The following is a 115,343-nucleotide window of genomic DNA, read 5'->3' as shown; positions in this document are numbered from 1 at the left end:
TGCGACAGGGCAGCTGGCTAAGTGGCAGTATTGCTCTGGCAATATAAGCCTGAGGATGCTGTTTAACTTGCTGCCACAACGTTGCCAAAGCCTCATCATCTAATTGGCTGAGAATAAATTGCTGGTTGCTGATTAAATGCTGAACACAGTAGTGCTCTGGTTGTTGTTGAAGCCGGGCTAACGCATCATCCTCGCCACACCACAAGGTATCGACACTGGCCAGTTGCAGCGGTTCAGCCAGCAGAAACTGACAGGCCTGTGCCATAAAAGGTAACAAAGCGCCGGATTCAAGCAAGGCTGAGCCCGGCAGATTAGCGCAAAGCAGCTGGCCTTGCCGGATGCCCTGCAATAGCCCGGCACAGCCACTGCTGCCCGCTGCCAGTTCCAGCGGATCGCAGTTGTTGTCATCAAGGTATCGAAGCACACTCTGAACCGGTTGCAGGCCACTTAAGGTTTTCAGCCATAACTTTCCACTTTTCAGCATTAAATCGGCACCGTGTACCAGGGCAATATCAAGATAATTAGCCAGAAAAGCGTGCTCAAAGTAGGCTGTGTCACGTTGCTGATGGGTAAGTAACGCTGCCAGATGTTGCTGTTGACCGCTCTGATCCGGTTGCTGCAGCAACTGCTGCAACTGGCGGAAAAAGCCCGCCAGCTGAGATTTTTTAATCTGGCTGTTCAGTTCGGTAGTGGTGTTATTAAACGCAAGCCGGTGCTCCAGAACATGACCAAGCCCTGCTGGTGCACGGCTGACGTCGTTAAATACGCAGAAGCGGCCATGACTATCGCGACCAATATCACAGGCATACAGGGATAACCAGGCCTGACTAACGGTTAAATCTGCGCAAGGTAGCAAAAAAGCGGCATTAAGGTGGATAACGTCGGCTGGAATAATACCCTGTTGCAACAGTGTTTGCGGACCATATAAATCGGCCAGCATCGCGTTCAGTAATTTATGGCGCTGACTTAAGCCGGCTTCGAGTTGCTGCCACTGTTCAGCGGCAATCAGCCATGGCTGTAAATCAAGCTGGCGCGCTGAGGAATGCCACGGATCCACAGCAGCACCGTTCTCACGCAGCTGGTGTTGTAACTCATTATACAACTGGTTCAGGCCGCTTTCGCTTTGCTGCTGCCACCACTGTTGCATCGTCTGCCATTGAGGTAGCGTTTGCCAGTGCTGTTGTTCGCTGCGGTCTGGCTGCGCCGGGTTAAACGACATAAAGCTCCTGAAGTTGTTCTAAGCTTAAAACTGATAGCACCGCCAGCAATAAACGTAAAGTTAAGCTGGCACAAGCGGATGCGACATCTCAGGCTGAAAGCTGCTGACTTTGCTGGCTGCTTTTAGCTTCGACAATTACCTGATGTAAATTAATAATGCCAGTCTGAATTTTATCAATCAACACATGCAATTGGGCGGTTGATAAATCACTTAGTGGCTGCTCTTTCAGCAATGCCTGTAACGCATGAACCTGCTGTAAAATACTACTACTGTGCGGCAGAGTCCGGCCTGAGGCTGCTACCCGGTTTAAACAATACGCTATAGACCGTGGAAAATCTGCATAGGTTAGCAGGTAATCAATGGTATCGACATCACCGCTTTGTTCCGCAAGATAATAATGATACGACTCAATGCCACCTAAGGCATTTAAAATAGAGGTCCAGCGAAATTTTGGCCGTTTGATCTGGGTTGGCTGCAGTTGCTGTAATACCAGCACATCCATAATCCGGGTAGTCATATCTGCCCGCTCCAGCAAACGGCCACTGTTAAACAAGTCAAACGCATCACCACGCAACATAACACCATCCAAAACGCCGACGACCATCTGGCAGCGCCGGCTGACTTCTGTCATCAGGTTGTAACGATGCTGACGCCCCTGCAGTTGCTGACAGTGCTGTTTTAAAAATAAGTCCAGTTTATTCAGCTCTTCCCACATATCTCGTGGAATAAGCTGGCGAATAGTACGGGCGTTAAACTTCAGTTGGCTGCAGGTATAGCGAATAGACACCGTGCTGTCTTTGTTGCTGATTAAATGTGACATCACCGCATTTTCAATACTGGCTTGCTCCGGTTGAGCGTCAGCAGGTAATGAGTAACTATCCAATGCTTTACTGCTGTTTATGCCCATTACGTCCAGTAATACCGGCCAGCTGAATTTAGTGTCTTTATGGCTGTCAATCAGCAAATGGCTGGTGGCGTTAACCAGACGGGCCGTATTATCTAACCGCTCAAGATACCGGCCAAGCCAGAATATATGTTCAACTGATTTTAATAGCATGGGTTATACCTCGTCATTAATGATCCAGGTGTCTTTACTGCCGCCGCCCTGAGATGAATTGACTACCAGCGAGCCTTTGGTAAGCGCAACCCGGCTCAAACCACCGGTGGTACAGTAAAGTTCTTCACCCTGTAATATAAAGGGCCGCAAATCCAGATGGCGTGGCTCTAACACGTCACCGCACAAGGTTGGCGCGGTTGACAGGTTTAACGTAGGTTGCGCTATAAAATTCCGTGGATTAGCTTCAATTGCCGCTGCCATCTGCTGTTGCTCGGCCAGGGTGGAGCGGGGGCCGATTAAGATGCCGTAGCCACCAGACTCGTTAGCCGGTTTAACCACCAGTTTGTCCAGATTTGCCAGCACATAACTTTTTTGCTTGGGATCAAGACACAAAAAGGTTTCGACATTATCAATAAGGGGTTGTTCTGCCAGATAGTAGTTGATGATGGCCGGCACATAAGCATATACCACCTTATCATCTGCAACACCGGAGCCCGGCGCGTTGGCAATGGCCACGTTGCCTTTGGCCCATGCCTTGATCAGGCCCGGAATTCCGAGTACCGAGTCAGGTCTGAATACCTGGGGGTCAATAAACACATCGTCTACCCGCCGGTAGATAACATCTACTCTTCTTTTTCCGCGCAAGGTTTTTAACCACACTACGTCATCTTCAACATACATGTCGTGGTTTTCTGCTAATGCAATTCCCATCTGCTGGGCCAGAAAGGTATGCTCAAAGTAAGCAGAGTTATAAATGCCGGGCGTTAGCAGCACGATACAGGGCACTTCGCAATCGCGTGGTGAAAGTGAAGCCAGCATTTTCCATAACTGATGCGGATAGTCATCAACCGGGAAAATGGTCGAGTCGGCAAACAGCTCCGGAAATACCCGTTTCATTACGGTACGGTTTTCCAGCATATAAGAAACGCCGGAAGGCACTCGTAAATTATCTTCTAATACCAGAAACTTACCACTACCATCACGCACCAGATCGGTGCCGCAAATATTCGCCCATGTCTTAAAACGGGGCGAAACACCCTGGCAAGGTGTTAAAAAATTTCTGGACTGCAATACCAGTTCGCTGGGAACAACGCCATCTTTCAGAATTTTCTGGTCGTTGTATAAGTCGTCGATAAAAAGATTCAGGGCATGCAAACGTTGTTTCAGGCCATCGCTGGTTAGCTGCCACTCACTGCTGGGAATAGTGCGGGGCATCACGTCCAGCGGCCAGGCGCGGTCGATATTGTCGCCATCGGCATACAAGGTAAAACAGACCCCCATGTCACTAATGGTCTGATTTATCAACGATTGTCTTCTGATTAATTCGCTGGGGCCATGTTTATCGATAAAGCGGGCAATCGCTACTGCGGGGCGACGAATACTGCCGTTGCCGCTAACGAGTTCGTCGAAACAGTCGGCCGTTAGCGGATAGCCCCCCTGGGTAAAACTGGTTGAGCTCATCTGCAACTCCTTTTCTGGCGCAGTGGTAATACTGCACCTCAGTTATCAGGTTAGGCTATTAACTGTAGCAAGGCTTATGCCATAGGGCCAATTGCAGGCTGTTTGTGTTACGCCAAATAAAAAGCCCCGCCAGTTTGCACTGGCGGGGCTTTAAACGGCAGCTTAGCTAATTAGTTTTTAGCTGCAGCGGCTTTCTTTTCTTTTTCTTTGGCAATTACCGCATCCGCGACGTTAGTCGGGCACGGTGAGTAGTGTGAGAACTCCATAGAGAACTGACCACGGCCTGAAGTCATGGTACGCAGGCTACTGATGTAACCGAACATCTCTGACAATGGCACGTCTGCTTTAATCCGCACACCAGTAACGCCAGCTTCCTGACCAGAGATCATGCCACGACGACGGTTTAAGTCACCGATAACATCACCAACGTGATCTTCCGGAGTGAACACGTCAACTTTCATGATAGGCTCAAGCAGCTGCGCGCCGGCCTTTGGAATTGACTGACGGAACGCGCCTTTTGCCGCGATTTCAAACGCGATGGCTGATGAGTCAACGGCGTGGAAACCACCGTCAAATACTTCAACTTCAACGTCTAATACCGGGAAGCCAGCCAGGGTACCGGTTGACATCATTGAGGCAAAGCCTTTCTCGATAGCAGGCATAAACTCTTTTGGTACGCTACCACCCACTACCGTTGATTTGAAGGTAAAGCCAGAGTTCTGCTCGCCCGGACGAATACGGTAATCAATTTTACCGAACTGACCTGAACCACCAGATTGTTTCTTGTGAGTGTAGCTGTCTTCAACTTCACGGGTAATGGTTTCACGGTAAGCAACCTGAGGTTGACCTACCACTAATTCAACGCCGTAAGTACGCTTCAGAATATCTACTTTGATATCCAGGTGTAATTCACCCATACCTTTAAGGATGGTTTCACCTGAATCAACATCAGTTTCAACCCGGAACGTTGGATCTTCAGCAACCATCTTACCGATGGCGATACCCATTTTCTCAACTGAACCTTTATCTTTTGGTGTTACAGAGATAGAGATTACCGGCTCTGGGAATACCATTGGCTCAAGTGTACAAGGGTGCTTAGGATCACACAGGGTATGACCTGTCTGGGTGTTATTTTTCATACCAACCAGGGCGATGATGTCACCGGCTTGTGCGGTAGTCAGATCGATCCGGTCGTTAGCGTACATTTCAACCATCCGGCCGATACGCTCAGTTTTGCCAGTGAATGAGTTAAGGATAGTGTCACCCTTGTTCAGCACACCAGAGTAAATACGGATAAAGGTCAGGGCGCCAAAACGGTCATCCATGATTTTAAACGCTAAAGCACGGAATGGCTCATCAGCAGAAACGATAGCGTGCTGGCCGTTCTCGTTACCTTCTTCGTCAGTCAGTGGCTGTGGAATAACTTCAGTTGGGCTTGGCAGATAATCAACAACCGCATCCAGTAACAACTGCATACCTTTGTTTTTAAAGGCAGAACCACAATATGTAGGGAAGAACGCCAGGTCACGACAACCTTTACGGATACAACGCTGAATGTCTTCGATAGACGGCTCTTCGCCATCCATATAAGCCATTAATAAGTCATCATCCTGCTCTAAAGCAGTTTCGATTAACTGAGTACGATACATTTCGACGTCATCAGCCATATCAGCTGGTACGTCAGTGACTTCGTAGTTTTCTGGCTGGCCGGTCTCATCCCAGATGTAAGCTTTCTGGGTTAACAGGTCTACCACACCTTTAAAGGTGTCTTCACGACCGATAGGTAAGGTCATGATCAGCGGATTAGCGCCCAGTACTTTTTTAACCTGCTCGGTAACACGGATAAAGTCAGCACCAATCCGGTCCAGCTTGTTAACGAATATCAGACGTGATACTTCAGCGTCGTTGGCATAACGCCAGTTGGTTTCTGACTGAGGTTCAACACCGCCAGAACCACAGAATACGCCGATACCGCCGTCCAGTACTTTCAGTGAACGATATACTTCTACAGTAAAGTCAACGTGTCCCGGGGTATCGATAACGTTGAAACGGTAACCTTTCCAGAAACAGCTTACTGCTGCTGACTGGATAGTAATTCCGCGCTCTGCTTCCTGTTCCATAAAGTCGGTAGTTGATTCACCTTCGTGAACTTCACCTAACTTATGGATTTTACCGGTCAGTTTCAGGATACGCTCGGTAGTAGTGGTTTTGCCGGCATCAACGTGGGCGAAGATACCAATGTTTCTGTATAAGGATAAATCTGCTGACATAGTAATCTCAATAAGCTAGGGTTTGAAAATAGTGCGACAATATACAGGATTTTAAAAAGATTTGCAGGGAAAAAATGTTGTGGGTCGCTATTTTTTTATCCATGCTGTCAACGCTGCCTGACAAGCTATTTCTAAGGTCAGTAGCGCAAGCAGCAGTCTGGTTAATATCACTGAAGGGAATTGCATGAAAACACTTATCAGCATTTTATTACTCGTTAGCGTTTTTACCGTGGCAGCTGACAATAGCTTGCCGGCAAACCGCCATGTAACAGTGCAGGGCAGTGCAGAACTTACTGCTACGCCAGATATTGCATTGATTTCTTTTGACGTATCGAGCATGCAGCCTACTGCGTTAAAAGCCAAAGCTGAAGTTGACAGCCGGGTAAATCAGTTTTTAGATGGCGTTAAAGATTTCGCTGTAAAAACTGACGGCATAACAGCATCTAATCTGCTTACTGAACCGCACTACCTATATACCGACGGTAATGATCGACAGTTAGCCGGATATACCGCCAGACGGTCACTAAAGGTTGAGCTGACAAATATCGATCAGCTAAATGAGCTGATTAACTTCGCTTTAAAAGTACAGCTTAATGAAGTGACCAATATCCAGTTGCAGGCATCAAACAGTGAGGAGATGCAAAAGCAAGCCACTGCTATGGCGGTGAAGAATGCGACTGCCAAAGCTCAGGCGTTGGCGAGTGCTTTTGACGCCAGGCTTGGCCGTATTTACAGTATAAACTCCAACACCCAACGCCAACAGGGTGGATATGAGCGGATTGAAGTGACCGGCTCCAGGCTGGGTGCCGCCGATGTCGCGCCGGGCCGTTACTTACAAGCCACTGTAAAGTTTAGTAGTACAGTGGATGCGGTATTTGATTTAAAAGTCGACTAATGTTGCTCTGAAGCAATGGCAGTCAGCTCTGGAAACCGCGGGCTTTCTGCCATTGATTTGGGTTAGTGGTCACCACAGCAACATAATTAGCCCACCGGCAATCATAAACAGGTTCTCAGACAGCGATACAAAGCCAAGCGGCACCTGGCTGTCACCGCCAACACAGGCGCACTTCAGTTCTCGCTTATCGATATATACTGCCTTTGTCACAGATATGGCACCAACAGTTCCTATAAACAGCGAAAATGGCGCGACTGCCAGTGCCGGCAGCTGAGCAACCATGCCAATACCCGCGTACGCCTCGACAAAAGGGTAGATGTAGCCGTACCGCAGCCATTTCATCGCCAGCAAATCATAGGTAATAAACGAGGTGGTAAAGCTGTACAGATCTTTCAGCTTTTGTAAGGCCAGCATCGTCATGGAAAAGGCAATAAACAGCATTAAAGTGCGGATTGAAGCGTAATCACCGGATACAAAATACTGGAAGGCGATAGTCAGTAAGGCCGCGACAGCAAATATCGCAATAACCGGAGTATAGGTGGTACCGGTTTGACCGGCTTCGCCCTTGCCAAAATAGTCACGTAAATCGTCATATCCGCCGATGCGTTTATCGCCAATAAAAGTCTGGGGAGTGGTTTTTACCCCATGCTTTTGTTTGAACTGGTCAGTTTCTTCCCTGGTTCTGAGTTTGTGGTCTTCAACCTTAAAACCTTCTCTTTGCAGCAGATCTTTTGAACGTAAACCATAAGGACAAATATGTTGATCGGTTACCATCCGGTAAAGTGTGGCTGTTTTACTCATTCTGGTCTCCTTTAAGCATTCTCCTGTAAGCTGCGACATGCCATTGTATAAACATAAAAATTATAGACGCTAAAAAAGTATAGCGGCACCATTTGGTGCCGCTATTTAGTGGTATGACTGTTATTCTATTTGTCCTCTGATTTCACCGCCGGGAAATTCCGGGGTATGGACATTAACATAATGACCGCCTGCGGCCAGCACTTCAAAAATGCTTTGAGTTAACGCGGCTTCAGTCGGGGCCATCCAACGGTTGACGTTGTCAGAGTCTTGTTCAAGACCAAGCAATATCGGACCGTTTTCACCGGCCACACCGGTATGAATATGCGCCATAGTGGCATCTTCCACTCCTGAGGTCAGCACCTGTAACTCCAGGCTATAGTCACTTAATGCGACCATGGCGTAGCCGTCTCCTGTAGCGGTGGTCGCGACAGCCGGTACTTCCTGTGCCCCGGATAACGGGAAGGTAATCAGAGCAAACTCATCACTGGAGATAATCTGCCCACGTAGCTCACCACCTGGGTTCGCCGGGGTATGCACATTAACATAATGACCACCTGAGGCCAGCACTGTTAAAATATCAGCGTTGATCATGGCATCCGCAGGTGTAGACCACTTGCCGGCATCATCTGCAGATTGTTCCAGCGCCACCAGAACGTCACCATTTACACCGATACGACCAGTATGAATATGGGCCATGGTGGCATCATCCACACCTTCAGTCAGCGCGGTTACTTCAATAGCAAAATTGGCAGTATTAACCAGTGCATAGCCATTGCCCATTGCTGCAGTGGTTACTGCCGGTACTTCCTGATCACCAGTCAGGGCGAAGGTTGCCAGTACAAAGTTGTCGGTAACAATCTGGCCGCGCAACTCACCACCAGGGTTCGCCGGTGTATGCACATTAACATAATGGCCGCCCGAGGCTAATACAGCGAAGATATCAGCATCAATCATCGTATCTGCTGGGGTTACCCACTTGCCGGGTTCGTCCGTTACCTGCTCCAGACCGACTAATACATCGCCATTGTTGCCCACTCTGCCAGTATGGATATGCGCCATGGTGGCATCATCAACACCCTCGGTAAGTGCCACTAATTCCACGGCATAATCGTCAGTATTAACCAGCGCATAACCATCGCCTGATGCCATCGTGGTAACAGCAGGTACTTCCTGCGCACCACTTAAACCAAAGGTCGCCAGTACAAAGTTATCGGTTAAAATCTGGCCGCGTAACTCACCGCCAGGATTATCCGGAGTATGCACATTGACATAATGTCCACCTGAAGCCAGTACTTCAAAAGTCGCTTGATCAATCTGGGTATCTTCCGGGGTCATCCAGGTACCCAGATCATCTGCAGATTGCACCAGACCTACTAACACATCACCGTTGTTACCAATACGGCCGGTATGAATATGCGCCATGGTGGCAAAATCGACGCCGCTGGTTACCGCTACTACCTCGACCATGTAGTCGTCAGTATTAACCAGGGCATAGCCGTCGCCCGAAGCCTGAGTATCAACCATAGGTACTTCCTGATTACCCGATAACGGGAATGTCGCCAGCACAAAATTATCGGTAATAATCTGCCCTCTGAGCTCACCTTCCGGGTTAGCAGGGGTGTGGACATTAACATAGTGACCGCCGCCGGCCAGCACGTTAAAGGTCGCTTCATCAATCATGGTATCTGCAGGTATAACCCAAACTCCATCTTCCTCTGCGGCCTCCAGACCAACTAATACATCACCATTGGTGCCAACCCGGCCGGTATGAATATGGGCCATGGTTGCATCATCAACGCCTGTGGTGCGAACGGTCAGGGTAAGGTCATAATCGGTTTGATCTACTGCCGCGTAGGCATAACCGCTGGCAGCGGTTTCGACAGCCGGCACTTCCTGCTGGCCGGATAGCGGGAAGGTGACAATCACTGTGTCATCGTTAACAATCTGGCCGCGTATCTCACCGTCAGGATATTCAGTAGTATGCACATTGACGTACCACTCACCATTTTGTAAATCAGCCATCAGGGCATCAGTAATATCGGTTTCGGCAATGGTATAAATACCATTGGTGCCTGCACTGAATGCAAAAGCAACTTCACCATTAAATCCTAAATCACCATCATGAATATGAGCAGCTTCGACATTTTCAACATCAGACAAATCGAGGCTGGCCCTAATTTGCTTTAAATCAGTGTCCAGTTCGACAGTGGCCGATGCCATTTGCATCGAATCGACATTCGGCACCTGTTGCTTGCCAGATAAACTGATTTCAAAGGTTTGATCAGCGCTAAACACCGGTGGTGGCTCGACTATTACCTCGTCATCGTCAGAACCATCAAAACAACCAGTAAGGACAAAGAGTGGCAAAACCAGATAAAATATCTTTTTCATAACAAAACTCCTGTAGCTAGGTAGAAAATGCACGGTAAAAGACACAAAAATTTAACTGCACAGGGAGCTACGAGCGAAAACAAGCATTGGACGTAAAATCTCCAACTTTCAGGCTTATTTTTGATTATTAAAATGACTTCAGACATTAAACTGTTAGCATCAGCAAGTAACACGCCTGCTTACGACTAAAACGCAGTAGACCGCGGGCTGAGGTTTTCACTTCAGATAACGCCAGCAACACCACAGTAAGGGTAGTACACCATGTCAGATCCACAACCAGAGATACCAGTACAGCGCCAACTTGAGGCTTACAATGCCAAAGATTTAGCGGCTTTTATCGCCTGTTATCACAACAACATTGCTATTTACCGTATGCCCGCAACCACTCCTTCATTGGTTGGTCGTGACGCCCTTGCCGCGTTTTACCAGAGCGAGCGCTTTACTATCGCCACACTGCGCGCTGAGGTACTAAACAGAATGGTGGCGGGGAGTAAGGTAATCGACCATGAAAGAGTGCATGGGTTGGCAGACCATCCCTCTGAGGTAGTGGTGGTGTACGAAGTACAGGACGGCCTGATACTAAACGCCTGGTTTTATCCGGCGTCATAAGTGAGCACTAGTGCTCACTGGCAGATGCGATAGCCTGAGCACGGCTTAATGACACTTGTAATTATTTATCTTCAGATAGATTTACCATTGTTTTAGCTGACGTTAACATTCGTAAAGTCACAAAGGTCAGCACGCTTAACACCAGCGCAATTTCAAGCCTTCCGGCGGCCACGGACAGCCCCATAGCGCCGGTTAGCCACAGGCTGGCAGCAGTAGCGGTGCCTCGGACATAACTTTCACCTTTTACGACATTTTTCAGGATAGCGCCGCCACCGATAAAGCCAATACCGGTAATAATACCTTCCATTACCCGCGATACTGCTTCGGCTGAGTCGAAAATTTCCTGACCAACCAGCATATAACCACAGGCTGCCACAGCAACCAGCGGAAAGGTGCGAAGGCCGGCTGAGCGCTCGTGCTTCTCCCGATCCCAACCGATGGGTACTGCCAGAATAAAAGCAATCAGCATGTCACGGATATGTAATGCGGCAATAGTCCAGTCAATCTCCGGGATTAAGTTCATAGGTTATGGCTACCTGACTGATTTATCGTCAATTAAACATAGCATAGTGTCTGGCTGCCAATAGTAAAGTGTGGGTAGCCGTACTCCATTAACTCAAAAGCAGCGGTTAAACATTCAGTGTTTAAGGTTGTGCTATTTTTAATGAACTTATCACCGCTGTGTTGCGAGAACTACGTTATGGAAGAAAAAAGCGCCATTGTGGCTGAAATAGAACGTGAAATAACTTCCCGCTATCGTTATTCCAAATTTGATTTTGTGCTGAATCATTTATTGTTATTTATGGTGGTTATAGCCAGTAGTTACCCGGCATTTGCCCAGATATTTGGCGATGGTCAGACAAAATTATCGGCAGGGATAGCGGCTATTCCTGCTTTTATATTGCTATTTCAGCGTACTTTTAAGTGGGAGCAGCGCGGTGAATGGCACTGGGACTACCGACGCCGGTTAATTGCGATACTGCGGGAGGTTCGTGACCAGGGCCTGGCCGATAGTGAAGCCAGCAAAAAGCTGAATTTACTGGAAGAAGAGCTGGCCGGCAGCTTCCCCGGGGTAAATTATCCGGCCAGTAAAGAAAAGTAGTGGTTGGTTTTGCGAGCAGGTGCCTATTGCTAAAAAAACAGGCAGCCGAAGCTGCCTGTGTCAGTTTGATGTTTGTGCGGCTTACACTGCTGTTATGCCCATAAACGAACGCCGATTAAACCATTAAACAGCAGAAAAATGGCTATCAGGCTGTTCAGCGCTATCAGCATTGATGAGTGCCAGTATGTTAATGGATGAACCTGATGCCGTGGTGTTTGCCACCATATGACCATACTCCAAAGTCCACTGATAAAGAACAGAAGGCTGCATACCAGCAAGCCGACCGACAGCCAGCTGACTTGGCCTGCTAATTCAGTTAAAGCCGGGCTGGCTTTGGCATACAACACTAAACTAACTGATAGCAGTAAAGGCACAATGGTCATTAGCGGCCAGCTGCGCAAACGTATGCTGGCAAGTACTGCAGTTTTGCCGAGCAATTTGCGTGGCAGCCAAATTAAAGCAAAGAGGAAAGCGCTTATTGTCAGTAGTAGCCAAACCACCACAATAGAGAGCGGCGCATAGGCAGTAAATGCCGAAATACGTTTGAAAGTCTGCGGACCATAATGAATCACTGCGCCTGCTATCGGGTCTTCGGCTGGCACCAGTATTGTTTTGCCGGTCTGCCACTGGGTAAAGTAATTATCACCGCCAGCTCCGAGCGGGCGCAGTTTAGCGCCAACTATCGGGCCGATAGTAGCAGATTGCTCAGTTACTTTAAGTTGCCACGGACTTAGCACAGAGAATGGAGCAATAAGGCTGGCACCCGGATTTATGCTACGATAAAAACCTGACAGAGCCTGCTGTTTTTCAGAAAAGTGATGTTGCTCGCTGACATGTTGCGTTGCGCCAGGCCGGGTAATTAAATTAGCCAAAAACTGATGGATTTGCGGCACTGCCGGCCCTTCTCCATTCACGGCAATAACGTAGCCTTTCTGTAAGTCCGGTTGGTAGATCACGAGCGCAGAGCCACCCCGGACACTGCCTTCGTGGCCAAACAATAGCTTACCATTGGCATGAAACAGATTTATGCCCTGAGCGTAGGTCAGCTCAATACCAGCATCAGCAGAGAGCGAGCCAGCTGGCGTTTGCAGCAGCTGAAACGATGAAGCTGATAAAAGCTGGCGTGATGGCTCTTTTCCCTGATCTAATAAGAATCCGACTAAGGCAATCATATCGGCCATATCGCTGTTTAAACCACCAGCCGGGCGATTATTCAGATGCTCATAAGCTAACGGCGTGTTTCCCAGATACAGGGTAGCAGCGTGCTGGCGATAGTGGTCGGTATAAAAATAATCGGTGTTAGTCATTCCTAGCGGCGTAAAAAAGTGGCTTTTAACAAAAGATTCAAAACTGACACCACTGAGTTTTTCGACAATATAAGCCGCAACCAGTGGCCCGGTGTTGTTGTAGGCGAAACGTGAGCCGGGTGGCCAGCGGGATTGCCGGCTATCAGGGTGAATATCCAGTGCCTGCTTAATAGTAACCGGAGAGGCAGAGGTCGGTACATTTTCGGCAAAACGCATGGCGTCCCAACCAGTAGTGTGATTTAACAGATGGTGCACCGTTAGCGGAAAATCTGCTTCATATGGGTTATCGAAGTGAACTTCGGGTATCAGTTGCTGCAACGGGGTATTTAATGTCAGCTGGTGTTGTTCTATAAGCTTCATTACTGACATCGCAACCAGAATTTTGGATACCGAGCCAAAACGAAACTGGGTGCGTTCGGTAATGGGTGTTCTCTGCTCGATATCGGCAAAGCCGGAGGTAATGAACGTTGGTTCTTTACCGCCTTCAATAATACTGACGGCAATACCTTGCACGCCGCTTTTCTGTCTGACGGAATCTAGCAGCTGTTTGAATGTTGCTGAAGCCTCTGCCGGAGCGTTAGCGTGGCTGTGGCCACTGGCGGCGATTATAAATACCCCCAACCACAAGATAATAATTTTTATCATTTTTTTTCTTCCAATTAGTGACGGTCGTTGTCAATATGAAATGGAAGGCCGGCAGTGGCAAAGGACTTATTGTGATTTTACGGCAAGGGTAAATAGTCACAAAAGGTCACATCAATAAGCAGGTGAAATAACGTGTTCAAAGTAGGTGATTTTGTTTTTAATTATAGCCGTGCTGAGCTAATCAAGAACAACCAGGTAGTGAAAATAGAGCCTCAGATCAATGAATTATTGAAACTGCTAGTCGATAATGCCGGCGAACTGGTAACGAAAGACACCATAAAAAAAACCTTGTGGTCAGATCGGGTGATTACCGACGATGCCTTTCGGGCCGTGATAAAAAAACTACGTAAAAGTCTGCTCGACAGTGCCCGTGACTCACGTTATGTTCGAACCATACCGTTAAAAGGCTATATACTGATTGCTGAGGTTACCGCTGTTGCTGGTGCAGTAAATGACGATAAGCCAAAATTAGTTATGCGAACCGCTGCTCGCTGGCTGGTTGCCTGTGGACTGTTGTTCGGTGTCATTAGCTGGACTGGGTATAGTGTGCTGTCGCAACCAGCGGCAGTTACGCTAACGTCGCTTACCAGTATGGATGGTTCAGAAGTCAGCCCTTTTTATAATGCTCCGCAAAACCAATTGATTTTCTCGCACCGTGCCAATAAAGATGATTACCTGCAACTTTACGCCAAAGCGTTGGATAGCGGGCGGATAACCCGGCTTACTTATGACGATGCAAACTACGCCAACGGCCAGTTATCTGCTAATGGTGATAAGCTAGCGTATACCCGAAGTACACCGGGGCAAACCAACACTTTTATCGCCGATTTCTCTGCTCAGCAGGGTTTAAGTAACATCTTTGCTTTACCCGATGTTGTTGCAGGGCAACGTTATTTTCAAGCATGGAGTTCTGACGGTTCCGGGCTGTACCTTAGTGATTTTAAGCAACCAACCCGGAGCCAGGGCATTTGGTATTACGAACTGGCCAGCCAGAAATTATCCAGCGTGACATCGTCGGCGGGGCATGGCAGTGGTGATTATTTTGCCCGAGAATCCTTTGATAGCAGATTTCTGGCGATACTTCGCAATACAGGCGCTAACGACAACGAGCTGCTTATTCAGCATTTACCAAGTGGCGAGCTGGTTCATGTAAGCAAACTTCCCGGAAGTTACCAGCACCTGATATGGAGCGCAGATGATCAGGTGATAACGCTTTCCAGCTTTTATGGCGAGTTTGCTCAGTATGATTTGACCAGCCGTCAGTTTGCTCTGCTGCCAGTTGATATTAATAATATTAATAATGTTTTTTACAGCTGCGGTGATCGTTGTTTGTTCGCTCGTCAGCACAATGGCAATTATCTCGATCTGGTAAGCCAACCTAACCCTTTTCTGGCGCAGACTCCTCTATCGTATAGTGGCCTGAACCATAACTACTTAGAGTTTTCCGGTGCTGAAGACCTTCCCGTTACCGGCAAGCGCAGCGGCCATATTTATCTTATTAATAAATATCATAAAAAAAGCCAGATTGCCGTTATTCGCGATAACGTAAAATACGTACTGGCGTCTTTGCCGGTAGACATCGAATTTACTGCTTTACAGGTGAATCAGGAGGAAACGCATCTGGCCGGTATTGCCAACGGCAGAGTCTTTATATTGGCGTTACAAGATCAGCAATTTCGTTATCTGACGACTGAGCTGGAAAAGGTAGCATCTGTGCAATGGACAGCAGCAGATCGGCTGCACTTCGCCAGAATTGAACATGGTCAGCCGACACTGTACCGTTATGAGCTTGATGCTGACATTAAGGTTAGAGCGCAGAACCAGGTATATGCTAAGCAGCAGCTGACAGATAATCAAACGTTGGTAATCGATAGCGAGGCCAATGCCTGGCTTGAACAGGCCAACAGTGAGCCGGTGTTACTTACCCGACTGCCTAGTGTCAGCCCAAACCGTTGGCAGGTTTATCAAGGCGCACTTTATTACACCGGACATGAAGAGAATCTGGCTTATTTGTATCGCACTGACATGACGACAGCAAATACTGATAAGCAGTTAATTGCCAAAAATCGTTTTCGTCTGAACTTTGAACTGTCGTCTGATGGCACAACCATGCTTGCAGTACGATCTGTGCTGGCGCAAAGCGACATAATAAAGGTGGAATATTAATCCTGAATCAGATTCATCTCACGCTAAATAAACAGGCAGCCGAAGCTGCCTGTTTTACGTTTTTTTTGATAAACGCTTATTCAGCGATTGACGCCCATAAGTCATACTCATCGGCTTCTTCGACAACGGCATCGATGATGTCGCCCGGTTTAACATTGGTTAAGCCGTTTAAGTACACCGCGCCGTCAATTTCCGGGGCGTCGGCGTGGCTTCGGCCAATGGCGCCTTCTTCATCAACTTCGTCAATCAGTACTTTAATGGTTTTGCCGATCTTCGCCTGTAATCGGGCGGCACTGATAGCCTGCTGTTTTTGCATAAAGCGATGGTAGCGCTGTTCCATCACATCGTCCGGCACCGGATCGGCAAGCTCGTTTGCTTTAGCACCCACCACCGGGCTGTATTTGAAACAGCCAACGCGGTCAAGCTGCGCTTCGTCTAACCAGTCGAGCAGCATCTGGAAGTCTTCTTCTGTTTCCCCTGGGAAGCCGACAATAAAGGTTGAGCGAATGGTTAGCTCAGGGCAAATTTGCCGCCACTTTTTAATCCGCTCTAACACCCGCTCAGCCTGACCGGGGCGTTTCATCAGTTTTAAAATGCGCGGGCTGGCATGTTGAAACGGAATATCCAGATAAGGCAGCACTTTGCCAGCGGCCATTAATGGAATAATGTCGTCCACATGCGGGTAGGGGTAAACGTAGTGTAGCCGCACCCAAATGCCCATCTCACCTAAAGCCTCACATAACGATTGCATTGAGGTTTTTACCGGCGCGCCGTTCCAGAAACCGGTGCGGTATTTGACATCTACACCATAAGCGCTGGTATCTTGCGAAATAACCAGTAGCTCTTTAACACCGGCATTTTTCAAGCGCTGTGCTTCATCCAGCACCTCACCTACCGGCCGGCTGACTAAATCGCCGCGCATTGACGGAATAATGCAAAAGGTACAGCGATGGTTACAGCCTTCGGAGATTTTTAAATAGGCGTAATGCTTCGGTGTTAATTTTACACCGTGATCCGGTACCAGCATGGTAAAGGGGTCGTATTTTGGCTTGGGTACAAACTCATGTACCTGCTTTAATACGTTTTCATAGCTGTGCGGGCCGGTGATACCCAGTACATTGGGGTGCACCTGGCGAATTTCGTCTTCCCGCGCGCCCAGGCAACCGGTAACGATAACTTTGCCATTTTCGGCTAAGGCTTCACCAATCGTATCTAACGATTCCTGCACCGCGCTATCGATAAAGCCACAGGTATTAACAATGACCAGCTGGGCATCGTCGTAGCTTGGAACGATGTTGTACCCTTCGCTTTTTAACTGAGTAAGAATTCGCTCAGAATCGACCAGGTTTTTCGGGCAGCCCAGTGACACAAAACCGATGGTATTGCCCTGGCCAGGTGCAGGCGTTGCCTGCTTGGCTAATGCTTTGGCCGGGGTGTCCAATGTCGTGGTCTGGCTTGGATCAAAGGTTTGTACAGTCATAGTGTCTCTTAAAATGGGTGCTGCCTGAAAAAAGTCGGCGGATTATACCTGAAAGCGGCGGAAGAAACAGGTGTTGCTGGTTAAAAAACAGGCAGTGGCAGATATTTCCCTGCACGGTCGCAGATCTGGTCAATACTGTTAGTGGTATAACCAGGACAGAAAGAATTAAAGCTAACCGGAGGGACTATGTCAGGTAACAACATGATAAAGGCTTACGCTGCAATGGATGCCGGAGGCAAACTGGTGCCATGGCAATACGAGGCTGGGGCACTTGGCCGTGATGAAGTAGAGATAGCAGTAGATTATTGTGGCATTTGCCACTCAGATGTATCCATGCTGGATAACGAATGGGGCATGTCGCATTTTCCGCTGGTGGCGGGTCATGAAGTGGTCGGGCGGGTGGCCGCGGTTGGCGAGGGCGTCAGCCATCTAAAAGCCGGCCAGCTGGTCGGCCTTGGCTGGCATTCAGATTACTGCCAGGTGTGCAGCACCTGTGGCAGTGGCGATCATAACTTATGCGCCAGTGCCCAGGGCACCATAGTAGGCCGGCATGGTGGCTTTGCCGATAAAGTGCGGGCCAACGCCAGTGCAGTAGTGCCGCTGCCAGAGGGTATGGATGCCAAAACTGCCGGACCGCTATTTTGTGGCGGTATTACCGTGTTCAACCCCATGGTGCAGTTCGATGTAAAGCCTACCGATAAAGTCGCCGTGATTGGTATTGGTGGCCTGGGACATCTGGGGTTGCAGTTTTTACGGGCCTGGGGCTGCGAAGTAACCGCTTTTACCTCCAGCGCCAGTAAAACTGCAGAAGCAAAAGAGCTGGGCGCGCATCACTGTATTAATTCACGCAATGCTGCTGATATTGAACAGGCAGCCGGTCGTTTTAATTTTATTATTTCAACTGTTAATGTCGCGCTCGACTGGAATTTATATCTGTCGACGTTAAAACCGAAGGGCAGGCTGCATTTTGTCGGCGCCACGCTGGAGCCGCTGGATATTGGTGTGTTTAACTTGATTATGGCCCAGCGCAGCGTGTCAGGTTCACCGGTCGGCAGCCCGGCCACCATAGCAAAAATGCTGGAGTTTGCCGTGCAGCATAATATTAAACCGGTAGTCGAGACTTTTAAATTTTCTGAGATTAATGAGGCGCTTGCTCATTTAAAAAGCGGTAAGGCCCGTTATCGGATTGTGCTGGAGCGCTAAGCTGCACATATAAAAACGCCGGCTTATTTGCCGGCGTTTTTATATGTTAGATCGCGTGTTTCGTCGCGTGTTGCATTGCGCATTAAGATTTGTAAGGCATTGTGCCCAGATAATCCTTTTTACCAACATCGACGCCATTGTGGCGCAAAATAGCGTAAGCAGTGGTGATATGAAAATAGATATTCGGCAATACGTGCTGGATTAAAAACTCCTCACCGGTTAAATATTTGCCTTCCCACCGTGGCTGGCTGACTTTCTGGCTCGCTGCATTGGCAAAATCGGCTTCGCTAAAGCTGGCAAGATAGGCCAGGGTGTCGTTAATACGCTGAGTTAGCTGCTCCAGCGTGGTTTCATCATCCGCATGTTTGGGTGCACTGTCGACCTTTCCTATCAGCCGGGCGGCACCTAACTTGGCGGTATCGCAGGCAATTTGCACCTGACGAATAAGGTGAAATTGATCCGGTGCCAGGCGGGCATTTAACAGTACGGCCATATCGACTTTTTTGCTGGCAGCAAAGGCGGCGCCTTTATCCAGAATATGCTGTAAGTTTCGCAGCATTTTGCTTGCTTGAACGATGCTAAGTTGGAAAATCATCTGGTAGCCCTCTGGCATGGTTAGAAAAGAATACAACTACGGAGTTTGGGATGACGGTACTGACAGACAATGGCCAGCATAAAATAAATATCAGGGATCCAAACCATTGTCTAATGCCACAGCGCTGGCATGTAACCGTAAAACCGGTTGTCAGCCGGATTTTTTCTTTGCATTTATAGCCGCTTGCTAATATAACTGTATTTACTGGCCACCACCGTATTGCGGCCTATTGCAGGGATGAGAAACCACCAGATGGAACTACAGGAATTAACTGCGTCAGATAAATTAAATGTGCTGATTATTGATGATCAGGTACTGGTGCAGAACGTCATTAAAGCGTCGCTGTTTGAGCTTGGCATTGCAAATGTTAAGTGTGCCGAGAACGCCTATTACGCACTGCGTTTATGCGAGCAAACGACCTTTCATGTGGTAATTTGCGCTTTTAATGTTAAAAGTGACAAAGATGGCTTTCATTTACTCGAAGAGCTGAAATTCAAACGTTATGTGACCAAATGCACGGTGCTGATTTTTCTGAGCGCGGAAACCAGCGAGCATTTGGTCAACAGTATTGTCGAATTGCAACCTGATGATTTCTGGGTTAAACCGTTAAGCAGCAAACATGTCCAGAACCGGTTGCCGGTGACGCTGGAGATAAAGCGAACCCTGTTTAATGTGTATCAGGCCATTGACGGTCAGGACTACAGCAAAGCCATTTATTTCGCAGAGCGGCATTTACTTAATACAGGACTGAGTAAGTATCATATGCAAATGAAACGGCTGAAAGGCGAGTGCTTGCTGCATTTGCGCGAGTTTGCAGACGCCGCTGTTTACTATAACAACCTGCTACAAACTCACAAAATATCCTGGGTTTATCTGGGCTACATTAAAGCCTTACTGGAACAGGATAAACTGGCTGATATCCAGGCATTGCTGCAGCAACTGACTGATAAAACCGATACCCGTTTTGCCACCTACGATATGCTGGCGCATTACTACATTGGCAAGCAGGATTTCCAGCAAGCCTATACCGAAATTAAGAAAGCCAGTCAGCTGGCACCACGAAATATTGAGCGTAACAAGCGGCTGCTCGATTTAGCCCGGCTCAATCATGATCATGCCGGCCAGTATCAGGCTACGATTGCCATGGCAAAATATGCCAGAAATTCGATTCATGACTCACCGTTGCTGCGGCTGAATGTTGTACGTTCGGGCATTGATTATGCTACCACGCTGGATAAAGCGGATGCGGTCAAAGTGCTTAATCAGGCAGAGATACTATTAACTGAGCTGGAAAAGCAGTTGCCGCTTGCCAATCAACTGAAAGAACAGTTTTTAGTGGTTCGTGCCCGTTTGCATACCGCCAGGGAAGAGCGGACCAAAGCCGAGAGCATTGTTGATAATCATTTGAGTTTACGGCCAACGACCTCGGTTGAGGACAACCTTGATAAAGTTAAGGCGCTGCACGAACTGGGCCGGCGCGAAGAGGCGGTATCACTACTGGATGCAATAAAACGACAGATTTCCGGTACCGGCCTGACAAACCAGGTGGTAGGCAAGTACATTGAACAGGAGGCGGCAGAGCGCACTGCGGTGCATTTTACCCCCCAGCAGTTAAACCGGATGGCAGTTGAGTTTTTTAAGCGCAATAAATTTCATGCTGCGCTCAATTCACTGGAACAGGCGTTCTCACTTACCCCGAATAATATGAATGTAGCACTGAACATTCTGAAAGTACTGGTGGCACTGCGCAGCCAGGAACCACTGGATGAAGGCAACAAAGCCTTTGCTAAAAGTGTCTGTACTCAGTTGCAACATGCAGAGCTGGAGCCAGAGCAGCAGGCGAAATTTACCGAGTATCAGCAGCAACTGCAGCCGGTATTGGAATAGCGGCGACAGTTGCTGTTATTGTTTAATAAATCTCGAACTAAGCGGTTTTGCGATGTACCAGCTTATAAAGTGCCGGTAACAATACCAGGGTCAGTAAGGTGGCAGAAATAATACCGCCAATAACGACTGTAGCCAGTGGTCGTTGCACTTCTGCGCCGGTACCGCTGTTAAAGGCCATCGGCACAAAGCCAAGGCTGGCGACTAGCGCGGTCATTAATACTGGCCTTAACCGCTGCACCGCGCCTTGCTGAATCGCCTTTTGTAATGCCAGTCCCTGATCACGCAATTGCTTAATCATGGCCAGCATCACCACGCCGTTAAGTACCGCAATACCCGACAGGGCAATAAAGCCTACCGCAGCAGAAATAGACAGCGGTATATCGCGCAGCATAAGCGCGGCAAAGCCGCCGGTTAGTGCCAGCGGTACGCCGCTAAATACCACTAATGCATCTTTTGCTGAGTTTAATGCACTGAATAGCAAGCCAAATATCATCAGTAAAGTCAGTGGCACTATCCACATCAACCGGTTGGATGCCGATTGCAGTTGCTCAAAAGTGCCACCGTAACCCAACCAGTATCCGGCTGGCAGGTCAAGCTTATCATTCATTAACTGCTTGGTTTCACTGATAAAACTGCCAAGATCACGCTCTGATACGTTAGCGCTGACCACGATATTGCGTTTAGCACTTTGCCGGTTTATCTGGTTCGGGGCATTAATCTCGTTGAAATGGGTGACCTCGCCAAGCGGTACATAGGTTAACTCGGTACTATTGTCCGACATGCCAGGCAGTGCGACCGGTAGTCGTTTTAATTGCTGCGGGTCGCTTCTTAAGTTTTCATCAGCTCTTATGATTAAAGAAAAGGCTTTATCACCTTCGTAAATAAGGCCAGCCTGGGCGCCGCCGACCATGGTCTGAATAGTATGTTGCACGGTGGCTACATCAATACCCAGTAATGCCAGATGCTCCCGATCGGGTTCAATTGATAACATTGGCAAGCCGGTTGCCTGTTCCATCCGGACATCAATTGCACCCGGCACTGTCGCCAGTAACGCCGCCGCTTGCTCAGCAAGCATGGCGAGCTCAGTTAAATCATCGCCATAAATTCGCAGGGCAACATCACTGCGCACCCCGGCAATCAACTCGTTAAAGCGCATCTCAATTGGCTGGGTGAACTCATAATTATTGCCAGGCACTGCTGCAACAGTCTTACGTAACAACGCAATAAACTCTGCTTTACTCATGGCGGGATCGGGCCACTGAGATGTGGGCTTAAGCATGACAAACGTATCCGCTACATTGGGTGGCATTGGATCAGTGGCAATCTCTGCCGTTCCCAGCTTACTGAACACCCGCTCCACCTGAGGCAGGGCAGCAATTTCCTGCTCCAGCAGCAGTTGCATTTGCAGTGACTGGTTTAAGCCGGTACCCGGTATTCTCAGTGCGTGCAACGCAATATCGCCTTCATCCAGTTGCGGCATAAATTCGCTACCGAGTTTACTGCCTTGCCAGAATATGCCAGCCATAATCAGCAGCGCACCGCTGATAAACAACACTGAATGACGCAGGCTCTGCCTGAGCACTGCCGAGTAACCATTTTTTAATGTGCGCATCAGCGCCGAATCCTGTTCTTTGACTCTGCCCCGGACAAAAATGGCGACGGCTGCCGGGACAAAAGTAATTGCCAGTAGCACTGCACCTGCCAACGCCGCAATAACAGTAAAAGCCATTGGATGAAACATTTTACCTTCAACACCACTCAGGGCGAAAACAGGCAGGAATACCAACATAATTATTAGTACGCCAAACACCGCCGGAGTAAAAACCTCACGGGTAGCCTGATATACTTCACTTAAACGCTCATCAAGGGTTAGCAGCCGGCCTGTCTTGTGCTGGGCCAACCCTAGCCGGCGCAGGCAGTTTTCCACTACAATGACAGAGCCATCGACCAGTAAGCCAAAATCGATAGCTCCTAAGCTCATCAGGTTGCCACTGACTTTATTGATAGCCATACCGCTTATCGCAAACAACATGCTAAGTGGAATAACCAGCGCGGTAATAAGTGCGGCTCGGAAATTACCCAGAAATATAAACAACACGACGATAACCAGTACCGCACCTTCAAACAGATTTTTCTGAACTGTAGCAATAGTTCTGTCTACCAGGGTAGTGCGGTTATAAACCACATTGGCGCTGATACCGTCCGGTAAGGAACGGTTAACTTCTTTAAGCTTTTCAGCCACCGCACGGGCGACAGTGCGACTATTTTCACCCATAAGCATAAACACGGTACCCAGTACTGTCTCTTCACCATTCAGGCTGGCAGCACCGGTTCGCAGCTCCTTACCAAAATACACATCGGCGACATCCTGTAATCGAACCGGTGCATCATCCCGCTTTGCGATAATCAACTTTCTGATATCGTCCAGGTTTTGCAATTGGCCGGGGGAGCGAACCAGCCACTGCTCACCCCGTTGTTCGATATAGCCAGCACCAACATTGTTATTGTTACGGTTCAGGGCTTGGGCAATATCATCCACTGTCAATTTAAAGGCTATCAGCCTGGCCGGATCAGGCGCCACCTGATACTGGCGCAGGTAGCCACCAATGGTATTAACTTCGGTCACACCTTTGACATTGACCAACTGTGGCTTAATAACCCAATCCTGCAGCGTTCGCAGATTTTCTGCATTGTAAGCCGTGCCATCGTCTTTCAACGTACCGGGCAGCGCGGTTACCGTATACATAAAGATTTCACCAAGGCCGGTAGCAACAGGGCCCAGCGTCGGGTTGGTATCTGCAGGCAGCATCGACCTTACTGCCTGTAACCGTTCTGATACCTGCTGGCGTGCCCAGTAAATGTCGGTTCCGTCGTTAAAGACAACCGTTACCTGTGACATACCATAGCGTGATAGCGATCGGCTGTATTGCAGCCTGGGTAAACCAGCCATCGCATTTTCAATGATCACTGTCAGCCTTTGTTCAGCTTCCAGTGGCGAATAGCCAGGCGCCGCAGTGTTAATTTGTACCTGAACGTTAGTAATATCGGGCACAGCATCCATAGGCAGGCGCTGAGCATTATAAATACCGGCCACGATAAGCAGCAGGGTTAGCCCCAGCACAAGATAGCGGCGCTTCAGGGCAAACTTTAATAGTATGTCAATCATGGCGCACTCCTAATGATGATGGCTGGCGCCGGATTTAAGCACGTCGGCCTTTAATACAAAGCTGTTGACTGTGGCATATTCAGTACCTGGTTTCAGCCCTGCAGTTACTTCTATATATTCATCATCTTCACGGCCAAACTGCAGCATTCGTACTTCAAAAATATTGCCATAGCGGGCAAATACCACAGGCATATCGCGATAGCGCTGGATAGCTTGTTTCTGTACAGCCAGTTCAACCGGTATCGTTGCTGTAAGTACTTCTGCTTTGATATGCATGCCCGGCCGCCAGTACCCACTGCTGTTATCTATTACCGCCCGCATTCGGGCAATATGACCTTCGGTCATTTGCGGAGCAATGTAACTTATGCTGCTCTTGGCGCTTTGACCGTGATGTAAACTGAATACAGAAACCGGCATGCCGACTCGTAACTGCGCGATATCGTTGGGAAAAGCAGATAATTCGACATATACCTCGCTGTAATCAACAAGGGTAAACAGTACTTCTTCACGGATCAGTTCATTGCTGTTAAAAAAACGGTCAGTAATGATGCCGTTTGCCGGCGAGACAATATCGTATTGTTTGAAGGTTGCGGCGTTGCGGATACTGGCGATTCGCTGGCCTTTACGAACCAAATCACCTTGCTGCACTAATACCTCGGTCAGCGTGCCGGGGTAGGGCACTTTTACCTGGAACTGAGCGGTTGGCGGGCTACTGATCACGCCAAATAAGTGGGTTTTCTGAGTCAGCACCTGTGCTTTGGCAATAGCTGTATCAATGCCTGTTAACGGCAAAATCCGCTCATTCAGTTCAACCCGCCCTTCAAAATTATCATAATGCCAGTGATATTGGCGGTCCTGGTAATTAACGGTAATATCGACGCTAAACGAGTGAGGCTCGGCAATACTGATATCTCCAACCAGATAATCCTGCTCCGGACTAAACCGGATGTTATCCTGTTGGCCATCCAGCCGGTGCAGCGTAACGCTAGCCGTTAGCTCATCAGGCGCAACCTGCTTGTCGTTAACAAAGGCATACAGCCGCATTTCCGGTGGTATGCCAGTTTCGAACAGGGTCACTTCCACTGCAAAATCAGCTTCAGTTAACAATCTGCCGCCATGCGGACCCTCTGGTTGTTCTGCGGCATGTTCAGCGCCATGCTCATCATGTTCGCCTGCGGCCTGTGCCGTGGTGAAGAACAATACCAGGAACATCGCCAGCATGCTGACTGCTAATGTTAGTGTTTTATTCATAGGGGTGCTCCGATGCAGCGACAGGCGCCGTGGTTGTCAATATTATTGGCTGGCCTGTCAGACGTTCTAACTCCAGCAGAGTAAGATGAAAACGGCTCTGGCTCTGGATTAAGTCATATTCTGCTTGCGCCAGCTCGTCTTCAGCAGATAACAGACTTAACAGGTCCAGCTGGCCTTGCTGATAACTGTTCAGGCTGGTTTGCTGCAGCTTTCTTGCTTCGGGCAGCAGCAGGGTATCAATGGCTGCAACTTCAGCACGCAGGTGTTGCAACGCCTGCCATTGCTGCTGTACCAGCAATGACAGTTCACTAACAGCAAGTTCCTGCTGTCTGGTCTGGAGCGCCAGATCTGCAGCTTGTGCCTGGCGCTCCCCGTTGTAGGGATCTGTTAGCATCAGCGGCATGCTCAGACCAAACACCAGACCGGTGTCGTTATTAGCCTGGTTTCGTTTTATTCCTGCTGACAAGCGAACATTAGACTGGCTGTTAGCTCTGGTCAGACGCAGTTTCGACTCAGCAATACGTTGCAGGCTAAGGTGCCGTTGTAAGGCAGCGCTTTGCTGCAGTTGCTGTTGCAAAGCGGGTAGTGCAGGTATTTGCGGCAGTAAGCTCAAATCGCCGGTCACTGCAGCAAAGTCAGGAGCGGCATGCCATCTGGCTGCCAGACGGTAGTGGCTATTGGCAGCTGCCTGACGAATATCAGCCAGTTCAAGCTGGCTTCGGATCAGGCGCAGTTTTATCCGGCTGATATCAGCGTCCAGCAGGTTCCCCGCTTTGCTACGTTGTTCTGCCATCGCCAGCAGCGCCTGTTGCCGGCTGATTTTTGCGCTGGCCCATTGTTGCAATTGCTGCCAGGTTAATGATTCAACATAGTGCAATGTTGTTTCTGCCAGCGCATCCAGTCTGGCCAGTTCATAATTGTCGCGTTGCAGCTGGCTTTGCCGTTGCGCCAGTTCTACCCGGTGTTCCCGTTTCTGGCCAAGTTCAATTTGCTGACTTAAGCTTAGGGTAAGTTCAGCAGCGCTGACACCACGTTGCTCGCCTGTGCCCAGCACATTCTCCAGCGAGACATCCAGTTCCGGGTTGGGGGAAATGGCAGCCTGAAGCTGCTGAGCTTCAGCCATTCGCAGATGATAGGGGAATCCTTGCAGTGTTGAGTCATGTTGCAACGTACGTTGTAGCGCCTGAGGCAATGTTAGGGTTTGCCGTTGTTCTGCCCGAAGCACAGCAGAATAGCTTGCAGCCGCCAGCAAAACCGGCAGCAAAAATGTCATACGCATCGGTATGCTCCTGTTAATTAATCGGTATTAAAAATGATAAATCGCAGGATCAGGCGTTTGGTGGCGGTACCGGAGGGCTGTAGCTGACAGGATTTAAAGCAGGAGTGCTGCTTGTTACAACGCTATTGGTAAAATTAAGCAGCTCAATACCATAAAAAAATGAAATATAGCAGGTAACATGAGCGTGCTCGCTATGCTGCTCATTCAAATGCTCATTACTTTGGACAGTGACAGATTGAGTGGCAGATTCAGTCGCGGGCTCAACGCCTGGCTCAGCCACACGCCGGCTGATTTCAGGCAGATTATGGCTATCGGTCAGGCTGATAAAGGAATGGTCATGATCAGGCATATGTACTACCAATGCATCACATGCCATAACGGCATGATTAAGCATTATCAGTAATAATAGTAATAAGCCTGAAGTTCGACCTGTCATAAAGCCCTCGTTGAGATCGTGCCATGTTAGCGTTATTGCTGCATTACGACAAGCCGCTTTGTTGCGGTCATCATCACTATTAGTGCGTCTGCAGGAGAATTAAATGCATCAGCACCATCAGCAACAGCAGTCCTCTCATCAAGATGATAGCGATAAGCGCCTGGCATTGGCGTTTTTTCTGAATGTCAGTTTTACTATTATCGAATTTGTCGGCGGCTGGTTAACAAACAGTACAGCCATTATGGCCGATGCCGTGCATGATTTGGGTGATAGCCTGTCAATTGGCAGTGCCTGGCTATTGAACAGATTGGGACGTAGTTCGGCAAGTCGAGAATTCACTTATGGCTATCGCCGGTTGTCGCTATTTGGCGCTTTAATTAACAGCCTGGTGCTGGTAGGTGGCTCGCTATGGGTATTATCTGAAGCGATACCGAGGCTGGCAAATCCTGTGATGCCGGTTACTGAAGGAATGCTGGCATTGGCGGTATTAGGGGTGGTAGTGAATGGTTTTGCTGCGTATCGGCTGAGTAAAGGCAAAACCCTTAACGAAAAAGTACTGAACTGGCATTTACTGGAAGACGTGTTAGGCTGGCTGGCAGTACTTGTTGTTGCCATTATCCTGCAATTTGTCCACTGGCCCATTCTCGACCCACTGCTGTCAATAGGCTTTACTTTGTTTATTCTGGTAAATGTATTGCGTAACCTCAGTGCCACTGCACGTCTGTTTTTACAGGCTGCCCCAGATAAGGCACTACAGCAACAAATTGAACGCACCTTACTGGATATCGATGCGCTGCAAAGCATCCATCATCTGCACTTGTGGTCACTGGACGGTGAACATCATGTGCTGACAGCACATTTGGTAACAGACATCGGCAGTGATTTTAATGCCACTGGTTATGCTGAGATTAAACAACGCATTGCAAACGCTTTGGAGCCCTTTGATTTAGCGCATACCACGATAGAATTGGAATTAATCCAAGAAAACTGCCGGGACGAACGCCAGGAATAAGCAAACCAGGTGTTCATCCATCGTTAGCGGTATTTACGCTGTGCTTTGCGCTTGCGTTCGGCTTCGCGTTCAGCTTTGTCTTTCGACTTAGCGGCTTCTTCAGCTTTGGCATCTATTTGCTCCTGACTAACCATATCAGGCGTTTCCAGGGTAACCGGACCGAGGTTACCGGCGCGCAACTCGGTGATCAGAATCGTACCGGCTTTTTCCAAATCGACCACGCCGCCTTTGCGCATACAGCCCCGGCGCACCCCAATGGCGTCCAGTAGCGCCAGATCGCTGTCTGGCTGTTCGGTCAGGTCAAAACGCTGCATCACTTCATTTGGGTAAGCCTGCAGTAAATAGTCAGCGGCAAACATCGCAATATCAGCGTATTCAAATACTGTATCTTTTATCGCGCCGGTAACGGCCAGCCGGTAGCCACAGGTTGGTGGGCTGAGCTTCGGCCATAAAAAACCGGGGGTATCGGTTAAAATAACGTTATTTTCCAGCTTAATTCGTTGCTGGGCTTTGGTGACGCCGGCTTCGTTGCCGGTTTTGGCGATGGTGCGCCCGGCCAGGGTATTAATTAACGTAGATTTGCCGACATTCGGAATGCCCATGATCATGGCACGGGCAGGTCGGATATCAAGATTGCGCTCTGGCAGCATCTCATTGCACAATTTTAACAACGCTTTAATTTGCTCTGGGTGTTGCTGGCTGATGGGGATTGCGCGGATACCGCTTTGTTGTTCAAAATGAGCCACCCAGACTGCGGTCAGTGCCGGATCGGCTAAATCAGCTTTATTCAGCACTTTTATACAAGGGGTGTTGCCACGTAGCTGCGGTACTAACGGGTTTTCGCTGGAAAATGGAATGCGGGCATCAAGCATTTCGATAATAATATCGACCTGAGGCATTACCTCGGCAATTTCTTTACGGGCTTTGTGCATATGGCCCGGAAACCAGTTAATTGACATCAGTTATCCTCAATAGCGCTAAGGGGCGCATCATACTCTATTGTGATAACGTGCTACAGCATAAATTGATAAAAGCTAACCAGGCTTATCGGGGTAATAATCGCTGAGTAAACAGCAGCAGAAGGCAGACGAATGATACCGAGCCCTTTAAATAGCAGCATCAGGCTGTACAAGCCTAAAAGTGGCGGCAATACATCTAACCACAGACTATCGGCAGCCTGCGGCAGCAACCAGGAAAACAGCGTACTGCCTGCACTGGCAAAGATCAGCAACAGTAACAACAGCACATAGTGTCCGGGTGTAAATTCAGGATTTAAGTTTAAATCGTCCATTGATCTCTGACTGTGGTTAACGGGTAGGGGTAATGTAAGAAAAATCTATGTTACTTACCCGTTGTTATTTGTGTAAATATGTAACCAGGTCGCTAGTTTAGTACCTTTATTAAATAAAGCAACTGCCACGTCAGGGTTTTTACATTTTTCTGCGCTGCTGTTGGTTATCTGGCTAAGGAATATCACCGTTTTGGCGCAGCGGCTCGGCTGCTGTATCAGCTTTGGCTTCCGGCTCAGGAGGCTGGAACCTTCTGATTTGAATAACCATGCCAAGATACGGATGATCCAGATAATGCAGCTCACCACTAATTACCCGCCGACTTTGTTTAACATTAATACTTTGCATGCCATCAGCTGCAAAACGTCGCAGATTAAAATCGGTATTTACAAACAGATAGTGATCCAGGTGCAATTTAAACAGACCATCAAGTTGCCAGACATAGTCAGGCAAATTAGACAGACTGTCACTTAACTGAGGAAGCTGTTGTTGCTGATCTGGCAAGGGTTCCAGTTTGCCGGCAGCATTCAGTTGGTCGAGCAGGGTATCAATTGTACTGAACAGATCATGCTGTTGCTCGTTTTGAAATAATGTCAGCGCTGTTGCTGCCGCGTTATCTGTCGCTGTCTGGTTGCGATCCCGGCCCCAGTAGTCTGTTAATTCGGAATAATTAGCACCGGCAAACCAGCGGCTGGGCACAGCAAGTTTTTCTGTTACCGGTGCCTGACGCCATACCGTATGCAGCAGCAGCGTCTGATTTGGCTGACGGCTGATTTTGGTGGCGAGCTCGGTTAGTGCAAATGCAGAACGAGGAGCCAGATAAGGTACAGGCTGATGCTGCTCAGACTTGCCAGCCAGTTGTGCCGGCAAGCTGTCGGGCATAGGCAGCTGGTTATTAACCAGACGCTCGGGAAATAATGTAACACGGTGCCAGGCGGGCGGTTGTACTTCGCTCAGGCAAAGTATCGGGTGGAACGGAGGTTGCCATTGCTGCCAGCTTCGCAGCACCGCCGGCAACAGTGGAACGGGTGCCGCGGCTGTGGTATCGCACAGTGGTAAAGCCCGAAGCAGAGAGCTGATGTCGGGCTGATAGTGAGTGGTGACCAAATCAAAACTGTTACTAAGACGAATGGGGGTCACTTCATTATCAAACTGTTCTTTTAAGTCAGCACTGCGGGCCGGGCTGAACACAATAAGTTCAACTTCAAACCAACGTTCAGCAGCGCTGGTGTTAGCTGCGGCAAGACTACTGACAGAAAGCAGCAGTGCTGCCAGTCCTGTTTTTACCATAACAGGCATAGTGTTAGTAACGGCTTTCAGGCTGTGTACCAGTATTTTTTTCATGATTTCTCCAGCTGATGCTGGCTGAAATCAGCCAGCATATTGGCAACCAGGGCCAGCCGGTCTTTAGCATCAGGACTGGCAATGGTAAAGCGAAGCTTCTGACCACCTTCAAGCTTAAATATCCGGCTTTGTTGTTGAATAAGACCAATAATATAAGCCGGTGCAACCCGGGTTTTGTCGGCAAATTCTATCAGACCGCCCTTAGCATTGGCTTCAATCCGCCTGATACCAAGCGCTTGTGCCTGTTGTTTAAACTCGGTCAGTTGAACCAGATTTTTTGCAGCATCGGGTAGCAGGCCAAAACGGTCAATTAGTTCGACCTGAACTTCATCCAGCTCGGTTTCATCTTTGGCACTGGCCAGTTTTTTATAAAATGACAGGCGTAAGTTTACATCAGGGATATAGCTGTCCGGTAGCAGTGCCGGAATTTTTAAGTCAATTTCGCTTTGCTGGCTCAGCATCATATCCAGACTGGGCTGCCGCCCTTCTTTTAATGCTGTTACCGCTTCTTCCAGCATATCCATGTATAACGTAAAACCAATGGTTTCAATCTGACCGCTTTGCTCATCCCCTAATAACTCACCGGCGCCGCGGATTTCCAGATCGTGGGTCGCCAGGGCAAAACCGGCGCCCAAATCTTCCAGCGAAGAAATCGCCTCCAGCCGTTTTTCAGCGTCTTTACTCAGCCGTTTCGGTGGCGGTGTTAGTAAGTAGGCGTACGCCTGATGATGCGAGCGGCCAACCCTGCCGCGCAATTGGTGTAACTGAGCAAGGCCAAAGTTATCGGCACGGTTAATAATAATGGTATTGGCCGTTGGCACATCGATACCGGTTTCAATAATGGTTGAACACAATAGCAGATTAAACCGCTGGTGATAAAAATCGGCCATTATCCGTTCTAAGTCACGTTCGCGTAGCTGACCATGGGCGATAGCAATATTGGCTTCCGGGACCAGTTCAGCCAGATCGGCGGCCATTTTCTCAATGCTGGCTACGTCATTATGTAAAAAATAGACCTGGCCACCACGCAGTATTTCCCGCATCACCGCTTCGCGCAGCAGGCCCGCTTCAAATTCGCGGACAAAGGTTTTTACCGCCAGCCGTTTTGCCGGTGGTGTGGCAATAATCGACAGATCGCGCATGCCCGACATCGACATATTTAAGGTGCGTGGAATGGGGGTCGCCGTCAGGGTTAGAATATCAATATTGGCCCTCAGGGCCTTGATTTTTTCTTTCTGCCGCACCCCAAAACGGTGTTCTTCATCAACAATCAATAAACCCAGATCGTGCAGTTTAATGTCATCCTGCAACAGTTTGTGGGTACCAATCAGAATATCCACTTTACCATTAGTGACATCTTCTAAAATGGCTTTTTGCTGTTTCGGGCTGACAAAGCGCGACAGCACTTCAACCCGCACCGGCCAGTTGGCAAAGCGGTCTTTAAAATTGTCAAAATGCTGCTGGGCCAGCAGCGTAGTAGGTACCAGGATTGCCACCTGCTTGCCATCGTTAACGGCAATAAAGGCCGCCCGCATTGCCACTTCAGTTTTACCAAAACCAACGTCACCGCAAACCAGCCGATCCATTGGCTGCGGGGTTTGCATATCGTTCAGCACGGCAGTGATGGCATCCTGCTGATCAGCGGTTTCCTCAAACGGAAAACTGTCAGCAAAGGCGGCATACTGTTCCTGATCGATGTTAAACGCATAGCCCTGATGCGCGGCCCGCTGAGCATAGACATCGAGCAACTCGGCCGCGACATCGCGGATTTTCTCTGCTGCTTTGCGCCGGGCCTTTTCCCAGGTATCATTACCCAGTTTATGCAGTGGCGCATGATCCTGATCGCTGCCGGAATAACGACTGAGCAGGTGCAGCGATGACACCGGTACATACAGCTTGCTGCTGCCAGCATATTCAATAGTAACAAATTCAGCACTAATGCCGGCTGCGTCCAGCACCTGCAACCCCTGATAACGGCCCACGCCATGCTGCAAATGCACCACTGGCTGGCCTTCACTAAGCTCTGCCAGGTTACGGATAATAGTATCGGAGGAAACCTGCTGGCTTTTTTTGCGCCGCCGGCGCTGACTGATTTTCTGACCAAACAGCTCATTTTCGCTAATCAGCGCCAGTGGCGGTGTGGTGCTGATAAGGGCACCTTGCTCCAGGGCACCGACCAGCATTACTACATCTGCATCACTGCTGGAAAAGTCGGCCAGTTTATTGATTTCAGGGGCCCGGATGCCGGCTTTGTTAAACAGCTGATGCAGGCTTTCCCGCCGGCCTTCGCTCTCAACAAAGAATATCGCCCGGCCATTTTGTTGTTTTAAGGTCAGTAAAAACTCGCTGAGCAGACTTAGCGGCTGCTTCAACTGATGCTGGATATTCAGCTCTGGCAGCGCGGCGACGGGGGCGTTGGCCTGGCCGGATTTTTCAGGCAGGGTGGCGCGGCTGAGCTTTAGCCGGCTGAAGTTGTTTAACTCACTGAACAATTCATCCGTTTGCAGGTAAAGCTCCTGCGGCTGCAACACCGGGCGCATGGTATCAATAGCGCGGTCATGGTAACGGCGTTTTAATTCATGCCAGAACTGATTGGCGCTGTGTTCAATGTCGCCGAATGTTAAGGCAATACATTCTGGCGGCAGAAAACTGAATAAGCTGGCAGTCTGCTCAGCAAACAACGGTAAATAATACTCAATGCCGGCCGGAAAAATACCCTGGGTGACCTGCTGGTATAATGACTCTTTCTCATTACGGGCGGCAAAACGTTCCCGGTAGCGTAGCCGGAACCGTTCAATAGCCGCTTTATCGGTTGGAAACTCATGGGCAGGCAGCAGCTCTATGGCATTCACCTGAGTTAAGCTGCGCTGATTATCGGGGTCAAAGGTGCGGATACCGTCAACTTCATTATCAAAAAAGTCGATCCGAAACGGCAGGCTGCAGCCCATCGGATACAAATCAAGTAAAGAACCACGGGCTGAAAACTCACCATGCTCCATTACCTGATCGACAGCCCGGTAGCCAACGGCGGTCAGCTGTAATTTTAATGCGGTTAAGTCGACCTGCTGGCCCTGCTTAATCAGAAAGCTGGCTTGCTCCAAATAATTGCGCTGGCTTATTTTTAACAGCAGGGTACTGACCGGAACGATAACCAGACCATGGGTTAATCTGGGAAGCTGATAGAGGGTTTTCAGGCGCTGGGAAATAATATCCTGGTGCGGCGAAAATACGTCGTAAGGCAAGGTTTCCCAATCGGGCAGGGTTAACACCGGGCAGCTACTGTCTTGCAGAAATACCGCCAGTTCCTGTTCCAGTCGCAGTGCACTGGGGGTATCGGGCACCACTAATAGATAGACGACAGGTTGTGCCTGCACCAGTTGCGCAATGGCATAGGGCAGCGCTGCACCATGCAACTGGCCCCAACTGATTTGATCCTGCTGGTGTTTAATCCGCGGTAAAAATGTAATAAAACTCATTAACAGCTGAAACCCTATCCAAAATGCTTATAAGAAAACGTCTTGCGGTAATTAACACTGTGGCCGCTTATTCCGGTAACTGGCGCTGCGCCGCTTTTTGTTTTAGCTGGCGCGATTGCTGATGCAAACTGGCCCGGACGATAAGCTCGCGATCTTGATCTCTAATCCGGCGAAACACAACCTTTATTTGCCAGCCCGCGTCGGTCTGCTCTGCGCTGATAACCTGACCGAGGCAATAAATAGCACCTTCGTTTTCTGCCAGAAATAGTTTTAATTCCACTAAACTCAGTAATGGAATGGCTTGCTGGCTATGTAAGCATAAGCCTGCACCGCCGTAGCTTAACGTAAACTGACGATGTTCAGCGCTGTCCTGTTGTTGCAGTACGTAGTGCAGCAATAAATCAATTTTACGGGCCTGCTGCTGCAGATAATTAGCCAGTTCATCAGCCAGCTCGCCTATCCGGTTCAATGAGCGCAGTGCTGACATATTCAGGCTGCCCATTTCACCTGCCAGTAAAAATGGCTCGGGAATGCTGGCAATAAATTCCTGCTCTGAGGGCAGGGCGTTACTGTACACTTTGCAATTGACAGTAATGTCGTGCTCAACGCTGAAGTAATCGTTATAAGCGTCGGTTAATGACTGTAGTATTGGGTCCATAGCAGGCCTCGATTAAGGTTGCTTGTCATTATGGCTAATAATCACTATTATCAGCAGCGATTTTTGCAGCTAATTTACCATCTAACCGAGGCAAAGTCCTGAATATTAACATGCAATTACCCGTTAGCATTTTGCTGGGGCTACGCTACAGCCAAAGCCGTAAGGGCAATGCCTTTATTTCATTTATCACTTTTTTCTCGGTTGCCGGCATTCTGCTGGGTGTGATGGCGTTGACGCTGGTCAGCTCGGTAATGAATGGCTTTGAAGCAGAGTTAAAAAAACGGATTCTGGGTGTGATCCCCCATGTGGTGGTCCAGCCGCTCAGCCCCGCTACTCAGTGGCAAACAGAACTGAGCCCCAGTGACGCCGTGCAGGATATCAGCCCGTTTTTGCAAACCGAAGCACTGGTGCAGGCGCCGCGGCAGCTTAATGCCGTGATGCTGCAGGGGATTGACCCCGATCATATTCCACAATTCTTACAACAGGCACTGGTGTTAGGTAGCTGGCAGGACTTTGCAGATAGCCGCTATGGCGTGGTGCTGGGCCGGGGCCTGGCACAGCAGCTTGAAGTCAGCCGGGGCCAGCAACTACGGATTATGCTGGCGCAGGGCGGTAGCTATACGCCTGTTGGCTGGTTACCCCGGCAGCGTCTGTTTGAAGTGGTGGGCATAGTGGATACCGGCTCTGAGGTCGACAACCTGCTGGCGGTGACCCGGCTGGACGATCTGGCGCGGCTGTTGCCTGCTGCACAGCGCGAACCGGCCTGGCGACTCAGCCTGGCAGAGCCTTTTACTGCACCGCTGCTGGCCGGACGTCTGAGTCAATCTGAACACTTCAGCGATGTCACCGACTGGCGGCAAAGCCAGGGTAAATTATTTGCTGCTGTGGCGATGGAAAAAGCCATGATGTGGCTGATGCTGTTACTGATTGTTGCGGTGGCAGCCTTTAATATTGTGTCGGCGCTGGTGATGATGGTAACGGAAAAACAAGCGGAAGTAGCAATTCTGAAAACCCTGGGCATGACCGATAGTCAGTTATTTGCCGTATTCGCCTTTCAGGGCGTAGTCAATGGTATGGTGGGCGCTGTATTAGGGGTGGTTGCTGGTTTGTTGTTATGTTTACAACTGAATGAAGTGCTGAGCTTGTTTGGTTTGCAACTGGCCAGCGGTATCGCTTTACCGGTGGCCGTAAATCCACTGCAAATTCTGACCATTTTTGGCTGCGCAGTGGGGCTGACCCTGCTGGCTGTGCTGTATCCGGCCTGGCGGGCAGTTAAAGTTAATCCTGCGGAAATTTTACGTGATGAATAAAGTATTAGAAGCAACGCAAATCTGTAAAACTTATCGCGATGGTGCTGCAGAAACCCGGGTATTACATAATGTCAGTCTCAGCGTGGCGGCCGGTGAAATGGTGGCAATAGTGGGCAGCTCCGGCTCGGGCAAAAGCACCTTGTTGCATATCTTAGGCGCGCTGGATCTGGCTGACAGTGGCTCGGTTACGATTGCCGGCCAGCCATTGGCTGGGCTAAGTTCGGCAAAAAAAGCCCTGCTGCGTAATCAGCAATTAGGGTTTATTTATCAGTTTCATCATTTACTGATGGATTTCAACGCGCTGGAAAACGTCGCAATGCCGCTGTTTATCCGCGGAGAAAACCGGACAGCGGCTATGGCCAGTGCTGCGGCGCTGCTGCAGCGGGTAGGGCTTGAGCATCGTGGCCATCATAAACCCGCTGAACTCAGTGGCGGCGAGCGACAGCGGGTGGCAATTGCCAGAGCGCTGGTTACCCGACCGGCTCTGGTGCTGGCCGATGAGCCGACCGGCAACCTGGATGAACATACCGCAGAGTCGATATATCAGTTGTTACGGGAACTTAACGCCAGCTTGGCAACCAGTTTTGTCGTGGTAACCCATGATACTGAACTGGCTGGCCGGCTTGATACGCAATATCTGATGCGGGAAGGTCAGCTTGAGGTGAGGCATGGCTAGTCTCGCCTGGCAACTGGCAAAACGTTATCGCTCAACCCGGCATACCAGTGGCTTTATTCGCTTTATTTCAGCATCCTCCACCTCTGGCATTGCGCTGGGCGTTGCCATTCTTATTCTGGCGCTGTCGGTGATGAACGGTTTTGAGCAAGCCTTAAAAGATCGCTTGCTGACGGTGATCCCGCATGTTGAATTGGAAGCAGTAGATTACAGCATGGCAGACTGGCAGCGAAAAGTGCAGATGATAGCCGCAACTGACGGCGTCAGAGCAGGTGCCCCTTTTATTAAAGCTAACGGCATGCTACGCCACAACGGTGCAGTAAAAGCCGCTCAGGTGCGGGGTGTTGAGCTGCAATACGAGCAGCAAATCAGTGCGCTGGCTGAATTTGTCAGTCAGGGCAGCCTGGCAGGTTTGAATGAACAGCAGATTGTACTGGGGCAGGGTATTGCCAAAGCGTTATCGATTGAAACAGGCCAGAATTTGCAACTGATGCTACCGCGGTTTGCAGCTGATGGCAGCCTGGCCAGTCATCGTACGGTAAACTTAACTGTCAGTGCCATTGTCTCGTTAGGCGGTCAGCTTGATTACAGTCAGGTATGGGTTGATATCTCGGCGTTGTCCCGGTGGTTGGGCGTGCCGGAAGGCGAAGTGCATGGTCTGGCATTCAGCATTGATGATATTTTCGCCGCGCCGCAGATGGCGCGACAGCTCGGACGACTGATCGATGAGCATGTCTATCTGAGCGACTGGTACCGCGGGCAGGGCCATGTGTACAACGATATACAGATGGTACGGGCCATTTTGTATCTGGTACTGACGTTGGTGATTGCCGTGGCGTGTTTTAATATCGTTGCAACACTGGTGATGGCAGTGCGGGAAAAAGAAGCTGATATCGCGATTCTGCTGACCATGGGCATGGCGCCCGGCCAGCTGATTAAAACCTTTGTGCTTTTGGGCTGGTTAAATGGCCTGATAGGTTCGCTACTGGGAGTAGGTTTTGGTGTGCTGCTGGCCAGTACTATTGAACAGCTGTTTGCGACGCTGACCCGTATTCTGGGCAGTTCGCTGCTTGACCCCAGTATATATTTTATTGATTTTGTGCCATCAGTGCTGCGCTGGCAGGACGTCTGCCTGACTTTCACCATTGCTTTGCTGCTCAGTTTACTGGCAACCCTTTATCCGGCCTGGCGGGCCAGTAAAGTTGAACCTGCTGCCATTCTGGGACAGCACTAACCTTTTCTGTTTTTCAGCAATTTTGCCAGCTGGGCTTTTTTGACTGATAAGCGCCAGAGCCAGTCAATCAGAAAATAGCCGCTGATACTGGCGGTTATCGCCATTAACAACGAACCAAGTAAAAATGGTTTGCCAATCGTATGCAGGCTGTGGCGCAGCCATTCCAGACTCGCTTCAAATGCAAAAGGCTCCAGCGGCTGAGCTAACACCACTGTACCAATCAGGTAACTTAAATAGAACATAATTGGCATCGTCAGTGGATTGGACGTCCATACCAATGCCAGGGTCAGCGGCATATTCACCCGCAATGGGATCGCGGTGGCGGCAGCTGCCAGCATCTGAAACGGCATGGGGATCCACGCCCAGAATAAACCGACAGCAAAAGCCCCGCGCGCCGAACGCCGGTTTAAATGCCAAAGGTTACCATCATGTAGCAAGCTTCCAAATAAATTTATAAGTTTTTGTTGCTTGATTTTTTCAGCTGATGGTAGATATTTCTTAAATAGTTTTTTGGGCATTCTAACCTGTATAGAAAGAGGCCATGCTAGGATTCTGCATCGGAGTTATTACAGCCAGCCTATTGTCGTTATTTTTGCCAATAGTGCCACCTTTTTTCAGCATTTTTTTTGTAATGCTGCTTTTACTGGTATTTGTCCGGCGCCGGCCATACCTGCTGGTGCTGCTTGGCGCTGCCAGCTTTCTGGCCAGCTGGAGTTGGCAGTATCAGCATTATCAGGAGGGGCAGCAGGCTGCACTGGCCATGGCCGGCTCGCCGCTGTTGCTAATGATTGATACCATCCCGCAAACTTATCCAGACTATACCCAGTTTAGTGCAACAATACTAAGCGGGCCAGCTGCGGGATTGCGGCTGATGTTGCGCTGGCATCAGCCACCGGCTTTAGCGCCGGGCCAGCACTGGCGAGTCCGGTTACAACTGAAACCGCTGCAAGCTGTTGCCAATCCGGGTAGTTTTAATATGCAGATCCATGGCTATATTAGCGGGCTGGTTGCGTCAGGGCAGGTTGATCATGGCCCGCATATACTGCTTAAGCAAGATGATTCGTTGCGCCTGCAGATTGTAAAACAGGTTGAACAGGCGATTAAGCCCTATCGCACGGCCCCACTGCTAAAGGCACTGGCGGTAGGGGAGCGTGAATTTTCAGCTCAGCTCTGGCAGGGAACGCAACATGCAGGCCTTGGCCATCTGCTGGCGATTTCAGGGTTGCATATTGGTCTGGTGTTTGGCTGGGCACTATGGCTTGGTAGCTGGAGCAAAGGGCTGCTGGCTATCCGCCGCCAGCAAAAGCTGGTGTTGCTCTGTGCACTTAGCTGTGCACTGTTGTATGCCTGGCTGGCCAGTTTCGCCATTCCAACGTTGCGCGCCAGTGCTGCGCTACTTATTCTGGTGATTTGCCGCTGGCAGTTGCTGCATATTTCGCTTAGCCGTTTCTGGTTGTTGTTAGTGGCTTTGTTGCTGCTGGTGCAGCCCTTCTGGGCGCTAAGTGCCAGCTTCTGGCTATCGGTGCTGGCTGTGGCGATTATATTTATTGCGCTGTGGCGTTACCCGCTTAGTCACTTTCACTGGCAGGCAAAACTGAAATGGTTTCTGCTATTTCATTTACTCTTGACTGTGCTGATGACATTACTGGGCATCATGCTTTTCGGCGGTTTCAGTCCTTTAATGTTGCTGTCTAATCTGATATTTGTGCCCTGGTGCAGCCTGGTTGCGATACCCTTGCTTCTGCTCAGCTTATTGCTGACGGTGACAGGACTGGATGCCAGCTGGTTGTGGCAGCTGACCGACTTTGCCTTGCTGCCACTGCTGTGGTGGTTGCAATATACTGCGGACTTAGCCGTGTGGTGGCCGCTTAGCGCAGTTTCCGCCATCACGGTGGCATTGCTGGCAGTATTATTGCTGACAATGCTGATTTATGCCCGCAAAGCCACGCTGCTGTTGCTGCCACTGGCAGCATTGTTGCTTAGTGGTAGTGCGATGCAGCCGCAGCACTGGCAACTGCAGTTGCTCGATGGCGGTCAGCGCCAGCTGTTGCTGCTTTACCGCGGTGAACGGGCCTTGTTGTATGACCTGGCGCCCGCCAGCGCCAGCCGGGATATCGCCGACTATCAACTGCAGCCAGTATTGCGTCAGCTTGGCATTCGACAGCTTGATTTTATGCTGTTTCGCCAGCAGCGTACAGAGCGCAGCCGCTACTGGACGCTGCTGACACATTACCAGCCTGAGCGGCAGGATCTGACGTTGTTCAGCCAGCAGCCGGGAACAGCCAGTTGCCGGCAACTGCCAGCCAGCTATCAGGATGTAAAGCTTAACGTACTAACACCGGATAGTGCTGACCACTGTATAGTGCGGTTTACTATCGGGCCATGGCGGGTGCTGATGCTGGGCAGAATTACCCCGGCAACAGAACGCGCGTTACTTGCCAGCAATGCGGATCTGAGCGCCGATGTGCTTGTCCTGGCCAATAATGGCAGTGCGACGGTTAACAGCCTGGCGCTGCTGGCGCGGGTGCAGCCGCTGCTGGCTTTAAATGCCGCCGCCTTTATGAACGGCTATCAGCACCCGGCAACTGCGGTACAGCAGCGGCTGGCGTTACTTAGGGTACCCTTGCTAAATACTGCCGACTATGGTGCCATTACCATTGAATTTGATGATAAAAACATCAGGGTTAGCAGCTGGCGACGGCAAAGATTACCATTTTGGCTGCAAAAGCCGCCGGCAATTGCTGAAACCTTGGCAACAACACGTTAGAATAAGCAAAATTTAAATGGCAGGATTAACCATTGTCAGTGTCTGAAACTAAGTCAGTGTCTGAAGTAAACCAGGCGGGTACCGCCCGGCGGCTGTTACGGTATGTCATTCCCTATAAATTCGGTTTTCTGGCGGCAGCGCTTGGTATGCTGGGTTATGCGCTGATTGACGTTTATTTTATTTCTAAGCTGCCAGATTTTATTGATATTGGGATTAACGATAAAAACACCCGTTATTTGCGTTATGCGCCGGTTTTTATTGTGCTGATCTTTATCCTGCGTGGTGCATTTAATTTTGTTGCCAGTTACTGTCTGAACTGGGTTGGTACCCATGTTGTCCAGACCTTGCGCCAGCAATTGTTTGAGCACTACATGCGGTTGCCGGTCAGTTTTCATGATCAGCACTCAACCGGCGAGCTGATATCCAAAGTCACTTACAATACTGAACAAATAAAACAAACCACTTCGCGCTCATTGTCGGTGCTGCTGCGCGAAGGGGTGTTTGTTATTGGTTTACTGGTGATGATGTTTAGCCTGAGCTGGCAGTTGTCGGCGATTTTTTTGCTGATTGCGCCGGTGATTGCCGTAGTGGTCAGTTTTGTCTCCAAGCGCTTTCGCTTACTCAGTCGCAATATTCAGAATGCGATGGGCAACGTTACCACCTGCTCTGAGCAGATGCTCAACGGCCACAAAGTGATCCTGTCCTTTGGCGGTCAGGAAATAGAAAAACAGCGTTTTTATAAAGTGAATAATTTAACCCGGCAGCAGGACGTCAAGTTAGAGGCCACCCGGGCCATCAGCGTCTCCACCATTCAGATTATTGCCTCTTTTGCGCTGGCTTTTGTGGTCTATATGGCCAGTTTCCCGGAAATGCTGGAGAGCTTATCTGCCGGTACCTTTACCACTATTGTGGCGTCGATGGTGATGATGCTGCGGCCACTGAAACAGCTTACAACAGTAAACAGTGAATTTCAGCGCGGCCTGGCGGCTGCCAACAGTGTTTTCGCGGTGTTAGACCAGCCGGTGGAGCAGGACACAGGCACCGTGAAACTTAATGATATTAAAGGTGATATCCGGTTTGACAAGGTTAACTTCACGTATCCGGGGCACGAAAAACAAGTGTTGTTTGATATCAGCTTTACTGCTGAGGCAGGCCAGACCATTGCTTTGGTAGGGCGTTCCGGTAGCGGCAAAACCACTATTTCCAGTCTGTTACCGCGGTTTTACGAGTTGACCAGCGGTGAGATCAGCATTGATGGTCAGAATATCAGGCAGTGCACTTTACCGTCATTACGTGATCAGATGGCGATAGTGTCGCAACATGTCACCTTATTTAATGACACTATCGCCAACAATATTTGTTACGGTCTGGCTGAACAAGTCGACCCGGCAATATTGCATGAGGTAGCCGAAAAAGCTCATGTACTGGAGTTTGCCAGTCAGATGCCTCAGGGACTTGATACCGTTATCGGAGAAAACGGTGTCAGTTTATCTGGTGGCCAGCGCCAGCGTATTGCGATTGCCCGCGCGTTACTGCGCCAGGCACCTATTCTGGTGCTGGATGAAGCCACCTCAGCACTTGATACCGAGTCGGAGCGGAAAATTCAGGCGGCGCTGGACGAACTACTGAAAGGCCGCACCAATATTGTTATCGCCCACCGCTTGTCGACCATTGAGCAAGCTGACAAGATTATCGTGATGGAGCAGGGGCGGATAATTGAGCAAGGCACCCATACTGAGCTGCTCAGCGCCAACGGTACTTATGCGCAGTTATATAAGATGCAGTTTGGCACCGAACAATGAGCCTGTTGCAACAGAGCTGGTATCAAAAGGGCCACTGGTTATCGTGGTTGTTGTTGCCACTTGCGCTACTTTACTGGCTGCTCAGTAGCTGCAGACGTTTATTATTTACGCTTGGGGTATTACCTCGGCACACCCTGACGGTGCCGGTGGTGATTGTCGGTAATATCAGCGTTGGTGGTACCGGCAAAACACCCTTTACCCTCTGGCTTTGCCAGCAACTACTGGCCAGAGGAATTAAACCCGGCATTATCAGTCGTGGTTACGGCGCTAAAATCAGCGCGCCCACTGCTGTTACCCCAGCCAGCAGTGCCAGAGATGTCGGTGATGAGCCGTTATTGCTGGCCCGGCGCAGTCAGTGCCCGGTTGTCGTATGCCCGGACCGGGTTGCTGCTGGCAAAGCGCTGTTGGCGCAGCATCGGGTTGATATTATTATTTGCGATGATGGTCTGCAGCATTACCGGTTGGCCCGCACGGTTGAGATTGTGCTGGTTGATGGCAAGCGCGGTTTTGGCAATGGCTTGCTGTTACCAGCCGGGCCGCTACGCGAGCCACGTTCAAGATTAGCGAAAGTCGATATGATTATTGCCAATTCTGGTGAGGTGCCCCAGGCTGACTACCAGATGCAGCTAACCGGTAATGTCGCTGAGAACCTGCTTGGCAAGGAAGCGTTACCGCCATCTGATGTTACCCTGGTGGCCGGGATAGGTAACCCGCAACGGTTTCTGACAACGGCCCGCCAGGCAGGTTTTAATGTGGTTGCGCAGCGGTTGTTTGCTGATCATCATCAGTTTACTGCTGCTGATTTTGCCGGGATCACCGGCCCGGTGCTGATGACTGAAAAAGATGCAGTAAAATGCCAGCAATTCGCTTGCGATAACTGGTATTTCCTGGCTGTTGATGCCAGTTTCAGCACCATAGAAAGTGCTGAAATTATCAATAAAATTACCAAAATACTGGAATGATTATGGCCATTAACGTTGCTCTGACTGAAATACTTGCCTGCCCTTTATGTAAAGGCAAGCTGAAATATGACAAAACGGCACAGCGCTTACTCTGCCTGGCAGATGCACTGGCCTATCCGGTACGTAATAATATTCCGGTGCTTATCGCTGACGAAGCTGAGCAGTTAGGCGCCGGTGAGGTTAAAAAATGGCGTTCATAGTGGTTATTCCTGCCCGTTATGCCAGCAGCCGGCTGCCGGGCAAACCGCTGGCAGATATTGCCGGTAAAACGATGATTGAACGGGTTTATCAGCAGGCATTGCAAAGCGGTGCCAGCAGGGTGGTTGTGGCGACCGATGATTCCAGAATAGCCGCTGCCGTCAATGAGTTTGGGGGCGAGGTCTGTATAACGGATCCCAACCACAATTCGGGTACCGAACGACTGGCAGAAGTGGTGGAAAAATTACAGCTTGCTGCACAGACCATTGTGGTTAATGTCCAGGGTGATGAGCCCTTTATTCCGCCACTTATCATCCGCCAGGTAGCTGAGAATCTGGCTGGACAGCAAAAAGCGCAGATGGCAACATTAGCGGTACCGCTTCGCCATGGTGCGGAAATCCGTAACCCGAATATTGTTAAAGTGGTAACGGATCAGAACGGCTACGCCTTATATTTCAGCCGCAGCGTAATACCCTATGATCGCGACGGCATTATTGCCGATGATTTAGCCAGCCATTACCGCCGTCATATTGGCATTTATGCTTACCGGGCCAGCTTTATCCAGCGATATATAAACTGGCCAGCTTCAGCGCTGGAGCAAATTGAGAGCCTGGAACAGTTACGGGTATTGTGGCAGGGCGAAGCCATTCACGTCGATACAGCACTGGAAACGCCGGCTGTCGGGGTGGATACGCCATCTGATCTGGAACAGGCCCGTCAGCATGCACTGGCCCTGCGCCAATGAGCTGTTTTCAATGAGCCAGGCCTTTGAGCTGGTGGCACAAACGCCAGAGTTTGTTGTGCTGAACAAAGCCGCAGGTATCAGTTTTCACTCTGAACAGGGGCCCGGCCTGGTGGTACAGGCCGGGCAGACGCTCGGGTTTAAGCTATATCCGGTGCACCGGCTGGACAAAGTAACGTCGGGCTTAATTGTGCTGGCCCGCAGCAGTGAGGTGGCAGCTGAACTGACCCGTTTGTTCAGCACCCAGCAGGTACAGAAATATTATCTGGCATTAAGCTTCGCCAAACCAGCCAAAAAACAAGGTTGGGTAAAAGGCGAGATGGCCACTGCCCGCCGTGGTGCCTGGAAGCTGCTGCTAACCCAGCATAATCCTGCGGTAAGTTATTTTATCAGTCAGGGCTTTACCGACATGCCGCTGCGGGCATTTCTGATTAAACCGTACAGTGGTAAAACCCATCAAATCCGGGTGGCGTTAAAAAGTGTCGGCGCGGCGATTGCCGGCGATGAGTTATATCAGGGCGCAGCTGCCGATAGGGTATACCTGCATGCTTTTGCACTGCGTTTTAATCTGGCTGGCAAACTGTATCAGTATCAGCAGCCCCCGGAGCAGGGTAGTTACTTTCAGCAGCTTACTCAGGCAGGTGCCTGGCAGCAGTGGGCTGAACCCTGGCTGTTAAGCTGGCCAGACTATCAACAGCCGCATTCATCAACCGCAATTAACAACAACCGCAACAGGTTAAGCACTAAAGATGTCTGATTATTTACTTCGTTTCGCCGGAATTGGCCGGCTGTATGGTTCAGTTGCACTTGAGGCATTTTCCCGGGCGCATGTCTGTGTTATCGGCATTGGCGGTGTCGGTAGCTGGGCGGCGGAAGCGCTGGCGCGCTCGGGCGTTGGCGAAATTACCCTGATAGATCTGGATGATGTCTGTATCAGCAACATTAACCGCCAGCTTCATGCGTTAACGGATACTGTAGGGCAGGACAAAGTCGCAGTAATGGCGCAGCGGATTAACGCGATTAATCCTGAGTGTATTGTCCATCAGGTAGAAGACTTTATCGCTACTGATAACCTGAGTCAGCTTATTACGCCACAGATGGATTATGTTATCGATGCTATCGATTCAATTAAAGCTAAAGTCGCCTTACTGGCGCATTGTAAACGTAATAAAATAAGGGTGATAAGCACAGGCGGCGCCGGTGGGCAGACCGATCCGACCCAAATTAGAATAGCCGACTTAACCCAGACAATTAATGATCCGTTACTGGCCAAAGTACGCAATACGCTGCGCCGGGACTACAACTACAGCAGAAACCCAAAGCGCCGGTTTGGCATTGAATGCGTGTATTCAACCGAGCAGCTGGTTTATCCGCAGCCTGATGGTAGTGTGTGTCAACAGAAGACTCCACAAACGACAGCGGATGGTGAAGTCAGCAGTATGCGATTAGACTGCAGTGGCGGCTTTGGTGCAACGACGGTCGTCACCGCCAGTTTTGGTCTTGCTGCGGTAGCCAGGGTATTGCAGAAAATGGCCGCTAAAGTAAATCAGTCTGCCAAACTCAACGACAGCAGTTCTTAATTCTGGTCATCATCGCATTTAAGCCGCTGCCGCGTGACTGACTCAGATAGGGTTTTAAATTAAGTTTGTCAAACGCGTGGGCTAACTCAAACTTTTTTAACTCGTCATTACTCATGCCATTGACCAGACTTAACATGATAGCCATCAGTCCTTTAACAATGCGGGCTTCACTGTCCAGCACAAAAAAGTGCTGGTCCTGGTGCGGGTTGTAATAATGCATTAACCAAGCGCGGCTTTCACAACCTTTCACCAGCAACGACGGTTGTTTCATTTTCTCCGGAATAGGCGGCAGCTTGCGGCCCAGTTGCATCAGGATCCGATACTTGCTTTGCCAGTCTTTTGCCTGACTTAATTCTGGCAAGTCTTCGGTGTAAATCTGACTGAGAGCAGGTTTGGTTTCTGCGAGTAATTGGTCTAGAGTCATGCCGTTAAAATCTCCACGACCTGCGTTAATGCTTGCAGGCTGGTTGCTACATCTGCTTCAGTATTATAGGGCGCAAATGAGAATCTGACTGCGCCAGCTAATCCGAGCTGGCTGAAAAAAGGCATCGCACAATGCTGACCACCCCTTACTGCAACAGCTTGCTGGTTAAGGAGTTCTGCTACATCTGCAGGGTGTTCACCTTGTACATTCAGCGCTACGATACCCGCATTATGCACAGGCGATGATAAAATATCCAGCCCGTCAATTTTTTTTAGTCCGGCGAAGAACTGTTTTAATAACATTGCTTTATAGCTTTTTACTTGCTGATTGTTAAAGCTTTGTATCCAGTTGCAGGCGGCAGCAAGACCTATAGCCCCAGCTATGTCTGGGGTGCCGGCTTCCAGCCGAAACGGCAGAATGTTAAATAAGCTGTGACTAAAGTTAACTTCGCTAATCATCTCACCACCGCCGAACATTGGCGTAAGTAATTCCAGCGCGGCAGTTTTACCGTATAACACGCCAATACCGGTAGGGCCGTATAATTTATGGCCAGACCATACGTAAAAATCGGGGGCAAGCTGCTGCACATCTATTCTGTCATGCACTATACCCTGAGCACCGTCAACTACAGTCAGGGCGCCGGCGGCTTTTGCCTGACCGATCATCGCAGCAACAGGCTGAATATGCCCCAGCACGTTAGAGATATGACTGAAACTAACCACTTTGGGTTTAAGCGCCAGCAACTCAGTAAAAGCCTGCTGATCAACCTGATAGTCATTGGTGAGTGGCACAACATCAAGCTGCACGCCAAAACGGCTGCAATGCAGCTGCCAGGGCACGATATTGGCATGATGTTCCAGCGCAGTGATCAGGATCCGGTCGCCGGCCTTTAACACCGTATGCATCAGTCCGAATGCAATCTGATTTAACGCAGCAGTAGCACCACTACAAAATATAATCTGCTGCCGGCTGCCGGCATTAATAAACGCAGCTATATCGTCACGGGCTTGTTCAAATGCCTGTGTTGCGGTTTGGCTTAACGTATGGGCGCCACGGTGAACATTACTGTTATGTCGCTGATAGAAAGCCGCCATGGCGTCTACAACCACGTCGGGTTTGTGCATGGTTGCTGCATTATCCAGATAAACCCAGCCCGGGTTATGCTGAAAAAACGCAAATTGGCCACGAAAGTTTACAGGGTCGAAAGCTTGCATAGAGTCTCAGATGATTGGCTTAGTAGTCAGATTGTCAGCGTAGCAGCATAAGATAGCAAGTCCGGCTTACGCGGGATCCTGATAAAAAAAGCGGCGATAATCGCCGCTTTTGCTGATTTAAGAACCGCTTAAAAGCTGTTAGCGCTGGTCCAGCTTTTTAAAATCACGGCTGGCATAACCGGTATACAACTGACGTGGCCGGCCAATTTTATGACCTTTTTCGCCGAGCATTTCATCCCAGTGAGAGATCCAGCCGACAGTGCGTGACATCGCGAAGATAACGGTAAACATGCTGGTCGGAATACCAATGGCTTTAAGGATAATACCACTGTAAAAATCGACATTCGGGTACAGTTTTTTCTCAATAAAGTAGTCATCTTCCAAAGCAATCCGCTCCAGTTCCATTGCCACATCTAACAATGGATCTTTCACGTTCAGCTCTTTCAGTACTTCATGACAGGTATCACGCATAACTTTAGCGCGGGGGTCAAAGTTTTTGTAAACCCGGTGACCAAAACCCATCAGGCGGAAACTGTCGTTCTTATCTTTCGCCCGGGCAACAAATTCCGGAATACGCTCAACAGAGCCAATCTGCTGTAACATCTTCAGGCAGGCTTCATTGGCGCCACCGTGTGCAGGCCCCCACAGCGATGCAACGCCAGCAGCAATACATGCGTAAGGGTTGGCGCCAGACGAGCCGGCCAGTCTCACAGTTGAGGTTGACGCATTTTGCTCATGGTCCGCATGCAGCATAAAGATCCGGTCCATGGCTTTGGCCAGAATAGGGCTGACTTTGTAATCTTCAGCAGGTACTGAAAACATCATATGCAGGAAGTTTTCAGAATAGCTTAAGTCGTTGCGTGGATACACAAATGGCTGACCAACTGTATATTTGTATGCCATTGCCGAGATGGTTGGCAGTTTCGCAATTAAACGGTGGGCACTGCGTTTACGCTGCTGTGGATCGTTAATGTCTAAATCAGAATGATAGAAAGATGATAACGCGCCAACAACACCGCAAAGCATGGCCATTGGGTGGGCATCTACCCGGAAACCCTGAAAGAATGACGCGATCTTTTCATGCACCATAGTATGACGGGTAATCGTGGTGACAAAGTCAGTGTATTCTTTGTTTTTAGGTAATTCGCCTTCAAGTAACAGATAGCACAGTTCAAGGTAATCTGAGTGTTCCGCCAGTTGTTCTATCGGATAACCACGGTGCAACAGTACGCCATTATCGCCATCTATATAGGTGATTTTAGATTCGCAGGAGCCTGTGGACATAAAGCCCGGGTCAAATGTGAAATAACCTTGCTGCCCGAGCGTACGAACGTCAATTACGTCAGTACCAGCCGTGCCAGCGTAAATCGGTAATTCAAATGACTTACCATCAATCTGCACGACGGCCTTTTTATCTGCCATTGGATTTCTCCTAATTGTTGTAGTTTCGGATTCTAAGGGTATTACAGCTATTCTACTCGCAAACTGCCCCTAAAAGTCAATTTTAATGCGTATTTGCTTAATAAGTATTCGACTCTAGTAGTATTGTAAGCTACCCCTGAATGTGTAATGTTTCGTATGCGGAATTTTTCAGCTAAAACCAAACAAAAATTGTAATAAGCGCTTATGAAATATATACTATTGCCGGCGTAAAATCAGTTCACCAGCCAGATTGTTTTGTTGAACCAGCTTGAACAAAAACGAGTATATCGTCTGGGCGGGTAGCTGTTTTTGCAGCACCTAAAACTACAACTAAAGCTCTGTACGAGCATCGATAGGCAAGAAACTGTGAAAAAGCAAAGACCAGTAAATCTAGATTTATCAACGATCTCTCTACCTGCAGCTGCTAAAGCATCGATTTTGCACCGCGTTACCGGTGTGGCGATGTTTTTCGCTCTGGTTTTCGTTATCTGGGCATGGGCATATTCATTGCAAAGCCAGGCCAGCTTTGACTACGTGCAATCCCTGATGACATCTCATCTGGCGAAATTTATCGCCTGGGGCACTATTACCGTGCTTATCTATCACTTGCTTGCCGGTGTCAGACATCTGGTGATGGATATGGGGCATTGGGAAGAGCTTAAATCAGGTACCTTAAGTGCCAACATTATCATGGTGTTGTGGATTGTATTAGCAGTATTAGCAGGAGTATGGTTATGGTTCTGAATCAGGCAAGTTTAAAGCGTGATGGCGTACAGGATTACGTCTCGCTGCGCGCCAGTGCCATTGTACTGACCCTGTATACCCTGTTTATTCTCGGTTTCTTTTTAGTGACGCCAGAAGTCACTTTTGAAGTATGGCAGGGCTTGTTTGCCAATATGGCGATGAAAGTCTTTACCCTGCTGGCGCTGATCTCCATCGCCATTCATTCCCGTATAGGCTTGTGGCAGGTACTGACTGACTACGTAAAATCAGCCCGGTTACGTGCAATTTTGCAATTCTTCCTTTACGCACTGGCCTTTGGTTATGTCGCGGTCGGCTTATTTGTGTTGTGGGGTGCTTAAGTGAATATTCCAGTAAGAGAGTTTGACGCCATTGTTATTGGTGCCGGTGGTGCAGGTATGCGTGCTGCGCTACAGATCACTCAGTCAGGGTTAACCTGTGCATTATTATCCAAGGTGTTTCCCACCCGTTCACATACTGTATCTGCGCAGGGCGGCATTACCGTTGCTTTGGGTAACTCGCACGAAGATAACTGGGAATGGCATATGTTTGATACCGTAAAAGGGTCAGACTACATTGGTGACCAGGATGCCATTGAATATATGTGCAAAACCGGTCCTGAAGCTATTACCGAACTGGAAAATATGGGGTTGCCGTTTTCACGTTTTGAAAATGGCCGGGTGTATCAGCGGCCTTTTGGCGGCCAGTCCAAGAATTTTGGTGGTGAGCAGGCCGCACGAACTGCAGCTGCGGCTGACCGTACCGGCCATGCTTTACTACATTTGCTTTATCAGCAGAACGTTAAAAATAAAACTCAGGTATTCTCTGAATGGTACGCGCTTGATTTAGTGAAAAATCAGGATGGTGCCATTGTAGGTTGTACGGCAATCGATATTGAAACCGGTGAAGTGGTTTATTTCAAAGCCAAAGCTACCGTGTTGGCAACGGGCGGTGCTGGGCGCATTTATGCCTCTACCACCAATGCGCACATTAATACCGGCGACGGTGTAGGCATGGCATTACGTGCCGGCGTGCCGTTACAGGATATGGAAATGTGGCAGTTCCACCCAACTGGTATTGCCGGTGCCGGTACGCTGGTAACAGAAGGATGTCGGGGTGAAGGCGGCTATCTGCTAAATAAAGATGGCGAGCGGTTTATGGAGCGTTACGCGCCAAATGCCAAAGATTTGGCCGGCCGGGATGTTGTTGCCCGCTCGATGATGACTGAAATTCGTGAAGGCCGCGGCTGTGATGGCCCATGGGGCGTTCATCTTAAATTAAAACTTGATCACCTGGGTGAAGATGTACTGGAGAGCCGTTTACCCGGCATCTGTGAACTATCACGCACCTTTGCTCATGTTGACCCGGTTAAAGAACCCATTCCGGTTATTCCAACCTGTCACTATATGATGGGCGGTATTCCAACTAACGTAAACGGCCAGGTTATCAGCCCGAAAGCGGATGGTTCTGAGTCGGTTGTTGCCGGTCTGTTTGCCTGTGGTGAAATAGCGTGTGTATCAGTGCATGGGGCAAACCGGTTGGGCGGTAACTCGCTGCTTGATTTAGTGGTGTTTGGCCGGGCAACTGGCTTACACCTTGGTGAAGCCTTAGCCGCAACGGCGCAAGCCCGCGCTGCATCGCAATCTGACCTGGATGCCGCGTTAACGCGCACTCAGCGTTGGGAAGATAGCAAAGCAGGCCAGGGTGAAGACCCGGTGCAGATTAAGAAAGACCTGCAAAAGTGTATGCAGCTTAATTTCTCGGTATTCCGGGAGGGCGATGCTATGGCCGAGGGTCTGGCAGAGCTGAAAGAAATTCGTGAGCGGCTGAAATTCGCCCGGTTGGACGATAAGAGTTCTGATTTCAACACTATGCGGATTGAATGCTTAGAACTCGATAATCTGATGGAAACCGCATACTCAACGGCAGTAGCGGCTAATTTCCGCACCGAAAGCCGTGGTGCTCATGCCCGGTTTGATTTCCCTGATCGTGATGATGAGAACTGGTTGTGTCATAGTGTGTATACGCCTGACACTGAGTCTATGTTTAAGCGTAAAGTAAATCTGGAACCGAAATTCCGTGAATCCTTTCCGCCAAAAGCACGTTCGTATTAAGAGGCGCAGTAAAAATGACTACACTGGAATTTTCAATTTACCGTTACAACCCTGACGTTGATAGCGCGCCCCGGATGCAGGAATATACCCTGGAAAATCCGGAAGGTCGTGACATGATGGTGCTGGACGCGCTGTTGAAACTGAAAGAGCAGGATCCCAGTTTATCGTTTCGCCGCAGCTGCCGCGAAGGGGTATGTGGTTCTGACGGCTTAAATATGAACGGCAAAAATGGTTTGGCCTGTATTACACCTTTGTCTGCGTTAGGCAAAGGTAAGGGTGGCAAAATTGTGGTTCGGCCATTACCGGGCTTGCCGGTTGTCCGTGACCTGGTGGTTGATATGAGCCAGTTCTATACCCAATATGAAAAAGTGAAACCTTACCTGATCAACGATGATAAGTTACCGCCAGCGGGTGAGTTTTTGCAATCTCCGGAAGAGCGGGCTAAGCTTGATGGGCTATATGAGTGTATTTTGTGTGCATGTTGTTCATCATCATGTCCCTCATTCTGGTGGAACCCGGACAAGTTTATCGGCCCGGCCGGTTTATTGCATGCATACCGCTTTTTAGCCGACAGCCGTGATACTGCAACGGAACAGCGGTTAAACGATCTGGATGATGCATTCAGTGTGTTTCGCTGTCATGGCATTATGAACTGCGTTAATGTTTGTCCAAAAGGATTAAACCCGACAAAAGCCATTGGCCAGATTAAATCGATGTTGTTAAACCGGGCGCTGTAATGCGCCCTTATTTTGGTTAATATTTGAAAAGCCGGCCATTTCGCGAGCGAAATGACGGTTTTTTTGCTACTTTTTTCCAGGTGCTCAGAAATAAGGGAAACTAAATGCACGAAGGTGTAATGAAGGCGTGGTTAGAGTCTTCTCATCTTGGCGGTGGTAACATGGCCTATGTGGATGAACTCTATGAATCCTACTTAGCAGAGCCCACCAGTGTTGGTGACGAATGGCGAGAGTTTTTTGCCGGTTTGCCAAAAATCGATGGGGTCGATCTTGAAATCCGACATGCTGATATCCGTCAGCAGTTTGCCGATTTAGCCCGCAACAAACACCGTGAAGTGGTGGTTGTTAACTCAGGCAGTGCTGCTGACACGCGTCAGGTTAAAGTGCTGCAGCTTATCAACTCTTACCGTTTTCGTGGTCATCAGCATGCAAATCTTGACCCGCTAAACTTGTGGAAACAACCCCGGGTTCGCGATCTGGAATTGTCCTTCCACGACTTATCTGAAGCTGATTACGACACAGAGTTCAATGTTGGATCATTCGCCAGTGGTCAGGAAACGATGAAACTGGGCGATTTGCATAAAGCACTGGAAAAAACCTACTGTGGTTCTATCGGTGCTGAATACATGCATATTGTGTCAACCGATGAGAAACGCTGGATCCAGCAACGACTTGAAGGTACCCAGTCCAGCGCAGTATTTGATAAAGAAACCCGGATGCAGATATTAAAAGGTCTGGTCGCAGCCGATGGTCTGGAAAAATATCTGGGCTCTAAATTCCCCGGCGCGAAACGCTTTGGTCTGGAAGGTGGCGATGCCATGATCCCGATGCTTAAAGCGATGATTCACCGGGCCGGTGAGCAGGGCGCTAAAGATTCCGTTATCGGTATGGCGCACCGCGGTCGGCTGAATACCTTAATTAACGTGTTGGGTAAAAACCCATCAACATTATTTGATGAATTTGCCGGTAAATATGAAGTCGTCGGTGCCGGTGATGTGAAATACCATATGGGTTTCTCGTCAGACTTTGAAACCAAGGGCGGTAATGTTCATCTGGCGCTGGCGTTTAACCCATCGCATCTGGAAATTGTTAACCCGGTAGTCATTGGTTCAGTGCGTGCCCGGTTGGACCGTCGTGGCTGTACTGACGGTTCGTTAGCCTTACCCATTACCATTCACGGTGATTCTGCATTTGCGGGTCAGGGCGTGGTTGCTGAAACTTTTAATCTTTCCCAAACCCGTGCATTTAAGGTGGGGGGCACCGTCCGGGTGGTTATTAACAACCAGGTCGGTTTTACCACCTCTAACCCGGAAGATACCCGCTCTACGCCTTACTGTACTGATATTGCCAAAATGGTGCTGGCACCTATTTTCCACGTTAATGGTGATGATCCGGAAGCGGTGGTTTTTGTTGCGCAATTAGCAGTAGATTATCGTAATACCTTTAAACGTGATGTGGTTATCGACCTGTTCTGTTATCGGCGTAATGGCCATAACGAGTCTGATGAGCCGAATGCGACTCAGCCGTTGATGTATCAGAAGATTAAAAAGCATCCTACGCCGCGTGAAATCTACGCCCAAAAGCTGATCGAAGAGGGTGTCTGCAGCGAGGATGATGTTAAAGACTTAATCAATAACTATCGTGACGCGCTGGATAAAGGCGATTGTGTCGTAGATGAGTGGTGCCCTATGACAGAGCCGTCTGTAGATTGGACGCCATTTCTGGGCCACGACTGGGATGCAACTTATGATGCCAGCATGGCAGTGGAAAAGTTGGTTGCGCTGGGCGAAAAAGCCATTCACGTGCCTGAAAGTGTCACCCTGCAACGTCAGGTGAACCGGGTATATGAAGACCGGGCACTGATGCTGAGCGGCGAGAAGAAGATTGACTGGGGTATGGCAGAAATACTGGCCTACGCGGCAACGGTTGCCGAGGGTAGCCGGATCCGCTTTGTCGGTCAGGATTCCGGCCGCGGTACCTTTTTCCACCGCCATGCAGTGTTGCATAATCAGCAAGACGGCAGCACTTATACCCCACTGAATAAAATCAGTGATGAGCAGGGGCCATTTCAGATTTTCGATTCTGCTTTGTCAGAAGAGGCGGTACTGGCAATTGAATACGGGTATGCGACTGCTGAACCCCGTGCCATGGTTATCTGGGAAGCGCAGTTCGGTGATTTCGCTAACGGCGCTCAGGTGGTTATTGATCAGTTTTTAAGTTCAGGCGAGCAAAAGTGGGGCCGTTTATGTGGCCTGACCTTGTTATTACCTCATGGCTACGAAGGTCAGGGGCCAGAGCACTCGTCAGCGCGACTGGAGCGGTTCCTGCAACTTTGTGCTGATCACAATATGCAGGTTTGTGTTCCAACGACTCCTGCTCAGGTATTCAACATGTTACGCCGGCAGATGATCCGGCCAATGCGCCGGCCACTGATTGTGATGTCGCCTAAGTCTTTGCTGCGGCACCCTCAGGCTACGTCAACTCTGGAAGAGCTGGCCAGCGGCAAGTTTCATAATGTGATCGGTGAAATTGATGACATTAAGCCCTCTGACGTTAAGCGGGTGGTGTTCTGTAGTGGTAAAGTTTATTACGAACTGCTGGAAGAGCGCCGTAAGCGAGAGCAAACTGACGTTGCAATCGTCCGGGTTGAACAGCTGTATCCATTCCCGCATGAAGAAATGCTGGAGGTGCTGAGTCAGTATCAGCATGTCACTGATTTTGTCTGGTGTCAGGAAGAACCGCAAAATCAGGGTGCCTGGTACTGCAGTCAGCATCATTTCCGCGCTGCGATACCCAAGGCAGGCTATCTGACTTATGCCGGCCGTGAGGCATCATCGTCGCCAGCAGTAGGATATCTGTCTGTGCATAATAAACAGCAGCAAGCGCTGGTCAATGACGCCCTGACGATTAAATAACACATTGTCCGGCTCGAAATACGGGCCGGTTGAACGAAATATGATTAACCGGTAAAAGGTGAAAAAGTGGATATTAAAGTACCCGTTCTTCCAGAATCTGTTGCAGATGCAACCATCGCTACCTGGCACGTTAAAGAAGGCGAAGCCGTAACACGCGATCAGGTATTAGTTGATATTGAAACTGATAAAGTCGTGTTGGAGGTGGCTGCCCAGGCTGATGGCGTCATGGGTGAAATTATTCATGACACTGGCGCTACCGTCTCTGCAGAAGAAGTTATTGGTAAGATGGAAGCTGGTTCAGCGGCAGAAAAAAAAGATGACAAGTCAGATAAGAAAGACGACAAGTCAGCTAAAGAAAATGATAAGTCAGATAAAAAAGACCAACAAGCCTCTGATAAGTCTGAAGCGAAGCCTGCAGATAAAGCAGATGACAGCAATGATGATGCATTAAGTCCGTCAGTGCGTCGGATGATTTCTGAGAAGGGCTTAGACGCCAGTAAGATTAAAGGCTCAGGTAAAAATGGCCGGGTAACCAAAGAAGATGTTGAAAAGTTTGTTGCTGAGGGCAGCAACAAGCCATCGGGTAGCAGTTCAGCACCTGCACCGGTATCAGGCGATCGCAGCCAGAAACGGGTACCGATGACCCGTCTGCGCAAAACCATCGCTAACCGGTTGCTGCAAGCGAAAAACTCTACCGCTATGCTGACGACGTTTAACGAAGTTAACATGAAGCCGATTATGGATTTGCGCAAGCAGTATCAGGACGTATTTGAGAAGCGTCATGGCATCCGCTTAGGCTTTATGTCTTTCTATGTTAAAGCTGTAACCGAAGCGCTGAAACGTTTCCCGGAAGTCAATGCTGCCATCGATGGCGATGACATTGTTTATCATAATTACTTTGATGTCAGTATTGCCGTATCAACGCCACGTGGTCTGGTAACGCCGGTATTACGTGATTGCGATAAGATGAATCTGGCTGAAATTGAAAAAGCCATTAAAGAACTGGCAGGCAAAGGCCGTGATGGTAAGCTGGCAATGGATGATTTAACCGGTGGTAACTTCACTATTACTAATGGTGGTGTTTTCGGTTCTCTGATGTCTACACCTATTATCAACCCACCTCAGTCCGCCATTCTGGGTATGCATAAAATCCAGGACCGGGTCATGGTTGTCGATGGTAAGATGGAAATTCTGCCAATGATGTATCTGGCCCTGTCTTATGATCACCGGATTATCGACGGCAAAGAGTCTGTGGGCTTCCTGGTATCCATTAAAGAATTACTGGAAGATCCAACCCGTATTTTACTGGATATCTGATTATTCAGAAAAAGTGCACAAAAATGCTGTTGTTTTAGGGCAACAGCATTTTGTATTTCGCCGGTTGGCACTATAATATGCGCCGATCGAAACATCAGGCTGCACCATACCGGGCAGCTTCCATATTCAAATGAACGGAAAATAGCCATGAATTTGCACGAGTATCAGGGTAAGCAACTGTTTGCCCAATATGGTTTGCCTGTATCTAAAGGCATCGCCGCAGCTACTGTAGAAGAAGCGGTAGCAGCTGCAGATAAAATCGGCGGCGATATGTTTGTTGTCAAAGCTCAGGTTCACGCTGGTGGTCGCGGTAAAGCGGGCGGTGTGAAGCTGGTTAAAAACAAAGAAGACATCAAGGCTTTCGCAGAAAAATGGCTTGGCAAGAACCTGGTTACCTATCAGACTGACGAAAAAGGTCAGCCGGTTAGCCGTATTCTGGTTGAACCTTGTACTGACATTGCGCAGGAGTTGTATTTAGGTGCAGTAGTTGATCGCGCTTCGCGTCGCATTGTATTTATGGCATCGACTGAAGGTGGCGTGGAAATTGAAACTGTTGCCCACGAAACCCCGGAAAAAATTCTGAAAGCGGCAATTGATCCACTGGTAGGTGCTCAGCCTTACCAGGGCCGTGATCTTGCTTTTAAGTTAGGCCTGGAAGGTAAGCAAATTAATCAGTTCGTTAAAATCTTTATGGGTTTAGCGAAACTGTTCCAGGAAAAAGATCTGGCGTTATTAGAAGTTAACCCACTGGTTATTACGCCGGCTGGCGACTTGCACTGCCTAGATGCCAAACTGGTTATTGATGGCAACGCACTGTACCGTCACCCTGAACTGAAAGAAATGCAGGATCCGTCTCAGGAAGATCCGCGTGAAGCCCATGCTGCATCATGGGAGCTTAACTATGTTGCCTTAGGTGGCGACATTGGCTGTATGGTAAACGGCGCCGGTCTGGCGATGGGAACCATGGATATCGTTAAGTTACACGGTGGCAAGCCAGCAAACTTCCTGGACGTTGGTGGTGGCGCGACTAAAGAGCGTGTGGTTGAAGCGTTCAAAATTATCCTGTCAGATGATGCGGTGAAAGCTGTCTTTATCAATATCTTTGGCGGTATCGTCCGCTGTGACATGATTGCTGAAGGTGTTATTGGCGCAGTGAAAGAAGTTGGCGTGAAGGTGCCGGTAGTTGTGCGTCTGCAGGGTAACAATGCAGAAGTGGGTGCTAAAGTGCTGTCTGAAAGCGGCCTGAATATTATCGCTGACACAGACCTGACAAGTGCTGCCAAGCAAGTGGTTGCAGCAGCGGCTAAGGCATAAGGGGTAAGTAATGAGCGTATTAATTAATAAAGATACCAAAGTAATTTGTCAGGGTTTCACCGGCGCCCAGGGTACCTTTCACTCTGAGCAGGCTATTGCCTACGGTACTAAAATGGTTGGCGGTGTAACACCAGGTAAAGGCGGACAAACTCACCTTGGCCTGCCAGTTTTTAACACAGTACAGGAAGCCGTTGACGCTACCGGTGCTACTGCATCAGTAATTTACGTACCGGCACCATTCTGTAAAGACTCTATCCTGGAAGCAGCAAACAGCGGCATTCAGTTAATCGTCTGTATTACCGAAGGTATTCCTACTCTGGACATGCTGGACGCCAAAGTTAAATGTGATGAATTAGGCGTCACGTTAATTGGACCTAACTGTCCGGGCGTTATTACGCCGGGCGAATGTAAAATTGGTATTATGCCAGGCCACATTCACAAGCCAGGCCGGGTGGGCATCGTGTCCCGTTCTGGCACCCTGACTTATGAAGCAGTTAAGCAAACTACTGATCACGGTTTCGGTCAATCGACCTGTGTTGGTATTGGTGGTGACCCAATTCCGGGTTCTAACTTTATCGATATTCTGAAACTGTTCCAGGAAGACCCGAAAACCGAAGCCATCGTGATGATTGGTGAAATTGGCGGTTCTGCTGAAGAAGAAGCTGCTGCTTATATCAAAGAGCATGTGACTAAGCCAGTGGTTTCTTACATTGCCGGTGTTACCGCACCGGCCGGTAAGCGGATGGGACATGCCGGTGCAATTATCTCTGGCGGTAAAGGTACTGCTGCTGAAAAGTTTGCGGCACTGGAAGATGCAGGTGTCAAAACGGTAAAAAGCCTGGCAGATATCGGCCAGGCGCTGAAAGAAGTTACCGGCTGGTAAGCCAGTAGTTACAAAAATAAAAAAACCGCCAACTGGCGGTTTTTTTTATTTAATATAGGTAAAAAAAGAGACAGGATGCGGCAAATTAGCGGCAAACAGACATTTTTCGTTGCAATTCATCTTACAGCCACTAGTATAGATCCAGAAGTCGTTGAACTTTGGCAGTGTGGTATTGTCATCGGTCACCGCACAATATAATAAAAAACAATTCAGGAAGCTCATATGAAAAACTTTGCTCCAATAACCAGGAAAAAGCCACTAGCATTGGCCGTCAGCTGTGTGCTTGCATCATCTATGTTTAGCCTGCAAGCGCAGGACCAGACTGTTGAAACAGAAAAAGCCGAAGAGAAAACCGAACGTATTCAGGTGGTTGGTTCGCGTATTCGGACCGATGGTCTGGACCAGGCTGCACCAATTGAAGTGATTAACGCCAGCGCAGCTGCCAGCCAGGGTATCAGCAATCTGGGTGAGTTATTACGTAATTCTACCGTGGCAGCGGGTTCTAACCAGATTACGGCTGCTGCATCTACTGCCTTTGTTACTGAAGGTGGTACAGGTTCAGAGAGTATTTCGTTGCGTGGTTTAGGCGCTAATCGTACTCTCGTTTTATTAAATGGTCGCCGGGCAGGCCCTGCTGGTACCCGTGGCCAGGTATCGTCGTTTGATCCAAACGTAATACCACTATCAGCCATTGACCGGATTGAAATCTTAAAAGATGGTGCGTCGTCTTTATACGGCTCTGATGCTGTTGCCGGTGTTATTAATATTATTACCAAAAAAGGCGATGAGAGCTCGGTTAACTTTAACACTTCACAACCAAGCGACAGTGGCGGTGAAAACTATCAGTTAAATGCCACCTATGGCAGAACCTTTGGCCGGGGTTCATTTCGGGTGGTCGGTGATTATAAAAAGCAACAAGAGTTGGCCCAGGGTCAGCGCGATTTCTTTAATTGTGCTGAGCGTTATATCTTTGATCCGGCGTCGGGTGAGCGGGCCGACCCGATTGATCCGCGTACCGGAAGCTATCATTGTAGTGATTTACCCTGGGGCCATGTTTGGTTGTATGATTATCAGGGAGCGGATGGCAACGTGCCAGCAGGAGCACTGGCACAGTATGATTACGATGGTAATTTAGGTAATTTTATTCCAGGCTTTGCCACCGACCCAAGCAATCCGGATTTCCTTGTTGCCCCTCCTGGCTGGTTTCCGGTGTCATACGATCGGGCCTCAGACGCAGTTACTAATTCTGACCACCCATTTCAGGATCGTGAAACGTTAATCCCGGAAACCGAGCTGATTACGGCCTATGCTCAGGGTGATTATGAACTGAGTGATAGTGTGATGCTGTATGGTGAGGCACTGCTGAACCGTCGGACAACCACAGGCAATGGCTACCGTCAGTTCTGGAGTTACAAATATAATGAAGACTTCTTTGCCGGTGATCCGTTAAGCGAAGGCTGGACCGGTGCCCAGTGGTTAAGCCCGACAGCCATTACTGATCACTCAGGAGAGAAAATCACTGTAGATTACCGCCGCTTTCTTCTGGGCTTAAATGGTGATTTGGGCAACTGGTTCTGGGATCTTTCTTATCAGGACAGCCATAGTGATGGCGAGTATCAGTCGAAGCTGATTTATGAAGATGCCATTACGCCTTATAACTTTTCCTCTGGTTCCTGTGTTGGTGAAGTTACGCCGATTCGTGGGGTACCTTGTGTCGATGTGCCCTGGTTAGACCCACAGTTCCTGGCGGGTAATATTACCGGTGAAGTACGGGATTTCCTGTTTGGTGAGCAAACCGGCAACACTGTTTATAAGCAGCAGTCATTGGAAGGTTATATTACCGGTGATTTATTTGAATTACCGGCAGGACCAATTGGCGTGGTAGTGGGCGCCAGTTATCAGCGTGACTCAATTGAAGATACCCCGGGTGCAGAAACTTTGCGGGCTAATACCTGGGGCCAGACCTCGGCCGGTATCACTGAAGGTAAACACAATACCAAGGCGGTATATACTGAGATTCAAATCCCGTTCCTGCGTGATATGCCATTTGCCGAGTCACTGGACTTTAATATTTCAGGCCGTTATACCGATGTGTCGTCCTATGGCAGCGATTACACCTACAAAGCGGGTGTAAACTGGCAAATAGGCCAGGGCTTCCGGTTACGGGCGTCACGTGGCTCGTCATTCCGTTCGCCGGCCTTGTACGAGCTTTATCTGAATAACCAAACCAGTTTTGTTGGTCAGCGGGCGATTGACCCTTGTATTAGATGGGGTGAAGGCTTAGAAGCGGGTACCACCAGTGAAATCGTGGCTGATAACTGTGCGGCAGATGGTATCCCTGCTGATTTCGGTGGCGGTGCAATTTCTGCAACGGTAACAACCGGTGGTGGTGCCGGTCAGCTGGAAGCAGAAACCTCAGTTGCGAAAACAATTGGTTTAGTCTGGATCCCTGAGTTTACTGATAACTTCAGTGCGTCAATTGATTACTTTAACATTCAGATCACTGGTGAAGTTGATAGCTTAAGTGCTGGTGAGATTGTTGGTAATTGTTATTTTTCAGAAACATTTAGTACAGAACCTCTTTGTACCCAGTTTGACCGTGATCCGACTGATTTAAGGATTACTAATGTGCGGGGTGGCTATTTAAATATCGCTACCCAGATTAATCGTGGTTTTGACTTAAATTTGGGCTATAAAGTTGATACTCCAATTGGTCAGTTATTTGCTACGTACCAGCATACCCGGCAGTTGGAAGCATCAAAGCAACTGTTTGCTACCAGTGAACCAATTGATAGAACTGGCGAGTTCGGTAGTCCAAAAGATGTGGGCAATCTGACGGTTGCACTGGAGTATGAAGACTGGACCTTTAACTGGACTGCCCGCTACACTGGCGAAGTGTCTAACTATACCCGTTATGGCCTGGGTGTGTACCGTGATACCGGTGAGTATCGTGATGAAGAAGTAAAACTGGTTTTACATTCGGATGCGATAATTTATCATGCATTTTCGGTGACCAAAGACTTCACGGATGCAGGTATTGATTTCACCCTTGGTGTTGCCAATGCGTTTGATAAAGAGCCACCTAAAGCTAGCTCCATCGGTGGTGTGACCCGTCTGGGCACCTCGGCTTTCTACAGTCAGTATGACTGGTTAGGACGCCGTTTGTTTATGAACGTGTCATACTCGTTCTAAGCTGAGCTCGAGGTAGCAAAAAAATGCCGACGCAAGTCGGCATTTTTATTTACAGCACAAGCCAAAACGCGGTAAAAACCTAACTCAGCCGCTGCGGTTACCTTACTCTGACTCAATGTAGTAACCGACTAATAAAAAATTTAAAGAAGAGAGTGATATGCCAACAATTCGCGCCAAACCCGACACGTTAAACGCTATTAACGGCAATTATCAGCAGTCTGAACTCAAGCAGCCGGTTTTCCTGAATTCCGTACCTAAATGCGGTACTCATTTACTAAAAAATATCTTCAGAATGTTTGTGCCGGTAGCGCAGCAGTATGATCGACAATTTATTCAGATCCCGATTTTGCACCAGCATCTGGCCGCATTCAATGCTGAACAACCCAAACTTAGCTGGGGCCATTTACTGTTCTCTGACAGCTCAGCGATTGCCGTGAAAGAAGTCCGGCAGCTGGTGATCGTCCGTGACCCTTATGACTGGGTGCTGGCCCGCGCCCGTTTTTTTCTGTCTGACACTTTTCAGGGTTCAATGGATCATTTGAAAGGCGGGAAAGTATCGGTAGAACAAATGCTGAATATGATGATTTTCGGCATTTATCAGAAAGCGCCTACCCTGAACGAAATTTATACTCATAATGCCGTTGCCTGGTTAGGCACCGGCAGTAAATTAGTCCGTTTTGAAGATGTGATTACTCATCTGAAAAAACTGGATACACCGCAGGCTGAAGCCTTTTTTGCCGATTTACTACAACCGCTTGGCTTAGCTAAGCTGCCGGCAGACTGGCGGGAACGGGTGTTAGCCGGTGCTGATAAAGAGCAAAGTGGTACCTATCGTGAAAACCTGGCCGGCCAGAAAGTAGAGTTGCCAGCAGTTTTACCCGACATGCAAAAACAGTTAGTAGAATATGCGGCTCCTGGTTTGCGTCGGTTACTGGGTTACTTTTGAAAATAATAATAAGCACTGTGGGGTGGATGCCTGAATGCAACAACGTAAAGTACTGATTGTCGGTGGTGGTTCGGCCGGCTGGATGACTGCAGCCTATCTGAATGGTGCCCTGAATAAGCAGGGTACAGAGCAGAATGTGCAGATTGAATTACTTGAATCGCCCGATATACCGCGTATTTCGGTCGGTGAAGCGACCATTCCGTCAATGCGCCATTTGCTGGCGGTAATAGGAGTCGATGAGCGTGAGTTTATGCAGGCGACTGATGCCACCTTTAAGCAATCGATAAAGTATTGTAACTGGGTAAACAACGACAACAGTTTTTATCATCATCCTTTTACCAGCATGCGGGTGCAACCTATCGACCGCGCCGGCAGTGACTGGCTGAAAAGTGATCGAAGCATCCCCTTTATGGAGACATGCTCGGCGCAGCCGGTTATTTGTGAGATGGGCTTAGCGCCGTTGATGCTGGGTAAATGGGATATGGGCTCCCGCTTAAACTATGCCTACCATATGAACGCTCAGAAATTTGCAGATTACCTGCGGGATTTTTCTGTCGCGCGCGGAGTGGTGCACACCCTGGCAAACTTAACCGGTGTTGAAATGCAGGGTGCAGATAAAATTGTTGCGGTAACCACCGATCAGCAGCAGCGGATAACGGCAGATTTATTTGTTGATTGCACCGGTTTTAAAGCTAAGCTTATTGAAGAGAAAATGAATGTAGGTTTTGAAGACTGCTCGCAATGGTTATTATGCGACCGGGCTATTACCATGCACTTGCCCTATGATAAATTTTATCCAGGCATGGTAAGGCCTTACACCACGGCCACGGCATTGTCTGCCGGCTGGATTTGGGATATACCGATGCAGAACCAGCGCTCAGTGGGCTATGTCCATTCCAGCAAATTTATCAGTGTTGAGCAAGCCGAGCAGGAGATGAGGGCGTATCAGGGGCCAGGTACAGAACAACTGAAAGCCAGAGTGGTGGATTTTAAAGTAGGCCGGCGCAAGGGTAACTGGCGGGGTAATTGCGTGGCAATTGGTTTGTCGGGTGGCTTTATCGAGCCGCTGGAGTCTACCGGCCTGTATCTCAGTGATCTTGGTGCTGTGTTGCTGGCAGAACATTTTCCATATGATGACGACAATATGGAAATGTTAGCGGGCCGTTATAACCGGCTGATGGCTAACCGTTTTTATGAAATTTTAGATTTTATTAATATGCACTACTGTATGACGAAACGGACCGACACCGCATTCTGGCGGGAAGTACAAAAACCAGAGCGGATCACTGAGCGGTTAAAAGCTAAGCTGGCGTATTGGCGGGTTAAGCCACCCAGCGCCCATGATTTTCAGGACCAGTGGTATCCGGGAATGGCATCAGCGGGCAGTGCAACGGCATTGTCGGGTGCGGCAGATAGTCGCCCGGCCATTGATACCGGTGGTTTATGGAATCATGAAAGTTATGAGTGCATTTTATATGGGATGGGATTTTTAGAAGAAGAATGCCAACAGCGCTTCGGGCCCGATTTGCCACCTACCGGCGTGCATCCTGCCATTATTCAGCGCTTGCAAATGGCCCGGCAAAAACTGCCGCCGCATGCTATCTGGTTAAACCGGGTACTGGCAATGCCAGAATATCCGACAGCCTACCGACCAAAAGGCTGGGTATAGCGCCGGCCACATCAGTGGCTGGTTGGTTTTTTCCAAGCCGGTAATAGCTACTGTCAGCAGCAGTGTTATAATGCCGGCCATTCTGGTTTTCTTTATTTGTTTTAACAAGGACATTTTTCATTATGGCGGACGTTGAACATCGCCCCAGCAATTTTATCCGGCAAATTATTGATGCCGATTTAGCCAGTGGCAAACATAGTGCGGTACAAACTCGTTTTCCGCCAGAGCCAAATGGCTTTTTACATATTGGCCATGCCAAATCTATCTGCTTAAATTTTGGCATTGCTGAAGATTATCAGGGCCAATGTAATTTACGGTTTGACGATACCAACCCTGAAAAAGAAAACATCGACTTTGTTAACTCAATTCAGCAGGACGTTAACTGGTTAGGTTTCCAGTGGAATGGCAACGTTCGCTATTCATCCGATTACTTTGATGCCTTGCATAATTTTGCGGTTGAACTCATCAGCAAAGGCCTGGCTTATGTTTGTTTTCTTAATAACGATCAGATGCGCGAGTATCGCGGTAACTTAACCCAGCCTGGCAAAAACAGCCCGACCCGGGATACCTCTGTCGAGGAAAACCTGGCGTTATTTGCCAAAATGCGTGCCGGTGGTTTTAAAGAGGGCGAGTGCTCTTTGCGGGCTAAAATTGATATGAGCTCCAGCTTTATGTGCATGCGGGATCCGGTTATCTACCGGGTTAAGTTTGCCCACCATCACCAAACCGGTGATAAATGGTGCATTTACCCAATGTACGATTTTACTCACTGTATTTCGGACGCGCTGGAAGGTATTACCCATTCGCTTTGTACCCTGGAGTTTCAGGATAACCGGCGGCTGTACGACTGGATTTTAGATAACATCAGTATCAAATGTCATCCACAGCAAATTGAATTCTCACGCTTAAATCTTGAATATGCGGTGATGAGCAAGCGTAAACTGCAAACCCTGGTTGAAAAGCAAGTCGTCACCGGCTGGGACGACCCAAGAATGCCGACCATTGCCGGACTGCGCCGCCGTGGTTATACCCCGGCAGCTATTCGCGAATTTGCTAAACGTATCGGTGTGACCAAGCAGGATAACGTCATAGAAATGAGTGCGCTGGAAGCCTGCATCCGGGAAGATTTAGATGCCGCTGCACCAAGGGCAATGGCAGTACTGGACCCGTTGAAAGTGACGATAACCAATTATCCGGCGGACGGTATTGAGTGGCTTGACTCACCTAATCATCCGAAAAATGAAACCATGGGTAGCCGCAAACTACCATTTGGTCCCGTCGTGTATATCGACCGGGCTGATTTTCGCGAAGAAGCAAATAAGAAATATAAGCGGCTGGTGCTTGGCAGTGATGTCAGGTTGCGTAATGCCTATGTTATTCACGCCGATGAAGTCATCAAAGATGCTGACGGCAATATTATTGAACTTAGATGCAGTTACCTGCCGGAGACACTGGGTGAGAACCCGGCCGATGGCCGTAAAGTGCGCGGTGTTATTCATTGGGTGGAAGCGGGTAATGCCATACCGGCTGAGTTTCGGGTATACGACCGGTTATTCAGTGTGGCAAATCCGGCGGCAGAAGAAGATTTTCTGACCGTCATTAACCCGCAGTCTTTAGTTGTTAAGCACGGTTTTGCCGAGCCATCATTAGCTACTGCGGTGGTTGAGCAGGCCTATCAGTTTGAGCGGGAAGGTTATTATTGTGCTGATCGTGACTCTGCCAGCGACAAACTTGTGTTTAACCGCACTGTTGGCTTACGAGACAGCTGGGGCAATTCTGAAGAGTAGCTAGCATATTCTTTGCAGCTAAAAACAAAGGCCACTTATGTGGCCTTTGTTTTATCAGAAACATACAAGGTGTTTTATTTTTTAAGCATTGCACCAATACCAATAATCACTGCTAATGCACCGCCCACCAGATACCAGACGGCATGATCTGTCGGACTGCCGGTAACAAACTCTGATACTTCCGATGCTGCAGAGTTATACGCGTTGTAACCGAAATAAAGTAGTACCGCACCCACAACTAATAACGCTAAACCAATAATTTTATTCATAACGTTCTCCTTTGTTATCCACATCAGTCTAGCTAATAATTTAATGAAAGCAAATCAGCATCTTATAAAACTAGCTGAAACCATAAAAATCGCCCAGAATGGGCTTCGCGCTGTGAAGTTTGAGATTAGCCTGGCAGCGAAGTAAACTTAACCGGTGCTTTATTTACGGTGTTAAGTGATAATTTTTACAGTTAGCTGAGGCCTGCATGGACTTGTTTTTGGCAGTATTATTTTTTGCGTTTTCAACGACCATTACCCCCGGCCCTAATAATGTGATGATCATGTCATCCGGTGTTAATTACGGGATTAAACAAAGTGTGCCGCACTGGCTGGGGATCTGCTTCGGGTTTCCACTGATGGTATTGCTGGTCGGGTTGGGTTTCGGGGTGATATTTGACCGCTATCCGCACTTGCACCAGCTTATTAAAATTCTGGGTACCGCCTATTTAATCTGGCTGGCCTGGCGCATAGCCAGTGCCCGGCCTGAAACCATTGCGACTGGCAAAAGTAAGCCATTCAGTTTTCTGCAGGCAGCGTTGTTTCAATGGGTTAACGGTAAGGCCTGGGTTATGGCTTCAGGCGCCGTCGCGGCGTTTACATCAGTCACTGGCGTCTACTGGTATCAGGTGGTGATGATTACCCTGGCATTTTTGCTGATGGCGTTTCCCTGTGTCGGTATCTGGCTGGTGTTTGGCGCTGGGCTTAAAAAAGTCCTGACCAAACCGTTATTTCAGCGGATTTTTAATATGTTTATGGGTTTTATCCTGTTGCTGTCTGTGGTTCCGGTAATTATTGAGATCTGGCGTTATTACTTCACAGCAGCAAGTTAAGCCTGTTAAGGTATTGGCTATGAACGGCTCAGAAGAAAAAATTAAACTGGAGCACGAAGCGGCCCGCATTTTCATGCGGCTGTACCAGCAACGCTTTGGGATTAAAATGCGCCATATCTGGCATAACGAACCGGCCCGCCCCGATGTATCCTGCTATTACGATGGCAGCAAACTGGATTTAGAAATTGCCCACTTGTATGGCAGTGAAGTGGAGGCCATGCATATTCTGGGCAGAGCTATCAGTGCCGAAACGCACCGCGAGCTGATGGCATTACTGCGCACACCACCGGAACACCGGCTACTGACCGCATTAAACCGGATTATCAGCTCTAAGGCGCTGAAACATTATCAGAGCGATAATGTCTGGCTGGTGATCCGTAACGCCAATCCGTTGTGGACACGCCAGGATATGATGTCACATTGCGATAAATTACATATGCCGAAGTCGCATCCGTTTAATGAAATCTGGCTGGTGGGAGATATGGCCGGCGAGTCCGGCATATTGCCATTGTACCCACCCGCTCTGCGTCAACAGGAAGGCGAGCAATGTTAAGCTTTTATCGTCGTCTGGCCGTTAAATTACAACCGTTGCAACCGCTGTGGCTGCTGCTGGCGCTGGCCAGTTTAAGCTGGCTGGGCTATTTGTTGTTACTGGCGCCGGTTGGGGTGAGTCAGCGTTGGCAACTGACGGCGCTGGTCAGTTTTGCCTTTACGTTAAACATCATGTTGCTGACACTGCTGTTTGATCAGCCGCCAGCAACGACTGACGCATCTGATTTCTGGAGCAGGCTGCTGCAACGCCTGCGCGGGTTTATGCAATATATGCTGGCCTGGCTGGTGACGATTTTGTTTCTAATCATTCTTTGGCTGTTCCTGCGCATTGCGGTAGGTATAATAGCGCCGCTAATTCTGTAATGATAAAACAGGCAATCAATTGCAACAGCTAACTCAATCTGAAGCGCGCGGGTTATGGCGCATATTCTGCTCAGTGGTGGATAACTTCGGTGATATCGGCATTTGCTGGCGTTTAAGCCGCCAGCTGGTAGCAGAGCATAAAATCAGCGTGGAATTGCTGGTTGATGATTTGCACAGTTTTCAGCGGATTTGTCCGCAAATAAATCCTGAGCTGGCCAGGCAGGCTGTCGCTGGCGTTGAGGTAGTGTACTGGCCGGATGAAAGGTGCCCGTCGCTTAACTGGCAGCAGCTGGCGCCTGCCATTGTGGTTATTGAAGCACTGGCCTGTACCATTCCGGATGGGTATAAACAGCAGATGGCGCTGCAACAACCCGCGCCGTTGTGGCTTAATCTGGAGTATCTTTCGGCAGAGAGCTGGGTCGAAGGCTGTCATGGTCTTAGCTCACCGCAGGGGCAGGGTGGCCTGAACAAATATTTCTTTTTCCCGGGTTTTAGTGATCAGACTGGCGGTTTGCTGCATGAGCAGGGCTTATCGCAAAGGCTCGATGCTTTTAAAGCCGATAGTAAGGCTCAGCAACTGTTCTGGCAACAACTGGGCCTGGATGCTGACCAGTTTCAGTTTAAAATTTCCCTGTTTGCCTACAGCCACAGTCAGTTCGCCGGTTTACTGCAGCAATGGCAGCAGCAACCGGGCAAGGTATTATGTGTTATTCCGCACGGTGAGCTGGCAAATGAGCTTGCCAGACAGTATCCACCGTTATTAAGCGGCGCTACAGTGCAGCTGAACCAACTTTGCTTAAAAGTGATGCCGTTTCTGGCGCAGCCAGATTATGACTTATTACTGGCAGCTTGTGATCTGAATTTTGTCAGAGGGGAAGACTCGGTGATCCGGGCGCACTGGGCAGGGCAGCCCTTTGTCTGGCAAATCTACCGGCAGCAGGAAAACGCGCATCTGCTTAAGCTGCAAGCGTTTCTTGACCGTTATTGTCAGCAGATGCCAGCGCAGCTTGCCAAAACAACCCAGCAGTTTTATCTAAGCTGGAATACCGACAGCGAGCTTGAACTGAGCTGGCAGCAATTTTATGCTGTTTTGCCGCAACTTGCCGCTTACAACCGCTGCTGGCGCGAGCAAATAATGGCAAATGGAGATCTTGCCAGCAACCTCGTGCACTTTGCCAAAAAAAAATTTATAATAGCGCCCAATTTTTCCCAACAATGAAGATATTTCAACAATGATGAAAACAGCCCAAGAACTGCGCGCTGGCCAGGTAATTATGGTTGGCACTGAACCGATGGTAATTTTAAAGGCCGAGTTTAACAAATCTGGTCGTAACTCTGCCGTTGTAAAAATGAAAATGAAAAACCTGCTGAATGCCCAGGGCATGGAAACGGTATACCGTGCCGATGACAAGTTTGAGCAGGTATTACTGGAAACCAAAGAAGTAACTTATTCTTATTTCTCTGATCCGATGTATGTGTTTATGGATTCTGAGTACAACCAGTACGAGATTGAAGCTGAAAACATGACAGAAGCGCTGAAGTACCTGACTGATGGTATGGAATGTTCAGTGGTATTCTATAACGAGAGGGCTATCTCTGTTGATTTACCCACCGTCGTTGTACGTGAAGTGGTTTACACTGAACCTGCAGCCAAAGGCGATACTACCGGTAAAGTAATGAAGCCGGCCAAACTGGATACCGGTTTTGAGTTAATGGTACCGGCTTTCGTTGATATTGGTGATAAGATTGAAATTGACACCCGTACTGACGAATATCGCAGCCGCGCGAAGTAATTTCGCGTGCTAACAAAGACAAAAGGCGCGTTCTGCGCCTTTTGTTGTTTTATAGCCTATAACAGGATTGCACTGTGACCAACAATGATGTGTTACGCCGCTTGCGGTATGCCTTTGAATATAACAACAGCACCATGAGCGATATTATGGCGCTCGGTGGTCAGACCCCAAGCCGCGAGCAAATGATCAGCTGGCTTAGCAAAGACGATGACAGTGAATTCGGTGCCATGGCGGATGTTGATCTTGCCCGCTTTTTAAACGGACTGATCGTTCACAAGCGTGGCCGTAAAGACGGCCCGCAAGCGGAACCCGAGCAGCGCCTTAACAACAATATTATTTTGCGCAAACTGAAAATCGCCCTCGATTTTAAAGATGACGATGTACTGGAAGTGATGACGCTGGCTGATTTTAGGCTAAGCAAACCGGAGCTGAGTGCCTTTTTCCGCCGCGCCGATCACAAACATTTCCGGGCGTGTCAGGATCAGGTGCTACGCAATTTTATTAAAGGTTTACAGCTGAAGTACCGTCCCGGCGCCGATGCTGACGCACAGGAGTAAACTGATGAGCAGTGCAGCAGGTTTTAGCAACACGCAGTTGGCTGCTGAGCAGATAACCCCGCTGCAGGCATTGCAGCTGGAGCCATTAGCCAGCCGTTTCTGGCTGTTGCGCCAGGGTGTTAACGCTGTTTTTTTTGCTGGCTTAACGCTGCTGTTACTGCTGTTGTGGTGGCAACCCTGGTGGTTACTACCAGCAGATTTATCGCAGGTAGTAACGCATGCGCTCTGGTTGGTGCCGCTGCTCGGTGCTTTACGGGCGTTATATTGCTGGCAGGCTGATAAACATAAACACTTCGCGCTGCGGGAGCACGATATCAGCTACAGCTCGGGTATTTTTTTCAGAAAAATGATCACCCAGCCGGTAGTGCGGGTGCAGCATATTGAATTAAAACAGGGGCCGCTCGAGCGCAAAGCCTCGTTAGCCCGGTTGCAGTTATTCAGCGCCGGTGGCGCCATGCACACCTTTGAAATTCCCGGACTTTGGTTGACTCAGGCTCAGAAAATCCGCCAGTTTGTGTTGCAGCATAAGGATGCTTTGCAAGATGAACAACAGCAATGAATCGGACGTAGCCCCTTTATCTGAGCTGAAGCAGACTGTCAGCCAGGCCGAATGGCAGCGGGTGTCGCCGATTGCTATTTTATATTTTGCGGTGGCGGTACTGCGCTTTTTTGCCGGCCAGTTTGTTTATCTGATCCCGCCTTTTATTTTGCTGTTTAACCGGATTAAAGATAATCCCGGGCTGGCCATTGGTATGTTGGGCGGCTTACTGCTGCTGATTATTGTCGCAGCATTACTGAAGTATTATTATTTTCAGTACCGCTTATCGGCAGGGACGGTAGAGATCCGCTCCGGCGTGATCAGCAAAAAGTATCTTAATTTACCTTTTAACCGGATCCAGAATATTAAACTGGAACAACCCATTTTTTATCGTCCGGCCGATTATGTTTGTCTGCAACTGGATACTGCCGGTTCAGTTCAGCAGGAAGCGCGCTTAGTAGCCCTGAGCCGGCCCTTCGCCGAGGCATTAAAGCAACATATTCTCGATTTACGGCAGCCGGTAGCAGATGATCCGCAACCTGCCGACCAGCAGGCAAACTCTGAACCGCCAGCTGCCGCTGAGCAGCTGTTAAATCAGCGAAGTCTGGCTGATTTAGTGATCCATGGGATCAGTAATAACCGGATCTGGTTGTTTTTAGGCCTGGCGGCGCCTTTTTATAATCAGCTCGCCGATAAAATCCTCGCCCTGTTGTTGCAGGCGGGCATAGATTTGCCAGCGTTGTTTGACCCGACCCAGCAGTCCTGGTTCGTGATTGGCCTGTATGCTTTGTCGCTTACCATGTTTATTATGCTGCTATTCACGTTGTTTTCGGTACTGGGATCGGTATTAACGTTTTACGGTTACACCCTGCATAAAAAACAGCACAATTATATCCGGCGCAGTGGTTTGCTGACCCGGCATGAAGTCAATATGAAGCTTTCCCGCTTACAGTGGGTTTCGTTAAAGCGCGACTGGCTGGATATGTTGCTTGGCCGGGTTAATCTGAGTTTTGAGCAAATTAACGGCCAGCAGCAGTTTGCCTCTGAGCAGAAAATTATGGTGCCGTCGGTTACTCCGGCTGAAGCCTTAACCCTGCTCAGTGACGCTTATCCTGATAATCAGCTAAGCACTGTGGTATTTCGCCGGATCAGCCGGCGTTTTATCTGGCGTTATTTATTGTTGTTCTGGCTGCCTGTCACTGTTATCAGCCAAACGGTGCTGTGGTTGCAACAGCAACCGGAACTGGCGTTACTTACCATAGTGCCACTGTCATTCTGGGCCCTGTTAATAGTAATGCGCTGGTATCGCTATGGCTATGCTCAGGATGAACAGTATTGTTATGTTCGTAAGGGCTATTTTGGCATTGATTATTACTGCTTTGCCAACTACAAATTGCAGCAGGTCACGTTTAAGCAGAGCTGGCTGATGCGTCGCTCAGGTTTATGCACCGTTAAACTGGTCATGGCGTCCGGGGCGCTGGAGTTGCCCTTTGTTGATGAGGCAGGGGGTTGGGCATTGCTGGAGCAGGGGCTGTATCAGTTGCAACAGAGTAAAAAAGCCTGGATGTAACTCAGATAGGGGCTAAAGTGCGCGGTTTAGCGGCTTTGCAACTGCAGGTCGGCGAGGGTAATCTCAGGATGGCTGTGTTTCAGCTGGCTTAACAGCAGTAAAGCGCAACTGTAAGCATCGGCCAGCGCATGGTGCTGGCCGCTTTGTGGTAATTTATGCCGCTGCAGACATTGGTGCAGTCGCAGTGCATCTTTTTTCATTACCACGCCCTGCTTTTGCATCCGGTACAGCTCGATATTCAGGGTGTCAATAAAACTGAATTTCGCAGTTTTGCCGAAAATACGCTGACTGGCAACGGCTAAAAAGCGGTTATCGAGCTGGCAGTGATGGGCAACAAAAATATAGCCGGCATAACGTTGCATTAATTCTGTTAATACCTCAGCCAAATCCTGCGCCTGGTCAAAGTCTTTATCATGCAGGCCATGAAACGTCGCGCTCTGACCCACACTGACCGGGCTTTGTACCAGGTAATGTCTGGCTTCATTTAACACAATTTCATGCTGACGTACCGGCAGCCAGCCCAGACTGACAATATGGTCCTGTCTGGCATTTAAACCGGTCAGCTCCAGGTCAATCACCAGAAAAGGGCAGTCGCTGGCCCGGACCGATCCCGCCGGTAGCGGTGTCTGATTAAATGCCTGTACAACATGGCTCAGTGGGGTGGTTTTATCGGATAGCCAGGCGAGCATGTTATAAGTCACGGCAAAACCGCTGCTTTAATGAAGACTGGGCATCATTAATCACCGTCAGACTGTCTTTAAGCTGATGCCGCTGCAAACCCGATAGCACATTGGGATCCAGCAAGTTGGTCACATCATGCCCCTGAATAAGGTCATGCTGATGTTTGTCCCAGCGCAACTGCGCCAGGACATCGAATGCGTCAGATAAGTTCTGGGTATCTTTGCTGTCCATCACGCCGCTATTACCAAGTTGCACCAGACGCTGGCGGGTATTAATGTCACTGATGCCGGCTGACAGTGCATAAACCCGGACAATATCGGTAATTAAACTGATGCCGCGCTTTTTTAAATCCAGGCCTTTTTTCTGTTTACCATCATGTTCCAGGATAAAATTACGCAAAAAGCTGAGTGGGGCGCTGCGCTGCAATGCGGTTTGCGCCAGATGGTACAGGAACAGGGCATTATCCCGGGTTCGGGCCAGAATATCCTGTTGCAACGCATTGAATAAGCCTTTACTGCCTTCAATCAGCCGCAAGTCGAAAAAAATACTGGCTTTGAGTAAGGCATCGGGAGTAGGGCTGTTCACCCACTTGCCAAATTGGCCAGACCAACCTTTTAAGCTTAAGCGCAGCGCCGGGTTGGATGCCATGATATTGCCCGGACACAACGTGATGCCGCAGCGGGCTAAGCCCTGACAGACAAAATCAGCCAGAGCGGCAAAGTAATCGGCTATTCTGCCGGTTGGTTCTTTTTCAAGCAGCAATGCATTGTCCTGATCAGCGTTCAGGCTCTGATCCATCCGGCCTTGTGAGCCAAACGCCAGCCAGCTGAAAACACAGGGCGCGGGCCCCAGTTCCAGCAGAGCTAAGGCAATTAAGCGCTGAGTCAGCGCATCGGTAATTGTCGTGATAATGTGGCCGGCTTCATGCGCTGGCACCTGCTGCTTGCCCAGGGTCAGTGCCAGACTGCTGATCTGGCCGGCACAGTGTTCCAGGCCATCAATGCTGGTCTGACGATGAATTTCACCAATCAGATAAACCGGATGATCTTGCTGGGCGCGAATGATATCGGTGGCCGTGATCATAGAATAGCTTTGATGTTTGTCCAGTACCGGTAAGTGGTGAATATTGTGCCGGCTCATCAGTTGCACGGCTTCGAACAAATAAGCATGTTTGTCGATAGTATGGGGCTTGGCCGTCATTACCTGCTTGACCGGAGTTTGCGCCGCCAGACCTGCGGCCAGTACTCTGCTGCGCAGGTCGCGGTCGGTGATAATTCCAATCAGCTGCTGTTGTTGCTCTACCAGCAGCGATGACACCCTTTTCTCAGTCATTAAGCTGGCAGCCTGTTGCACGCTTTGGTCGCCATCAATGGCTATTTTACGGGCCTGGACGATATCGCTGATTTTAAGGGTAAAGCGCGAGTTTTGTTGCTGAGCTTTATACTGGTGTAAGCGACGGCTGAATAAACGCTGAAAAAAAATGTCGATATTTTTATATTGGTAGCGTAACTGATGAAAAGCATCGGCGTTTAACCAGTACACCAGACCGTCTTCCTCACACACCAGATTATCGTTGTCACTAAGCCCGGTTAATAATAATTGATAGCCGTAAAAATCACTTTGCTCCAGTTTAGTCAGCAAGGTTTGCTGATCGCTGTACAGCGCAAAAATTCCGGTACGGACAATCATCAACCGCTCTGAATGCGGTTGCACCGTTTCGCCTTGCTGACAGTAGTAAACACTGATGTGGCTAGCCAGGTTGGCCAGCTGAGCATGATCAAGCTGGTCGAAGGGGGTGGTGCCAGCTAAAAATGTAGTAACCTCAGCGACTTCCATATAATCTCAACCCCTTTATCTGGTGATGCACCTGATTATTTACCTTATCTCTCACACGGCCTGACGCTGACACAACGCCAGCAGTAACGGGTCATTTTCAGCCAGTTTATGCCAGTCAGCGCTGACAGCTTCACCCGGTGCCGGAATTTGCAACTGTTCGGTAAAATCAGTGCGGGCCTGCTGCTGGCAATGTACCACCTGAGGTACCCGTTTGGCCGCTAACCGCCGTTCAAAAAAGTACAGATCAACCAGCCAGACTGCATTGTTGCGCTGGTTGGGCGCGGCATTAGCGACATCTGCGGCAATAAAGCGTAATGTCTGCGGATAAATATAGCTCCACGGCCGCCAGACTGCCTGCTGCTCTATGGCACGAACCACCACAACGCCCTCGGGTAATCGGCTTGCCTGATGCTGATACCAGCTGTATTCACTTTGTACCTGAAAGCCTAGCATGCCGAGTCCGGCAAATGCAGGGATTAACCAGCGTGGCGCTTTCTTCCTGCTGATAAAACGGATGGCCAGGGCGATCCCTGCGGCCCCCAGGCCGGCAAACACGGTGGCAATTAATTCCCACAACATAAGGGTGTCCTGTTTATTTATGTTTTCTAAAAAGGCGGGCTTTCAAATGAAAGCCCGCTGCTATTTCAACTGCTATGGCAACTTAATGCTGCTGCCACTATAGCTTAGTGATCAACTGCCTGGCCAGCACCCCTTGGGAAGCGGACGCTTTCAACCAGTTCCTGGATCCGCACCGGTGGTGGCGCAGTCAGGCTTGACACCGTAAAGGCAACAGCAAAGTTAATCATCGCGCCAACTGCACCGAAAGACAGTGGTGAAATGCCGTAGCCTGTACCTCCAAACAACCAGTTTTGTGGAATATTTTCAAAGGTTGCGGTGCCTGGGATAAAGAACCAGCCCAGATACAGGAAGATGTAGACACAAGTTGATAGTAGACCCGCCAGCATACCGCTGATAGCACCAACGCTATTAACCCGTTTGGAGAAGATACCCATCATCAACGCCGGGAAAATAGAGGCAGCAGCTATACCAAAAGCCAGCGCCACGGTTTGGGCAGCGAAGCCAGGCGGGTTCATACCAAGCCAGGTGGCGACGACGATAGCGACTCCCATCGAAATACGGGCTGCCAGCAACTCACCTTTCTCACTGATATCCGGTTTAAGTGAGCCTTTGATTAAATCATGACTGATCGCAGAGGATATCGCCAGCAGCAACCCGGCCGCTGTTGATAACGCTGCTGCCAGACCACCGGCCGCAATTAAACCAATAACCCAGCCTGGTAAGTTGGCAATTTCAGGGTTAGCTAGTACCAGAATATCGTTATTTACTGTCAGTTCATTACCATCCCAGCCCCGTTCGGCTGCAGTAGCAGCGAATGCCGGCGTATCATTGTAAAGCTGGATACGACCATCATTGTTTTTATCATCAAACTTAATTAAACCGGTGGTTTCCCAGGTTTTCATCCAGTCTGGCCGTTCGGCATACTCAATGGCTTGTGCGGTAGGGCCTGCCGGATAAATCGTATTCAGCAGGTTTAAACGGGCCATTGAAGCAACAGCCGGTGCAGTCAGGTATAGCAGGGCAATAAACACCAGTGCCCAGCCTGCAGACCAGCGCGCATCGGCAACTTTAGGCACCGTGAAAAACCGGATAATAACGTGCGGTAAACCGGCAGTACCTATCATCAGCGATAAGGTAAACAGCACCATATTCAGTTTGTTGTCGACATCAGCAGTGTAGTCACGAAACCCGAGTTCACTGACAACCTGATCCAGTTTAGCCAGTAATGGCATGCCAGACTCAGTGTGTTCGGCGAACAATCCCAGTGGTGGCAAAAAGGTATCGGTCAGTTGTAAGGAAATAAATACTGCCGGAATGGTGTAGGCGATTATCAGTACCACATACTGCGCGACCTGAGTATAAGTAATGCCTTTCATTCCACCCATAACCGCGTACAGGAACACAATAACGGCAGCAATCATCAGCCCCCAGTCACTGCTGACCTCCAGAAAACGGGAAAACGCCACGCCGGCGCCGGTCATCTGGCCGATTACATAGGTAACAGAGGCAATGATCAGACAAGCTACGGCAACCAGCCGGGCGCCGGTGCTGTAAAAACGGTCGCCGATAAAATCAGGCACGGTAAATTTACCGAACTTACGCAGGTAAGGTGCCAGTAACATCGCCAGCAGCACATAGCCACCGGTCCAACCCATTAAGAAGGTTGAATTAGCATAACCGCCAGCGGCAATTAAGCCGGCCATTGAAATAAATGACGCCGCTGACATCCAGTCTGCGGCTGTGGCCATACCATTCATTACCGGGTTTACCCCGCCGCCAGCGACATAAAACTCTTTAGTGGTGCCAGCCCGGGCCCAGATTGCGATTGCGATATAGAGGGCGAAGGAGCCGCCAACAAATATCAGGTTTATTGCGAATTGACTCATCCTGCTTACTCCTCGTCCACACCGAATTCCTTATCGAGTTTGTTCATTCTCCAGGCATAGAAGAAGATCAAAGCGATAAAGGTTAGAATTGAACCCTGTTGCGCAAACCAGAAACCCAGGTCTGTGCCTCCTACCGGAATGCCTGCCAGCCAAGGCCGCAGCAATATGCCAAAGCCATAGGACACCAGCGCCCATATCACCAGGCTGCCGATGATCAAGCGAAGGTTCGCTTGCCAGTAGGCCTTGGCGTTATTTGTATGGTTCGCCATCATATTTCTCCTTTAGTTATTTTTATCGAGCCTTGTTAATCTAGCAGCAGTTACCCGGTGCGCCAGCCCGACTTTAGTCGAAGCCCCGTGACCAGAGATTGACAGTGGTGAGCTGGCAGCTCAAAGTATTGCTATACAGACAGCAGGAGAAAGCAGTGACGGCATGGACTGTCGCCTTATTGGCGCTGATTTACGTTGGGGGGTTATTCTGGATTGCCAACTGGGGCGAGCGGCATGCCGACGACCGTTTGATACGAAAGTATGGTGGGCTGATCTATAGCCTGGCCCTGGCAGTCTATTGTACCTCCTGGACTTACTATGGCGCAGTCGGCACGGCTGTGACCCGCGGCTGGGACTATATTCCTATTTATCTGGGGCCGGTGTTACTGTTTATCTTTGGCCAGCCATTTTTATTTAAGCTGCTGTATGTATCTAAAAAACAAAACGTTACCTCGATAGCTGACTTTATCTCTGCCCGTTATGGTAAGCGCAAGAATATTGCCATGCTGTCGGCGATTATCTGTCTTATTGTGGTGGTGCCTTATATTTCACTGCAGTTAAAAGCCGTTGCCAGCTCTTATCAGGTGCTGCTGGGCGGCGATTTCTCTGATATTGCCGGCAGCTGGTATCAGGACAGTGCGTTACTCAGTGCGATTGCCATGGCTTTTTTTGCCATTTTATTCGGCACCCGTAAGCTGCATTTAACTGAACAAAACCGTGGCGTTATGGTGGCGATAGCGTTTGAATCTGTGGTTAAGCTATTTGCTTTGCTGACGCTGGCGATAGCGGTATATGTTTTTATTCTGGATAAAGAGCAGAATGTGCTGCAGGCCTTTGCTGCGCATGCCAGCAGTCAGCAGGCCAGCTACGGTACCTCTGGCATCGTCGAATTTATTACCAAAACCCTGTTGGCAATGGCTGCCGTGTTTTTACTTCCCCGCCAGTTTCATGTCGCCTTTGTTGAAAACGTTTCCCACCATCATTTGCGCCACGCCAGACGTTGGTTTTCCGGCTATCTGCTACTGGTCACTTTGGTGGTGGTGCCGCTTGCCGTCGCAGGCATGCAGATGTTTCCGGCAATGCTGGCGCAGGCAGACAGCTTTGTATTGTTAATTCCGTCGCAGTCTGGCTGGGATAGCCTAAGTGTGCTGGTATTTATTGGTGGTTTCTCTGCCGCCACCTCGATGATTATTATTGCTACTCTGGCGTTAAGTACCATGATCAGTAACGACGTGGTAATGCCCAGTTTACTGCAATCTAATCGCCGCAAAGGTATGCCGCACGATTACAGTTTACTGATCCTGCTGGTACGCCGGGCCATGATAATGCTGGTGATGGGGCTGTCTTATTTTTACTATCAGATTTTTGCCCGCAATTATGAGCTGGCTGAAACCGGCTTGCTGGCCTTTGCACTGGCCATTCAGCTGGCCCCGGCCGTGCTGGGCGGTTTGTACTGGCGACGGGGTAATGCCTGGGGCGTATACACCGGCTTAAGCCTGGGCCTGGTGCTATGGTTTTATACCCTGATGTTACCGCAACTGGTAAATGCCGGGGTTATAAACAGCGACATTATGCAGCAGGGCTTGCTGGGGATGGACTGGCTGTCACCTACCGGCATGTTTGCGATTGAGCTGGACAGTTTAACGCATGGTGTTCTGCTCTCACTTGGCTTTAATATTCTGGCCTATATCTGCGTTTCTTTGTTCACTAATGGTAATTTGCAGGACCGCTTGCAAGCCGTGGCGTTTGTTAAACCCAATCTGCCAATTGACCATCAGGATACCCCGGCCAGGCGGATCCGTATTCATAATGCAGATTTAAAAATTTTGCTGGAGCGCTTTGTCGGCAGCAGCCGGGCAATTGAATGTCTGGCAGAGTTTGGCCGCAAACAAAAGCTCAGCCTGCAGCTGGATGACCTGCCAACAGTCGGCCTGGTCGAGCATGTTGAACGCGAGTTAGCCGGGGTTATCGGCGCGTCTTCTGCATCGGCCATGGTCAATGCGGTGCTGGAGGGCCGGCAACTGGGTTTTGAAGATGTGGTCACGTTGTTTGATGATACGACGCAGGCCATTCAGTTCTCCCGCAAAATACTATTTTCAACCCTGGAGCACCTGAGTCAGGGCGTCAGCGTAGTCGACAGGGAGCTGAAACTGGTTGCCTGGAATAAAGCTTATCTGGAGATGTTCGGTTACCCGGAGGGCATGGTGCGGGTCGGCCGGCCCGTTGCGGATATTGTTCGGCTTAATGCAGAACGTGGCCTTTGCGGGCCGGGCGATCCGGACGAGCATGTGGAAAAGCGAATAGCCCATATGCAAAAAGGCACCGCCCATGTGTTTCAACGGGTCCGGCCCGATGGCCGGGTTATTGAAATGCGCGGCAATCCTATTCCGGGGGGCGGCTTTGTGACCAGTTTTACCGATATTTCTGAGCATGTAGAATCGGTACAGGCGCTGGCAGAAGCGAAGCAGCATCTGGAAGAACGGGTGCAGGAGCGGACCCAGACTATCTCGGATATAAACCATGAATTGCTGGCAGAAGTTGGCCGGCGCCGGGCGACCGAGCAGCAACTGCTGCAGGCAAAAGCAGAAGCTGAAGCGGCCAATGCTTCTAAAACCCGCTTTCTGGCTCTGGCCAGCCATGATATTTTGCAGCCATTAAATGCTGCCAGGTTGTTTACTGCTGCGCTTGGCGGTGCTTTTGAAAAGCAACAGCAACAGGCTATTCTGAGCCAGCTTGATAATTCGTTAAAAGCCTCAGAGGAGCTGATTTCAACCCTGCTGGAAATTGCCAAACTGGATGATGGTAAGTTGCAACCCGATGTGCAGCCGGTGGCGCTGCAAGAGCTGCTGTCACAACTGACAGAAGAATACCGGCTTATCGCCAGTCAGAAAGGTTTGCAATTAACGGTGCGGCTGGCCGAATACCATGTCCTGACTGACTCGACTTATTTGCGGCGAATTTTGCAAAACCTGTTGTCCAACGCGATTAAATACACTACTAAAGGCCGGATTTTACTGGGGTGCAGAAAACACCAGGATACGGTGACCATACAGGTATGGGATACCGGGCCTGGCATTTCGCCTTATGATGTCGAGCGGATCTTCGAAGATTTTTACCGGATAGATGCCACCGCTAAAGGTCAGCAGGGGGTAGGCCTGGGGTTGGGGGTGGTACACCGGATGGCAAAATTACTTAATCATCCGTTACAGGTTCGCTCCTGGCCTGGTAAAGGTACACTGTTCAGTATCAGTTTGCCGCTTGCGGCAAAGCCTGCGCGGACGCTGCTACCGCTACCCGGCCAGCAGCTGCAGCGACCATTGCCGGGACTAAAAGTAGTATGTATTGATGATGATGCCGCCAACCTTGCTGCATTAAAGGTGTTACTGGAGCAGTGGCAAATTTCTGAAGTAAGTTGTTTTTATGACGAACAGGAGCTGCTGGCTTACGCCCAAAGTGCCCCCGCGCCTGATGTCATGTTAATTGACTATCAGTTAGGGCAGCAGAGCAATGGTCTGGATTTATATCAGCAGATAAAACCGTTGTGGGGAGATGTTGGTGGGATCCTGGTGTCGGCGTCGCCACAGGCTGACTTAGCGGCGAGGGCTAAGGCAGCGGGGCTAATGTATCTGGCTAAGCCCATTAAACCCGGTGCGCTTCGCGCCAGCCTGAATCATTTTAAAATGCTTAAACGCACTAAGCAGCTGCCGGAATGAGTTGAGCAGCTTGCTGCTCACTCTGCTGCGAGCCTAATGTTGCTGCGCCATTGCTCTGTTTACCGGGGGCTCCAGGGTCAGACGCTGGGCCTGAATAACCACCTGGGTACGGTTAGTGCAACCCAGCTTTCGGAAAATCGCGGTAATATGGGCTTTAACGGTTGCCTCTGAAATATGTAAATCGTAGGCGATTTGTTTATTCAGCCAGCCTTCGGTCAAATAATACAGTACTTTGTATTGCTGCTGAGTAAGCTGAGCCACTTTGGCGGCTAAATCTAAATCCTCACCAGCCCCTTGCTCCTGAAAGACTGCTTTTTGCAAGGTAGCGGGTACCCAGAGTTCACCTGCCAGTACTGCATTTAGCGCGGTACTGATATCCAGTGGATTCGCTGATTTAGGAATGTAAGCTGAGGCACCAAAAGCAATGACCCTGCGGATCACATCCAGCTCTTCACTGGCAGAGATTACCACTATCGGCAGACTGGGGTAATTTTTTCGTAACTGAATTAAGCCCAGAAAGCCACAGTTGCCCGGCATATGTAAATCAAGTAACAATAGATCGGTGTCCGGGTGTTGTTCCAATGCAGTACAGGTGGTATCAAAACTGTCGGTTTCAATAGTCGCCTTAGTGACAAAGGTACTGCTTATCGCATTAATCAGTGCATTGCGAAACAACGGATGGTCGTCAGCAACGATAAGCTTTGCCATATAAATCCTCCGGTAAGGTCCAGAATTGTAATTATTATAAAGGCCGCAATAGCGGCCTTTTTGCTGCAACTGGAACAACGTAAGCTTACGCTGTTTTTGCCTTACTTACGATTTAAACGGTTATTTACTAAAATTTCAACTACTGATGGATCGGCCAGGGTAGAAATATCACCTAACTGATCGTGCTCATTAGCGGCAATTTTACGCAGGATACGCCGCATTATTTTACCGGAGCGGGTTTTTGGCAGACCCGCCGGTGCCCATTGTACTAAATCCGGAGTGGCAATCGGTGAAATTTCCTCGCGTACCCAGGCCCGGATAGCTTTGGTCAGTTCATCACTGGGTTCCACACCGACCCGGGGCGTGACATAAACATAGATACCCTGACCTTTAATATCGTGCGGATAACCCACCACCGCCGCTTCGGCTATCGCATCGTGGGCCACCAGACAACTTTCAATTTCTGCAGTACCCAGCCGGTGGCCGGAAATATTCAGTACATCGTCTACCCGACCGGTCAGCCAGTAGTAGCCGTCTTCATCGCGTCTGGCGCCATCACCGGTAAAATACATACCGGCATAGGTACTGAAGTAGGTTTGTTCAAACCTGTCATGGTCCCCATACAGGGTGCGCATCTGACCTGGCCAGCTATCGAGGATCACCAGATTACCGGCGGCAACGCCTTCCAGTTGCTGACCTTCATTATCAACAATTGCGGGCTTAACGCCGAAAAACGGCCGGGTGGCCGACCCCGGTTTTAATGCAGTGGCACCGGGGAGTGGCGTGATTAAAATACCGCCAGTCTCGGTTTGCCACCAGGTGTCGACAATAGGGCACTGGCTGCTGCCGACTTTTTCGTAATACCAGTTCCAGGCTTCGGGGTTAATTGGCTCGCCAACGCTGCCGAGTATTTTCAGTGAACTTAAGTCAGCTCCTTCAACCGGGCTGTCACCATGGGCCATCAGAGCGCGGATGGCAGTAGGGGCGGTGTACAGAATATTCACTTTATACTTATCAACAATCTGGGCAATACGTTTTACGCTGGGATAGGTTGGTACGCCTTCAAACATCACGCTGCTGGCACCATTGGCTAACGGGCCATAAATAATATAACTGTGGCCGGTTACCCAGCCGACGTCAGCGGCACACCAGTAGATATCACCATCGTGATAATCAAATACATACTGATGAGTCATCGCAGCGTATACCAGATAACCCCCGGTGGTGTGTAATACGCCTTTAGGTTTACCGGTCGAGCCTGAGGTATACAGAATAAACAACGGGTCCTCGGCATTCATCGGTTCGGGATCACAGATCTTACTCTGGCTGGAAACCAGCTCGTGGTACCAGACATCCCGGCTGGGATGAAAATCGATGTTTTTGCCGACATGTTTAACAACGATAACATTTTGTACCGGGCTGCTATCGCCAAGGTGGCCCAGCGCGGCATCGGTATTGTCTTTTAAATGAGTTGCTCTGTTACCGCGCAGCGCCTGATCTGAGGTGATCACTAATTTTGAATCACAGTCGACAATTCTGTTGCCAAGGGCATCAGGCGAAAAGCCGGCAAATACTACCGAGTGCACGGCGCCAATCCGGGCACAAGCGAGCAGGGCAACCGCCGCTTCCGGGATCATTGGCAGATATATCGTTACCCGATCGCCTTTCTTAATGCCGAGCGATTTCATGCCGTTGGCCAGTGCACACACCTGATCATACAGTTGCTGATAGGTCACTGTTTTCTGCACGCCGGGCTCATCACCTTCCCAGTAAAACGCCACCTGATTGGCGCGACTGGCCAGGTGACGATCCAGACAGTTGTAACTGGCATTTAGCGTACCATCACTGTACCAGTTCACTCTAACGTTACCTAATTCAAAGCTGGTGTCTTTAATCTTGCTGTACGGCGTGATCCAATCAAGACGTTTGCCCTGTTCAGCCCAGAACTGTTCAGGCTGTTCAACTGACTGGCGGTACATCTGCTGATAAATGTCATCTGTTATATGTGTTCTGGCTCTGGCCGTCTCACTTACCGGATAAAGGCTTGGATGTGACATAGTTTCCCCTGTGGATCTGCAGTATTAATATCATTATTTAGAGTTGGTTACTTTCTAACGAATTGAGGCTGAAAATGAAATTAGACCATAGTCTAGCCAAGCTTTAGCCATAGTGCTAACTGCGACTAAAGGCTAATTGCGAACTTTAAGACTGTCACCCAAAGTTGTACCGTCAAAATCCAGATAACGCAAACCAGATGTTATTAAAATAATAAAGATGGAGAATTTCAGATGAGACAGAGACAGACCCTAAGCGCCCTGACGGCAGCGATCGCGCTGGCGTTATCTGCCGGCAGCGTCCAGGCCAACGGCTTTAACATTGGTGACACTGATGTGACCTTCGGTGGCTACGTTAAACTTGATGCAATGTATACCGATAGCTCTGATGGCCAGATAGCTACCGGTATTGGCAGAGATTTTTATATTCCGAGCCTGACACCGGTTGGCGGCGCCGATGAAGGGGGAACCTTTGATTTTCACGCCCGTCAGTCGCGCTTCTTCTTCAAAACCACCACCCAACTTGAAAATGGCAAGACCCTCGGTGGCCATATCGAACTGGATTTTTTAGCCACAGCTGGTGGCGATGAACGGATTACTAACAGCTATTCGCCGCGGTTACGCCACGCCTTTATTACTTACGATGGCTGGTTGTTTGGCCAGACCTGGTCAACCTTTATGGATTTGAGTGCACTGCCGGATACCCTGGATTTTATCGGTAATACCGATGCTATGCCATTCGCCCGCCAGGCTCAGATTCGTTACACCAGCGGGAATTTTCAGGTGGCAATAGAGAATCCGGAAACCACAGTTACACCTTTTGGCGGTGGTGGCCGGATCACAACCGACGATAATGCGACACCCGATTTGGTGTTTAAATATGGTCAGAAGACCGGGTGGGGTAACTGGTCAGTGTCGGCGCTGGTGCGTCAGCTTGCTTATGAAACAGGCTCGATTGATACCACCACGTCAGCGTTTGGTTTAAGTGCTACGGCAAAAATAATGTTAGCTGACAACAATGACATCAGGATCACTGCCACTACAGGCTCCGGCGTTGGCCGTTATATTGGTTTGAACACGGCAAACGGTGCTGTGCTCGATGCTAATAATGAGCTGGACGCTATCGACTCTACTGCGTTTGCTATTGCCTACCGGCATAACTGGAACAGCCAGTGGCGCAGTAATCTGGTTTATTCAATGTTAAGCGTTGACAATGATCTTGCTTTAACCGGTGCCGGTGTTACCAAAACCACCAGTAGCTGGACCACCAACCTGATCTATCAGGCAGCAAAAAAACTGATGTTTGGCGTTGAATATAAACTGGCTAACCGCGAAGCAGAGTCGGGCCTGGATGGCGATATGCATCGCTTACAGTTCAGTGCCAAATACGATTTTTAAATAAAAAAAACCAGCGGTTAAGCTGGTTTTTTATTATCCGGATTTTTATATGCCGGACCTTTGTAAATTGATGTACAGAACAGCCCCCGCTTACGGGGGCTTATTTTATTCTGCTTTTTCTGGCTTGGTCATTGGCGCACTGGCAGCTTGTCTGGCAAACGCCGAGCCGGCAGGCCGGTTTGAGCTGCTGACAGCTGGGCGCTCCGCAGCAGATGCCGCAACCGATTCACTGGCTTTGACAGGCTCAGCTGTGGCAGCTTCAGGTTTCGCCATATCTGCTACTACCATGTTGCCAAACCGACTGCCTGCTTTTGCTGGCGCAGTGGCTTTGTCTGGAGCCGCTTTTGCTTGTGGCTGTTGCTCGACACTCTGTTTAACTGCCGGTTCAGCTTTCTGTGCAACAGGCTGCTCAGCTTTTTTTGCCACTGGCTGTTCTGCTTTTTGCTCAACTGGCTGCGCAACAGGTTGTTCAGCTGGCGGGGTGGCTTTTACCCCTTCTGCTGGTGCCAGGTTAAGCTCTGACTGCTCAGGTGCCTTGCTCGCTGCTTTTGCTACTGGTGCTGCTTCAGTTGACTCTGCTTTAGCGGTGGTAGCTGTTTCTGCAGTTTTGCGTTTACCGCGCGGCCGGCCAGGTTTGGCTCTGGGCTTGCTGGTCGTCGGCGTATTGTCGCTGCTTTTCGCATCGGCAGTCGCTGCATCCTCAGTTTGCTCAGCTGAGTCAGTTACCCCGGCAGCAACTTGCGGCTCTGCTGTTGTCGCTTGCGCAGTAACCTCAGGCTTAACGCTGGCTGCCTGTTCCGCTTTTTCAGCAGCCGGCTCAGCATCCTGATCAGCTGTAACAGCTTGGCCGGCGTTATCAGCAGTTGCTGCTTCAGCGGCACCATCCTGCTGATCTTTTTTACGCTTCTGACCGGCGGCCCGTAAATGACGCGGAGAGCGACGATTACGGCTACGTGGTTCAGCTGTTTCTTCCTCATCCTGACTTTCAGTTTTGTCCGCTGCCGTGGGTTCAGCAGCAGTTTCAGTTACCTTCTGCTCACTGTCGACGTCACTTGCTGGCGCTGTTGCCTGCACGTCTTGCGCCGGAGTGGCTTCAGCTACCGGTGTTTCTGTAACTGGTGTATCTGCAACCGCGGTCGCCGACTCATCTGTCAACGGTGTCACTGCTGCACCAAGCATTTTTTCTTCAGACTGCGCGGCCAGGATCTCCTGTTCAACTGCCGGAGCCGATTGCGCGGCGGCGGTGGTAGTTGAATTATCTGCAGGCTGAGTCAGGCGCACTGATTTGCGCATATTGCGACGCTGACGCCGCTCTGCTGCAACACTGCGCTCTTTTGGCTCATCGGCCGCTTCAGCCGCAGGGGCGTCGATTGCCCGCTCAGTCTGTGGTTTGCGACTGTCCTGCTGGCGGTTACGATCCTGCGCCGGACGAGGAGCACGTTCCTGCTTCGCCGGTGCGGCTGCAGTACTACTGACGCTTTCATCTTTCTCCGGAGCACGATCGGCCTGGTCCGGACGACGGCGCTTATTATTGCGACGGCGATTACTATCGCTCTTACCGTCTGGCCGGCTACTGTCGCGATTGCCATCACGACTTGTATCACGACTGCCATCGCGAGAGCCCCGGCTGCCATCCCGGTTAGTTCTGTTTTCTTCCTTTTTCGCCGTATGTTGCGGGGTTGATGTTTTGCTATGCTCAGTTTTCGGTTCGCTGCCGGTGATTAACCCTTTAAACCATTTACTCAGTTTGCTGAACAGATCAGGTTGTGCGGCCGGTGCAGCTGCGCCAGCTGCAGGAGCAGAGCGGGCAGGGGCAGACTGGGCAATATTGATCGCCGATACGGCTGGTTTTTCCTTAACCACTTCCACACTTGGCTGATAAGGCTTACTGATTACTTCCGGCGCTTTCACCATGTTGTAGCTGACGTCATCCAGTTCTTCATCAATCCGGATCCGGGATACTTCATAGTTAGGTGTTTCCAGATGTTCATTGGGAATAATGAAAATCTGAATGCCGTTGCGTTTTTCAATCCGACGGACTGATTCACGCTTTTCATTCATCAGGTAGGTTGCGACAGAAACCGGGACCTGCGCATGGATCTGGCTGGTGTTATCTTTAATGGCTTCTTCTTCGATTAAGCGCAGAATAGATAATGCTGAGCTTTCGGTACCCCGGATGGTGCCGCGGCCATGACAGCGCGGACAGACATGGCCGGCAGATTCACCCAACGACGGCCGTAAACGCTGGCGAGACATTTCCAGCAAACCAAAACGGGATATCCGGCCAATTTGCACCCGGGCCCGGTCGTGTTTAACCGCATCTTTTAAACGGTTTTCTACTTCCCGCTGATGCCGGACTGGTGTCATATCAATAAAGTCGATAACAATTAAGCCGCCGAGGTCGCGTAACCGCAGCTGGCGGGCAATTTCATCAGCCGCTTCCAGGTTAGTGTTAAAGGCTGTTTCTTCAATGTCACCACCTTTGGTGGCTTTTGATGAGTTAATATCAATTGCAGTAAGGGCTTCTGTACCATCGATAACAATAGAGCCGCCTGATGGTAAACGCACTTCACGACGGAACGCCGTTTCAATCTGAGTTTCAATCTGATAATGCATAAACAGCGGCACTTCGCCGTCATACATTTTTACCCGATGGGCAAAATCGGGGCGGAATTGTTGAATATAAACCTTGGCTTCTTCGAAGATTTTCGGGTTATCAATCAGAATCTCGCCAACGTCGCGACGCAGGTAATCGCGGATCGCGCGAAACACCACATTACTTTCCTGATGGATTAAAAACGGTGATGGCCGTTTCGCTGCTTCTTCAGTAATAGCTGACCAATGCTTAAGCAGGGCTTTTAAATCGTAATCCAGCTCTTCATACGATTTACCAACACCAGCAGTACGGACAATCAGTCCCATACCATCCGGCATAGCTAACTGACCCAGTGAGTCTTTCAGATCCTGGCGCTCATCGCCCTCTATCCGGCGGGAAATACCACCAGCCCGCGGGTTGTTCGGCATTAACACCAGGTATGACCCCGCCAGGCTGATAAAGGTCGTTAACGCTGCGCCTTTCTGGCCACGTTCTTCTTTATCAATCTGAATAATTACTTCCTGACCTTCTTTAACCACCTCTTTAATATTCGGGCGGCCATCAAAGCTATAACCTTTAGGGAAATATTCGCGGGAAATTTCTTTCAGTGGTAAGAAACCATGACGGTCGGCGCCATAGTCAACAAAAGCGGCTTCCAGGCTGGGCTCAACCCGGGTGATTTTGCCTTTGTAAATATTTGCTTTTTTCTGTTCATGACCCGGGCTTTCTATGTCCAGATCGTATAGTTTTTGGCCATCGACCAAAGCAACGCGGATTTCTTCTTCCTGCGTGGCATTAATTAGCATTCTTTTCATTGTTGGGTGACTCATTTATGCAGCCACAACGCAACCTTGCCGGGCACCTGGGGTGTTCAGATGTTATCAGGCATCATTTAATGCAATCTCCCGACTGGGATACCTGAGGGAACCAAATTGTCACTATTTACAGTATAGTTATCTGTTTTCGTTTGAATCTGAAACACACCGCCGTTTGGCGTTGCGTTATAGCAAATTATTCTTGTTGCTCAGGTTACCGGAAACTGTGTTTTGCCGATGTTGGTAACAGATTACGCAGCATTACCTCAGGCAAATGGCGTTATTTAAACGCCGGGGCTATAAAAAACGTTGGTTTTCACCACGATTTCGGTATGATCACATCCCCTGACGGTGCCGCACATTTTCTCTTATGTCACCTTGAGCGCCCTAATTGCCACATTTTGGCATAATTAGCCGGGAGATTATCCCACTAATGTGCATCGGATAGCAACTTAAAAGTAATTTTAGCAGAGTATTTAAAGCACATGACGGATGAAATCAAATTACCGATACAAATGATTGAAATCGAAGACGATTTTATCGGTCAGCGAATAGACAATTTTTTACTTGCACGGCTGCGGGGTGTGCCAAAAAGTGTTATTTACCGGGTTTTACGAAAAGGTGAGGTGCGAGTTAATAAAAAGCGGGTCAAACCTGAGTATAAGCTGCAGCACGCAGATATCGTCCGGGTGCCGCCATTAACCGTTGCCGCTGAGCCGGACCGGGTCTCAGTAAAATTAAGCCTGGTCAGCGAGCTGGAAAGCCATATTCTGTTTGAGGATAATGACCTGATTGTGCTGAATAAACCGTCCGGCATGGCGGTGCATGGTGGCAGCGGCCTGCAATTCGGGGTTATTGAAGCAATGCGGGCATTGCGGCCACAGGCAAAAATGTTAGAGCTGGTACACCGGCTGGACCGCGATACCTCCGGCTGTTTGCTTATCGCCAAGAAACGCTCGGTGCTGACCCATTTACATGCGCAGCTGCGGGACAAGACCGTTGAGAAAAAATACTGGGCACTGGTTAGCGGCGACTGGGACAATAAAGTGCGCAAGGTAACTGACGCGCTGCGTAAAAACACCCTGCAATCGGGTGAGCGGGTGGTAAAGGTTGACGAAGTGAATGGTAAGCCTTCCGAAACCCGCTTTCGGATCCTGCAGCGTTATCAGCAGGGCACCCTGGTAGAAGCCTTTCCGGTTACCGGTCGTACGCACCAGATCCGGGTGCATACCGCCTGCAAAGGTCATCCTATTGCCTGTGATGATAAATATGGTGATAACGACTTTAGTGGCCAGATGAACCAAATCGGTTTAAACCGGCTGTTCCTGCACGCAAAAAGTCTGAGTTTTGTTCACCCAGGCAGCCAGACCACGATGCGGATTGATGCGCCGCTTGACGCGCAGCTGGAAAGCGCCCTGACAAAATTAACGAGAAAGTAGTTTGGAAGATAAAAGTAGTTTGGAAGATAAAAGTAGTTTTATTAACAAAAATAGCTTGGATAAAAGTAGTATGGCAGAGGTTAAACTGGTTATTTTCGACTGGGACGGTACGGTCATGGACTCCATCGGCCGGATTGTGTCATCGATGCAGGCTGCCGCCGGCTTAACCGGTCTGGTGGTGCCAAGCAGTTATGCGGTGAAGCAGATTATCGGCTTAAGTCTGGACCCGGCATTTGCAGTTTTGTTTCCGGAGACCGACCAGGCGCAGCGTACTCAGCTATTTGAACATTATCGCGATCACTACACTATTTATGACACCACCCCGACGCCGCTGTTTAACGGCGCTGAGCAGGTACTGAAAAATCTGGCCGAGCAAAATATTCTGTTAGCAGTTGCGACCGGCAAAGCCAGAAAGGGCCTGGATAGGATGTTTGCTGAAACCGGGCTTGGCCACTATTTTGTTACCAGCCGTTGTGCGGACGAGGCACAGTCGAAACCGCATCCGGATATGTTGCTGCAAATTAGCAAACAGCTGGGCGTCAGCCCGGCCAACGCAATAATGGTAGGCGATACCAGCCATGATATGAAAATGGCGCAGGCAATTGAGATGCCGCGGGTTGGGGTGACGCATGGGGTGCATGGTGCTGAGGTGCTAAGTCAGTTTCAGCCAAAAGCGATTATTGACGACCTGCCGGCCCTGCTACCGCACATTTGATATCAGCTGAACAGCTAGCTAACAATGGTTTATGCAGGCCTGGCGCGCTCAGCTGCCGGCCGTTAACAGATCAACCCCTTCATTGCGCAGTAAGTGCAAGAGTCTTATCAGCGGCAAACCAATCAGGCTGTTCGGATCGTCGCCACGCATGGCGCTGAACAGGCTGATCCCCAGACCTTCGCTTTTAAAGCTGCCGGCACAATCGAGCGGTTGCTCGCGCAGCACATAGGCCGTAATTTCAGCGTCAGTCAGTACCCTGAAACTGACAGTGTACGGCTCAACAACTTGCTGGCAATGGCCGCTCGCGGCGTTAAGCAGCGCCAGGCCAGTTAAAAAGGTAACACTGTGACCACTGAACTGACGCAGCTGGGCCATGGCGTTTTCATTGGTATGCGGCTTACCAATAATCTGACCGTTAAACACTGCCACCTGATCAGCACCAATAACCAGCCCCTCATCCAGGGTTGCCGCAACTGCCTGCGCTTTTGCGCGGGCTAACCGGCGCACCAGGGCTGTTGCGTCCTCGTCTGGCAGCGGTGTTTCATCTGTTTCTGGCTTCACGGCAGTAAAGTGCGGCGTAAGCTTCGCCAGCAATTGCTGGCGGTATGCTGAGGTGGAGGCAAGATAAAGTGGCGGCAGGGCAGAAGAAGACATATTAACCTCGGAAAAGTTCGTTAAAGACTATTATGACAAGGCCTTTACTATTAAATAAAGCATGCTGTAAAGCATAGCGGTAGCGCTGTTAATAAAAAGCTTAAAAAACTGCCTGAACCCTTTGACAGCAGGGGTTGGGTTCTATATGATGCGCGCCTTATGCAAAAAGTGAAAATACCTGTTACGCTGGACCCGGTTAAAGCTGCTCAAAAGCGGTCGATTTTTGACGGCATAGTGCCGTTGCAAACGTTAACCCGGTTAACTGAAAGCCTGGTTGAAAAACAAGGTGAAGTAGCAGTACGAATTGAATGCGGTACCGACGAGCAAGGTCTTGCAGTGTTAAACGGCGAGGCAGATTGTCAGGTAACCGTAAGTTGTGAACGTTGCGGTGAGCCGATGAAACTGGCGTTAGACAGCAAATTTGTCTATACCCCGGTAAAAGGCGATGATGACCCCGCGCTGGCATTAGTGCCGGAACGGTACGATGTGATCGAACGCGACGAGCATGGCGAAATAAATTTACGGCAGTTGGTTGAGGATGAACTTATTCTGGCATTACCGCTGTTTCCGATGCATGATGCAGCAGATTGCAAAATCAGCGCTGATGCGATGAGCTTCGGAGACATAGGGCCAGAACCAGAAAAACCAAACCCCTTTGCCATACTGCAAGAACTGAAAAAAAAGTGATTTAGGAGAAAGAAATGGCTGTTCAGCAAAACAAAAAATCTCGTGCACGTCGTGACATGCGCCGTTCTCACGATGCGTTAACTGGCCCTACGCTGTCAGTTGACTCAACTACTGGTGAAACGCACCGTCGTCACCACATTACTGCCGATGGTTTCTATAAAGGCCGTAAAGTAAAGTAAGCCTGGATGCACCTGGTGCAGCCAATCAATATTAAGCTTGCTTTAGATATGATGGGGGGCGACCATGGCCCCCTTACTACTATTCCTGCCGCCCTGGCAGCGATAGCTGAGTTCCCCCGCTTAAACCTGGTGTTGTGTGGCGACATTGATATGTTGCAGCAGCAGTTACGTTTTTATAATAGTTTTCCTCATCCTCAACTTAGCCTGGTTGCCAGCGATAATGACGTTGGTATGGCTGATAAACCCTCGGTTGCGCTGCGCAATAAACGTGAATCATCAATGCGCCGCGCCCTTGATTTAGTCGAGCAGCAGCAGGTGCAGGCCTGTGTCAGCGCCGGCAATACCGGCGCTTTAATTGCCATGGCCCATTATGTGCTGAAAATGCTCAATGGCGTTGAGCGACCTGCTCTGGTCAGTGGCCTGCCCAGTTGCAAAGGCAACCCGGTGTATATGCTTGACCTTGGCGCGACGGTAAATTGTGATGCCGATACCTTATTTCAGTTTGCGGTAATGGGCTCTGTTATGGCTGAAGAGGTGGTGGGTATCCGCTATCCGAAAGTCGCGTTGCTGAATATGGGCGAGGAAGAGATAAAGGGCTCAGATCAGATTAAGCGGGCGTCGCAATTACTGACCAGTTGCAATGAGATTAATTACATCGGTTATATTGAAGGCGATGATATTTTTTCCGGCAAAGCTGATGTGATTGTTTGTGATGGCTTTGTCGGCAACGTGGCGCTGAAAACCTGCGAAGGGGTTGCTAAGCTTATTTTGCGTCGGTTTGAAACCAGTTTAGGGCAAAAAGTCAGTGCCCGTTTATTTGGCTGGTTACTGAAACCTTTTATAAAAAGTCTTTATCAGGGGGTGAACCCCGACCACTATAACGGCGCAAGTCTGATAGGATTGCGCGGAATTGTAGTGAAAAGTCACGGAAATGCGACCAAAGACGCATTTTTAAGTGCCATCCGACAAGCAGTGCGCGAGGTGGAACGCCAGGTGCCTGCCAAAATTAAAGATCGGCTGGAACACGTATTAATAGATAAAGCATAGGTTCGCATGTACTCACGCATTATTGGTACCGGGAGTTACTTCCCGTCGCAAGTTCGCACCAACTCTGATCTGGAAACCATGGTCGAAACCACCGACGAATGGATTATTGAGCGAACCGGCATTAAAGAGCGGCGAATTATCGGCGCTGACGAAACAGTAGCGACCATGGGTGCCCAGGCCGCATTAAAAGCCATAGAAGCAGCAGGGGTAGATAAAGACAGTATCGATATGATTATCTGCGCTACCACCAGTGCTGCACGGGCATTACCCAGCGCTGCTTGCGAAATTCAACGTGAACTGGCTATCCCTGCTATCCCTGCTTTTGATATTGCCGCCGCCTGTGCCGGTTTTTGTTACGGCTTAAGTGTCGCAGATCAGTATATTAAAACCGGTATTGCCAAACGTATCCTGGTGATTGGCTCAGATTGTCTGTCGCAATTAGTCAGTCCGGAAGACCGCTCAATGGTTATTCTATTTGGCGATGCGGCTGGTGCGGTGCTCCTGGAGGCCTCAGAGCAGCCGGGTATCTTATCGACTCATATTCATGCTGACGGTAAATATTCAGAATTGTTATACGTTGATAACCCTATCCGCGGTGATGAAAGTTCTGTTCATAATTCCTGGGGCAGTATGAAAGGTAATGACGTATTTAAAGTAGCGGTTACCAAATTGTCGCAAGTGGTTGAGCAAACGCTCAGTGCTAATAATATGGATAAGTCACAAATTGACTGGCTGGTGCCGCATCAGGCTAATTTACGCATTATTGCCGCGGTTGCCCGGAAACTGGATATGTCGATGGACCAGGTGGTAATAAACCTTGACCGCTATGGTAATACCTCGGCGGCGACAGTGCCAACTGCACTGGATGAAGCTATCCGGGATGGCCGGATCAAGCGCGGTCAGACCTTGTTACTGGAAGCCTTTGGCGGTGGTTTTGCCTGGGCTTCTGCGTTAGTCCGTTATTAATTTTTTAGATTTTCAGTATTGGTTAAAAGTGCAGGACTAAAAATGACTCAGAAACTTGCCATTGTTTTTCCCGGTCAGGGCTCACAAAGTGTTGGTATGCTAAGCGATTTATATCAGCATGACATTGTTAAAAACACCTTTGCCGAGGCCTCGGCTGCGCTCGGTTACGATTTATGGGCATTGGTAGCCAACGGTCCGGAAGCCGATTTAAATGAAACGCAGCGCACCCAGCCGGCGTTATTAACGGCCTCAGTCGCAGTCTGGCGGTTATGGCAACAACAAGACGGTGCAGCACCGGCTTATCTGGCCGGCCATTCACTGGGCGAATATTCAGCGCTGGTATGTGCTGGCGTGTTAAGCCTGGGGGCGGCAGTAAAACTGGTTGAGCAACGTGGTAATTATATGCAGCAGGCGGTACCGGCGGGTGCCGGCGGTATGTCGGCGATTATTGGTCTGGATGATGCAGCCATTGCCAAAGCCTGTGCTGAGGCCGCCGAGGGTGAAGTGGTCGCACCGGTAAATTATAATTCGCCCGGCCAGGTGGTCATCGCAGGGCATAAGGCGGCAGTTGAGCGCGCGGGTGAGCTTTGTAAAGCGGCCGGTGCTAAACGTGCTTTGCCTTTGCCGGTCAGTGTGCCGTCACATTGTGCGCTGATGCGCCCGGCCGCAGAGCAGCTGGCTGCCGATTTAGCGGCGCTGAGCTTTAATACCCCGCAATTACCGGTAATAAACAACGTTGATGTCAGTATTGCCATTGACAGCGCTGCAGTAAAAGATGCGCTGGTTCGCCAGTTATACAGCCCGGTGCGCTGGACTGAAACCATTGAATGGCTGGCAGCGAATGGGGTTACTGATGTCATAGAATTAGGCGCCGGCAAAGTGCTCAGTGGCCTGATTAAACGTATCGATAAAAATTTAACCAGTAGTTCAGTTAATGATCAGGCCTCGTTAGAAGCTGCATTAACCCAGCTAACACAGGAAAAACAATGACACATTTACTCTCATTAGAAGGCAAAGTTGCCCTGGTTACCGGTGCCAGTCGTGGTATTGGCCGTGCTATTGCCGAACAATTGGCGGCTCAGGGAGCAAAAGTAATTGGTACCGCGACCACTGAGAAAGGTGCCGCGGCTATTTCTGCTTATCTGGCAGATAGCGGCAAAGGCCTGTTACTGAACGTGACGGATGCTGAGTCAATTGAACAATGTTTAACAGAAATCAAAAACCAGTTTGGCGAAATTGATATTTTGATTAATAATGCTGGTATTACCCGCGACAATTTACTGATGCGGATGAAAGATGACGAATGGTTTGACATTATTCAGACCAACCTGACATCGGTATTCCGCTTAAGTAAAGCGGTGTTGCGTAGCATGATGAAAAAACGTTATGGTCGCATTGTGACGATTGGCTCGGTGGTTGGCTCTATGGGTAATGCCGGGCAAACCAATTATGCAGCGGCGAAAGCCGGCGTGCTGGGTTTTACCAAGTCACTGGCCCGCGAAGTCGCATCACGCGGTATTACGGTTAATGCCGTAGCGCCGGGTTTTATTGATACAGATATGACCAAAGAGCTGTCTGACGAACAAAAAGAGGCAATATTTTCTCAGGTACCGGCTAACCGTCTGGGCCAGCCAGAAGAAATTGCTGCGACAGTCGCTTTTTTAGTGTCGGCACCGGCAGCTTATATTACCGGTGAAACAATTCACGTTAACGGCGGGATGTATATGCTGTAAGCAGAGCAGGTTTGACCAGCAAAAAATGCTGGTAAGCACGCTTGCAACAGTTGCAGCTTACGCATAAACTAGCGCCACACAAAATTGCACGAATTGTTGCGATTTATATGAGAAAAAGGAAGAAAAGATGAGCAACATCGAAGAACGCGTTAAAAAAATTATCATCGAGCAACTGGGTGTTAAAGAAGACGAAGTGAAAAACGAAGCGTCTTTTGTTGACGATCTGGGTGCAGACTCACTGGATACTGTTGAGCTGGTAATGGCGCTGGAAGAAGAATTCGATACTGAAATCCCTGACGAAGAAGCAGAGAAAATTACTACTGTTCAGTCGGCGATTGACTACATTAAAGCCCACGCTGAGTAAGCTGAAAGCTTGTAAAACGGGTAGCTTAGCTACCCGTTTTCGTTTCAAGACAGATATAATTTGCTAAGACGGAGGACACGATGGCAAAACGTCGTGTGGTAGTGACCGGTCTGGGAATGTTAACGCCACTGGGCAATGACGTATCCAGTAGCTGGCAGGCAATGCAGCAGGCCCAGAGTGGTATTGGTTTTATCGAGCATTTCGATACCAGTGCTTACACTACAAAATTTGCAGGTTTGGTTAAAGATTTTGATATAGAGCCTTATTTTCCGGCAAAAGATGCCAAGAAGATGGACTTGTTCATCCAGTATGGTGTCGCTGCGGGTATTCAGGCATTTCGTGATTCCGGTCTGGAAATAACCGAGCAAAATGCGCCGCGCATTGGTGCCGCCATCGGCTCAGGCATTGGTGGCCTGGGATTAATCGAAGAAAACCACACTAAATTAATTAACAGCGGCCCAAAACGCTTATCTCCGTTTTTTGTCCCATCAACCATTATCAATATGATTGCCGGCCAGTTGTCGATAAGCCTCGGCTTACAGGGGCCGAACATCAGTATTGTGACGGCTTGCACTACAGGCGTGCATAATATCGGTCAGGCAGCACGGATGATTGCGTACGGTGATGCTGATGCGATGATAGCCGGTGGCGCTGAGAAAGCTTCCACGCCACTGGGTATGGGCGGCTTTGGTGCTGCCAGAGCCTTATCGACCCGCAATGATGCGCCACAACAAGCCAGCCGGCCATGGGACAAAGACCGGGATGGTTTTGTGCTGGGCGACGGTGCCGGCGTAATGGTGGTAGAAGAGTATGAGCATGCGAAAGCCCGCGGCGCGAAAATTTATGCTGAGCTGGTAGGTTTTGGCATGAGTGGTGATGCTTACCATATGACCTCACCGCCGGAAAGTGGCACCGGTGCTGCGCTGGCAATGAAAAATGCCTTGCACGATGCCGGGGTAAATCCAGAGCAGGTGCAATATATTAATGCTCATGGTACCTCAACGCCGGCCGGTGATATTGCTGAAACCATGGCGATTAAATCAATTTTTGGTGCCACCCCGGCTAATTTAATGGTCAGCTCGTCAAAATCGATGATGGGCCATTTGTTAGGTGCTGCAGGTTCTGTTGAGTCTATCATCACGGTGCTGTCATTGCAGGATCAGCTGGTAACGCCGACCATTAATCTGGATAACCCCAGCGACGGCTGTGATCTGGATTATGTACCGCACACTGCCCGCCAGGCAAAGCTCGAGTATGCCCTGTGTAACTCGTTTGGCTTTGGTGGGACTAACGGTTCTATCCTGTTTAAACGGGTATAAGCCAAACGTCAGTTCGGCAAAGGCTGCTTTGGCAGCCTTTGTTTTATCTGCAATTTAAGGCATACTCGGCCTTATTTCCCGGTTGTAACTCAGTCACGTGACCAACACTATCAGTACTAATGATCGCTGCTTTTTATATGGCGACGGCTTTTTCAGCACAGTCAGGGTAAGCCGTGGCGTGCCACAGCTGTGGCCATTGCATCTGGCGCGGCTGCAACATACTGCCCGGCAACTTGCGATTACCCTTGCTGACTGGAACCAGATAAGTCACGCAGTAACCAATACCATCGAGGCTGAACAACTAACCGATGCCGTATTAAAAGTTCAGATATCCCGTGGGGATAGTAGCCGCGGCTATAGCCCGCAGGGCGTAACGCCGGCCAATGTTGTGATTAGTCACAGCAATCTGCCGGATTACCGCAACTGGCAACAGCAAGGAGTAAAGGTCGGATTGGCTGAGCTGCGGCTGGCCGTGCAGCCGGTGTTGGCGGGGCTGAAGCATTGTAACCGGCTGGAGCAGGTGTTGTTAAAAAAAGAAGCCTGCGAACGACAGCTTGATGATTTACTGGTATGCGATCAACAGGGCTATATCACAGAGGCGATTGCCGCTAATCTGTTTTTGCACCGTGGCGGTCGCTGGTATACTCCGCAATTAAGTCGGGCTGGTGTGGCCGGAGTGATGCGCAGCCATCTGTTATCAGTGCATAGCGACATTGAACAGGTTAACTGGCTGTTGTCTGAGCTGGCCAACGTGGATGCGATGGTGCTGACCAATGCGCTGATGGGGCCGGTACCGGTGCAATCTTATAATAACCGGCAGCTTGATCTGGCGCTGGCTAAAACCTGGTGTAATGATTTTCTATGATTAAAAAACTGTTGGTGTTGCTGTTGCTGGCGGGTGCCAGCGCAGCACTGGTACTGGGTTACGCTTTTCAGCAACTGGGTCAACGGCAGCTTGCACTGTCACAGCCTTACTTTACCGTGCAGGCCGGTAGCAGTGCCCGTGGCCTTTGTCAGCAATGGCTGGCAGAGGGCCAGCTTAAGGCCTACGACTGTCAGTTGCTGCGCTTATATTTAAAGTGGCAACCCGGGCTGGCGCAAGTAAGACAAGGTACATACCAGACGCCTGATAAAGCGACATTATTATCATTACTGCGCTTATTTGCCAGCGGTGAGGTGGCGCAGTTCAGCCTGACCTTTATCGACGGTGAAACGGTACAGCAAGCGATATCGCGCTTGCAGCAAGCGAAGTATCTGCGCCAGGATGTCACTGCCAGTAGTGACATCCTGGCATTGTTATCCTGGCCAGACGACTGGGGCGCGAAGCCACAACATCCGGAAGGGCTGCTATTTGCTGACACCTATTTTTATACTGCTGACAGCAGCGCCAGTGAACTGGTATCCCGGGCACAGCAGGCATTGCTGCGTCAGCTTGATCTGGCCTGGCAGCAGCGGCAGGGCGCGTTGCCGCTGCAAAACCGCTACCAGCTGTTGATCATGGCTTCTTTAATTGAAAAGGAAAGCGGCTTGCTGGCCGAAAAGCCGCTGGTCAGCTCGGTTTTTGTTAACCGTCTGAACAGTAATATGCGGCTGCAAACCGATCCAACCGTTATTTATGGCTTAACCGACTACAGCGGCCGGATAACCTATGCTGATTTGCGTAACCCGCATCCGTATAATACTTACCGGCATCATGGTTTACCACCAGGCCCTATTTCACTGGTCGGCGCCAGTGCTTTGCGGGCTGCCGCCCAGCCGGATGTCAGTGATTATTATTATTTTGTCAGCCGTGGTGATGGCTCTCATGTGTTTTCACAAACCCTCGAGCAGCATAATGCGGCAGTAAGAAAGTTTATTTTGGGAAAAAATGATGATTGAGCCCGGCAAGTTTATCGTAGTGGAAGGGCTGGAAGGTGCCGGTAAAAGCAGCGCAATTGCGACTATCCGTCACTGGTTGCAGCAACAGGATATTCAGGTGGTATGCACCCGCGAGCCTGGCGGCACCCCTCTGGCTGAACAGCTTCGCACCCTGGTAAAGCAGGTTGATAACAATGAGCAGCTGGCACCGGAGACTGAGTTGTTACTGATGTATGCCGCAAGGGTGCAGTTGCTGACGAACGTTATCCGCCCGGCACTTGGCCGTGGAGACTGGGTGCTGGCTGATCGGCATGATATGTCATCCCGCGCTTATCAGGGCGGAGGGCGGCAGCTGGATGAACAGCTGATTAATAATCTGCGCAGCACCGTGCTGGGAAACACCCGGCCTGATCTGACGCTTTATCTTGATATCGACCCGGCTGTTGGCCTTAGCCGCGCTGCCGCGCGGGGCGAGCTGGACAGGATTGAGCAGGAGCAACTGGCGTTTTTTGTCCGCACCCGGCACAAATACCTGCAGATAGCAGCAAGCGAGCCTGATATTGTCAGTATTGATGCCAGCCAGCCGCTGGACGTGGTGCAACAAAGTATTATCAGTGCGCTGAACAGCCATTTTACCGGCCGGGCAAATGACTGAGCTGTATCCGTGGTTGCAGCCACCCTTTAATCAGCTGCTGGCACTGACTAACAGCGGCCAGCTGGCACATGCGCTGGTACTCTGTGGCCCGGCAGGTATTGGTAAAGCGACAATGGCTGACGCGCTGGCGGCAGTATTGCTGTGCAAGAACCGGCAACCTGCCGGCGCTTGCGGTCAGTGTAAAAGCTGTATGTTACGCCAGGCAGGCAACCATGCTGATTTACTGAAATTACACAGCGATACCCAGCATATTGGGGTGGATGCTATTCGCCAGCTGAATAACTTCAGCCATGGCGCGGCGCAACAGCATGGCAACCGGGTGGTGGTTATTCCTGCGGCAGACACCATGACCGAAGCGGCTGCCAATGCGCTGTTAAAAACCCTGGAAGAACCGCCTGCCGGCTGTTTCATTATTCTGGTCAGCAGTAACTATCCGCAATTGTCGGCAACCATCCGCAGTCGTTGTCAGCAATGGCAACTGCATGCCGGTAACGCGGCTGACATAGCACAGTGGCTGAGCCAGCAGACAAATAAATCGCCGCCGGCTTTTTTAGTGGAGTATTGTCAGGGCGCGCCGTTAAAAGCGCTGAGTCTGCTGGCCGATGACACGGCTACCAGTCTCAGTGATACCCTGACATTGCTGGATGAGTATTTTAGTGGCAAGCTGCAGCTGACAAACGTGGTCAAGCAGTTGGACGGTAAAGCTGAACTTAGTGGTATGCTCGGTTTTTATATCCGGCAACGGCTGGCACAGCCGCTGGAATTTTTGCGCCAGCAGGCTGTTTTAACGGCATACCAGCGCTGGTGTCGTGACGCGACCCGGATAATAGGGCAAAATAGTGCCTTAGCATTAACCGGCTTATTAACTGAATTAAAATCCCTGCTGCAACATCCGGAGGCAAAATGGAAGAGCTGACCCTGGGCTTTAGCGATAATAAAGAATTATACCGCTGTTATATGCCCTTTTTTAAAAATGGTGGTTTGTTTATCCGCTCGGCCCGGCAATACAAAATGGGCCAGTCACTGGCACTGAGTGTGACGTTGCCCGATGCCCTGGAGCCGATGGTCGTGACCGGCAAGGTGGCCTGGGTGGCACCACATGGCTCACAAAGTGCTAACCCCGCCGGTATTGGCGTCGCCTTTATTGATGATAAAAGCAATTTAGCCGGCAAAATTGAAAAGCTGATTGGCGGCATGCAAAACAGCACTGATCCTACTTATACAATGTAATTGTTGTCAGAGGTATTTTTTGTTTGTAGATTCTCATTGTCATCTGGACAGGTTAGAACTTGATAAACTGGGGCTTAGCCTAGAGCAGGTAATTGCTGCAGCACTTGAACGCAAGGTCGAGCATATGCTGTGTGTATCGGTCAGTCTGGCTGAGTTTACTGATATGGCAGCCACTGTTACGGACTATCCGCAGGTATCCATCTCCTGCGGTGAGCATCCGCTGCATCAAACCGGTACGGTTGATCCAGAGCAGTTGCTGCAGTTATGCCAACAGCCACAGGTGGTCGCCGTTGGTGAAACCGGGCTTGATTATTTTTATGCGCCAGAGTCGAAACTGGCTCAGCAAGCAGCATTTGTCAGCCATATTGCTGTTGCCCGGCAGGTAAATAAACCGCTGATTGTTCATACCCGCGATGCCCGCAGTGACACTATTGCCTTACTTAAGTCGCATCAGGCTGAGCAGGCGGGTGGGGTGCTGCATTGTTTTACTGAAAGCTATGAAATGGCCAAAGCCGCGCTGGATTTAGGCTTTTATATTTCTATTTCCGGCATTATGACGTTTCGAAATGCTGATGAGCTGCGTGGCGTGGTTAAAAAGTTACCGCTGGACCGGCTGTTAATTGAAACCGACTCGCCCTATCTGGCGCCTGTGCCTTACCGGGGAAAAACCAATCAGCCTGCTTATGTTACCGCCGTGGCAGATGCGATAAGCGAGCTGCGCGGTATTAGTGTGGCCAGTCTGGCAGAGCAGACTACCGCTAACTTTTACCGGTTATTCCCGCTTTGTCAGGTAAGTTAAGTTTATGATTATATTTAATTAAGTTGGAAGCTTAGCGGCAAATGTGCCAGATAAAAGAAGCCCAGAACCAATCCGAATTGTTCTGGGCCTAGGGGAATGGCTCATAGGGAATGAGCCGTGCGCTATCGAAAAACTGTTGCAAATTACGTACAGCCAAGTGTAGTAAAGCTAATTCATTTTTTCCTGTTGCTACCTGGTCCTGAATTCGTTTCTGAGGAAAAGTTACCCACCGTTTCTACTCAGGTTATACCCAGCTTATCCCCTGATTTTCGCCGCAGCATGGCATTCTTGCAGTCTTTGCCCTTATTTAGGGGCAAGCCTTTAATATAAGACATTTGAATTAACTGTTAATTTTTAATAATTAAAAAGTCTAAAAAATATTTTGTGCTGGCGTACTTTAATTGTGGCGGCTGTGTTTAATTTAGTGGCAGCTAGCTAAATGACTCTACGACTTTAGGTGTATATTGTCGACAATTTCCCGCCATATGGCTTGACATAGCACCTTAAGAAGCTTAAAAAGGGCGCATTAATTATTTATGTCGACAATCTATGCATCAGGCTCATCCAGCTTTACGTCAACCTGTTACTGCTGCCGATCGGGTATTGCAGGAAATTCAGCGGGCTATTGTTGAAGGTGATATAGCGGCCGGCAGCAAAATCAGTGAGCCGGAGCTGGCGCGGCGCTTCGATTTAAGCCGGGCGCCACTGCGCGAGGCGTTAGCCAGGCTGGAGCGTTGCCATTTAATTGAACGGATCCCTAATGCCGGTGCCAGAGTAGTAACCTTATCGACCGCTGGTTTACTTGCGCTGTATCAACTCAGGGAAAACCTGGAAGGTTTAGCCTGTAAGCTGGCCGCTGAGCATATGACCGAGGCGGAAATTACCGAAGTACGGCAATTACTGGACCAGCATTTATCATCACAACGGGTTCGTGAAGGCGAAAGTTACTATCAGGAAGCCGGCGATCTGGATTTTCATTACCGGGTGATCCTGGGTAGCAAAAATAGCTATTTAATCAACATTTTATGTGACGAGTTGTATTATCTGGTACGAATGTACCGGGTCCAGCTGGGGATGAACGGACCGCGGGTATCCCGTGCGTTTGACGAACATAAAGCTATTATTAATGCCATTGCTAACCGTGACGGTGAGCTGGCTGACTTACTGATGCGCCGTCATATTGCAGCATCGCGGCGGAATATCGAATTACAACTTCAACAAATGGGAAGCTGATATGGCTAACACACTGACCGCCGGCGCCAAATTTCGCGCCGCTATAACTGCAAACAAACCATTACAAATAGTGGGTACCATTAATGCGTACACCGCGATGATGGCTGAGCGCTCTGGCCATCAGGCTATTTATTTATCTGGTGCCGGTGTGGCAAATGCCTCTTTTGGTTTGCCGGATCTGGGCATGACCTCATTAAATGACGTATGTGAAGATATTCGCCGGATCACGGCGGCGAGCAGTTTACCGCTGTTAGTCGACGCCGATACCGGCTGGGGCGGCGCGTTTAATATTGCCCGCACCGTTAAAGAAATGAGCCGGGCCGGTGCCGCAGGTTTTCATATTGAAGATCAGGTGGCGCAAAAGCGCTGTGGTCACCGCCCTAACAAAGAAATTGTCAGCCTGAACGAAATGGTCGATCGGGTAAAAGCCAGTGTCGATGCCCGTGATGATGAGCAGTTTTTTATTATGGCGCGCACCGATGCATTAGCCCAGCAAGGGGTGGATGCGGCGCTGGAACGGGCGCTGGCCTGTGAAGCTGCCGGTGCCGACGCGATTTTTGCCGAGGCAGTGCATACCCTGGAGCAATATCAGGCTTTTACCGATGCATTAAAAATACCGGTGCTGGCAAATATTACCGAGTTTGGCCAGACACCATTATTTAATAAAACCGAACTGGCCAGTGTCGGCGTGGCCATGGTGCTGTACCCGTTAAGTGCGTTCAGAGCGATGAATAAGGCGGCACTTAATGTGTATCAGTCTATTCTGACCAATGGCGATCAGAAAGCCGTGGTTGAAACCATGCAAACCCGGGCTGAGTTATACGACTTTTTAAATTATCACAGCTTTGAGCAAAAGCTGGATGCGCTGTTCAGCGATGGCAAAAATAAGTAAGCCTTAGCAGCAATCCAGCTGGCACAGACAATTTAAACTGACTTAATAAAGAATTGGAGCAAGACAATGGCAAATGCAAAACAATTATCAGGAGCAGGCCTGCGCGGCCAGGTGGCAGGCAAAACAGCACTATCAACAGTAGGTAAAAGCGGCTCAGGTTTAACTTATCGTGGTTATGATGTGAAAGATTTAGCGGCAAACTGTGAATTTGATGAAGTGGCGTTTCTGATCCTTAAAGGTGAGTTGCCCAATAAAAGTGAGCTGGCACAGTATAAAACCAAGCTGAAAAAGATGCGGGCATTGCCGCAGGCATTAAAAGATACCCTGGAGCGGATCCCGGCATCGTCTCACCCGATGGATGTAATGCGTACCGGCTGCTCAATGCTGGGTAATCTGGAGACAGAGCAGCGGTTTGGCGAACAGGACGACATTACCGATCGGATGCTGGCCGTATTTCCGGGTATGGTGAACTACTGGTACAACTACAGCCATCATAATAAGCAGATTGATGTCGAAACCGATGCTAATTCAACTGCTGAGCAGTTTTTATGGACGTTGCACGGTGAAAAGCCAACCGAGTTGCACAGACAGGTAATGGAAGCTTCACTGATTTTATATGCAGAACATGAGTTTAATGCTTCTACCTTTACCGCACGGGTCTGTGCTTCTACCCTAAGCGATATGCATTCGTGTATTACCGGTGCTATTGGCTCCTTACGTGGGCCATTACACGGTGGCGCAAATGAAGCCGCGATGGAACTGATTGAAAATATGAAAGATCCGGAAGATGCAGAGCAGAAGCTACTTGGCATGCTGGAGCGTAAAGAAAAAATTATGGGTTTTGGCCACGCCGTTTATTCTGAATCTGATCCCCGCAATGCGGTGATTAAACAGTGGTCAGAAAAGTTAGCCAAAGCCAATGGTGATACCCGCTTGTATGATGTGTCAGCGCGCTGTGAAGAAGTGATGTGGCGTGAGAAGAAACTGTTCTGTAACGCTGATTTTTTCCATGCGTCGGCCTACAACTATATGGGTATACCCACTAAGTTATTTACGCCGATTTTTGTCTGCAGCCGTTTAACCGGCTGGGCAGCCCATGTGATGGAACAACGTGCCGATAACCGGATTATCCGGCCAAGCGCCGATTATGTAGGTGTGGAACCACGCAGCGTTAAACCGATTAATGAGCGGTAATTATGATGAATAGTGAATATCGTAAAAAACTGCCCGGCACCAACCTGGAGTATTTTGATACCCGGGCGGCTGTCGATGCTATTGAGCCCGGCGCTTATGCCAAGCTGCCTTATACCTCACGGGTATTTGCCGAAAACCTGGTGCGCCGCTGCGACAAGGCCACGCTGACTGACTCGTTAAAGCAATTTATCTACCGCAAAAATGACCTGGATTTCCCGTGGTACCCGGCACGGGTTGTCTGTCATGATATTTTAGGCCAGACCGCACTGGTTGATTTAGCCGGCCTGCGCGATGCCATAGCAGAACAGGGCGGCGATCCGGCCAAAGTAAACCCGGTGGTGCCAACCCAGTTAATTGTTGATCACTCACTGGCGGTAGAACATGCCGGCTTCGAGGCTGATGCTTTTGAGAAAAACCGGGCCATTGAAGATCGACGTAATGATGATCGTTTCCATTTTATTAACTGGACGAAAAAAGCCTTTAAAAATGTCGATGTGATCCCACCGGGTAACGGCATTATGCACCAGATTAATTTAGAGCGGATGTCACCGGTAGTGCATTCACTCGACGGTGTGGCATTTCCTGACACCCTGGTCGGTACCGACAGCCATACGCCGCATGTCGATGCGCTTGGCGTAATTGCCATTGGCGTCGGAGGCCTGGAAGCCGAGAGCGTGATGCTCGGCCGGGCCAGCTGGATGCGCCTGCCCGATATTATCGGGGTAGAGCTGACCGGCAAAGCCCAGCCTGGCATTATGGCCACCGACATTGTGCTGGCGCTGACTGAGTTTTTACGCAAACAAAAAGTGGTGTCGAGTTATCTGGAGTTTTATGGCGAAGGTGCCAGTAGCTTAAGTCTGGGCGATCGGGCGACTATTTCTAATATGACACCGGAATACGGTGCCACTGCGGCGATGTTTTACATCGACCAGCAAACACTGGACTATTTAACCCTGACCGGCCGTGACGCCAAACAGGTGCAGCTGGTTGAAACCTATGCCAAAACCGCCGGTTTATGGGCGGACAGTTTAACTACAGCTGAATACCCCCGCGTGCTGAAGTTTGATTTATCCAGTATTGGTCGCACCATGGCCGGGCCGTCTAACCCGCATGCCAGGCTGGCGACCAGCGATTTGGCTGCCCGCGGTATTGCTGGTAAATATGAGATCGAAGAGGGCAAAATGCCGGATGGCGCAGTGATTATTGCTGCCATTACCAGTTGTACCAATACTTCTAATCCGCGCAATGTGATTGCTGCCGGCTTACTGGCCCGTAACGCTAATGCCAAAGGCTTAACCCGCAAGCCCTGGGTGAAAACCTCGCTGGCACCCGGCTCTAAAGCCGTGCAGTTATATCTGGAAGAAGGTCATTTATTGGCTGAACTGGAGCAGCTTGGCTTTGGGATTGTCGGTTTCGCCTGTACTACCTGTAACGGTATGAGCGGCGCGCTGGATCCGGTTATTCAAAAAGAAGTGGTAGAGCGTGATTTATACGCCACCGCAGTGCTGTCGGGTAACCGCAACTTTGATGGTCGTATTCACCCGTATGCCAAGCAGGCTTTTTTAGCGTCACCGGCCTTAGTGGTGGCTTATGCGATTGCCGGTACCATTCGCTTTGATATAGAAAAAGACATTTTAGGTTATGACGATAAAGGTAACGCCATTACCTTAAAAGACATCTGGCCGGATGATGCCGAAATTGATGCGGTGGTGGCGCAAAGCGTTAAGCCGGAACAGTTCCGTCGCGTTTATGAGCCGATGTTTGCGGTTGATGTCGATTACGGTGAGAAGGTAACGCCGCTATATGACTGGCGGCCACAAAGCACTTACATCCGCCGCCCGCCTTACTGGGCGACAGAAGGCGAGGGTGCTATTGCCGGTGAGCGCAGTTTAACCGGTATGCGGCCACTGGCAGTGCTGGGCGATAACATAACCACTGACCATTTATCACCATCAAACGCCATTATGATGGACAGCGCGGCCGGTGAATACCTGCATAAAATGGGCGTGCCGGAAGAAGATTTTAACTCTTATGCTACCCACCGCGGTGACCATTTAACGGCACAGCGGGCGACTTTTGCTAACCCTAAGCTGATTAATGAAATGGCGGTGGTCGATGGCAAGGTGAAGCAGGGCTCGTTAACCAGACTAGAGCCGGAAGGCAAAGTCATGCGGATGTGGGAAGCGATTGAAACCTACATGCAGCGCAAGCAGCCATTGATCATCATCGCTGGTGCTGATTATGGTCAGGGTTCATCACGCGACTGGGCAGCGAAAGGCGTGCGCTTAGCCGGGGTCGAAGCCATTGCTGCTGAGGGCTTTGAGCGAATTCACCGTACCAATTTAATTGGCATGGGCGTATTGCCGCTGGAGTTTAAACCGGGCACTACCCGTGAAACGCTTAAGCTGGATGGCACTGAAACCTATGACGTTACAGGCGAGCGCAAGCCGCGGGCTGAGCTTACCCTGGTTATTCACCGGGCCAATGGCGAAACCCTGCAGGTGCCGGTAATCTGTCGCCTGGATACGGGCGAAGAGTTGTCGATTTACGAAGCCGGTGGTGTACTGCAGCGCTTTGCCCAGGACTTTTTGCAGGGCGCGGTGTAACGGTAACGGATAGCTATAGTCCTTTTGGTGGCTTCGGTTGAAACAATTAAGCATGAAGTGCTGCGATTACAACGCTCTGAACTGCTTGTCACAGCAACTCGTCCTTTGCCTGCGGCAGGACTCAGACACTCTGTGACAACATTTCAGAGGTTCTAATCTTCGCTGACAAAGTGCATTTGTTTCCGAAGGAAGAGCCGATGCCCTGTTTTGTCGCCGTAGAGTGTCTGAGTAAACGCGCAAGCGTTTAGGAGTTGCTGCGGCGAGCAAAATAGGGTTGTCGGCTCGTACTTAATGCGATGTATATGCTGTAATGAGCAGAAAGAGATTTTCGGCTCGTACGCCCACAACAAACATAAAATCCAAACGGTAAAACTATGACTACACCACAAATTAAAATCCCCGCAACTTATATGCGTGGCGGAACCTCGAAAGGGGTATTTTTTAAACTGGACGATTTACCAGAAGCGGCCCGGATGCCGGGCGCAGCGCGCGATAGCTTGTTGCTGCGGGTAATTGGCAGCCCCGATCCTTATGGTAAGCATACCGACGGTATGGGCGGCGCGACGTCCAGCACCAGCAAGGCCGTTATTTTAAGTAAAAGCATTAAAGCCGACCATGACGTTGACTATATTTTCGGCCAGGTGGCGATAGACAAGCCGTTTATCGACTGGAGTGGTAACTGCGGTAACTTAAGCGCAGCGGTAGGTTCATTTGCTATCAGTAATGGCCTGGTTGCTACAGATCGGGTGCCTGAAAACGGCATTTGCACCGTGCGAATTTGGCAGGGCAACATTAGCAAAACCATTATTGCCCACGTGCCTATAACCAATGGCGAAGTGCAGGAAACCGGTGACTTTGAACTGGATGGTGTAACCTTTCCGGCAGCCGAAGTACAAATAGAGTTTTTAAACCCGGCGGCTGATGAAGGTGAGGGCGGTGGCGCCATGTTCCCTACCGGCAATATTGTCGACGAGCTGGATGTACCGGGTATTGGCCGTATTAAAGCCACGCTGATTAACGCTGGTATTCCGACTATTTTCGTCAATGCTGCCGATATCGGCTATAGCGGCACCGAGTTACAGGGCACGATTAACGGCGATGAAAACGCCTTACAACGTTTTGAAGATATCCGTGCTCACGGTGCGCTGAAGATGGGCTTAATTAATAACCTTGAGCAAGCCCTGGTGCGCCAGCATACCCCCAAAGTGGCTTTTGTCGCCCCGCCAAAAGGCTATGTGTCTTCCAGTGGTAAAGACGTGGCCGCAACAGATATCGACTTGCTGGTACGGGCATTATCAATGGGTAAACTGCATCACGCGATGATGGGCACCGCTGCGGTGGCCATTGGCACTGCCGCCGCTATTCCGGGTACGTTGGTTAACCTGGCCGCCGGCGGCGAAGCACGCGAAGCAGTGCGCTTTGGTCACCCGTCAGGTACCTTAAAAGTAGGTGCTGCTGCCGAAAAGGTAAATAATGAGTGGACCGTGACCAAAGCCATAATGAGCCGCAGCGCAAGGGTGCTGATGGAAGGCTGGGTAAGAATACCCGGTGATTGCTTCTAGCCCGAAACTACCTTTTGAACAGGGCGCTACGGCGCCCTTTTTTATAGCAGTTGTGATAATGGGCTTCTGACGCCACTGGCGCCTTGTTTAAGTACGTGAGTGTAAATTTGGGTTGTTTTAACATCGGTATGGCCAGGTGCTCTTTTCAGCTAATTATGAACGATTCAGTCGGAATTAAAGGGTGCTCAGACAAGGCATTCATTTGAAGGTTTAGTGGTGCTAAATCAAAAATGAGTAACGAAGTCTGAGTACCCTTTAAACCGACCCAGAGGGCGATTGCCAAAACTTTCATGGCATCGTTACCTCGTTTCGACAGAGCACCACTATGCCTTCAACGAGAGGCCTCACCCTAAAAGCCTTGGCAATCGCTGAACTTGTCATAATCAGCTGGAAAGAGCACTTAGTTCTTGCACGGTACGAATATCGGCACCTGCTTCCAGTAAATGCGTGGCAAAACTATGGCGCAAAGTATGGCAGGTTACATTTTTCTTAATTTTAGCCTGTCGAGCCGCCAATTTAATGGCTCGCCTGACAGTTGTTTCATCTATATGATGTCGCCGCAGTAGTTTGGATTCCGGGTCAACACTTAACTGGCTGGATGGAAATAAATACTGCCAGCCAATTTCTTTGGGCGCTGCCGGGTATTTACGGGCTAACGCGAAAGGTAACCATACACCGGCATATTGCGGGTTATAGAAGTCCGCCTGAAAATATTGCTCAACGTGATGGATTTGGATATGTAAACCAGGAATCAGCTCTGCTGCCAGCGTAACCCGACGGTTTTTATTACCTTTGCCCTGCCACACCATTACTGATAAGTAGTCAAAATCAATATCCTGCACCCGAAGGCGTACTGCTTCCATCAGGCGTAAACCACTACCGTACAATAGTTGGGCTATCAATTTGTATTTTGGATCTATCACTAACAGCAGTTGTTGTATTTCCGCTTTGGTTAATACCACTGGCAACTTTTGTGCTATGCGGGCTTTATTAAAATTCAGCTGTAAAGACAACGGTCGCTGAACAATATGTTTATAAAGAAAACTCAATGCATTAAGCGCCGTTGCTTGTGTTTTAACCGCTACACTGCGTTGGTTTGATAGAAAAGACAAAAACTGTTCAACTTCCAGATCGCCAAGTGCATTAGGATGCTGTTTGTTGTTGTGCAATATATAAAATTTAATCCAATACAGGTAGGTATCAATAGTCCGCTTGGCATAGCGGCGGGTTCTCATAAAGTCGGCGATATATTCCAGAAATGGGGATGCCATAGCGTCACCTTGGTGGTGTTTATTTATACAGTAGTCTGACCTGAGTAAAATATCCACCAACTTGCGGGCACAGCGCCTGCTTTTAGTTAAGTTTATTAACAGTGGTAAACAGAAAGTTGTTGATAACCGGTGTTTTTCGGGTTAGTTTTGGGAAATTAAATTTTTCGTGATGGCGACTTGCTGTCACGACTTGCGGGCATAGTGCCTTCTATTAAATTGTTAGCAGGTTTTCGGGTTTTAACGGTTTTAGTCAGTAGTTTTATTCCAGCATTGCTCGTGTTTGGCTTACCAAGCGGCACTGGCAAATCGTCAAAGCTCGCCAGTTTGTGGGTTTGTTGCAAACGGTGGTGGCGGTAGCGTTGTTCTTCGTGGCTTCGCTTAACAGCTTTACAGGTTCCGGTTGGCTCGCTGTGTCGCAGTTAACCGGTGTAGTTTTTAATTTAAAGCAGTCGTGCCGTTGTTCAGGTTTGCCAGTGCGGCAAGCCGCGAAAGTCCGGTGTAGGCTGCTAACAAGCAAAATCAACGGACGCGTACCGCGCCGCTGTTTTGAGCGTTAGGCACTTTATATGGTTTTGGTGGGAATCAATGGTTAAGTATTTAAACAATCCGCTCACCCCAATTCTAATTATTTTACTTTATTTACTTTCGTTATTTCTTCCAGCCATGAGCAACGGTAAAGAAGTCGAGCCGTATATTATGGGGTATACGATTCTAGGCGAAGGGGCGATGGCAATAATGTTCTTTGAACCTAGGTGGTACGTTAATTTGATTTTTTATTGGGTTATTTTTCGTATCATCTGCAGGCGAAATTTTATGTTCCCTAGATTTTTAGGTTGGATATTTTTAATAACCTCCCTTTCTGTGTTTTTATTTCGCTCTCCATGGTTTATTAATCAAATAACTTATACCTACGGCGCTTATATTTGGGCACTGTGTATGCTTTATTGTTCGGTATTTTTATTTTGTAAAAATGGTATTGGTTTAAAAGTGCCTAACAAACCACTAAAGCGGGACTCGTAACAGTTGGCTCAGTTTCGCTTCGCTACACATTTTAGCCAACTATTACTCGCTCCTTAGTGGGGCGTTATGTGCTAGGAAGCTATCGATGAAATTTTGTATATTCCTGATTTGCTTTTTTTTGGTTGCATGTCAGTCAACCGTTCAAAACGACTCGACAGTTAAAAAGGAATATAGTACTGAAGAAATTTACCAAATATTCGAAAAAAATATCGAAAGATATAGAGCGAAGTTATATCAAGAGCCTGAAAGCCTTAGAATTTGGGTGGAAATGGTGCGTTACAGATTTGAGCCCCATTATGAAGTAACTCAAGAAATGCTTGGGCATCACGTAAAAATCAAGATTATTTTAAATGATAAGGGTTACATTGAATATACGGAAATCATATCCTCATCTGGTAACGGTGCTCTAAATCAAGCGGCAGATAAAGCGCTAAAGCTCGCACAACCATTTGTAGTTTCGGGTTTGTCAGCAAAAGACAAAAAAGTAGCAAAAAACATAGTACTTACGTTTGCCCCGGAGAAAGAAAGCACATAACAAGGGTTTTTAAGTCGGACTCGTAACAGCTTGCTCGGTTCCACTTCGTTTCACATTTTAGCAAGCTTTTACTCGCCGCTTAAAACGGCGTTAGTGTTCTTAAGAGGTAGAAGTAGCATTGGACCCTAAGTTTAAATTTTTTGAAAAGGTCATTGTTAGTTCAGATGAGCCATCTCTGAAGACGATTAATGGTCGGTCTGGTGCAATTCTGGGTATCAGCGAAGATAGCGGCCATGGATTTAGCTACTCAGCGCATATATATGAGTATGGTGAGGTATGGGTAGTTATGGAATCAGATCTGGAGCCAACTGGTGAATTTGACTCCAGAGAAGCATTCTATGATGGTTATAGCGTACAAGTCGGAGTGGATGCTAAAGGAAGAGGCACCCTTGGCTGAAACACACACTAACAAGGCAAGTCAGCATCGCACCTTCGGTGCTGGACTCGCTAACGCTCGCCGCTGCTTGCGGCGTTAGTATTCAAAGCCAGTCACCGATGCGTAAGGAAGTTGTCGATGAAGATTAAAGCCAAAGGTCCATTTCTCGTAATTTCTCACCCAGAAAAAGGCAGTTTTAGGCTTTATCTTATGGATGACAACGACAACGGTCCCGATAATTATCAGGCTGACAAAAAGCTATGTGCTAAAAAAGTTAAATCTGGCGGATTGATTATAAATGGTGAAGTCGTTACAGATCCCGTTAAGATCGAAGATTATTTGAAAGAAGCTGACGAAGCTTTAGAAACTGCTGCTGTTAATGCAATTGAAAGTGGAAAACGCAGCGTCGATGAAGAGCTAAAAGAAGAAGTGCTACCTTACTTAGAATCTATGAATTTCGATGAAGCTGTCAATGAATGCATGAGAGAGCTGGGGTGGGTAACAAGAATGGGTACCAAAGCAGATTTAAATTGAATACTAACAAGCGCCTAAAACATCGCGGCCTTCGGCCACTGGACTCGCAACAAGTTGCTCGCCGTTTAGGCGTGCGTTATGTTTACCAGGAGTCATATAGTCTGTGAGTATTAAAAATATATTATTTAATTGGCTTCCTGAAATTTTATTGTTCATTTTATTTGGCGCAATGTATTTCTACGTCAGCGATATAAGAGAAAATTTACATTTATTGCGAGAGCATTTGAACGACGAAAAAAATTTTAATTTTGCTATGGCGAAATTGGACTCAAAGATTGCTCAAATATGGGTTTTCTGCATTTTCTTTGTAGGTATATTAAATCTGAAAAAACGTAAACATAACAAGTCAAGCAACACGGATGCGGCAAGCCGCACCGGTTCTTGAAGCGTTATAAGCCATAGGAAACCACATTTGGCGATTCTATTTTTTACCGTATTTATTGTTACGTTTTGCTGGCAAGAGCTTCTTTATTTAGCTTTAAATCGCTTTGGAAGGGTAGCTACCGTAGGAATCTCAGTATTGGGTG

General features: G+C 49.3%; 98 protein-coding genes (1 of these 98 running past the window's edge). 64 read left to right on the top strand and 34 right to left on the bottom strand.

The features are described from left to right. The 4 genes from R3187_RS00495 to fusA form a co-directional block, all read right to left on the bottom strand. Positions 1-1,219, bottom strand: partial view of a circularly permuted type 2 ATP-grasp protein gene (locus R3187_RS00495; protein WP_318964740.1) — the 5' portion only. Its footprint begins 1,241 nt before the window's first position; 1,219 of the gene's 2,460 nt are visible here — the first part of the coding sequence; the start codon lies at positions 1,217-1,219; its stop codon lies off the left edge, out of view. Between the two features lie 88 nt (positions 1,220-1,307). Next, a complete protein-coding gene (locus tag R3187_RS00490; protein ID WP_318964739.1) occupies positions 1,308-2,276 on the bottom strand; it encodes an alpha-E domain-containing protein in 969 nt (322 codons plus the stop codon). Between the two features lie 3 nt (positions 2,277-2,279). Then, a complete protein-coding gene (locus R3187_RS00485) occupies positions 2,280-3,737 on the bottom strand; it encodes a circularly permuted type 2 ATP-grasp protein (RefSeq protein ID WP_318964738.1) in 1,458 nt (485 codons plus the stop codon). Positions 3,738-3,907: 170 nt separating this feature from the next. After that, positions 3,908-6,013, bottom strand: a complete 2,106-nt coding sequence (fusA, locus tag R3187_RS00480) for an elongation factor G (protein ID WP_413229008.1) — start codon at positions 6,011-6,013, stop codon at positions 3,908-3,910. A gap of 178 nt (positions 6,014-6,191) precedes the next feature. Between fusA and R3187_RS00475 the strand changes: the two genes are divergently transcribed. Then, the gene (locus R3187_RS00475; protein WP_318964736.1) at positions 6,192-6,902 is read left to right on the top strand and encodes an SIMPL domain-containing protein; all 711 of its coding nucleotides are present in this window, start codon (positions 6,192-6,194) and stop codon (positions 6,900-6,902) included. A gap of 69 nt (positions 6,903-6,971) precedes the next feature. Here R3187_RS00475 and R3187_RS00470 read toward each other — a convergent pair whose 3' ends face one another. Both R3187_RS00470 and R3187_RS00465 read right to left on the bottom strand, forming a co-directional pair. Further along, positions 6,972-7,703, bottom strand: a complete 732-nt coding sequence (locus tag R3187_RS00470) for a glutaredoxin (RefSeq protein WP_318964735.1) — start codon at positions 7,701-7,703, stop codon at positions 6,972-6,974. 120 nt (positions 7,704-7,823) lie between these two features. Then, on the bottom strand, positions 7,824-10,094 hold the full coding sequence (locus R3187_RS00465) for a CHRD domain-containing protein (RefSeq protein WP_318964734.1): 2,271 nt from the start codon (positions 10,092-10,094) through the stop codon (positions 7,824-7,826). Positions 10,095-10,355: 261 nt separating this feature from the next. Between R3187_RS00465 and R3187_RS00460 the strand changes: the two genes are divergently transcribed. Next, complete coding sequence (locus R3187_RS00460; RefSeq protein WP_318964733.1) at positions 10,356-10,703, top strand: nuclear transport factor 2 family protein; 348 nt, start codon at positions 10,356-10,358, stop codon at positions 10,701-10,703. 61 nt (positions 10,704-10,764) lie between these two features. On the opposite strand, the gene R3187_RS00455 is transcribed toward R3187_RS00460, so the two are convergent. After that, the gene (locus R3187_RS00455; protein WP_318964732.1) at positions 10,765-11,226 is read right to left on the bottom strand and encodes an MgtC/SapB family protein; all 462 of its coding nucleotides are present in this window, start codon (positions 11,224-11,226) and stop codon (positions 10,765-10,767) included. Positions 11,227-11,367: 141 nt separating this feature from the next. Here R3187_RS00455 and R3187_RS00450 point away from each other — a divergent pair, with 141 nt between their 5' ends. After that, positions 11,368-11,805: a hypothetical protein gene (locus tag R3187_RS00450; RefSeq protein ID WP_318964731.1), complete on the top strand. Its 438-nt coding sequence runs from the start codon at positions 11,368-11,370 to the stop codon at positions 11,803-11,805. 92 nt (positions 11,806-11,897) lie between these two features. Here the strand turns inward: R3187_RS00450 and R3187_RS00445 are convergent, their stop codons facing one another. Next, positions 11,898-13,757, bottom strand: a complete 1,860-nt coding sequence (locus R3187_RS00445) for a serine hydrolase domain-containing protein (protein WP_318964730.1) — start codon at positions 13,755-13,757, stop codon at positions 11,898-11,900. 132 nt (positions 13,758-13,889) lie between these two features. Here R3187_RS00445 and R3187_RS00440 point away from each other — a divergent pair, with 132 nt between their 5' ends. Beyond that, entirely contained in the window at positions 13,890-15,923 is a 2,034-nt protein-coding gene (locus R3187_RS00440) for a winged helix-turn-helix domain-containing protein (RefSeq protein WP_318964729.1), read from the top strand. A 76-nt stretch (positions 15,924-15,999) separates the two neighbouring features. Here R3187_RS00440 and rimO read toward each other — a convergent pair whose 3' ends face one another. Next, on the bottom strand, positions 16,000-17,403 hold the full coding sequence (gene rimO / locus R3187_RS00435; protein WP_318964728.1) for a 30S ribosomal protein S12 methylthiotransferase RimO: 1,404 nt from the start codon (positions 17,401-17,403) through the stop codon (positions 16,000-16,002). Positions 17,404-17,589: 186 nt separating this feature from the next. Between rimO and ahr the strand changes: the two genes are divergently transcribed. Then, entirely contained in the window at positions 17,590-18,606 is a 1,017-nt protein-coding gene (gene ahr / locus R3187_RS00430; protein ID WP_318964727.1) for an NADPH-dependent aldehyde reductase Ahr, read from the top strand. Between the two features lie 82 nt (positions 18,607-18,688). Here the strand turns inward: ahr and R3187_RS00425 are convergent, their stop codons facing one another. Beyond that, positions 18,689-19,201, bottom strand: coding sequence for a DUF1993 domain-containing protein (locus R3187_RS00425; protein WP_318964726.1), 513 nt, complete (start codon positions 19,199-19,201; stop codon positions 18,689-18,691). A 252-nt stretch (positions 19,202-19,453) separates the two neighbouring features. Here R3187_RS00425 and R3187_RS00420 point away from each other — a divergent pair, with 252 nt between their 5' ends. Beyond that, on the top strand, positions 19,454-21,088 hold the full coding sequence (locus R3187_RS00420) for a response regulator (protein ID WP_318964725.1): 1,635 nt from the start codon (positions 19,454-19,456) through the stop codon (positions 21,086-21,088). 37 nt (positions 21,089-21,125) lie between these two features. On the opposite strand, the gene R3187_RS00415 is transcribed toward R3187_RS00420, so the two are convergent. The 4 genes from R3187_RS00415 to R3187_RS00400 are packed head-to-tail and all read right to left on the bottom strand — an operon-like array spanning position 21,126 to position 27,220. Beyond that, positions 21,126-24,254 carry a CusA/CzcA family heavy metal efflux RND transporter gene (locus R3187_RS00415; protein ID WP_318964724.1) on the bottom strand — a complete coding sequence of 1,043 codons (3,129 nt, stop codon included), beginning with the start codon at positions 24,252-24,254 and terminating at the stop codon, positions 21,126-21,128. 9 nt (positions 24,255-24,263) lie between these two features. Continuing rightward, complete coding sequence (locus tag R3187_RS00410; protein ID WP_318964723.1) at positions 24,264-25,505, bottom strand: efflux RND transporter periplasmic adaptor subunit; 1,242 nt, start codon at positions 25,503-25,505, stop codon at positions 24,264-24,266. Continuing rightward, positions 25,498-26,784, bottom strand: coding sequence for a TolC family protein (locus tag R3187_RS00405; protein WP_318964722.1), 1,287 nt, complete (start codon positions 26,782-26,784; stop codon positions 25,498-25,500). Before R3187_RS00405 ends, R3187_RS00410 begins: the two co-directional genes overlap by 8 nt. Positions 26,785-26,833: 49 nt before the next feature. Beyond that, positions 26,834-27,220 carry a cobalt transporter gene (locus R3187_RS00400; protein WP_318964721.1) on the bottom strand — a complete coding sequence of 129 codons (387 nt, stop codon included), beginning with the start codon at positions 27,218-27,220 and terminating at the stop codon, positions 26,834-26,836. 103 nt (positions 27,221-27,323) lie between these two features. On the opposite strand from R3187_RS00400, the gene R3187_RS00395 reads away from it, so the two are divergent. Then, on the top strand, positions 27,324-28,232 hold the full coding sequence (locus tag R3187_RS00395) for a cation diffusion facilitator family transporter (RefSeq protein WP_318964720.1): 909 nt from the start codon (positions 27,324-27,326) through the stop codon (positions 28,230-28,232). Between the two features lie 23 nt (positions 28,233-28,255). Here the strand turns inward: R3187_RS00395 and ylqF are convergent, their stop codons facing one another. From ylqF to R3187_RS00370, 5 genes are all read right to left on the bottom strand, one after another. Continuing rightward, a complete protein-coding gene (gene ylqF, locus R3187_RS00390) occupies positions 28,256-29,191 on the bottom strand; it encodes a ribosome biogenesis GTPase YlqF (RefSeq protein ID WP_318964719.1) in 936 nt (311 codons plus the stop codon). Between the two features lie 53 nt (positions 29,192-29,244). Then, positions 29,245-29,523 (bottom strand): hypothetical protein, encoded by a 279-nt coding sequence (locus R3187_RS00385; protein ID WP_318964718.1) that lies wholly within the window; start codon positions 29,521-29,523, stop codon positions 29,245-29,247. A 172-nt stretch (positions 29,524-29,695) separates the two neighbouring features. Beyond that, positions 29,696-30,865 carry a CsiV family protein gene (locus tag R3187_RS00380; RefSeq protein ID WP_318964717.1) on the bottom strand — a complete coding sequence of 390 codons (1,170 nt, stop codon included), beginning with the start codon at positions 30,863-30,865 and terminating at the stop codon, positions 29,696-29,698. Continuing rightward, positions 30,862-34,341, bottom strand: a complete 3,480-nt coding sequence (gene mfd, locus R3187_RS00375; RefSeq protein WP_318964716.1) for a transcription-repair coupling factor — start codon at positions 34,339-34,341, stop codon at positions 30,862-30,864. The genes R3187_RS00380 and mfd overlap by 4 nt, the downstream gene beginning before the upstream one ends. Before the next feature lie 67 nt (positions 34,342-34,408). Further along, a complete protein-coding gene (locus R3187_RS00370) occupies positions 34,409-34,999 on the bottom strand; it encodes a PilZ domain-containing protein (RefSeq protein WP_318964715.1) in 591 nt (196 codons plus the stop codon). 110 nt (positions 35,000-35,109) lie between these two features. On the opposite strand from R3187_RS00370, the gene R3187_RS00365 reads away from it, so the two are divergent. From R3187_RS00365 to R3187_RS00355, 3 genes are read left to right on the top strand one after another with little or no spacing between them, the layout of a single operon-like run. Beyond that, positions 35,110-36,309 (top strand): lipoprotein-releasing ABC transporter permease subunit, encoded by a 1,200-nt coding sequence (locus tag R3187_RS00365; RefSeq protein WP_318964714.1) that lies wholly within the window; start codon positions 35,110-35,112, stop codon positions 36,307-36,309. Next, the gene (gene lolD / locus R3187_RS00360) at positions 36,302-36,985 is read left to right on the top strand and encodes a lipoprotein-releasing ABC transporter ATP-binding protein LolD (protein ID WP_318964713.1); all 684 of its coding nucleotides are present in this window, start codon (positions 36,302-36,304) and stop codon (positions 36,983-36,985) included. Before R3187_RS00365 ends, lolD begins: the two co-directional genes overlap by 8 nt. Further along, positions 36,978-38,216 (top strand): lipoprotein-releasing ABC transporter permease subunit, encoded by a 1,239-nt coding sequence (locus R3187_RS00355; protein ID WP_318964712.1) that lies wholly within the window; start codon positions 36,978-36,980, stop codon positions 38,214-38,216. Before lolD ends, R3187_RS00355 begins: the two co-directional genes overlap by 8 nt. Here R3187_RS00355 and R3187_RS00350 read toward each other — a convergent pair. Then, complete coding sequence (locus tag R3187_RS00350) at positions 38,213-38,734, bottom strand: DUF2062 domain-containing protein (RefSeq protein ID WP_318964711.1); 522 nt, start codon at positions 38,732-38,734, stop codon at positions 38,213-38,215. The genes R3187_RS00355 and R3187_RS00350 overlap by 4 nt on opposite strands. A gap of 23 nt (positions 38,735-38,757) precedes the next feature. Here R3187_RS00350 and R3187_RS00345 point away from each other — a divergent pair, with 23 nt between their 5' ends. From R3187_RS00345 to tcdA, 7 genes are read left to right on the top strand one after another with little or no spacing between them, the layout of a single operon-like run. Further along, positions 38,758-40,983, top strand: coding sequence for a DNA internalization-related competence protein ComEC/Rec2 (locus R3187_RS00345; RefSeq protein ID WP_318964710.1), 2,226 nt, complete (start codon positions 38,758-38,760; stop codon positions 40,981-40,983). A gap of 38 nt (positions 40,984-41,021) precedes the next feature. Then, positions 41,022-42,785 (top strand): lipid A export permease/ATP-binding protein MsbA, encoded by a 1,764-nt coding sequence (gene msbA / locus R3187_RS00340; protein ID WP_318965234.1) that lies wholly within the window; start codon positions 41,022-41,024, stop codon positions 42,783-42,785. Then, positions 42,782-43,747 (top strand): tetraacyldisaccharide 4'-kinase, encoded by a 966-nt coding sequence (gene lpxK / locus R3187_RS00335; protein WP_318964709.1) that lies wholly within the window; start codon positions 42,782-42,784, stop codon positions 43,745-43,747. The genes msbA and lpxK overlap by 4 nt, the downstream gene beginning before the upstream one ends. Positions 43,748-43,749: 2 nt before the next feature. Further along, the gene (locus R3187_RS00330) at positions 43,750-43,947 is read left to right on the top strand and encodes a Trm112 family protein (RefSeq protein ID WP_413228999.1); all 198 of its coding nucleotides are present in this window, start codon (positions 43,750-43,752) and stop codon (positions 43,945-43,947) included. Continuing rightward, a complete protein-coding gene (gene kdsB, locus R3187_RS00325) occupies positions 43,935-44,690 on the top strand; it encodes a 3-deoxy-manno-octulosonate cytidylyltransferase (RefSeq protein ID WP_318964708.1) in 756 nt (251 codons plus the stop codon). Before R3187_RS00330 ends, kdsB begins: the two co-directional genes overlap by 13 nt. Further along, positions 44,668-45,444 (top strand): pseudouridine synthase, encoded by a 777-nt coding sequence (locus R3187_RS00320; RefSeq protein ID WP_318964707.1) that lies wholly within the window; start codon positions 44,668-44,670, stop codon positions 45,442-45,444. Before kdsB ends, R3187_RS00320 begins: the two co-directional genes overlap by 23 nt. Beyond that, positions 45,437-46,267: a tRNA cyclic N6-threonylcarbamoyladenosine(37) synthase TcdA gene (gene tcdA, locus R3187_RS00315; RefSeq protein WP_318964706.1), complete on the top strand. Its 831-nt coding sequence runs from the start codon at positions 45,437-45,439 to the stop codon at positions 46,265-46,267. Before R3187_RS00320 ends, tcdA begins: the two co-directional genes overlap by 8 nt. Here the strand turns inward: tcdA and R3187_RS00310 are convergent. From R3187_RS00310 to R3187_RS00300, 3 genes are all read right to left on the bottom strand, one after another. Then, positions 46,248-46,691, bottom strand: a complete 444-nt coding sequence (locus tag R3187_RS00310; RefSeq protein ID WP_318964705.1) for a SufE family protein — start codon at positions 46,689-46,691, stop codon at positions 46,248-46,250. The two genes, tcdA and R3187_RS00310, sit on opposite strands and share 20 nt — an antisense overlap. Beyond that, positions 46,688-47,905, bottom strand: a complete 1,218-nt coding sequence (locus tag R3187_RS00305) for a cysteine desulfurase (RefSeq protein WP_318964704.1) — start codon at positions 47,903-47,905, stop codon at positions 46,688-46,690. The genes R3187_RS00310 and R3187_RS00305 overlap by 4 nt, the downstream gene beginning before the upstream one ends. A gap of 138 nt (positions 47,906-48,043) precedes the next feature. Then, entirely contained in the window at positions 48,044-49,327 is a 1,284-nt protein-coding gene (locus R3187_RS00300) for a citrate synthase (RefSeq protein WP_318964703.1), read from the bottom strand. 366 nt (positions 49,328-49,693) lie between these two features. Between R3187_RS00300 and sdhC the strand changes: the two genes are divergently transcribed. From sdhC to glnS, 12 genes are all read left to right on the top strand, one after another. After that, positions 49,694-50,071 (top strand): succinate dehydrogenase, cytochrome b556 subunit, encoded by a 378-nt coding sequence (gene sdhC, locus R3187_RS00295; protein ID WP_318964702.1) that lies wholly within the window; start codon positions 49,694-49,696, stop codon positions 50,069-50,071. After that, a complete protein-coding gene (gene sdhD / locus R3187_RS00290) occupies positions 50,062-50,409 on the top strand; it encodes a succinate dehydrogenase, hydrophobic membrane anchor protein (protein WP_318964701.1) in 348 nt (115 codons plus the stop codon). The genes sdhC and sdhD overlap by 10 nt, the downstream gene beginning before the upstream one ends. Next, positions 50,410-52,182 (top strand): succinate dehydrogenase flavoprotein subunit, encoded by a 1,773-nt coding sequence (gene sdhA, locus R3187_RS00285; protein ID WP_318964700.1) that lies wholly within the window; start codon positions 50,410-50,412, stop codon positions 52,180-52,182. A gap of 14 nt (positions 52,183-52,196) precedes the next feature. Then, on the top strand, positions 52,197-52,919 hold the full coding sequence (locus R3187_RS00280; RefSeq protein ID WP_318964699.1) for a succinate dehydrogenase iron-sulfur subunit: 723 nt from the start codon (positions 52,197-52,199) through the stop codon (positions 52,917-52,919). Positions 52,920-53,023: 104 nt separating this feature from the next. Continuing rightward, positions 53,024-55,834 (top strand): 2-oxoglutarate dehydrogenase E1 component, encoded by a 2,811-nt coding sequence (locus R3187_RS00275; protein ID WP_318964698.1) that lies wholly within the window; start codon positions 53,024-53,026, stop codon positions 55,832-55,834. A 66-nt stretch (positions 55,835-55,900) separates the two neighbouring features. Continuing rightward, positions 55,901-57,151, top strand: a complete 1,251-nt coding sequence (gene odhB, locus R3187_RS00270; protein ID WP_318964697.1) for a 2-oxoglutarate dehydrogenase complex dihydrolipoyllysine-residue succinyltransferase — start codon at positions 55,901-55,903, stop codon at positions 57,149-57,151. A gap of 147 nt (positions 57,152-57,298) precedes the next feature. After that, positions 57,299-58,465 (top strand): ADP-forming succinate--CoA ligase subunit beta, encoded by a 1,167-nt coding sequence (gene sucC, locus R3187_RS00265; protein ID WP_318964696.1) that lies wholly within the window; start codon positions 57,299-57,301, stop codon positions 58,463-58,465. A gap of 10 nt (positions 58,466-58,475) precedes the next feature. After that, positions 58,476-59,348 (top strand): succinate--CoA ligase subunit alpha, encoded by an 873-nt coding sequence (gene sucD, locus R3187_RS00260; protein ID WP_217667768.1) that lies wholly within the window; start codon positions 58,476-58,478, stop codon positions 59,346-59,348. A gap of 294 nt (positions 59,349-59,642) precedes the next feature. After that, on the top strand, positions 59,643-62,540 hold the full coding sequence (locus R3187_RS00255) for a TonB-dependent receptor domain-containing protein (RefSeq protein WP_318964695.1): 2,898 nt from the start codon (positions 59,643-59,645) through the stop codon (positions 62,538-62,540). Between the two features lie 157 nt (positions 62,541-62,697). Continuing rightward, complete coding sequence (locus tag R3187_RS00250; protein ID WP_318964694.1) at positions 62,698-63,486, top strand: hypothetical protein; 789 nt, start codon at positions 62,698-62,700, stop codon at positions 63,484-63,486. Positions 63,487-63,520: 34 nt separating this feature from the next. Then, positions 63,521-65,155: a tryptophan halogenase family protein gene (locus R3187_RS00245; RefSeq protein WP_318964693.1), complete on the top strand. Its 1,635-nt coding sequence runs from the start codon at positions 63,521-63,523 to the stop codon at positions 65,153-65,155. A gap of 122 nt (positions 65,156-65,277) precedes the next feature. After that, positions 65,278-66,942: a glutamine--tRNA ligase gene (gene glnS, locus R3187_RS00240; protein WP_318964692.1), complete on the top strand. Its 1,665-nt coding sequence runs from the start codon at positions 65,278-65,280 to the stop codon at positions 66,940-66,942. A 74-nt stretch (positions 66,943-67,016) separates the two neighbouring features. On the opposite strand, the gene R3187_RS00235 is transcribed toward glnS, so the two are convergent. Then, on the bottom strand, positions 67,017-67,211 hold the full coding sequence (locus R3187_RS00235) for a DUF3185 family protein (RefSeq protein WP_318964691.1): 195 nt from the start codon (positions 67,209-67,211) through the stop codon (positions 67,017-67,019). A gap of 218 nt (positions 67,212-67,429) precedes the next feature. Between R3187_RS00235 and R3187_RS00230 the strand changes: the two genes are divergently transcribed. The 8 genes from R3187_RS00230 (at position 67,430) to R3187_RS00195 (ending at position 73,414) form a co-directional block, all read left to right on the top strand. Beyond that, complete coding sequence (locus R3187_RS00230; protein ID WP_318964690.1) at positions 67,430-68,041, top strand: LysE family translocator; 612 nt, start codon at positions 67,430-67,432, stop codon at positions 68,039-68,041. A 19-nt stretch (positions 68,042-68,060) separates the two neighbouring features. Then, a complete protein-coding gene (locus tag R3187_RS00225; protein ID WP_318964689.1) occupies positions 68,061-68,594 on the top strand; it encodes a hypothetical protein in 534 nt (177 codons plus the stop codon). Next, positions 68,588-68,956 carry a hypothetical protein gene (locus R3187_RS00220; protein ID WP_318964688.1) on the top strand — a complete coding sequence of 123 codons (369 nt, stop codon included), beginning with the start codon at positions 68,588-68,590 and terminating at the stop codon, positions 68,954-68,956. Before R3187_RS00225 ends, R3187_RS00220 begins: the two co-directional genes overlap by 7 nt. A 19-nt stretch (positions 68,957-68,975) precedes the next feature. Continuing rightward, on the top strand, positions 68,976-70,175 hold the full coding sequence (gene earP, locus R3187_RS00215) for an elongation factor P maturation arginine rhamnosyltransferase EarP (RefSeq protein ID WP_318964687.1): 1,200 nt from the start codon (positions 68,976-68,978) through the stop codon (positions 70,173-70,175). Positions 70,176-70,191: 16 nt separating this feature from the next. Beyond that, on the top strand, positions 70,192-70,749 hold the full coding sequence (gene efp / locus R3187_RS00210) for an elongation factor P (protein ID WP_097110361.1): 558 nt from the start codon (positions 70,192-70,194) through the stop codon (positions 70,747-70,749). A 74-nt stretch (positions 70,750-70,823) separates the two neighbouring features. After that, on the top strand, positions 70,824-71,306 hold the full coding sequence (locus R3187_RS00205; RefSeq protein WP_318964686.1) for a DUF1456 family protein: 483 nt from the start codon (positions 70,824-70,826) through the stop codon (positions 71,304-71,306). 4 nt (positions 71,307-71,310) lie between these two features. After that, positions 71,311-71,865 carry a PH domain-containing protein gene (locus R3187_RS00200; protein WP_318964685.1) on the top strand — a complete coding sequence of 185 codons (555 nt, stop codon included), beginning with the start codon at positions 71,311-71,313 and terminating at the stop codon, positions 71,863-71,865. Next, entirely contained in the window at positions 71,849-73,414 is a 1,566-nt protein-coding gene (locus R3187_RS00195; RefSeq protein WP_318964684.1) for a PH domain-containing protein, read from the top strand. The genes R3187_RS00200 and R3187_RS00195 overlap by 17 nt, the downstream gene beginning before the upstream one ends. 26 nt (positions 73,415-73,440) lie before the next feature. Here the strand turns inward: R3187_RS00195 and R3187_RS00190 are convergent, their stop codons facing one another. The 5 genes from R3187_RS00190 to R3187_RS00170 form a co-directional block, all read right to left on the bottom strand. After that, the gene (locus tag R3187_RS00190; protein ID WP_318964683.1) at positions 73,441-74,115 is read right to left on the bottom strand and encodes an exonuclease domain-containing protein; all 675 of its coding nucleotides are present in this window, start codon (positions 74,113-74,115) and stop codon (positions 73,441-73,443) included. Continuing rightward, the gene (locus R3187_RS00185; RefSeq protein ID WP_318964682.1) at positions 74,105-75,931 is read right to left on the bottom strand and encodes a DUF294 nucleotidyltransferase-like domain-containing protein; all 1,827 of its coding nucleotides are present in this window, start codon (positions 75,929-75,931) and stop codon (positions 74,105-74,107) included. The genes R3187_RS00190 and R3187_RS00185 overlap by 11 nt, the downstream gene beginning before the upstream one ends. Positions 75,932-75,982: 51 nt before the next feature. After that, positions 75,983-76,510 (bottom strand): hypothetical protein, encoded by a 528-nt coding sequence (locus R3187_RS00180; protein WP_318964681.1) that lies wholly within the window; start codon positions 76,508-76,510, stop codon positions 75,983-75,985. Positions 76,511-76,614: 104 nt separating this feature from the next. Further along, positions 76,615-78,396 (bottom strand): sodium:solute symporter family protein, encoded by a 1,782-nt coding sequence (locus R3187_RS00175; protein WP_318964680.1) that lies wholly within the window; start codon positions 78,394-78,396, stop codon positions 76,615-76,617. Between the two features lie 5 nt (positions 78,397-78,401). Beyond that, a complete protein-coding gene (locus R3187_RS00170) occupies positions 78,402-78,665 on the bottom strand; it encodes a DUF4212 domain-containing protein (protein ID WP_318965232.1) in 264 nt (87 codons plus the stop codon). A 155-nt stretch (positions 78,666-78,820) separates the two neighbouring features. Between R3187_RS00170 and R3187_RS00165 the strand changes: the two genes are divergently transcribed. Next, entirely contained in the window at positions 78,821-82,378 is a 3,558-nt protein-coding gene (locus R3187_RS00165; protein ID WP_318964679.1) for a sodium:solute symporter family transporter, read from the top strand. 33 nt (positions 82,379-82,411) lie between these two features. Here the strand turns inward: R3187_RS00165 and R3187_RS00160 are convergent, their stop codons facing one another. Together R3187_RS00160 and acs are read right to left on the bottom strand one after the other, a co-directional pair. Next, a complete protein-coding gene (locus R3187_RS00160; protein WP_318964678.1) occupies positions 82,412-83,086 on the bottom strand; it encodes a response regulator transcription factor in 675 nt (224 codons plus the stop codon). Positions 83,087-83,187: 101 nt separating this feature from the next. Beyond that, complete coding sequence (acs, locus tag R3187_RS00155) at positions 83,188-85,143, bottom strand: acetate--CoA ligase (protein ID WP_318964677.1); 1,956 nt, start codon at positions 85,141-85,143, stop codon at positions 83,188-83,190. A gap of 231 nt (positions 85,144-85,374) precedes the next feature. On the opposite strand from acs, the gene R3187_RS00150 reads away from it, so the two are divergent. Further along, complete coding sequence (locus R3187_RS00150) at positions 85,375-86,538, top strand: DcaP family trimeric outer membrane transporter (protein WP_318964676.1); 1,164 nt, start codon at positions 85,375-85,377, stop codon at positions 86,536-86,538. Positions 86,539-86,643: 105 nt separating this feature from the next. Here the strand turns inward: R3187_RS00150 and rne are convergent, their stop codons facing one another. Continuing rightward, positions 86,644-89,949: a ribonuclease E gene (rne, locus tag R3187_RS00145; protein ID WP_318964675.1), complete on the bottom strand. Its 3,306-nt coding sequence runs from the start codon at positions 89,947-89,949 to the stop codon at positions 86,644-86,646. A gap of 485 nt (positions 89,950-90,434) precedes the next feature. Between rne and rluC the strand changes: the two genes are divergently transcribed. Further along, positions 90,435-91,388 carry a 23S rRNA pseudouridine(955/2504/2580) synthase RluC gene (gene rluC / locus R3187_RS00140; RefSeq protein ID WP_318964674.1) on the top strand — a complete coding sequence of 318 codons (954 nt, stop codon included), beginning with the start codon at positions 90,435-90,437 and terminating at the stop codon, positions 91,386-91,388. A gap of 70 nt (positions 91,389-91,458) precedes the next feature. Then, a complete protein-coding gene (locus tag R3187_RS00135; protein WP_318964673.1) occupies positions 91,459-92,103 on the top strand; it encodes an HAD-IA family hydrolase in 645 nt (214 codons plus the stop codon). A gap of 48 nt (positions 92,104-92,151) precedes the next feature. Here R3187_RS00135 and R3187_RS00130 read toward each other — a convergent pair whose 3' ends face one another. Continuing rightward, on the bottom strand, positions 92,152-92,757 hold the full coding sequence (locus R3187_RS00130) for a Maf family protein (RefSeq protein WP_318964672.1): 606 nt from the start codon (positions 92,755-92,757) through the stop codon (positions 92,152-92,154). 159 nt (positions 92,758-92,916) lie between these two features. Here R3187_RS00130 and yceD point away from each other — a divergent pair, with 159 nt between their 5' ends. From yceD to prpF, 19 genes are all read left to right on the top strand, one after another. Next, positions 92,917-93,444: a 23S rRNA accumulation protein YceD gene (yceD, locus tag R3187_RS00125; RefSeq protein WP_318964671.1), complete on the top strand. Its 528-nt coding sequence runs from the start codon at positions 92,917-92,919 to the stop codon at positions 93,442-93,444. A 14-nt stretch (positions 93,445-93,458) separates the two neighbouring features. Further along, entirely contained in the window at positions 93,459-93,623 is a 165-nt protein-coding gene (gene rpmF / locus R3187_RS00120) for a 50S ribosomal protein L32 (RefSeq protein WP_019675618.1), read from the top strand. 6 nt (positions 93,624-93,629) lie between these two features. Beyond that, entirely contained in the window at positions 93,630-94,670 is a 1,041-nt protein-coding gene (gene plsX / locus R3187_RS00115; protein WP_318964670.1) for a phosphate acyltransferase PlsX, read from the top strand. A 6-nt stretch (positions 94,671-94,676) separates the two neighbouring features. Continuing rightward, positions 94,677-95,636, top strand: a complete 960-nt coding sequence (locus tag R3187_RS00110; RefSeq protein WP_318964669.1) for a beta-ketoacyl-ACP synthase III — start codon at positions 94,677-94,679, stop codon at positions 95,634-95,636. 42 nt (positions 95,637-95,678) lie between these two features. After that, a complete protein-coding gene (gene fabD, locus R3187_RS00105; protein WP_318964668.1) occupies positions 95,679-96,626 on the top strand; it encodes an ACP S-malonyltransferase in 948 nt (315 codons plus the stop codon). Further along, positions 96,623-97,369 carry a 3-oxoacyl-ACP reductase FabG gene (fabG, locus tag R3187_RS00100; protein WP_318964667.1) on the top strand — a complete coding sequence of 249 codons (747 nt, stop codon included), beginning with the start codon at positions 96,623-96,625 and terminating at the stop codon, positions 97,367-97,369. Before fabD ends, fabG begins: the two co-directional genes overlap by 4 nt. A gap of 127 nt (positions 97,370-97,496) precedes the next feature. Continuing rightward, entirely contained in the window at positions 97,497-97,733 is a 237-nt protein-coding gene (gene acpP / locus R3187_RS00095) for an acyl carrier protein (protein WP_008223041.1), read from the top strand. Positions 97,734-97,813: 80 nt separating this feature from the next. Next, positions 97,814-99,052: a beta-ketoacyl-ACP synthase II gene (gene fabF / locus R3187_RS00090; protein ID WP_318964666.1), complete on the top strand. Its 1,239-nt coding sequence runs from the start codon at positions 97,814-97,816 to the stop codon at positions 99,050-99,052. Positions 99,053-99,149: 97 nt separating this feature from the next. Then, a complete protein-coding gene (gene pabC / locus R3187_RS00085; RefSeq protein WP_318964665.1) occupies positions 99,150-99,917 on the top strand; it encodes an aminodeoxychorismate lyase in 768 nt (255 codons plus the stop codon). Next, positions 99,914-100,930 (top strand): endolytic transglycosylase MltG, encoded by a 1,017-nt coding sequence (gene mltG, locus R3187_RS00080; RefSeq protein WP_318964664.1) that lies wholly within the window; start codon positions 99,914-99,916, stop codon positions 100,928-100,930. The genes pabC and mltG overlap by 4 nt, the downstream gene beginning before the upstream one ends. Next, on the top strand, positions 100,920-101,564 hold the full coding sequence (tmk, locus tag R3187_RS00075; protein WP_318964663.1) for a dTMP kinase: 645 nt from the start codon (positions 100,920-100,922) through the stop codon (positions 101,562-101,564). Before mltG ends, tmk begins: the two co-directional genes overlap by 11 nt. Further along, positions 101,557-102,480 carry a DNA polymerase III subunit delta' gene (gene holB / locus R3187_RS00070; RefSeq protein ID WP_318964662.1) on the top strand — a complete coding sequence of 308 codons (924 nt, stop codon included), beginning with the start codon at positions 101,557-101,559 and terminating at the stop codon, positions 102,478-102,480. Before tmk ends, holB begins: the two co-directional genes overlap by 8 nt. Beyond that, positions 102,468-102,794: a PilZ domain-containing protein gene (locus R3187_RS00065; protein ID WP_318964661.1), complete on the top strand. Its 327-nt coding sequence runs from the start codon at positions 102,468-102,470 to the stop codon at positions 102,792-102,794. The genes holB and R3187_RS00065 overlap by 13 nt, the downstream gene beginning before the upstream one ends. 19 nt (positions 102,795-102,813) lie before the next feature. Next, positions 102,814-103,593: a TatD family hydrolase gene (locus R3187_RS00060; RefSeq protein WP_318964660.1), complete on the top strand. Its 780-nt coding sequence runs from the start codon at positions 102,814-102,816 to the stop codon at positions 103,591-103,593. Positions 103,594-104,142: 549 nt separating this feature from the next. Next, positions 104,143-104,826 (top strand): GntR family transcriptional regulator, encoded by a 684-nt coding sequence (locus R3187_RS00055; RefSeq protein ID WP_318964659.1) that lies wholly within the window; start codon positions 104,143-104,145, stop codon positions 104,824-104,826. A gap of 1 nt (position 104,827) precedes the next feature. Then, positions 104,828-105,718, top strand: a complete 891-nt coding sequence (gene prpB, locus R3187_RS00050) for a methylisocitrate lyase (protein WP_318964658.1) — start codon at positions 104,828-104,830, stop codon at positions 105,716-105,718. Between the two features lie 66 nt (positions 105,719-105,784). Next, positions 105,785-106,912, top strand: coding sequence for a 2-methylcitrate synthase (prpC, locus tag R3187_RS00045; RefSeq protein ID WP_318964657.1), 1,128 nt, complete (start codon positions 105,785-105,787; stop codon positions 106,910-106,912). 5 nt (positions 106,913-106,917) lie between these two features. After that, complete coding sequence (gene acnD, locus R3187_RS00040; protein ID WP_318965231.1) at positions 106,918-109,518, top strand: Fe/S-dependent 2-methylisocitrate dehydratase AcnD; 2,601 nt, start codon at positions 106,918-106,920, stop codon at positions 109,516-109,518. Between the two features lie 374 nt (positions 109,519-109,892). Next, the gene (gene prpF, locus R3187_RS00035; protein ID WP_318964656.1) at positions 109,893-111,080 is read left to right on the top strand and encodes a 2-methylaconitate cis-trans isomerase PrpF; all 1,188 of its coding nucleotides are present in this window, start codon (positions 109,893-109,895) and stop codon (positions 111,078-111,080) included. 383 nt (positions 111,081-111,463) lie between these two features. On the opposite strand, the gene R3187_RS00025 is transcribed toward prpF, so the two are convergent. Continuing rightward, positions 111,464-112,351 carry an integron integrase gene (locus R3187_RS00025; protein WP_318964655.1) on the bottom strand — a complete coding sequence of 296 codons (888 nt, stop codon included), beginning with the start codon at positions 112,349-112,351 and terminating at the stop codon, positions 111,464-111,466. Between the two features lie 1,105 nt (positions 112,352-113,456). On the opposite strand from R3187_RS00025, the gene R3187_RS00020 reads away from it, so the two are divergent. From R3187_RS00020 to R3187_RS00005, 4 genes are all read left to right on the top strand, one after another. Further along, complete coding sequence (locus tag R3187_RS00020; protein ID WP_318964654.1) at positions 113,457-113,906, top strand: energy transducer TonB; 450 nt, start codon at positions 113,457-113,459, stop codon at positions 113,904-113,906. A gap of 118 nt (positions 113,907-114,024) precedes the next feature. Beyond that, positions 114,025-114,303 carry an Imm31 family immunity protein gene (locus R3187_RS00015; protein ID WP_318964653.1) on the top strand — a complete coding sequence of 93 codons (279 nt, stop codon included), beginning with the start codon at positions 114,025-114,027 and terminating at the stop codon, positions 114,301-114,303. 117 nt (positions 114,304-114,420) lie between these two features. Further along, on the top strand, positions 114,421-114,816 hold the full coding sequence (locus tag R3187_RS00010; RefSeq protein WP_318964652.1) for a hypothetical protein: 396 nt from the start codon (positions 114,421-114,423) through the stop codon (positions 114,814-114,816). A 103-nt stretch (positions 114,817-114,919) separates the two neighbouring features. After that, positions 114,920-115,201, top strand: coding sequence for a hypothetical protein (locus tag R3187_RS00005; RefSeq protein ID WP_318964651.1), 282 nt, complete (start codon positions 114,920-114,922; stop codon positions 115,199-115,201). Positions 115,202-115,343 lie beyond the last annotated feature (142 nt).

The organism is Arsukibacterium sp. (assembly GCF_033721375.1).
GTDB lineage: Bacteria > Pseudomonadota > Gammaproteobacteria > Enterobacterales > Alteromonadaceae > Alishewanella.
This window is presented reverse-complemented; position numbering and strand designations above follow the sequence as displayed.

Coding starts and splice junctions, on each gene's coding strand:
- glnS (WP_318964692.1), top strand. CDS start 65,278: ATGGCGGACGTTGAACATCGCCCCAGCAATTTTATCCGGCAAATTATT.
- R3187_RS00235 (WP_318964691.1), bottom strand. CDS start 67,211: ATGAATAAAATTATTGGTTTAGCGTTATTAGTTGTGGGTGCGGTACTA.
- acpP (WP_008223041.1), top strand. CDS start 97,497: ATGAGCAACATCGAAGAACGCGTTAAAAAAATTATCATCGAGCAACTG.
- R3187_RS00475 (WP_318964736.1), top strand. CDS start 6,192: ATGAAAACACTTATCAGCATTTTATTACTCGTTAGCGTTTTTACCGTG.
- R3187_RS00455 (WP_318964732.1), bottom strand. CDS start 11,226: ATGAACTTAATCCCGGAGATTGACTGGACTATTGCCGCATTACATATC.
- holB (WP_318964662.1), top strand. CDS start 101,557: ATGACTGAGCTGTATCCGTGGTTGCAGCCACCCTTTAATCAGCTGCTG.
- R3187_RS00415 (WP_318964724.1), bottom strand. CDS start 24,254: ATGATTGACATACTATTAAAGTTTGCCCTGAAGCGCCGCTATCTTGTG.
- R3187_RS00025 (WP_318964655.1), bottom strand. CDS start 112,351: ATGGCATCCCCATTTCTGGAATATATCGCCGACTTTATGAGAACCCGC.
- ylqF (WP_318964719.1), bottom strand. CDS start 29,191: ATGTCAATTAACTGGTTTCCGGGCCATATGCACAAAGCCCGTAAAGAA.
- R3187_RS00255 (WP_318964695.1), top strand. CDS start 59,643: ATGTTTAGCCTGCAAGCGCAGGACCAGACTGTTGAAACAGAAAAAGCC.
- sdhD (WP_318964701.1), top strand. CDS start 50,062: ATGGTTCTGAATCAGGCAAGTTTAAAGCGTGATGGCGTACAGGATTAC.
- mltG (WP_318964664.1), top strand. CDS start 99,914: ATGATTAAAAAACTGTTGGTGTTGCTGTTGCTGGCGGGTGCCAGCGCA.
- R3187_RS00450 (WP_318964731.1), top strand. CDS start 11,368: ATGAACTTATCACCGCTGTGTTGCGAGAACTACGTTATGGAAGAAAAA.
- R3187_RS00010 (WP_318964652.1), top strand. CDS start 114,421: ATGAAGATTAAAGCCAAAGGTCCATTTCTCGTAATTTCTCACCCAGAA.
- R3187_RS00330 (WP_413228999.1), top strand. CDS start 43,750: ATGGCCATTAACGTTGCTCTGACTGAAATACTTGCCTGCCCTTTATGT.
- R3187_RS00410 (WP_318964723.1), bottom strand. CDS start 25,505: ATGAATAAAACACTAACATTAGCAGTCAGCATGCTGGCGATGTTCCTG.
- prpF (WP_318964656.1), top strand. CDS start 109,893: ATGACTACACCACAAATTAAAATCCCCGCAACTTATATGCGTGGCGGA.
- R3187_RS00055 (WP_318964659.1), top strand. CDS start 104,143: ATGCATCAGGCTCATCCAGCTTTACGTCAACCTGTTACTGCTGCCGAT.
- R3187_RS00470 (WP_318964735.1), bottom strand. CDS start 7,703: ATGAGTAAAACAGCCACACTTTACCGGATGGTAACCGATCAACATATT.
- R3187_RS00465 (WP_318964734.1), bottom strand. CDS start 10,094: ATGAAAAAGATATTTTATCTGGTTTTGCCACTCTTTGTCCTTACTGGT.
- R3187_RS00130 (WP_318964672.1), bottom strand. CDS start 92,757: ATGTCTTCTTCTGCCCTGCCGCCACTTTATCTTGCCTCCACCTCAGCA.
- mfd (WP_318964716.1), bottom strand. CDS start 34,341: ATGAGTTTTATTACATTTTTACCGCGGATTAAACACCAGCAGGATCAA.
- R3187_RS00305 (WP_318964704.1), bottom strand. CDS start 47,905: ATGCAAGCTTTCGACCCTGTAAACTTTCGTGGCCAATTTGCGTTTTTT.
- rpmF (WP_019675618.1), top strand. CDS start 93,459: ATGGCTGTTCAGCAAAACAAAAAATCTCGTGCACGTCGTGACATGCGC.
- R3187_RS00020 (WP_318964654.1), top strand. CDS start 113,457: ATGAAATTTTGTATATTCCTGATTTGCTTTTTTTTGGTTGCATGTCAG.
- R3187_RS00150 (WP_318964676.1), top strand. CDS start 85,375: ATGAGACAGAGACAGACCCTAAGCGCCCTGACGGCAGCGATCGCGCTG.
- R3187_RS00195 (WP_318964684.1), top strand. CDS start 71,849: ATGAACAACAGCAATGAATCGGACGTAGCCCCTTTATCTGAGCTGAAG.
- plsX (WP_318964670.1), top strand. CDS start 93,630: ATGCACCTGGTGCAGCCAATCAATATTAAGCTTGCTTTAGATATGATG.
- R3187_RS00445 (WP_318964730.1), bottom strand. CDS start 13,757: ATGATAAAAATTATTATCTTGTGGTTGGGGGTATTTATAATCGCCGCC.
- lpxK (WP_318964709.1), top strand. CDS start 42,782: ATGAGCCTGTTGCAACAGAGCTGGTATCAAAAGGGCCACTGGTTATCG.
- R3187_RS00110 (WP_318964669.1), top strand. CDS start 94,677: ATGTACTCACGCATTATTGGTACCGGGAGTTACTTCCCGTCGCAAGTT.
- R3187_RS00350 (WP_318964711.1), bottom strand. CDS start 38,734: ATGCCCAAAAAACTATTTAAGAAATATCTACCATCAGCTGAAAAAATC.
- R3187_RS00395 (WP_318964720.1), top strand. CDS start 27,324: ATGCATCAGCACCATCAGCAACAGCAGTCCTCTCATCAAGATGATAGC.
- tcdA (WP_318964706.1), top strand. CDS start 45,437: ATGTCTGATTATTTACTTCGTTTCGCCGGAATTGGCCGGCTGTATGGT.
- R3187_RS00280 (WP_318964699.1), top strand. CDS start 52,197: ATGACTACACTGGAATTTTCAATTTACCGTTACAACCCTGACGTTGAT.
- fabF (WP_318964666.1), top strand. CDS start 97,814: ATGGCAAAACGTCGTGTGGTAGTGACCGGTCTGGGAATGTTAACGCCA.
- R3187_RS00485 (WP_318964738.1), bottom strand. CDS start 3,737: ATGAGCTCAACCAGTTTTACCCAGGGGGGCTATCCGCTAACGGCCGAC.
- yceD (WP_318964671.1), top strand. CDS start 92,917: ATGCAAAAAGTGAAAATACCTGTTACGCTGGACCCGGTTAAAGCTGCT.
- R3187_RS00425 (WP_318964726.1), bottom strand. CDS start 19,201: ATGATTTTCCAACTTAGCATCGTTCAAGCAAGCAAAATGCTGCGAAAC.
- R3187_RS00185 (WP_318964682.1), bottom strand. CDS start 75,931: ATGGAAGTCGCTGAGGTTACTACATTTTTAGCTGGCACCACCCCCTTC.
- acs (WP_318964677.1), bottom strand. CDS start 85,143: ATGTCACATCCAAGCCTTTATCCGGTAAGTGAGACGGCCAGAGCCAGA.
- R3187_RS00370 (WP_318964715.1), bottom strand. CDS start 34,999: ATGGACCCAATACTACAGTCATTAACCGACGCTTATAACGATTACTTC.
- tmk (WP_318964663.1), top strand. CDS start 100,920: ATGATGATTGAGCCCGGCAAGTTTATCGTAGTGGAAGGGCTGGAAGGT.
- prpB (WP_318964658.1), top strand. CDS start 104,828: ATGGCTAACACACTGACCGCCGGCGCCAAATTTCGCGCCGCTATAACT.
- R3187_RS00220 (WP_318964688.1), top strand. CDS start 68,588: ATGTTAAGCTTTTATCGTCGTCTGGCCGTTAAATTACAACCGTTGCAA.
- R3187_RS00275 (WP_318964698.1), top strand. CDS start 53,024: ATGCACGAAGGTGTAATGAAGGCGTGGTTAGAGTCTTCTCATCTTGGC.
- rluC (WP_318964674.1), top strand. CDS start 90,435: ATGACGGATGAAATCAAATTACCGATACAAATGATTGAAATCGAAGAC.
- R3187_RS00160 (WP_318964678.1), bottom strand. CDS start 83,086: ATGGCAAAGCTTATCGTTGCTGACGACCATCCGTTGTTTCGCAATGCA.
- R3187_RS00385 (WP_318964718.1), bottom strand. CDS start 29,523: ATGGACGATTTAAACTTAAATCCTGAATTTACACCCGGACACTATGTG.
- lolD (WP_318964713.1), top strand. CDS start 36,302: ATGAATAAAGTATTAGAAGCAACGCAAATCTGTAAAACTTATCGCGAT.
- rne (WP_318964675.1), bottom strand. CDS start 89,949: ATGAAAAGAATGCTAATTAATGCCACGCAGGAAGAAGAAATCCGCGTT.
- R3187_RS00310 (WP_318964705.1), bottom strand. CDS start 46,691: ATGACTCTAGACCAATTACTCGCAGAAACCAAACCTGCTCTCAGTCAG.
- efp (WP_097110361.1), top strand. CDS start 70,192: ATGAAAACAGCCCAAGAACTGCGCGCTGGCCAGGTAATTATGGTTGGC.
- R3187_RS00460 (WP_318964733.1), top strand. CDS start 10,356: ATGTCAGATCCACAACCAGAGATACCAGTACAGCGCCAACTTGAGGCT.
- R3187_RS00250 (WP_318964694.1), top strand. CDS start 62,698: ATGCCAACAATTCGCGCCAAACCCGACACGTTAAACGCTATTAACGGC.
- fabD (WP_318964668.1), top strand. CDS start 95,679: ATGACTCAGAAACTTGCCATTGTTTTTCCCGGTCAGGGCTCACAAAGT.
- R3187_RS00405 (WP_318964722.1), bottom strand. CDS start 26,784: ATGCGTATGACATTTTTGCTGCCGGTTTTGCTGGCGGCTGCAAGCTAT.
- sucC (WP_318964696.1), top strand. CDS start 57,299: ATGAATTTGCACGAGTATCAGGGTAAGCAACTGTTTGCCCAATATGGT.
- fabG (WP_318964667.1), top strand. CDS start 96,623: ATGACACATTTACTCTCATTAGAAGGCAAAGTTGCCCTGGTTACCGGT.
- R3187_RS00135 (WP_318964673.1), top strand. CDS start 91,459: ATGGCAGAGGTTAAACTGGTTATTTTCGACTGGGACGGTACGGTCATG.
- R3187_RS00200 (WP_318964685.1), top strand. CDS start 71,311: ATGAGCAGTGCAGCAGGTTTTAGCAACACGCAGTTGGCTGCTGAGCAG.
- R3187_RS00175 (WP_318964680.1), bottom strand. CDS start 78,396: ATGAGTCAATTCGCAATAAACCTGATATTTGTTGGCGGCTCCTTCGCC.
- R3187_RS00300 (WP_318964703.1), bottom strand. CDS start 49,327: ATGGCAGATAAAAAGGCCGTCGTGCAGATTGATGGTAAGTCATTTGAA.
- R3187_RS00355 (WP_318964712.1), top strand. CDS start 36,978: ATGGCTAGTCTCGCCTGGCAACTGGCAAAACGTTATCGCTCAACCCGG.
- R3187_RS00365 (WP_318964714.1), top strand. CDS start 35,110: ATGCAATTACCCGTTAGCATTTTGCTGGGGCTACGCTACAGCCAAAGC.
- sucD (WP_217667768.1), top strand. CDS start 58,476: ATGAGCGTATTAATTAATAAAGATACCAAAGTAATTTGTCAGGGTTTC.
- R3187_RS00170 (WP_318965232.1), bottom strand. CDS start 78,665: ATGGCGAACCATACAAATAACGCCAAGGCCTACTGGCAAGCGAACCTT.
- R3187_RS00380 (WP_318964717.1), bottom strand. CDS start 30,865: ATGAAAAAAATACTGGTACACAGCCTGAAAGCCGTTACTAACACTATG.
- R3187_RS00225 (WP_318964689.1), top strand. CDS start 68,061: ATGAACGGCTCAGAAGAAAAAATTAAACTGGAGCACGAAGCGGCCCGC.
- R3187_RS00065 (WP_318964661.1), top strand. CDS start 102,468: ATGGAAGAGCTGACCCTGGGCTTTAGCGATAATAAAGAATTATACCGC.
- ahr (WP_318964727.1), top strand. CDS start 17,590: ATGTCAGGTAACAACATGATAAAGGCTTACGCTGCAATGGATGCCGGA.
- kdsB (WP_318964708.1), top strand. CDS start 43,935: ATGGCGTTCATAGTGGTTATTCCTGCCCGTTATGCCAGCAGCCGGCTG.
- prpC (WP_318964657.1), top strand. CDS start 105,785: ATGGCAAATGCAAAACAATTATCAGGAGCAGGCCTGCGCGGCCAGGTG.
- R3187_RS00320 (WP_318964707.1), top strand. CDS start 44,668: ATGCACTGGCCCTGCGCCAATGAGCTGTTTTCAATGAGCCAGGCCTTT.
- R3187_RS00400 (WP_318964721.1), bottom strand. CDS start 27,220: ATGACAGGTCGAACTTCAGGCTTATTACTATTATTACTGATAATGCTT.
- R3187_RS00180 (WP_318964681.1), bottom strand. CDS start 76,510: ATGTTGTGGGAATTAATTGCCACCGTGTTTGCCGGCCTGGGGGCCGCA.
- R3187_RS00245 (WP_318964693.1), top strand. CDS start 63,521: ATGCAACAACGTAAAGTACTGATTGTCGGTGGTGGTTCGGCCGGCTGG.
- R3187_RS00490 (WP_318964739.1), bottom strand. CDS start 2,276: ATGCTATTAAAATCAGTTGAACATATATTCTGGCTTGGCCGGTATCTT.
- R3187_RS00345 (WP_318964710.1), top strand. CDS start 38,758: ATGCTAGGATTCTGCATCGGAGTTATTACAGCCAGCCTATTGTCGTTA.
- R3187_RS00420 (WP_318964725.1), top strand. CDS start 19,454: ATGGAACTACAGGAATTAACTGCGTCAGATAAATTAAATGTGCTGATT.
- acnD (WP_318965231.1), top strand. CDS start 106,918: ATGAATAGTGAATATCGTAAAAAACTGCCCGGCACCAACCTGGAGTAT.
- rimO (WP_318964728.1), bottom strand. CDS start 17,403: ATGACTGTACAAACCTTTGATCCAAGCCAGACCACGACATTGGACACC.